A 111,538-nucleotide genomic window follows, 5' to 3' on the forward strand; every position below is an offset into this window, starting at 1 on the left:
ATGTCCTCACCAGCCCAGCCCGAAGTCCCGATCTGGACCACGGTGCAGGAGCTGCTGGAAGCCGACGACCGGGTCACCCCCCAGCTCCAGGGGTTCCTCAGTCTCGCGGTACCGGCCGGCGTGATGTCGGCGACGCTCTACCTCGAGGTGCCGAACGACCTCACCGCGGCCCAGATCAACAAGCGCCTCCGGCTGCCCATCATGGAAGCCCTCGCGCACATCGGCGAGGAGGTCACCTCGTACCGGGTCGTCGTGAACCACGAACTGGCCGAGCAGCCCACCGCCCCCATCGCCGTGGCGGACTTCGGTCGGCAGGAACCGGTGCGCGCCGAGTCCCCGATGGAGCAGCCCGCGGCCGTGCGCCACGAGTCGCGCCTCAACCCGAAGTACACCTTCGACAACTTCGTGATCGGCCAGTCCAACCGGTTCGCCCATGCCGCGGCGGTCGCGGTGGCCGAAGCGCCGGCCAAGGCCTACAACCCGCTCTTCATCTACGGCGACTCCGGACTGGGCAAGACCCACCTCCTCCACGCCATCGGCGACTACGCGCAGTCCCTCTATGCGGGGGTCAAGGTCCGATACGTGTCGAGTGAGGAGTTCACGAACGACTTCATCAACTCGATCGCCAACAACCGCGGTGCCGCGTTCCAGGCGCGTTACCGCGACGTGGACATCCTCCTCATCGACGACATCCAGTTCCTCCAGGGGCGCGCGGAGACGCAGGAGGCGTTCTTCCACACGTTCAACACCCTGCACGATCACAACAAGCAGGTCGTGATCACGAGCGATGTCGCGCCGAAGCACCTGACCGGCTTCGAGGACCGCATGCGCAGCCGCTTCGAGTGGGGCCTCATCACCGACGTGCAGGCACCCGACCTCGAGACCCGCATCGCGATCCTGCGCAAGAAGGCGCAGAGCGAAGCCCTCCACATCCCCGACGAGGTGCTCGAGTACATAGCCACGGTCGTGTCCTCGAACATCCGCGAACTCGAGGGCGCACTCATCCGCGTCTCGGCGTTCGCGAGCCTGAACCGCTCGGCCCTCGACATCTCCCTCGCCCAGACCGTGCTGCGGGACATCATCGACACGGCCGAGGACAACATCATCTCGCCGACCGACATCATCACGGCGACCGCACAGTACTTCAAGCTCACCGTCGACGATCTCTACGGCTCCAGCCGCTCGCAGCAGATCGCCACCGCCCGGCAGATCGCCATGTACCTCTGCCGTGAGCGCACCAGCCTCTCCCTCCCGAAGATCGGGCAACTCTTCGGCAACCGGGACCACACGACGGTCATGTACGCCTACAAGAAGATCAGCGAGCTCATGAAGGAGCGCCGCTCGATCTACAACCAGGTGACCGAGATCACCACGCAGCTCGGTCGTCGCTGACGCCTGCGCGCACGAGAGGGACGCCATCCGATACCGGACGGCGTCCCTTCGGCGTTTGACAGGTCCCTGACCGCCAGAAAAATGCGTCTATGCACATGTGGATAACTTGTGGATGACCGTGGAACGCGCCGACGCAGATGTGTGTCGATCGGGGAAACCTGTGGATAACCGCGGGACGGTCGAATCGTGATGGACTCTCATCCACCCGCGGATTCCTCAGCGTCTCCACAAGTGACAAGTGTGTAGTTCCCTACTCGCGCTTGCTTTCCACCGACTTATCCACAGTATCCACAGGTGTTAACACCGTTAAGGAGTTAAGTCATTCAGGGTGCGATCCGATCACCAGACGGTGGGGAGAACCGGTCCGGGGCATGACAAGTCCTCCGGCGTAGGGAAGCGCAGGACTGTGGGGCTAGCATGGGATTCCCTGCACAGGCAGGGCCCGACGACGACCCGTCATGTTCGACGACAAGGGAGCACCCGTGAGGTTTCAGGTCAACCGCGATGTCTTCAGCGAGGCTGTGTCCTTCGTCGTCAAGCTGCTCCCCCAGCGCAATCCGCAGCCGATCCTCGCCGGAGTGCTGATCGAGGCCGACGGTTCGGGACTCACGCTCTCGGCCTTCGACTACGAGGCCTCCGCACGGACCACCATCGAGGCGACGGTCGAGACCCCGGGCACGATCCTCGTCCACGGCCGCCTGCTCTCGGACATCGCGAGCCGCCTCCCGAACGCCCCCATCGAGATCGCCGTGGAGGATGACGGCGGGATCGCGGTGACCTGCGGCTCGGCGCGCTTCACCCTCGCGGCCATGCCGGTCGAGGAATACCCGTCGATTCCCGAGGTCTCCGGATCCTCCGGCGTCGTCCCGGCCGACGAATTCGGCACCGCGATCGCCCAGGTCGGCTTCGCCGCATCCCGTGACGACGTGACTCCGGTGCTGACGGGTGTCCAGCTCGAGGTCACCGGACACACGCTCAGCCTCGTCGCCACCGACCGCTACCGGGTCTCGCTCCGCGACGTGCCGTGGGATGGGGAAGCCGTCGAGGCGACCGCGCTGGTCCCCGCTCGTACGCTCGTCGAGGTCGGCAAGACCTTCGGGCACGCCGGCACGATCCAGATCGCTTTCTCGGGGGCCGGAGACCGCGAGATCATCGCGTTCACCGCCGGCAACAAGACCGTGACCTCGCTGCTCATCAAGGGCAACTTCCCCCCGGTCCGACGCCTCTTCCCCGAGCAGACCGACCACTACGCTGTCGTCAACACCGCCGACCTCATCGAGGCCGTCCGCCGCGTGTCCCTCGTGCTCGACCGCGCCGCGCCGCTGCGCTTCACGTTCTCGACCGACAGCGTCACGATGGACGCCTCCGGCAGCGAGCACGCCCGCGCCTCCGAGTCGGTCGACGCCATCCTCTCCGGCGGCGACGAGGTGACCCTGGGGCTCAACCCGCAGTACCTCATCGAGGCGCTCGGCGCGGTCAAGAGCGAGTTCGTGCGAGTGACCTTCACCTCCAGCGACAACGCCAACAAGCTCAGCCCCGTCCTCATCACCAGCCAGACCTCGGTCGACCAGGCGGGCCTGGACTCGTTCAAGTACCTGCTGCAGCCCAACCTCCTCCTGCGCTGAGCGCGAGCTCTCGCCCCGAGGGAGTGTCCGACCCGGAAGGTAGGCTGGCTCCGTGATTGTGGAGCACCTCAGCCTGGTCGATTTCCGCAATTACGCGACCGCGGAACTCGCCCTGCACCGAGGGCCGAACGTCCTCGTCGGGCGGAACGGCCAGGGCAAGACGAACCTCGCCGAGGCCGTGGTCTTCCTCGCGACGCTCGGGTCGCATCGGGTGTCGTCCGACGCTCCGATGGTGCGGGACGGCCAGGACTACGCGGTCATCCGTGCGCGGCTCTCCCACGGTGAGCGGCGTGTGCTCGTCGAGGTGCAGCTCAATCGGCAGGGGTCGAACAAGGCGCGCATCAACGGCTCGCCGTCGAAGACCAACGAGCTCCCCCGCTACGCGCACGTCGTCCTCTTCGCGCCGGAAGACCTCCAGATCGTCCGTGGAGACCCGTCGGCTCGGCGCCGGTTCGCCGATCAGCTCCTCATCCAGCGCACCCCGCGCCTCGCCGCGGTACTGGCCGACTACGATCGCGTGCTCAAGCAGCGCAACGCCCTTCTCAAGTCGGCGCGGGCGCGCGGCATCCGCGGTGAGGCCTTGAGCACCCTGGACGTCTGGGACGACAAGCTCGTCTCGCTGGGATCGGAGATCATCACGGCGCGACAGCGGTTGGCCGCCGACCTGCAGCAGCCGGTGGCCGATGCCTATGCGGCGATCGCGGGCGCCGATCACCGACCGCAACTGGACTGGGCCCTGTCCGTCGCCGGCAGCGATCCGGAGGACGACGACGATCGGGACGCCGCCGACGGCTCCACTCCCGTGGATGACGTGCGCGGAGACTCCCGCCGGATCGCCGAGATGTTCCGCGCCTCGCTGGCGGCGAAACGATCGAATGAGCTCGACCGCGGTCTCACCCTCACCGGACCCCATCGGGACGACTTGGTGCTGCGGGTGCGCGACCTTCCCGTGAAGGGCTACGCCTCGCACGGTGAGTCCTGGTCGGTCGCGCTCGCTCTGCGGCTGGCATCCGCCGAGCTGCTGCGCAGCGAGTCTCCCGCCGGCGACCCGGTGCTCATCCTCGACGACGTCTTCGCCGAGCTGGACGCCGATCGGCGCCAGCGCCTCGCCACCCTCACCGCGGGCTACGAGCAGGTGGTGGTGACTGCCGCGGTGGAGGAGGATATCCCCGATGTGCTCCACGCCCACGTCGTGCGCATCGCAGCGGGCACCATCACCGACGAGCGCGACCGGTCGCAGGAAGAGGAGGGTGCGCAGGATGACTGACGTCGTCACGGACAGCGCAGCCCCGGCGGAGGCGCCGGAGACCGTCGCCACCTATCTGCGGCTGCGCGGGCTCAAGCCGAGCGCCAAGAACTGGAAGCGCAAGCGACGGATCTCGGTCGACGACGACAACGCGCCGTTCACTCCCGGACGCGATCCGGGAACCCTCGGTGCGGTCCTCGACACCCTCACCCGTGAATCCGGCTGGGAGACGACGCTCGCGCGGGAGGACCTCGTCCGGCAGTGGGCCGACCTCGCCGGAGCGGACACCGCGAAGCACTCGGAGCCGGTGTCGCTCGAGCGGGGACTTCTCACCGTGAAGTGCGATTCCACGGCGTGGGCGAAGAACCTGCAGTTCATGCGTGCGACCATCCTCACGGAGATCGGACGACGGTATCCGGAGGCGGGGGTGGAGAACCTCCGCTTCATCGGACCGGACGTCCCCTCGTGGAAATGGGGTCCCAGAGCCGTTCCAGGGCGGGGCCCGCGCGATACCTACGGGTAGGGCACCATGCAAGGGGTCCGAAACGCTCAGAGGGCCACACGCGGCCGTTGAGCGGCATTTCGACTCGAAACCCGGCTAGAATGGGAGTTCGAGATATCGATCTGGAGAATGCCCTCTGATGACGCCTGAATCCCCTGCTGACGAGACGGAACCGAACAACGACGCTTCGTCGGGCTCACAGGCCGGAGAATCGGCGGCACCCGCACCGAAGAAGCAGCAGCCCGGTGAGTACGGCGCCGACTCGATCCAGATCCTCGAAGGACTCGAGGCCGTGCGCAAGCGCCCCGGCATGTACATCGGCTCGACCGGACCCCGCGGCCTGCACCACCTCGTCTACGAGATCGTCGACAACTCCGTCGATGAGGCGCTGGCCGGCTACGCCGACACGATCCTCGTCACCCTTCTCGCCGACGGCGGCGTGCGCGTGGTCGACAACGGGCGCGGCATCCCCGTCGACCCGCACTCCTCCGACCCGTCGAAGTCCACGGTCGAGGTCGTGCTCACGATCCTGCACGCGGGCGGCAAGTTCGGCGGCGGCGCCTATGCCGTCTCCGGCGGTCTGCACGGCGTCGGTTCCTCGGTCGTGAACGCCCTCTCGACCCGCTTCGACGTGGAGGTCAAGCAGAAGGGCTTCGTCTGGCGGCACAGCTTCGCCGAGGGCGGCGTCCCGCAGCAGAAGCTCGAGAAGGGCGAGGCCACCGAGGAGACCGGGACGAGCATCACGTTCTGGCCGGACGCGGAGATCTTCCAGGAGACGGTCGAGTTCGACTACGACACGCTCCGCACCCGGTTCCAGCAGATGGCGTTCCTCAACAAGGGACTGCGCATCGAGCTGTCCGACGAGCGCCCGGAGTCGGCGTACGAGACGGAGGAAGACGGCCAGGCGGTCACGAAGCAGCCGAGCGACGTCTTCTTCTACGAGCGCGGCCTCGTCGACTACGTCGAGTACCTGAACAAGGTGCGCCACGCCGAGGTCGTCAACGAGGAGATCATCGCCTTCGAGTCGGAGGACACGGCGCGCAAGATCTCGCTCGAGGTCGCGATGCAGTGGACCACGTCCTACACGGAGAACGTGTTCACCTACGCGAACACGATCAACACGCACGAGGGCGGCACGCACGAGGAGGGCTTCCGGGCGGCGCTCACCACGCTCGTCAACCGCTACGCCCGTGCGAACAACCTCCTCAAGGAGAAGGACGACAACCTCTCCGGCGACGACGTGCGTGAGGGGCTGACCGCCGTCATCTCGATCAAGCTCGGCGAGCCCCAGTTCGAGGGTCAGACCAAGACCAAGCTCGGCAACACCGAGGCGAAGGCCTTCGTGCAGAAGGTCGTCGGCGATCAGCTCGGCGACTGGTTCGACCGCAACCCGACCCAGGCGAAGAACGTCATCCGCAAGGCGATCGACGCGGCGACGGCACGCCTCGCCGCCCGCAAGGCGCGCGAGACGGCTCGACGCAAGAGCGTCTTCGAGTCGGCGGCGATGCCCGACAAGCTCAAGGACTGCACGAGCAAGGACCCGTCGATCAGCGAGATCTTCCTCGTGGAGGGCGACTCGGCCGGTGGTTCCGCGGTGCAGGGTCGCGACCCGCACACGCAGGCGATCCTCGCGCTGCGCGGCAAGATCCTCAACGTCGAGCGCGCGCGTCTCGACAAGGCGCTCGGCAACAAGGAAGTCCAGGCGATGATCCAGGCCTTCGGTACGGGCATCGGCGAGGAGTTCGACATCGAGAAGGCGCGCTATCACAAGATCGTGCTGATGGCCGATGCCGACGTCGACGGCCAGCACATCACCACCCTGCTGCTCACGCTGCTGTTCCGCTACATGCGCGGACTCATCGAGGCCGGCTTCGTGTACCTCGCGATGCCGCCGCTCTACCGCCTCAAGTGGTCGAACGCGGCACACGAGTACGTGTTCAGCGACGCCGAGCGCGACGCGCTGCTGGCCTACGGGCTGGAGAACGGCAAGCGCATCCCGAAGGACGCCGGCATCCAGCGCTACAAGGGTCTCGGCGAGATGAACGCCAAGGAGCTCTGGGAGACCACGATGGACCACACCACCCGGACGCTCCGCCAGGTGACCATCGAGGACGCCGCCGCCGCGGACGAGATCTTCAGCGTGCTGATGGGCGAGGACGTGGAATCGCGTCGGAGCTTCATCCAGCGCAACGCCAAGGACGTCCGGTTCCTCGACATCTGATCACCGCGGGGTCCCTGAGCGTGTGCCAGGGGATCCGACGCCTCGACAAGCTCAGCCAACCAGGAAAGACACATGACTGACGAAGAACGCCCCGACATCACCGAGGGCCACGAGCACGGCAAGATCGACCAGGTCGATCTGCAGTCGGAGATGCAGCGCAGCTATCTCGACTACGCCATGGCGGTCATCGTCGGCCGTGCTCTCCCCGATGTGCGCGACGGTCTCAAGCCGGTGCACCGCCGAGTGATCTACGGCATGTACGACGGCGGATTCCGGCCCGACAAGTCGTTCTCCAAGTGCGCCCGCGTCGTCGGCGAGGTCATGGGTCAGTACCACCCGCACGGCGACTCGGCGATCTACGACGCGCTCGTCCGTCTCGTGCAGCCGTGGTCGCTCCGGTACCCGCTCGCTCTCGGCCAGGGCAACTTCGGCTCGCCCGGCAACATGGGCGCGGCGGCACCGCGGTACACCGAGACGAAGATGGCCCCGCTCGCGCTCGAGATGGTGCGCGACATCGAAGAGGACACCGTCGACTTCGCCGACAACTACGACGGCCAGACCCAGGAGCCGACGGTTCTGCCGTCCCGGTTCCCGAACCTCCTCGTCAACGGCTCGGTCGGCATCGCGGTCGGCATGGCGACCAACATCCCGCCGCACAACCTCCGCGAGGTGTCCGATGCCGCGCTCTGGGCGCTGGACAACCCGGACCTCCCCCGGGAGCAGCTGCTCGACGGGCTGATCCAGCGCATCCCCGGACCGGACTTCCCGACCGGCGCGCAGATCCTCGGCACGAAGGGCATCCACGAGGCGTACCGCACCGGCCGCGGCTCGATCACGATGCGCGCGGTCGTCAACGTCGAGGAGATCCAGGGGCGGACCTGCCTGGTCATCACCGAGCTGCCGTACCAGGTGAACCCCGACAACGTGGCGGTCAAGATCGGCGACCTCGCGCGCGACGGCAAGATCACCGGCATCGCCGACATCCGCGACGAGTCCTCGGACCGCACGGGTCAGCGCCTCGTCGTCGTGCTCAAGCGCGATGCCGTGGCGAAGGTGGTGCTGAACAACCTTTACAAGCACACGCAGCTGCAGGAGAACTTCGGCGCGAACATGCTCGCGATCGTCGACGGCGTGCCCCGGACGCTCGCGATCGACGGCTTCATCTCGAACTGGATCGCCCACCAGATCGACGTCATCGTGCGACGGACGCAGTTCCGGCTGAACGAGGCCGAGAAGCGCATGCACATCCTGCGCGGCTATCTGAAGGCGCTCGACGCGCTCGACGAGGTGATCGCGCTCATCCGCCGTTCCCAGACGACGCAGGATGCGAACGAGGGTCTGCAGAAGCTCCTCGACATCGACGAGATCCAGGCCGATGCCATCCTGCAGATGCAGCTCCGTCGCCTCGCCGCGCTGGAGCGTCAGAAGATCATCGACCAGGCGAACGAGCTCGAGGCGCTCATCGCGGACTACAAGGCGATCCTCGCCGATGAGGGCCGGCAGCGGACGATCATCCGCGAGGAGCTCACCGCGATCGTCGACCGGTTCGGGGACGAGCGGCGCACGCACATCCTGCACGGCTTCGACGGCGACGTGTCGATGGAAGACCTCATCGCGGAAGAGGAGATGGTCGTCACCGTCACGCGCGAGGGCTACATCAAGCGCACGCGCAGCGACAACTACCGCTCCCAGCACCGCGGCGGCAAGGGCGTCAAGGGCGCCCAGCTGCGCGCCGACGACATCGTCGAGCACTTCTTCGTCACGACGACCCATCACTGGCTGCTGTTCTTCACCGACAAGGGCCGGGTCTACCGCGCGAAGACGTACGAGGTGCCGGAGGCCGGGCGTGACGCGAAGGGCACGCACGTCGCGAACCTCCTCGCACTGCAGCCGGACGAGAGCATCGCGCAGGTCCTCGACATCCGCGACTACGCCGTGGCCGACTACCTCGTCCTCGCCACGCGCGACGGCCTGGTCAAGAAGACCCGTCTCGACAACTACGACACCAACCGCCAGGGCGGCGTGATCGCGATCCGGCTGAACGACGAGGACGAGCTGGTCAGCGCTCTCCTCGTCAACGCCGAGGACGACATCCTCCTCATCAGCCGCAAGGGCATGTCGGTGCGGTTCCAGGCGACCGACGAGGCCCTGCGCCCGATGGGTCGCGCCACCGCCGGCGTGAAGGGCATGAAGTTCCGCGAAGGCGACAGCCTGCTGTCCGCTTCCGTCGCCGCACCCGGGAAGTACGTGTTCGTCGTCACCGACGGCGGCTATGCCAAGCGCACCGCCGTCGAGGAATACCGGGTCCAGGGGCGCGGCGGATACGGCATCAAGGTCGCCAAGTTGAACGACGATCGGGGCACTCTCGCGGGTGGTCTGATCGTGTCCGAGGACGACGAGGTCTTGGTGGTTCTGTCCAGCGGCAAGGTGGTACGCTCTGCCGTGGCCGAGGTCCCCGCCAAGGGTCGCGACACCATGGGAGTGGTGTTCGCCCGCACGACGGAGGCCGACCGCATCCTCGCCATCGCCCGGAACGGCGAGCGTGGTCTCACCGAAGAGGAGACCGAGCCGGATGCCGATGCCGAGGCCCCCCAGACGACTGAGACACCCGAGGATACAGACGCATGAGCACAGTGGCCGACAAGCTGGCGAAGAAGTCGACACGGAAGACCGGCGGTAAGCAGGTCCGTCTGCGCCTCGTCTACGTCGACTTCTGGTCCGCCGTGAAGCTCTCCTTCCTGGGAGCGGTCGCACTGGCCGTCGTCACGATGGTGTCGTTCTTCCTGATCTTCCTCGTGCTCCAGGCCACCGGCATCATGTCCACGGCCGACGAGTTCGTGCGCAGCTTCACGGACGGCGCCATCCCGCTGTCGGAGCTCGTGGGTCTGCCGCAGGTCATGGCGTTCGCCGCCGTCGTCGCGATCCTCAACCTCATCGTGTTCACGGTGCTCGGTGCGGTCGTCGCGGGCATCTACAACCTGGCCGTGAAGGTCACCGGAGGGCTGCTCGTCGGCTTCATGTCGAACTGAGCCTCCGAGACCCCGCCTTTCCGCCGAAACCCCGGCCTGCGCACCGACGCAGGCCGGGGTTTCGGCGATAGAGCGGGGTTTCGGCGGGGTAGGGAAAACCCGAACGGGAGTGTCCGGCTGACTCGGTGGGCGAGGTCGTGCGGCGGCCCTACCGTGGAAGCATGACCACACAGACTGCGACCCTCGAGGCCGCTGCGACCGGGAAGCCGCCGCTGCGCATCCCGCTCACGATCCTGCACCTCGCCGGAGTCGGGGTGATCGGGGGCGGCATCTTCGGGATGCTCGGCGGCCTCCTCGGCACCGGACTCGGACTCCTCTTCGTCTTCGGCGTCGGCATCGTCGTGCTCGTGGGCCTCGTGTACGCGCTCTTCGGCGTGGGCTGGTTCGAGATCGCCCGCGTCGCCGGCCTGTACCGCGTGCCGAACACCCCGCTCCGGCTCCAGCCGCGGGACCGTCCCGGCTTCGGCGGCTGGCTCCGCTCACTCGGGCGGCAGGCCATCGACGGACGGATGTGGCGCGCGGTCGCGGACTTCGCGATCACCGCCGTCCTCGGCTTCGTGGTGCTGCGGCTCTTCTGGGCCCTCCTCTGGTCGATCATCATCGCCTTCGCGCCGCTGACCTCGGCCGAGACGATCATCGGTCCCTTCGGCGGCGGGCAGATCCCGGTGTCCTGGGCGCCCCTGATCGGCATCCTCGGTGCGCTCGCCTCGGCCGCCGGCATCATCGGCCTCGCCCTCCTGGCTCGCACGCTGGCGCTGGCGATCGTCGCCCGGGCCCGGGAGGTCGAGCTCACCGAGCGTGTGCGGGCATCCACCGCCCAGCGGGAGGGAGCGGTCCGCGCCGCCGACCTGGAACGGACGCGGATCGAACGCGACCTCCACGACGGCGTCCAGCCGCGGCTCGTCTCCGTCGGGATGACCCTCGGGCTCGCGCAGCAGAAGATCGACACCGATCCCGACGCCGCGAAGGAGCTCATCTCCGAGGCGCACACGTCGACCAAGGCGGCGATCACCGAGCTGCGGCAGCTCGCGCGGGGCATCCACGCGTCGGTGCTCGACGACCGCGGCCTGGACGCCGCACTGTCGGCGCTCGCCAGCCGCTCCCCCATCCCCGTGCAGTTGGACGTGCGGATGGACCCTTCGACAAGCTCAGGGACCCAGGGTGGCGGCTCAGGGACCCAGGTTTACGGCTCAGGGACCCAGGGGCACGGCTCAGGGGCTCCGCGGCCGGGGCGCGATGCGGAGGCGGCGGTGTACTTCTCCATCGCCGAGTCGCTGACCAATGCGGCGAAGCACTCCCGGGCCAGCGAGGCGCGGGTCACGGTCCGGCTCCGCGAGGGGAACACCCTCTGGGCGCGGGTCGAGGACAACGGCATGGGCGGCGCCCAGGTCATCCCGGGCGGAGGCCTCGACGGCATCGCGAACCGGATCCTCGCCGCGGGCGGGACGTTCCGACTCGACAGCCCGCAGGGCGGTCCGACCAGCCTGGAGGTGAACGTGCCATGCGCATCCTGATCTGCGAGGACTCCGTCCTCCTGCGCGAGGGGCTCGTGCGTCTGCTGGAGGACGCCGGCCACGAGGTGGTCGCCGCCCTCACCGACACCACCGACCTCCGTGCCACTGTGGCATCCACCTCCCCGGACCTCTGCATCCTCGATGTGCGGCTCCCGCCCACGTTCACGGACGAGGGCATCCGCGCGGCGCTGGACCTGCGTGCCGTGCACCCGGCGCTCGCCATCCTCGTGCTGTCGCAGTACGTGGAGGAGCGCTACGCGTCCGACCTCATCGCCGCGCAGGGCGGTCCGCTCGGCTACCTCCTGAAGGACCGGGTGGCGGATGTCGCCGAGTTCATCGATTCGGTGCAGCGGATCGCCGACGGGGCCACGGTGCTCGACCCGGAAGTGGTGGCTCAGCTCCTCACCCGGCGGAACCGCGACGACCGCATGATGCGGCTCACCGAGCGGGAGCGCACCGTGCTGGCCCTGCTCGCCGAGGGCAAGTCGAACCAGGCGATCGCCGGCCTCCTCTTCCTCTCGGCGGCGAGCGTCGAGAAGCACATCACCTCCATCTTCCAGAAGCTGGGCTTCGAACAGGACGAGTCGGGCAACCGCCGCGTGCTCGCCGCCCTCGCCCACCTCGAGAACACGGGCGGCACGACGCCGCCGAACGGCCAGACAGGAGTCACACGATGACCACCGAGAACACGGGAGCACAGGGCGGCCACACCCCGATCACTCCTCCCCCGCCGCCGTCCGCGGCTTCCCCCGCGTCGGCGCCCGGCGCGCCCGGACCCCGGCGCTCCTCCGGAGCGACCGCCGTCATGATCGTCACCGCGGTGGTCGGTGGGATCGCCCTGCTCGGAGCCGGAGGCACGGCGGCCGTCGCGGCGACCGGCACCCTCCTCTCCTCCAGCCGACCGGATTCGGTGCAGACGGTGGACGTCGACGGCGTCACCGCGATCGATCTCGACGCCGACGCGAGCATGGTCCGCATCGACTTCGGCGATGTCGACGCGGCGGAGCTCTCCGTGACCAACGGCCGCGGTGCGTGGACGTTCGAGCGCGAGGCGGACGAGCTCGTCGTCCGGAGTCCTCGACCGGCCTTCGGCTGGTGGTTCGGCAACTGGTTCGGCGACGACGAGCGCGCGGTCCTCACGCTGCCGGAGGAGCTCAGCGGCTCCGACCTCGACGCGAGTCTCACTCTCGATGCCGGCGCTCTCGACGTCTCCGGTGAGTTCGGCTCCCTGGAAGTCCAGATCAACGCCGGATCCCTCGACGTCTCCGGTGCGGCCTCGGCCTTCGACGTGCAGATGAACGCGGGACGCGCGGACGTCCTCCTCGACGGCGTCGATCAGGCGGATCTCGGCATCGCTGCAGGCGATCTGACGGCGGAGCTGACCGGCGATGCGCCGACGACGACCACGATCGACGTGAGCGCCGGATCGCTGAATCTGACCCTTCCCGACGTGGAGTATCGGATCAGTCAGGACGTCAACGCGGGTTCGTTCGATGCCCGGGTCGACGAGTCCCCGAGCGCCCGCCGCACGATCGACGTGTCCGTGTCGGCCGGCAGCGTGGACGTCAGTCCGGGACGGTGACCGGCCGAGGGCGAGGATCCCGGAGGGGGTCCTCGCCCTCGATTCGGATTTTCGGCGAAACTCCGGTAAAGTTCTGGAGGTTGACGGGGCTATAGCTCAGGCGGTTAGAGCGCTTCACTGATAATGAAGAGGTCCCAGGTTCAAGTCCTGGTAGCCCCACCCTTTCAATTCAAGAATTCCCTCACGGGGCCTTAGCTCAGTTGGTAGAGCGCCTGCTTTGCAAGCAGGATGTCAGGAGTTCGAATCTCCTAGGCTCCACCATCCTCTCCCTCACCGGTCGGTCGCCGTGAGTTCATGCGGTGCCGTGTTCAGGCGCTCGGCGCCGTCCGCCGTCACGACCACGATGTCCTCGATGCGGGCGCCCCATTCGCCGGCGAAGTAGATGCCGGGCTCGATGCTGAAGGCCATGCCCTCTCGGAGCACGAGGTCGTTGCCGGGGGCGATGTAGGGCTCCTCATGCACCGAGACGCCGATCCCGTGACCCGTGCGGTGCAGGAACGCCTCGCCGAGCCCCGCCTCCGTGAGAACCGAGCGGGCGGCCGCGTCGACCTCCGCCGCCGTGACCCCGGGCCGCACCGCGTCCACGGCCGCCTGCTGCGCGCGGACGAGGGTGGCGATGCGATCGGCTGCCACCGGATCGGGAGTTCCGACCACGTACGTCCTCGTGCTGTCCGAGTTGTAGCCGCTCGGCACCGCGCCGCCGATGTCGACGACCACCACGTCGTCCTGCTCGATGACCCGGTCGGAGACCTCGTGGTGCGGGTCGGCGCCGTTGGGCCCGGAGCCGACGATGACGAACTCGACGGTCCGATGCCCCTCCTCCACGATCGCCGCGGCGATGTCGGCGGCGACCTCCCGCTCGGTGCGGCCGGCGCGCAGCCATCCGGGCACGCGGCGGTGCACGGCATCGATCGCCGCGCCGGCTCGGCGCAGCTCGGCGATCTCCTCGTCGTCCTTGGTCATCCGGCCCTCGCGGAGGACGGGTGTCGCGAGCTCGAGCCGGGCCTGCAGCCGCTCCCCGATCGGGACGACGTGCAGCGCGGGAAGCGCATCCGACACCCCGACGCGGGAGACGGGACCTGTCGCCGCGGCGACGAGGGCGTACGGATCGTCGCCGTCGACCCAGTCGGCGACGGTCAGTCCGAGCTCTCCGACGGCCGTGCTGCGCACCTTGGCGAGCTCCATCCGCGGGACGATGACCGTCGCCGCGCCCTGCGGCGGCAGGACGAGGGCGGTCAGCCTCTCGATGGTGTCACCCTCGACGCCGAGGAGGTACTGCAGGTCGGGGCCGGGGCCGACGATGATCGCGTCGAGGCCAGCCTCCTGGGCGCGCTCCTGCGCGCGTGCCAGACGGCGGGCGTAGACGGCGGCGGAGAAGGGAAGGGTGCTCACAGGCACCACGCTAACGCGAGCGGCCCCGCTGCGTCAGACCCACTTCGGGATCAGCTGATCGCCTGGCGGATGCGTCCGGCGAGGAACTCGAGGTCCTTCTCCGTGAGCGCGGTCACCGCGTACGCGGTCGGCCAGACGGTGCCGTCATCGAGGTTGGAGATCGGCTCGAACCCGAAGGTGCCGTAGCGGACCTTGAACTTGCTGGCCGGCTGGAAGAAGCACAGCACCTTCCCGTCGCGCCCCCACGCCGGCATGCCGTAGTACGTCCGGGGCACGAGTTCCGGCGCCACCTCGGAGACCAGCTCGTGCAGCTTCTCGGCGAGCAGCTTGTCCTCGTCGGTGAGCTTCGCGACGGCCTCCTTGAGATCGGCCTCTCCGGCGGCCCGCAGCTCCTCGGGCGACTTCTTGGCCCGCGAGCGTCGGGTGCGGGCCTCCTTGGCGGCGGCCTGCATGGCCTCGCGCTCCTCGGCGGTGAAGTTCTTCTCGGTGTCAGCCATGATGTTCCTCTCGTGGGCCGGATGATGCTCCCAGCGTAGGGACGGCCCGTGATGTCGGGCTTCTCGATTCGTGATCGATCACCCCGATCGTCACGCGGCGGGGGACGGCCCGAGACCCGGATAAGGTGTGACGCATGGACCTGCGCGTCGCCGCATACGGGGTCGTCACCGATGAGGGTGGGCGCCTCCTGCTGGCGCGGTGGACCGAGGGCCGGCGCGTGGCGTGGACGCTCCCGGGCGGCGGCCTGGAACCGGGCGAGGCGCCGGAGGACGCGGTGCGGCGGGAGCTCCGCGAGGAGACCGGGTACACGGTCCGGGTCGGACAGCTCCTCGGCATCCACTCCCGTGTCATCCCGGCCGGACGGCGCGTGCAGAAGTCGTCCGACCCCCTGCATACCCTGCGCATCGTCTATCGGGCCGAGGTCACCGGGGGGAAGCTGCGCTGGGAGACGGAGGGATCCACCGATCGCGCCGAGTGGTTCGCGCTCTCCGCGGTCGCCGGACTGCAGCGTGTACGGCTGGTGGACATCGCCCTGCGGATGGCCGGCCTGCTCTGAGGATCCGGCGACGGTCAGCGCTCTTCGGGCACCGAGATGTCGGCGACGGTCGCGCCGTACGCCGCGATGAGGTCGTCGGCGTCGACGAACAGGCTGTAGCCGTGCGCACCGGCACCCATCGCGATCCGCTCGCCGACGATGGACTCATCGGCGTAGACCGGCCACTCGGTGGTGCTGCCGATCGGGACGATGGTTCCGCGCTCGTAACCGGTCGCTGCGAGAGCGAGCTCGGGTTCGGGCAGACGGAGCTTGTTCACTCCGACGACGGCGCGCAGCTTCGGCCACGAGATGGACCGCCCACCCGGGACCAGCGCGAACAGATAGGTGTCATCCGAGCGCTTCACCACGAGGGTCTTCACGATCCCGGACGGCGGGATGCCGAGGATCTCGGCGGCTTCGACGAGGCTACGCGCCTGCGGCCGCTCGCGGATCTCGATGTCGAGTCCGCGGGCGGCCGCAGCATCCCTCACCCGCGCGTGCGGGTCGGGAGTGGTCACGCGTCGGGAGCCGACAGCGGGTCGTCGGCGACCCAGAGCTCGTCGTCGGCCCGCAGCGCCTGCCAGGCGGCGTAGAGCACGCCGACCGCGGCGGCGGCGCCCAGGACGATGGCGATGACGGATCCGAGGCCCGGACCCTTCTTCTGCGAGACGGCCTTGCGGGCCTTGTACTCGACGCCGTGGCGCTTCGCGTTCGCGACGTCCCAGGCGGTCAGCGCCGTACCCACGACCCCGCCGACGATGGGGACGACCTTGTCGTCCACCACATGCTTACCGGCCTTCACCGAGCGGTCGACGACCGGGGCGACGCGGCGGTTGTAGGTGTCCTGGACCACGGGGACGATCTGCTCGCGATTGAAGTTGCCGAGCTGGCGACCCGCCTCACGAGCGACGTCGGCGGCGTGGCCGACGAGCACCTGCTGGTCTTCCCACAGCTGGTTCGCGTCCTTCTGAAGACGACGAAGCTGCTTCTTCCGCTTGCGGCTGAGGCTCACGATGCTCTCCTGTCCATTGGAGTACGGGTTCCCCATCTTGCCACGAGAGGCTGGATGCGGCGAGGGAATCGCCCGCCCCTTGCATCATCGGCTCCCGCGTTGTACGCGCCCGGCCCGCTCACCGGAAGCTCTGCGAGAATGAACGCATGGTTCACGCTTCCCACGTCGCAACTCTGCACACCAACCACGGTGACATCGTCATCAACCTCTTCGGCGACCACGCCCCGAAGACGGTCAAGAACTTCGTCGGTCTCGCCGACGGCTCCCAGGAGTGGACGCACCCCGCCACCGGCAAGCCGGGCGAGGGTCCCCTCTACAAGGACGTCATCTTCCACCGCATCATCCCGAACTTCATGATCCAGGGCGGCGACCCGCTCGGCCAGGGCGTCGGCGGTCCGGGGTACAACTTCGACGACGAGATCAACAACGAGCTCAACTTCAACGAGCCCTACATCCTCGCGATGGCCAACGCGGGCCTCCGCCGCAACGCCATCACCGGCAAGGTCGAGGGCACCAACGGCTCGCAGTTCTTCATCACCACAGACCCGACCCCGTGGCTGCAGGGCAAGCACACGATCTTCGGCGAGGTCGCCGACGACGCATCGCGCAAGGTCGTCGACGCGATCTCCGCGGTCCCGACGGCGGCGGGCGACCGCCCGATCGAGCCCGTGGTGCTGCAGTCGATCGACATCGTCGCCGCCTGACGACTGCGACGGCCGATCCGGATGACGACGCCCGAGTTCACGAACAATCGTGAGAACTTCTGCTACCGGCATCCGGATCGGCAGTCCTTCGTGCTCTGCCAGCGGTGCCTTCGCACCATCTGCCCCGAGTGCCAGACGCCCGCCCCGGTCGGCGTGATCTGCCCCGAGTGCATGGATGCCGAGCGCAAGAACCGCACCCCCGCTCAGAAGAAGGCCGCGCGACGCTGGCGCGGCGGCGGCGCCACGACCATGGGGGCCGTGCGCAGCGGCAAGCCCGTCGTCACGTACGTCCTGCTGGCGGTGACGTCGTTCATCGGCCTCGTGCAGCTCATCCCCGGGCTCAACGCCCCGATCATCCAGGCTCTCGGCTTCTACGCGCCGTTCCTCTACCCGAATCTCTCCCTCCTGCCGTTCGAGCCGTGGCGACTGCTGACCGTGCTGTTCGTGCATGGGGGCTTCGTGCATCTCGCCCTGAACATGCTCGCCCTGTGGATGCTCGGGCAGAACCTCGAACCGATGCTCGGTCGTGTCCGCTATCTCGCGCTGTACCTCATCAGCGGTCTCGGCGGATCCGTCGCGGTGGCCGTCCTCGCGCCGGAGACGTGGACGGTCGGCGCCTCCGGGGCGATCTTCGGGCTCCTGGCGTCGCTCCTGATCATCGGGCGCCACATCGGGGCCAACGTCACGGGCATCCTCGTGATCCTCGGCATCAACTTCGCCTTCGGGTTCTTCGCCGGTGGCATCTCCTGGCAGGCGCACCTCGGCGGGGCGATCACGGGCGCGCTCGTGGCCCTCATCTATGTCCGCACGAAGCGCCGCGACCAGCGGACCTGGCAGATCGTGTCGCTCGCCGCCCTGGTGGTGCTGTTGATCGTCGTGGTCGCCGTGGTGCCGCCCCTCATCCTTTTGGCCTGATCCCGATTTGTTAACAGGGTTGTTAACGCCTGTGAATAACATCGGTGTAATTCTCCCCAGTGTGGGGATAACCTGTGGATAACGTCCGCCTCTCGGACAGACGAAAGAACCCCTCGCCGCGGTGGCGAGGGGTTCTTGTCGTTGCGGCCGGTCAGCGCCAGCGTGTGGTCATGAGGAATCCGATGAGGGCGATGCCCAGACCGATGGCCAGATTCCAGTTGTCGAGGCCGGGGATGGGGAACTGCATGCCCGAGATGTAGAAGACGAGGATCCAGGCGAGGCCGAGGAGCATGAAGCCGATCATCACCGGCTTGAACCAGACGGCGTTGGGAGCGGCGTCGCCCTCGGCGCGCTCGACGGCGGGTTCTTCGGTCTTGCGGTCACGTGCCATGCCGTCATTGTACCCGGGAGACCTCGGCGCCGACGAGACGTGAGGACGCGGATCGGCGGTGCCCCGACTCCTGCTGCACAGGTCGGGCGGATATGATCACGCCCATGACTGCATCTGTCGTGCCTGGGGGGCGGCGCGGACGGCGGCAGCGACCCCGGTCGCGCGCCACGTTCGCGAGTGTGCTCGGCGAACTCCTCCTGACCGCCGGCGTCATCGTACTCCTCTTCGTCGCCTGGCAGATGTGGATCGGCGACATCATCATCGCCGCCCAGAAGAACGAGGAGGGTGCCGCGATCTCGCAGCAGCTCGCCGCGGGCGAAGCCCCCGAGCTCCCGCCTCTCATCGAGACGGACGACGGCGAGACGGTCTATCAGGCGCCGGTCCCGGCGGCACCGGCCGACGGCGAGTGGTTCGGGCAGATGCACATCCCGCGGTTCGGGGCCGACTACAACTTCGGGATCTACGGGGGGACCAGCCGGGCGCGCACCCTCGATCAGAAGGGCATCGGGATCTATACGCAGTCGAAGATGCCCGGAGAGGTCGGCAACTTCTCGCTCGCCGGCCACCGCACGACCTGGGGCAAGCCGTTCAACCAGCTCGACAAGCTGCACGTGGGCGACGCGATCGTGGTGGAGACTCCGGACGGGTGGTACACCTACCGGTTCCGCACCCTGGAGTACGTGAAGCCGACGCAGACCGACGTGCTCGCCGACGTGCCGCAGATGCCGGAGCAGCAGACGGGGGAGCAGTACATCACGTTGACGGCATGCTCGCCGCTGTACTCGCTCGCCGAGCGCATCGTCGCGTACGGGGTGTTCGAGAGCTTCCAACCGCGAGCCGAGGGACCCCCGCCGGCCCTGACCGAACCGCCACCGCCGCCGGCCGCGCCGTCCGTGTGACCCCCCCAGGAGAGAGAAGACCCATGTACGCCGCACTCTGGCGCCTGCTTCCCGGCCCGTGGTGGCTGCGCGTCCTCATCCTGCTCGTGGTGATCGCCGCGGTGCTCTACGCGCTGTTCTGGTACGTGTTCCCCTGGGTCAGCCCCCTCATCTCCCCCGGCGAGGTCGACGTCGAATGACGCGCGTCCTGGTGGTCGACAACCACGACAGCTTCGTGCACACCCTCGTCGGCTATCTTCGGGAGCTCGGGGCGGACACCACCCTCGTCGAGTCGGACGCGACGGACGCCGCGGCGGTGGAACGGATGCTGGACTCCCACGACGCCCTCCTCCTCTCTCCCGGGCCCGGGGCCCCCGTCGACGCCGGGGTCTCTGTCGAGGCCGCCCGGATCGCGATGCGGCGCGGCGTGCCCACGCTCGGCGTGTGTCTGGGACATCAGGTCATCGGAGCCGCGCTCGGGGCGCCCGTCCGGTCGGCACCTGCGGTGATGCACGGCATGGTCTCGGCGGTCCGTCACGACGGCTCCGCGCTGTTCGCGGGGCTCCCGTCGCCGTTCGACGTCGGGCGCTACCACTCGCTCGCTCTCGCGGCGGGCGACCTGCCCGCCGACCTCACCGTGACCGCCACCGCGCCCGACGGCACCGTGATGGCCCTCGCGCACCGGACATTGCCGCTGCACGGGGTGCAGTTCCACCCGGAGAGCGTGCTCACCCGGGGTGGCTATCGACTGCTCGCGAACTGGCTCGGGCTGTGCGGCGACGAGGAGGCCGTCTCCCGATCCGCGCGCCTCGATCCGCTGGCGCGCTGAGCCGGCGGGTCCGGGTCAGGATCCGGTGCAGTAGCGGAGCTCGACCGACGACCCGACGGGAACGTCTCCCGGCGCGACGGACATCGAGTGCACGGTCGCCGGATCCGACGCCGGGCACTCCGGTGCCTCGGTCGGCACCGGGGTGAGCCCGATACTCTCGAGCTCCTCGGTGGCCGAATCCATGGACCAGCCGACGATGTTCTTCAGCGTCACCTTGCCGCTGGCGACCTCGAGGTTCACCACCGTGCCGGGGGCCACCTCGGCATCCTCTTCTTCACTGGCCGTCATGACGGTGTTCGCGGCAAGACCCTTGTCGTTGCGCTGGGTCACGGTGCCGAGCTCGAGTCCCGCGTCCTGGAGCGCCTTCGTGGCGGCATCGAGGGACAGGCCCTCCAGCTTCGGTACGACGACCGTCTCCTCGCCCGAGGACACGTAGAGCGTGACGGTCGAGCCCTGCTCCACGGACACCCCGCCCTCCGGATCCGTGCGGATGACGTTGCCCTCCGCGATCGAGGGACTCGACTCGATGACGATCTTGGACGAGAGGTCGAGTTCCGCGAGGTCGTCCTGCGCACGTTCCGAGGCGACGTTCGTCAGATCCGGGACGACGCGCGAGGTGCTGGGCACGTCGGCGGGCCGCATGCTGATGGTCCAGACCCAGAACAGCACGGAGGCCAGGAGCACCGCGAGCAGGGCGACGCCGGCCCAGATCCACGCGACGGGCGGCCCCGACTGCGTGCGGGCCATGGTGGTGTCGGTGCTGAGCTGACGGAGCGATCGCGCCGTCTCCTGCGCCTGCCGCGGATTGGGTCCGTAGAGCTCGCTGGTCAGCGCGCCGATCTGCTTGCGCGTCGGTGCCGCACCCGTCACCGCCGCGTCGAGGGCGGCGCGGAAGTGGGCGGCGTCCGGATACCGCTGGTACGGGTCCTTCGCGAGGGCGCGGAGCACGATCGGATCGAGGGCCGCGGGAGACTCCTCGTTGACCTCGGAGGGCGGCACCGGCGTCTCGCTGACGTGCTGGTAGGCCACGGCCACCGGGGACTCCCCGCGGAACGGCTGGCGTCCGGTCAGCAGTTCGTACAGCACGACCCCGGTGGAGTAGAGGTCCGCACGCGCGTCGACGGGCTCGCCCTTGGCCTGCTCGGGGGAGAAGTACGCGGCGGTGCCGATGATCTGCGTCGTCTCGGCGACGGTGGAGGAGGAGTCGGACACCGCGCGCGCGATGCCGAAGTCCATCACCTTCACCTGACCCTTGTCGGTGACCATGACGTTGCCGGGCTTGATGTCGCGGTGCACGACGCCGGCGCGGTGCGAGTAGTCGAGCGCTTCGAGGATGCCGTCGACATAACGCACTGCGTCCTCGACGGGCACCGGACCGTCGGCGATGATCTTCTTGAGGAGCGTGCCCTTGACGAGCTCCATGACGATGTACGGCGGCTCGTCGGAGGAGCTGTCGACCGTCGAGGGGTCGCCCGCGTCGTACACGCGGACGATCGATGGGTGCGACATGCGGGACGCCGACTGCGCCTCGAGACGGAACCGCGTCCGGAAGCTGGTGTCGCGGGCGAGCTCGGGATCGAGGATCTTGATCGCGATCTCGCGGCCCAGGGTCAGGTCGTACCCGCGGTACACCTTCGCCATCCCGCCATGCCCGATGAGCTCGTCGACGCGGTACCGGCCCGCGATGACTCGTGGCTCTGTGGACACGGATGAACCCCCTGGAATCGACTGCGGCTGGACTGGCTATTCAGGCTACCCTTCGGTGCTCTCCCCGCTGTCACCCTCGCCGTCCTCCGGAGCGACGATGGTGACGGACAGGGGCGGCGAGGCGTTCGACGTCCGCTGGTCCCCACCCGAGCACAGGCCCTGGTAGGTGGCGATGAGCTGCTGGCCCACGGCGTCGCCGACCGTCACCTGCGCGTTGCGCTGGGTCGGCTGGAAGTTCGGGCCGCCCGCGGCGAAGGTGCCGTTCTGCAGCGAGACGACGTAGCCGGACAGGGTCGTGCCGCTGGGGCACGTGAAACCGGTGCCCCAGGAGATGGTGACGGTGCTGCCCGCGACCGGGTCCCCGGTGATCGTCGGCTTGTCCGTGGGCGTCGGGAGCGGTGTGCGGCCGGCGTAGACGGTCAATGCGATCGGGGTGGTCGTCGCGACGTTGCCCGAGGGCTGCACGCGGTAGACCTTGCCCACCTCGCCGTCGCTCGGCGCGGGGTCGCCGTCGGCGCACGTGATGTCGCTGAAGCCGGCCTCCTTGAGCGTCGCCGTCGCCGTGGCGCAGTCCATGTCGGTGAGGTTCAGCGCCGTCACGTCGACGCGCGTCTCCTGAGGAGTGGGCGGCGCGGAGGGCGTCTCGGACTCGACCTGGGTGGGGGTGCGGCTCGAGCTCCCGGTGGGCTTGGGATCCGCGTCGTCGGTCTGGGGTCCTAACAGCGCCCACAGCGTGCCGCCGGCCACGATGAGCAGCAGCACGAGCAGCGCGATGAGCGGCCACGTCCAGGCGCTCTTCTTCTTCTTTTTCTTCTCCTGCTCCTCCGCGGCGGCCTCGTCGGTGGGAAGCTGCGCGGTGGTGGGGAGGATGCGTGTCGTGCCGTCGTCACCGGTCGCGGTGAGCATGCGCGTGGCGTCGTCGTCGCCGGCGATGCCGCCCGTCGCGATGGCGGGCACGGCGATGGCCGCGGAGTTCAGGTCGCCGCGACGCAGGGCCTGGGCCGCGCGGGCGACCGTGGCCGAGGAGGAGGGGCGATCCGCCGGCTTCTTGGCGATCATCGCCATGACCAGGTTCTGCACGGGGATCGGGACCGTCGGCGGCAGCGGCGGCGGCTGCTCGTTGATCTGCGCCATGGCGATCGCGACCTGCGACTCGCCGGTGAAGGGGCGCTTGCCGGCGAGGCACTCGTACGCGACGATGCCCAGCGAGTAGGTGTCTGTCGCGGGGGAGGCCGGGTGACCCGACGCCTGCTCCGGCGACAGGTACTGCACCGTGCCCATGACCTGGCCGGTCGCGGTGAGCGGGACCTGGTCGGCGATGCGGGCGATGCCGAAGTCGGTGATCTTCACACGGCCGTCGGGCGTGATCAGGAGGTTCCCCGGCTTGATGTCGCGGTGCACGAGGCCCGCGGCGTGCGCGGCCTGGAGCGCCGAGGCGGTCTGCGCGACGATGTCGAGCGTCTTGTCCGCGCTCAGCGAGCCGTCCCGCTCGAGGATCGTCGACAGAGCCTCACCCGGCACGAGCTCCATGACGAGGTAGGCGCTGCCGTTCTCCTCGCCGTAGTCGAACACGCTGGCGATGCCCTCGTGGTTGACGAGCGCGGCGTGACGCGCCTCCGCGCGGAACCGCTCGAGGAACCCGGGGTCCCCCATGTACTCGTCCTTGAGGATCTTGATGGCGACGGTGCGACCGATGACGTGATCCGTCGCCTCCCACACCTCGCCCATGCCGCCGATCGCAATACGCGACTGCAGCTCGTAGCGACCACCGAACGACACACCCTGCGTCGGCCTCATCTGCCCAGCACCGCCTCTATGACCTTCTTCGCAATCGGAGCGGCGATGGTGTCCCCGCTTCCTGATTGACCCTGTCCGCCGCCGTTCTCGACGACGACCGCTACCGCGACCGCGGGGTCGTCCGCGGGGGCGAACCCCGTGAACCACAGCGTGTGCGGCCTGTTTCCGTTCTCCGCCGTTCCCGTCTTACCGGCTACGTCGACCCCGTCTATTCTTGCACCCTGCGCCGCACCGTTTGAGACGCTCGCGACCATGGCGGAGGTGACGTCGTCGGCGACGTCGGCGTCCATCGCGCGCCCGAACTCGGTGCTCTCGAACGACCGGATCACCGAGAGGTCGTTGCCGATCACGGCGTCCACCATCTGCGGGTTCATGACCACGCCGTCGTTCGCGATGCCCGCCGAGACCATGGCGATCTGCAGCGGCGTCGCGGTGACCTGTCCCTGCCCGAACCCGGTGAGCGCGGTCTGCGCGTCGTCCAGGCCCTGGGGGTAGCTGGAGGGCGTCGAGGTGAGGGGCGTGTCGAAGCTGCGGTTGAAGCCGAACTTCTCGGCCATCTCCCGGATCGTGTCGTCGCCGAGCTCGACCGCGAGCTCGGCCATGGGGATGTTGCAGCTGAGGCGGATCGCCTCGGCGATCGTGACGGTCTCCCCGGGACCGCAGGCGCCTCCCCAGGCGTTGGAGACGCGATTGTTCGAGCCGGGGAGCGTGTACGACGTCGGGTTGGGCAGCGTCGACTCCGGCGTCCAGTCTCCGCTCGCGTAGGCGGCGGCCGCCACGACGATCTTGAAGGTCGAGCCCGGGGGGTTGAGGTCACCCGCGATCGCCCGGTTGGAGAGCGGCTTGCCCGGATCGGCCACCAGCTCGTCGTACGTGGCGTTGGCCGCGTTCGCGTCGTGCGTCGCCATGCGGTTCGTGTCGAAGCCCGGGGTGGAGGCCATCGCGAGGATGCGTCCGGTCTTCGGGTCCATCGCGACGACCGCTCCCTGCAGGCCGTCCAGGGCCTCGACGGCGGCGCGCTGTGCGGCGGTGTCGAGGGAGAGTTCGACGCTGAAGCCGCGCTGAGGCTGGCCGGAGAGGATGCGCTCGATCTCGGCGAAGAAGGCGTTCGAGCCGGTCCCGGAGAGATCGGCGTTCATCGCCTCCTCGATGCCGGTGGCCGAACCCAGGGCGGGGTTGAAGTACCCGGTGACGGGTTCCCACAGGCCCGGGTCGGTGTACACGCGCTGGAACCGGTACTGGTCGTCGCTCGGGACCGAGTTGGCGATGGCGGTGCCGTCGACGATGATCGCGCCACGCTGGATCTCGTAGCTGTCCAGCCGCGTCCGCTTGTTGTGCGGGTTCTGCGACAGGACATCGGTCTCGACGACCTGGATCCAGCTCGTCGCGGCGAACAGCGCGACGAACATGAACAGCATGACGATGCTGAGTCTGCGGAGCTCTTTGGTCATGTCAGCCGATCACCACCCGGGGCTGACGGCGGACGCCGTCGGAGATGCGGAGCAGGAGCGCCACGATGAGCCAGTTCGCGACGAGGGAGGAGCCGCCGGCGGCGAGGAACGGCGTGGTCAGACCCGTCAGCGGGATGACCCGCGTCACGCCGCCCACCATGATGAAGACCTGGAGGGCGATCGTGAACGACAGTCCCGTGGCGAGCAGCTTCCCGAAGTCGTCCTGACCCGCGAGCCCGATGCGGACGCCGCGGCTGACGAACACCATGTAGAGGCAGAGGATCGCGAAGAGGCCGATGAGGCCGAGCTCCTCGCCGAGGCTCGTGATGATGTAGTCGCTGTGCGCCAGCGGGGTGATCTCCGGGCGGCCCTGGCCCCAGCCGGTGCCGATGAGGCCGCCGCGGGCGAGACCGAACAGTCCCTGCATGGGCTGGTAGCCGGCGACGTCGGGGTCGACCTTGGAGGAGTCGAACAGGAACAGCCAGTTGATGAAACGACCCTGCACGTAGCTGAGGATCTGCGAGGCGGCGGCGACGCCGGCCACCACGAGGCCGAGACCGATCAGCACCCAGCTCGTCTTGCCCGTCGCGACATAGAGCATCGCCACGAACATGCCGAAGATGAGCGTTCCGGTGCCGAGGTCGCGCTGGAAGACGATGATGCCGAGCGAGACGAGCCAGACGACGAGGACCGGACCGAGTTCGCGCATGCGCGGCCAGGTGATGCCGAGCACCCGCTTGCCGACCGAGGTCAGGCTCTCCCGCGTGCGCACGAGGTAACCGGCGAAGAAGATCGCCAGGCAGATCTTGGCGAGCTCGCCGGGCTGGAAGGCGAACATGCCGCCCAGCGACACCCAGACCTGGGCGTTCGCGTCGGGGATCCGCAGACCGGGCACGAACGGCAGGAGCAGCAGGAGGATGCCGGCGAGGCCGAAGATGTAGGTGTACCGGAAGAGGATCCGGTAGTTGCGCAGCAGGATGACCACCGCGATCGCACCGGCGAGCGAGATGGCCGTCCAGGCGAGCTGCTTGGTGGAGTAGGCGTTCCACCCGGTGTTCCCGAACGCGATGTCGATCCGGTAGATCATCGCGACGCCGAGGCCGGTGAGCAGCGTCGCGATCGGGACCACGAACGGGTCGGCGTCGGCGGCGACGAAGCGGAGCACGACGTGCAGCGCGAAGGCGAGGGCGGCGAGTCCGCCGCCGATCGCCAGGATCATCGGGTCGATCGTGCCGAGAGCGCCGAGCTGGACGAGGGTGAGGGCGGCGCCGCTGATCGCGCAGGCGAAGAGGAGCAGCCAGAACTCGCGGTTGCGCTGCGTCTGAGGCATGCGCAGTCGGCGCAGGGCCTTGATGACGGTGGTGTCGGCTTGGACGTCGGTGCTCATCCGGCACCTCCCGACGGCGTCTCGCTCGGCGAGGGGAGCGGGGTGGGCAGCGGCGTCTGCTCGATGATGTTGGCCTCGGCGCCGGAGCGGAGCCGGTCGACGATGGCCATCGCGTCCGAGAGCGAGCGGGCGCTGATGGTGCGCTCGACCGAGGCCCGCTGATACGGCGGTAGATCGGCGAGGAGGATCTCGGTGTCATCGACCGGGGTCGACAGGGTGATCGGACCGATGTTCTGCTGAACGCCCTGGAAGATCACCACGCTGTCCTCGTCGGCGCCGATGAAGTAGCGCGTCTGCGTCCAGCTGTATGCCGCGAACGCGGCGAAGCCGAGCATCGCGAGGACGACGACCGCGCCGGCGATCCAGCCCAGTCGGCGGCGCTTGGCGCGACGGCGATCCTCCTCGATCAGCTCCTCGAGGTACTCGGGCGCCGGCTCGAAGTGGCTCGGCTCGTTCGCGGCCTGCCGCACCGGGTGCAGCCAGTTGCTCCGCGGCGCGCGGACCGGCGGCACGTAGACCCCGGACGGGTTCGACGCCGCGCCGACGATCGTGGCCGTGCCGGAGTGGACGGGGTGCTGTCCGCCGACGTCGACGATCACGATCGTGACGTTGTCCGGGGCGCCGCCGTCGAGGGCCTGCTTGAGGAGGTTGTCGGCCGTGCGCCCCGGCGCGAGCCCGAGCTGCATGGCCTTGAGGATGCGGGCCTCGTCCACCACGCCCGAGAGGCCGTCGGAGCACAGCAGCCAGCGGTCGCCGGGCTGCGCGTGCATGACGAACATGTCGAGCTCGGGGTCGGCGTCCATGTCGCTGAGCACCCGCATGAGCACCGACCGACGCGGGTGGTATCTGGCCTCTTCCGGGGTGATCCGGCCGGAGTCGACCAGTCGCTGCACGAAGGTGTGGTCCGCGGTGATCTGCGTGAGCGCGTCGTCGCGGTAGAGGTAGATGCGCGAGTCGCCGATGTGGCCGATGACGGCGTACTCGTCGACCATGATGATCGCGCTGAGCGTGGTGCCGAGCCCGGCGAGCTCGGGACGATCCTTCGCGGCGCGGATGAGGTCGCCCGCGGCCGTCGTGGCGGCGGCCTGGAGGGCGGCCTGCGCGTCCTCCGTGGAGGAGTACGGCTGATCCAGCGGCTCCATGCGCTGGATCGCGATGCTGGAGGCGACGTCGCCGCCCGCGTGTCCGCCCATGCCGTCGGCGACGACGAACAGGTTCGCCCCGGAGTACCCGGAGTCCTGGTTGTTGGAGCGGACCTTCCCGGTGTGGGAGATCGCGGCGCTCGAGCCTTCGAAGACCATGCCGGCGTCAGGCCCTCAGCTCGAACGTCGTCGCGCCGACCTTGACCGGGGTGCCGAGGCTGAGGGAGACCGGGCCGCCCGTCACCCGCTGGCCGGCCACGAACGTGCCGTTCGTCGAGTCGAGGTCCTGGATCGCCCACGTGTCGCCGCGGAGCAGGAGCCGGGCGTGATGGCTGGACGTGTAGTCGTCGCGGATCACCAGGGCGGATTCGCTGGAGCGGCCGATCGTCATCGCGTCGGAGCCCAGGGGCAGTTCGAGACCCGCCTTCGGTCCGGACGTGATCACGAGGCGCTTCGCCGTGGCCACGGTCGCGGGGCCGGTCGACGGTCGCGCCGACGAGGGACGGGGCGGGGCCGCCGGTGCCGCGGCCGGAGCGGCGGCGGGTGCTCCCGCTGTCGCCTCCGCGGGGAGCTTCCGAGCCCGCACCCCGAACAGGTCGGCGCGCAGGGAGTAGACGACCCCGAACACGAAGAACCACATCAGCACGAGGAAGCCGATGCGGAGCAGGAGCAGGACCAGTTCACTCATCCGAGGGCTCCGAACACGCGGGTCGCGTCGTCGTCGGGGCGCGACGACCGCGACGGGGTGGCGACGGGGACGATGCGGAACACGAGGTCGGTACGACCGATCGTGATCGTGGTGTCGGAGGGGAGCGCGGCCTCGCGGAGCTTCTGCCCGTCGACCTTCGTGCCGTTGGTGGATCCCATGTCGCGGAGCATCGCGCGCTCGCCGTCCCAGAGGATCTCGGCGTGACGACGGCTGGATCCCGCGTCGGCGATGGTGATGTCGGCGTCGGAGCCACGGCCGATCACGGTGCGGGCACGGGTGAGGGTGTGCCGGCGTCCGTCGACGTCGACCACGGCCTGCCAGCTCACGCGTCCTTCGACGGTGCCCGAGGTGACGCGCACGGTGCCGGTGGCGACCTTGTCGTCCGCCTCGAGTGTGAGGGACAGGGGGCCGGCGAAGCTGTAGCCCTGCGACTTCGCGTGCTTCGTGAGGAGTGCGTGCAGCTCGTCCGTCAGCGCGCCGCCGAGCCCGCGCATGCGCTCCGCGTCGTCGGGGCTCAGGCGCACGACGTAGTTGTTGGGCGCGATGATGCGGTCACGGCTCACCACGGCCGCAGTGGTATCCGCCTCGCGTCGCAGCGCCGAAGCGATCTCCACGGGCTGGATGCCGCTGCGGAAGGTCTTCGCGAACGCGCTGTTCACTGCGCGCTCGAGACCCTTCTCAAAGCTGTCAAGTAGTCCCACTGGGCTCCTCTGGCATGCCGACCGGTAGGGACATCGTAGCCAGGTGACCTGGGGGAACGCCGCCGACGCCCCTGCCGGGGTGTGCAACGCGGGCGAAAACGCGTGATATCCTCGGAAAGTTGAGTTCTTCGGAGCGAGACGCTCGCGCGAGTGGCGGAATGGTAGACGCGCTGGCTTCAGGTGCCAGTGTCCGTATGGACGTGGGGGTTCAAGTCCCCCTCGCGCACAGCGAGACATTCATGAAAGAGTCGGTCAGAGTCTGACCGGCTCTTTCTGTTTCCCCGCGAACGCTTATCGAACGGTCTGCCGCATGAGCGCCTGGATGCACACCGTCGGACTCGTCCTCGTCCGCATCGTCTTCCCCGGCGCCCTGGCTCTGACCGCGTTGCTGCTCCTCTGGTACGGCATCGGCGTTCTGGACGAGACGCCCGGGTTCGCCTGGGTGATGATCGCGACGGGGGGAGCAGGGTTCCTTCTCTCCCTCTTCCTCCTCTGGCGTCTCAACAATGCCCGCGGTCGCGAGGATTTCCGGTGGTACGTCGTGCCGGAGGACGGGGCGGAGGAGTCCGTCCCGCCGGAGCCGATCTCGGCCGAGGAGAGGGAGCGCCTCACCCTCGAGCTGGACGAGGTGAACCGTCGGTGGCGGGAGGCGCTGGAGGCAGGTTTCCTCTCCGGTGGCTCGCTCGCCGCCCACGAGATCCGCGCGGAACTCGAGGAACGCGCCACGGCGCTGCGCCGTCGACTCGAGGCGCCTTCCACCCCCGATCGCTGACCTGAGTCCTCATCCTGGGGGGACGAAAGTCGCCCTGGAGTTCGCTGATCGCTCGCCTTACCCTCGGCGGTATCCCAGCTCGGGGAGCGGGTGAGCCGGGATCTGGACAGGGGAGTGTTCATGCGGGGTTCTCTGCGCACGCGGTCTGGTCGAGAAGAGAAGATGGATCGGAGAGCGCGACGACGGCCACGGTCATCACCGCGGACGTCGTGGGCGGTGGCGACCATGCTCGCACTCGTGCTGGGATCGCTCGTCGTGCCCGTGGTGCCCGCGACAGCAGCCCCGGGCGACCCGGCTCAGCTGTACCTCGGCGTGTCGTATGAAGGACCCGTCGTCGGGTCGGACAAGGATCTGACCGCCCCCACCGAGTGCCCGGCGAACTCCGTCCTCACGGCCGTGCGGACGGAGAACCGCTCCGCGGACGCGCCGGGCTCCTCAGCGAACTCGATCCTCACGCGCTTCAGCCTCCAGTGCTCGTCGATCACCGTGAGCAATGCGGGGGTCATCACCTCCACGGTTAACCCCACGTGGATCGAGGGGCCGGTCTACGACCAGGGTCGCGGGAACGTGCAGACGGCGACGTGTCCGGCGAACACCTTCGTACACCGCATCACCGGCACCACCTTCGTCGGCGACAACGGCGCGCGGTGGCCCTCGTCCGTGCAGATCACGTGCCGTCCGATGACTTTCACCGCCGCGGGGGAGCTGCGGATCGACCTCGCGGCCTCCGCCACCGTCCTCACCGCCGGGCAGAACTTCAACACGAACGGCGGCCTCAACACGCCGACCCCTCGATGCGGCCCCGCCGGGACCACCGGGACGAGCGACATCGTCGTGCGCGGCTACCGGGCGCAGAGCGGTGGCGAGGGCATCGACGGGTTCAACCCCTCCTGTACGACCATCCCCGACGACTTCGGCGATGCGCCGGCCAGCTACGGCTCGGTCTCCCAGGAGCTGAACGCGGCGACGTATCTGGGCTGGTCGGCCGATGCCGAGACGGCGATGCAGTACAGCGCGAACGCGACGGGCGACAACGTGGTCGGCGGCACGGCCCCGAACCAGACCATCAACGACGAGACGGGGGTGGCGTCGTTCGGGCCGATCATGGCCAGCGTGACGAACACCTATTCGGTGTCGGTGCTGGCGTCGAACAAGGTGCCGGGAGTGCCGGCAACCCTGGTCGGCTGGATCGACTTCAACCGCAACGGCGTGTTCGACGCGAACGAGGGCGCCACCGCGACGGTCCCCGCGGGCACGGCGGACGGCTCATCCGTGACACTGAACTGGTCCGGCATCGCCTCGCAGACGGTGGGCGGGCAGACGTTCGCCCGATTCCGCATCCAGAGCGGGACGGGGTTGACCACGGCGACGCCGACGGGGACGGGCGGTCCGGGTGAGGTGGAGGACTACGCCGTCACGATCACGGCTCCGGCGCCCTCTCTGGCGTTGACGAAGACGGTCACGCCGACCACCGCCAGCGCGGCGGGGGACACGGTGACCTATCCGTTCGCGGTCACGAACACCGGCAACGTCGCCGTCTCGGGGCTCGGCATCCGCGAGTCCGCGTTCAGCGGTACGGGGACGCTCGGGGCGGTGAACTGTGCGGCGACGACGCTCGCCGTGGGGCAGAACACCACCTGTACGGCGGCGTACACGCTGACCCAGGCGGACATCGACGCGGGCACGGTGACGAATACCGCGCTCGCCACCGGAACCTCCGAGGCCAACACCGGCGTGGAGAGCAACCCGAGCACCGCGACGGTCACGACGACCCGTACCCCGGCGCTCACGGTCGTGAAGTCGGCGACCCCGTCCGGACCGGACGACTTCACGGTCGGACAGGTGATCGACTACTCGTTCATCGTCACCAACACGGGCAACGTGACCGTCTCGAACATCGCGGTGAACGAGACGGCGTTCACGGGCTCCGGGACGCTCTCGGCGGCCGTATGTCCGACGGCACCGCTCGCCCCGGGCGCGCAGGCGACCTGTACCGCGAGCTACACCCTGACCCAGGCCGACGTGAACGGGGGATCGGTCAGCAACACGGCGACCGCCACCGGTGTGCCTCCCGGGTCGCTGACGCCTCCGGTGTCTCCGCCGTCGACCGTGCGCGTGCCGGTGGACCCGGCTCCGGCGATCTCGCTGGAGAAGCGCTCCGAGACGACCGCGATCACCGGCGCCGGGCAGACCATCGACTACTCCTTCCTCGTCACGAACACCGGGAACGTGACCCTGACGAACGTCAGCATCGACGAGGAGTCCTTCTCCGGCACCGGAGCCCTCGACGTGACCTGCCCCGCCGGCGCCGGATCCCTCGTTCCGGGAGCGCAGGTGACCTGCACCGCGAGCTACACCGTGACGGCCGCGGACTACAACACCTCGGCGCTCACGAACACGGCCAGCGCGACGGGAACGCCGCCGACGGGCGCGGCACCCGTGTCGTCGCCGTCCACGGTCGAGATCCCCGTCACCGCCGCCCCGGCGCTCACGGTGGCGAAGTCGGCGGACCGCACGGAGATCACCGCGGCCGGACAGACGATCACCTACTCGTTCCTCATCAGCAACACGGGGAACGTGACCATCGACGACGTCGGGGTGACGGAGACGTCGTTCACCGGCACCGGTACCGCTCCCGTCATCACCTGCCCCGCGGCCGCCGCCTCCCTGGCCCCGGGTGCGCAGGTGACCTGCACCGCGCCCTACGTGGTGACCCAGGCCGACATCGACGCGGGCGGGGTGACCAACACCGCGACCGTGACCGGCGAGCCGCCCACGGGCGAGCCGCCGGTGTCGCCGCCCTCGACCGTGGTCGTCCCCGCGGACGAGACGCCCGCGATCACCCTCGTCAAGACGGCCGACCCGACGACGATCACCGCCGCCGGGGCCACCGTGGACTACGCCTTCCTCGTGACGAACACGGGCAATGTGACCCTCACCGACATCACCGTGACCGAGACCGCGTTCTCCGGCACGGGCACGGCGCCGGAGATCACCTGCCCCGCCGCCGCGGCGGCACTCGCTCCGGGCGCCCAGGTGACCTGCACCGCGTCCTACGAGGCGTCGCAGGCGGACGTCGACGCGGGTCAGGTGACCAACACCGCCACCGCGACGGGCACGCCGCCCCGCGACCTCGAACCGCCGGTGTCGGCGCCCTCCACGGCGATCGTCACGGTGCCCGGCGCGCCCGCCCTCACGGTCGCGAAGACGGCCGACCGGACGGAGATCACCGCCGCGGGGGACGTCATCACCTACTCGTTCCTCGTGACGAACACGGGCAACGTGACCATCGCGGACGTGACCGTCGACGAGGTGTCGTTCTCGGGTACCGGTGCGACTCCCGTCGTCACCTGCCCCGCAGCGGCCGCGTCCCTCGAACCCGGAGCTGAGGTGACGTGCACGGCGACCTACGAGGTGACGCAGGCCGACATCGATGCAGGCGGCGTGACGAACACCGCCACCGTGACGGGCGACCCGCCCGGAACCCTCGAGCCGCCGGTGTCGCCGCCGTCGGAGGTCGAGGTGCCGTCGATCCAGACGCCCGGCATCACGGTCGTGAAGTCGGCCGATCCCTCCACCGCCGCCGGCTACACGGTGGGGACGGAGATCACCTACACCTTCGTGGTGACGAACACGGGCAACGTGACCCTCACCGACGTGACGGTGGACGAGACGGCGTTCACGGGCTCGGGAGAGGTGTCGGCGATCACGTGTCCCGCGGGGGCCGCATCGCTCGCGCCGGGGGCGCAGGTCGAGTGCACCGCCACGTACACGCTGACGCAGGCCGACATCGACGCCGGGCAGCTGTCGAACACGGCGACGGCGACGGGCACGCCGCCGTCGGGGACGCCACCGGTGTCGCCGCCGACGACGGTGGAGATCCCCGGCGACCCGGCCCCGGCGCTGACCGTGACGAAGACCGCTGACCGGACGGAGATCACGGCAGCGGGGCAGACGATCACCTACTCCTTCCTCGTGACGAACACCGGGAACGTCACGGTGCGCGACGTCACGGTGGAGGAGGGCACCTTCACCGGTACGGGTCCTGCCCCGGTGGTGACCTGTCCGGCGGGTGCCGCCACGATGGTTCCCGGCGCGCAGGTCACGTGCACCGCCGAGTACGTCGTCACCCAGGCCGACATCGACGCGGGTGGGGTGACCAACACCGCCACGGTGACGGGCACGCCGCCGTCGGGGGAGCCGCCGGTGTCGCCGCCGTCCGAGGTCGAGGTGCCGTCGGAGCCGTCGCCGGGGCTGACGGTGTCGAAGACGGCGGACCGGACCGAGATCACGGCCGCGGGCCAGACGATCACCTACACGTTCGTCGTCGCGAACACCGGCAACGTCACTCTGACGGACATCGAGGTGACGGAGGCCTCCTTCACCGGTACGGGGACTCCGCCGGTGGTCGAGTGCCCGCCTGCGGTGTCCTCGCTCGCACCGGGGCTCGACGTCACCTGCACCGCGGAGTACGTCGTCACCCAGGCCGACATCGACGCGGGCGGAGTGACCAACACGGCGACCGCCACGGGCACGCCGCCGTCGGGGGAGCCGCCGGTGTCGCCGCCGTCCGAGGTCGAGGTGCCGTCGGAACCGTCGCCGGGCCTGTCGGTGGTGAAGTCGTCCGACCGGTCGACGATCACCGCAGCGGGTCAGACGATCACGTACTCCTTCCTGGTCACCAACACGGGCAATGTGACGATCGCGGACGTGACGGTGGACGAGACGGGCTTCACCGGCACCGGCACGGCTCCGGTCGTGACGTGTCCGGCGGGCGCCGCGTCCCTCGCGCCGGGAGCCCAGGTCACCTGCACCGCGCCGTACGTGGTGACGCAGGCCGACCTCGACGGCGGCGGGGTGACGAACACCGCGACCGTGACCGGCACGCCGCCCTCGGGCGAGCCCCCGGTGTCGCCGCCGTCGACCGTCCTGGTCCCCGGTGACCCGGCTCCCGCGCTGACCGTGGCGAAGACGGCCGACCGCACCGAGATCACCGCGGCGGGCCAGACGATCACGTACTCGTTCCTCCTCGCGAACACGGGCAACGTCACGCTGACGGATGTCGGGGTGGACGAGGTCTCGTTCACCGGCACCGGCACCGCGCCGGTGGTGACCTGTCCCGCGGGGGCGGAGTCCCTCGCTCCGGGAGCGGAGGTGACGTGTACCGCGCCGTACGTCGTGACGCAGGCCGACATCGATGCGGGTGGCGTCACCAACACCGCTACCGGCACGGGGACACCGCCGTCGGGGCAGCCGCCGGTCTCGCCGCCCTCGACGGTCGAGGTGCCCTCGGACGGGTCGCCGGCCCTCACGGTGGCGAAGACCGCGGACCTCACGAGGATCAGCGCCGCAGGGCAGACGATCACGTACTCGTTCCTCATCACCAACACGGGCAACGTCACGATGACGGATGTCGGTGTGGACGAGGTGTCGTTCTCGGGGACGGGAACCGCGCCGGTGATCACGTGTCCGGCCGCGGCGGCCTCGCTGGCCCCCGGTGCGTCCGTGACCTGCACGGCGCCGTACGTGGTCACGCAGGCGGATGTGGATGCCGGGCGACTCACGAACACGGCCGTCGCGACAGGAGAGCCGCCGACGGGTCCGCCGACCAGCGAACCGCCGCTCACGCCTCCGTCGACGGTGGAGGTCCCCGGTGACCGGAACCCGGCGATCGCCGTGGTGAAGTCGGCCAGCCCCGACACGGCGGCGGCCTACGTCGTGGGCCAGGACATCACCTACTCCTTCGTCGTGACCAACACCGGCAACGTCACGCTGACGGATGTCGCGATCACCGAGGGCGACTTCTCCGGGACGGGTGCGCTGTCGGCGATCGACTGCCCGGCCGGGACCGCGTCGATGGCCCCCGGGGCCCAGCTCATCTGCACGGCGACGTACGTGCTGACGCAGGAGGACATCGACGCCGGCCAGGTGACGAACTCCGCGACCGCGACCGGTGTGCCGCCCGGGGACCTGCAGCCCCCGGTGTCGCCGCCGTCCGAGGCGCGCGTCCCCGCGCTGCCGACCCCGGGCGTCAGCATCGTGAAGTCCGCGACCCCGGCCGTGATGACCACCGTGGGGGAGACGCTGGAGTACTCCTTCGTCGTGACCAACACGGGCAACGTGACGCTGAGCGACGTGGCGGTCGAGGAGACGGAGTTCTCCGGAGAGGGCGACCTCTCGGCCATCTCCTGCCCCGATGAGGCCGCGCGCCTCATCCCCGGGCAGACCGTGACCTGCACGGCGACGTACACGACGACGCAGGCGGACGTCGACTCCGGCCGGCTGACCAACACGGCCACGGCCACCGGCACACCGCCATCGGGCACGCCGCCGGTGTCGCCGCCGTCGACCGTCGAGGTGCCCTTCGACGGGACGAACGAGCTTGCGATCGAGAAGCGCGCGACGACCGTGGACGTGAACGGCAATGGGATCGTCGACCTCGGCGACCGGGTGGAGTGGACGATCGTCGTCAGCAACATCGGGGCGCAGACGGTCTCCGACATCGTCGTGTCCGATCCGACCGCGGGCCCGGTGACCTGCCCGGCGACCAGCCTCGCCTCCGGGGAGCGGATGACGTGCACCGTGCCGCCGCACACCATCGATGCCGCCGACGTGCGTCGCGGTGAGGTCCGCAACGTCGCAACCGTGAGCGGGAACACGCCGGGCGGGCCGATCGATCCGCCGACCTCGCAGACGGTCACCCGCGTGGTGCCGACGCCGCCGACCGGGCTCGCGGTCACGGGTGGGACGCTCGCCGCCGGCGGCCTGCTGCTGGGCGGAGTGATGGTCCTCGCCGGCCTGGGTCTCGGCCTCACGCGGGTGCGACGGCGAGAGGAAGAGCAGGAACAGCGCTGACCGAGCGTCGTCCGTGGCGGGTGCGTCCACCCGCCACGGGCGATCCCGGTCGAAGGAGGAGCCCATGATGTCCACACGCCACCGCAGCACTTCGCGCCTCGCGGCACCGATCCTGATCCTCGGTCTCCTGCTCAGCGGTTGCTCCCCCGCCGCCGAGGAGCCGGCCCCGACGCGCACGGCCGCGGAGGGGGCGCCGCAGATCCCCGGTGAGGACGAGGGGGTCGTCGGAGCGACGAGCGTGCCGGAGGACGTGCCGGACGCCCCGGAGGTGCGCGCCGGGACCCAGATCACGACCTGCACCACGGAGGACGACGGCGGGACGGCGGAAGGCGTGGTCGGCAATCCCACGGACGCGGACGCGACCTACGTCGTGACCGTGTTCTTCACCACCGATGCGGCCACGGTCGTCGGGTCCGGTCAAGCGACGGTGGAGGTCCCCGCCGGCGAGGAGGCCGACTGGTCCCTCACCGCGGACTTCGTGCCGCCGAGCGACCTCCGCTGCGCGCTGCGCGGAGCGGGCGCCGCGTCCTGACCCGATCCCGGTCGCGGGGCCGCTACGACACGGGCACGTAGCGCGCGAGCGGCTCGAAGGGCGGCTGCGAGGAGAGGTCCGCGACAGCGGCCGCGCCGACCGCGCAGGCCGTCTGCAGGGCCGCTCGCGGGGAGAGTCCGCTCTGCAGGGCGAGCACGAGCGCGGCGCAGAAGGCGTCCCCCGCGCCCACGGTGTTGACGGCGCGGGTGGGCACGCCGTCCGCCCGGGCGATCTCCTCGCCGCCGCGGAACAGGGCCGCGCCCGCGGCGCCGTAGGTCACGGCGACGAGTGCGGCATCCGCCAGCTCCGGCATCAGCTCGCGCTCGGTCTCGTTCACGATGAACAGATCCACCCGCTCGAGCAGCGCGTCAGGGAGGGGCCGTGCGGGGGCGGCGTTGACCGCGACGAACCCTTCGGCGCGGGCGACCACGTTCTCGACGACGGACAGCGCGATCTCCAGCTGCAGCAGAACGGCCTCGTCCGGCGCGAAGGCGACGCCCTCGGGGGAGACGAGCTCGTTCGCGCCGGGACACACCGCGATCTGGTTCTCGGCCTCGGCGTCCACGACGATCAGCGCGGTCCCGGTGGGTGCGGCGACCTGGCGGAGATCGGTGGTGTCGACGCCGGCCCTCGCGAGCTCCTCGCGCATCCAGGCGCCGTCGGCGTCCGCCCCCACCGCGCCCACCATGCGGACCCGCCCTCCCAGCTTCGCGGCGGCGACGGCCTGGTTGGCGCCCTTGCCGCCGAGGTCGCGGGAGAGTCGGCCCCCGGCGACCGTCTCCCCGGCGGTCGGGAGCCGGTCGACGAAGGCGGTGAGGTCGACGTTCGCGCTTCCGACGACGACGAGGGCGGGGGCGAGGACGGCGTCCGGCTTGACGTTCATGAGAAAGAGTGTAAACGTTTACGCACACCCGATTGCAAAGGAGCACCCCATGCCCGTCCCCGTCCTCCTCGACTGCGACCCCGGCCACGACGACGTCTTCGCCATCTGGCTGGCGGCCGGGAACGAGCAGATCGACCTCCGCGGCGTCACCACCGTCGGCGGCAACGGCTACCTGGAGCACACCACGAGGAATGCCCAGATCGCCCTCACGGTCGCGGGCGTGACCGGCGTGCCGGTCGCGGCGGGGGCCGACAAGCCGCTTCGCCGTGAGCTCACGCCGGGGGCCTGGATCCACGGCGACAACGCCCTCGGCGGACCCGTCCTCCCCGAGCCCACGGTGCCGCTCGACCCCCGGCACGCCGTCGACTTCCTCGCGGAGACCCTGAACGCGTCCGCGGAGCCGATCACGGTGATCCCCACAGGCCCCCTGACGAACATCGCGCTGCTGCTCCAGCAGTACCCGGAGGCCGCCCGCAACATCAAGGAGATCATCTGGATGGGCGGATCGACCGGGCGCGGCAACGTCGGCGCCTACCCCGAGTTCAACGCCTGGGCCGACCCCGAGGCGGCTGCGGTCGTGTTCGCGTCCGGTCTGCCGCTCACCATGGTCGGACTCAACATCTCCCATCAGGCCCTCATCACCGAGGAGGTCGTGCAGCGGATCGCGGCGGTCGGCAACCGCACGGCGGCGTTCGGTGTCGAGCTGCTGCGCTTCTTCTCCGCGTCGTACGACCGGGCCGAGGGGATGCCGGAGGGGCCGCTGCACGACCCGATCACCGTCGCCATCGCGATCGATCGCGCCGTCGCCACCGTGCAGCGCTGCCACGTCGACATCGAGACGGCGGGCGAGTTCACGGCCGGTGCGACCTGCGTCGACCTCCACGACATGCTGGGCAAGGAGCCCAACGCCGACATCGCGCTGACCCTGGACGTGCCGGCCTTCTGGAATCTGGTGACGGATGCCGTCGCAGCGCTGGCCTGACGATCACGCGCCCGGCGGGGGAGACGTCGACTCCGCCACGCGCAGAGTCGGCGTCACGCGCCGCAGGGCGTATGGCGTCTCCGGATCGTCCATCCGCCGCACGAGCGCTTCCACCGCTTCCGCGGCGAGCTCGTCGAACGGCTGGACCACGGTCGTGAGCCGCGGCTCGCACACGTCCGCCAGCATGGTGCCGTCGAACCCTGTGATGAGGATGTCGCCCGGGACGCGCAGGCCTGCGCGCTTCAACGCGGCGATCGCGCCCGCGGCGACCAGGTCGTCCCCCGCGACGATCGCATCGGGAAGCGGACCGCGGGCCCGCAGCCGCGCGACGGCGGACTCTCCGAAGGAGAGAAGGTACTCGCCGAACACGTTCTCCTCCACCGGCAGCGACCGCGCACGGACGATCGACTCGAACGCGGCGCGGCGCTCGCGGCCGACCGACGTCACGTCGTTGCCCGACACGAGGACGATGCGAGAGGCGCCGCGGGAGGCCAGATGGTCGACGGCGAGCCCGATGCCATGATCGTTGTCCACCCCGACGAAGTCGGCATCGAGGTCCAGCACCCGCCGGTCGACCTGGACCAGCGGGAGCCGCTGGGCGGTGTCGGCGACGGCGTCGAAGGACAGCTCCGCGTCGGACGGAACGACGAAGACCCCCTCGACACGGCGCTCGACGAGCATGCGCAGGCGGGCGCGCTCGCGGTCGACATCGCCGTGCGAGTCCGCGATGACGAGATCGAACCCGCGACGCTGCAGGTGGTCCTCGAGCCGGTGGACGAGTTCGCCGTAGAACGGGTTGCTGATCACCGGGACGACGACGCCGATGGTCGCGCCCGTGCCCTCGCGCAGACCGCGGCCGATGAGGTTGACCCGGTAGCCGAGCTGCTCGGCCACCCGCGCCACATGCTCCGCGGTGGCTCCGGACACGCGCTCCTTGCCGTTCAGCGCGCGGGACACCGTGGCGATCGACACCCCGGCCGCGGCTGCCACATCGTGCAGCGTCACCGACGGCTTCCTCATCCGCACCTCGACTCCCGACGGGCACCGACATCGGCGCCTCGACTCCCAAGATAAGCCGCGCGTAAAGGATTACGCATTCCGGCGCCCCCGCACCGACACGAAGAAGTGAGTACGACATGCACACCACCGCCCTCCGGCCCCGAACGGCCGTCGCGCCCCTGATGGTCGCCCTCCTCGCGGCCTGCCTCGCGTTCCAGCTCAACGCGAGCATGCTCAGCCCGGCGCTGGTCACGATGGAGCGCGAGCTCGACGCGACGGCCTCCGAGATCGCCGCCACCCAGACGGTGTTCTTCACCGCCGCCGCCCTGTTCACCCTCTTCCTCCCGCGGCTGGGCGACCTCATCGGACGGCGCCGGGTGCTCGTCGGCATGCTCGTGGTGATGGCGGTCGGCTGCGTGGTCGCGGCGCTCGCGACCAACGTCCCGATGCTCTTCGTCGGCCGCCTCATCCAGGGTGTCTCCGGTCCCGTCGTCCCGCTGTGTCTGATCATGCTGCGCGCGGCCGTCAGCGACCCGAAGATGTACGGCACCCTGCTCGGCGTCGTGACAGCCGTCAACGGCGGGATCGCCGGCGGCGACGCGCTGCTCGGCGGCTACCTCGCCACGAACCACGGTTTCGCCTCGATCTTCTGGACCATGGCCGGCGTCGCTGTGGTCGCGGCACTCGTCGTGCGCCTTCTCGCCCCGGAGACGATGGCGGAGGACCGCCCGCGCATGGACTGGTGGGGGTCGTTGCTCCTGGTCGTCTCCGTCGGATCGATGCTCATCGCCCTGAACGAGCTCGGGAAGCTCGCAGAGGCGGACGTGCTCCTGGTGGTCGTGCTGGCCGTCGTCTCCGTGGTGTCCTTCCTCGCGTTCTGGAAGCTCGAGGGTGCGCTGCGGGACCCGCTCGTCTCGCCCGCCCAGTTGAAGCAGCGTGCCACCTGGGCGCTCTCCGCGACATCGTTGCTGACACTCTCCGGGATCTTCGCGGTGATGAACGGCGTGGTCCCTGCACTGGCGCAGGACACCGCGATGGGACTCGCGATGAGCGCGGAGGAGGTGTCGTTCTGGATCCTGATGCCGTACGCGCTGGCGGGCCTGCTGATGGGACCCCTCACCGGACGGCTCGCCGCGACGGTGGGCTACCGGGCGATGCTGCGGATCGGGCTGGTCGGCACGATCGTGGTGCTCGTGCTGATGGTCGCGAACGTCGGAACCTCGTCGCGGATCATCCTGCTGTTCCTCTCGGTCGCCGCCGGCATCACCTACGCCGGCATCGGCAACATCATGTTGAACGGCCTGGGGGTCGTGCTGTCGCCCACGGAGAAGCCGGGCTCCCTCCCCGGGCTGAACACCGGTGCGATCAACCTCGGGGCCGGGCTGAGCTTCGTCGTGATCTACGCGGCCCAGACGTCGTTCGGCGGCAGCGGGGACGCGGCGGGTGGCTACGTCGCCGCGCTCCTCACCGGTGCCGTCGTGCTCGCCGGCGCGCTGACGTTCTCCCTCTTCATCCCGAAGCCCGTCCATGCCGAGCTGACCCGCTGAGGCGGCTCAGCTGAAGAGGATGAGGACGTAGACGGCGAAGGTCGCCAGGTGCGCCGCGCCGTGCATCGCGGTGACCCGCTTCGCCGCGAACGTCGTCAGCGAGAGCAGCAGCGTCACGGCGAGCATGAGGAGGTTCGCCGGCGACTCGGCGAGCACCACCTCCTGGCCGGTGAGCATGCCGATCAGGAGGACCGCCGGGATGGTCAGGCCGACCGTCGAGACGAGCGCGCCGTGGCAGAGGTTGTTCACCCGCTGCGCCTCTCCGTTCAGGGCGGCGCGGATCGAGGTGATCGACTCGGGGAGGAACACGATGCCCGCGATCAGCAGTCCCGCCAGGGCGATCGGAGCGCCGAGCCGGCCGAGACCATCGTCGAGCAGGGCCGCCATGTCGTGCGAGAGCAGCACGATCGGGACGACCGTGACGACGAGGAGCACGAGGCGGGTCAGCACCTCGACGCGGTGGGCCGCGAGCACCTCGCGAATGGGGGTCCGGGGTTCTTCCCTCTCCGCCGCACGGACCGGTCGCAGCCGCTCGTCCACCTCGGTGAAGTCATCGGCCTGCGCACCCATCTGCCGGAACAGGAAGAACGCGTAGAGGGCGAGGGTGAGCACGATGATCGGGATCTCCTGGCCGATCGTGTACGCACCGTTGTCGCCGATGAGGCCGGGGAGCCCGAACGCCAGGGCGACGAGGACCACGAGCATCGACAGGTACGCGGACGTGCCGGTGCGGTTGTGCGCCATCCCCCGATGGCGGAGGCCGCCGAGGAGGAGGGCCAGACCGATCACGAGGTTGAGGATGATCATCGACACGGCCATGACCGAGTCGCGCGCGATCGTGGCGTGCTCGCCCGGTCCGAGCATGACCGCCGAGATGAGGATCACCTCGATGAGCACGATCGACAGCGTCAGCACCAGAGAGCCGTAGGGGTCGCCCAGTCGGTGGGCGAGGGCCTCGGCCTGCTTCACGACCCCGAAGGCGCACACGAGGATGACGGCGACGATCGCGAGGAGGGCCACCACCAGGAGCGGCCCGGGCACGGGCGGCGCGAGCAGCGGGTGCAGGGCGAGCAGGGCGGCGAACGCCCCCCACCCCAGCGCCACGCGCAGCACATCGGTGCGGGTGATGAACGACTGGATCATGACGGACTCCTTCATGAGTCAGTCGTCGTGTGCGGGTACTGCTCCCTCGTCCGCTGCTCCGGGTGCCGGAGACACCTCGAGGATACCCGCGCTCCCGGAACAGCGGCTGAGCAGAGCCGGACTCAGCCCTGCGGGGCGTCGTTCCAGGACCAGATGTCGTCGCCGCGCAGCACCGCGTCGGCCCCGCCGTCACAGTAGATCGTCTGCCCCGCCATGTGGGTGTTGGCCGGACTGGTCAGCCAGACGAGCAGCTCGGCGATGGAGGACGCCGGCTGGTGGTAGTTCAGCGGCATCGGCACGGCGGCATCCACCATGGCCAGGCCCTCGGGCGAGTCGAGCAGGCCGGCCGTCATCGCCGTGGTGACGGTACCGGGGGCGACGGCGTTCAGCGGGATGCCCGCTCCCGCCCACGCCGGGGTGACGCTCTCGCGACGGACCCAGCGCGACAGGGCGCGCTTGCTGGACGAGTAGTTGAGGAACCCGGCCTCGGGCGTCGCGGCCAGGCGGTCGCCGATCTCGATCGCGCGCGCCTCGTCGCCGGCGAGGGCGGCGTCGACGAGCTCGGGCGACACCGGCTGCAGCGAGGCCATCGACGACACCACGGCGGCGCGGGGTGCGTCGGCCAGGCTCAGCGTGGGCTGCAGCGCGGTCAGGAACTCCGTCACGCCGAAGAAGTTGATGGACACCGTCTTCGAGATCGGAGCCGAGATGCCGGCGCAGGCGATGACGGCGTCGATCCCGTCGTCGGCCGCCTCGACCACGGCGCTCGCCGCGGTCAGCCGCCCCTCGTGGGTGGACAGATCTCCGTCGACCTCGACGCCGGCGAGGTCGACGCCGATGACGGTGTGGCCCTGAGAGCGGAGCAGTTCGGCGGTGGCGGCGCCGATGCCGGATGCCGATCCGGTGACGACATAGGTGCGGGTCATGAGGTTTCCTCCTTGATGGACACGACCGGCGGCGTGCCGGACAGTGCGGTGACGAAGCGGCCGAGCTGGCGGCGGAATCCGTCGATCTCGTCCGGTGACCAGCCTGCGAGCGCATCGTCGACCATGCGATGGCCGGCCTCGACCAGGCGCGCATAGGCCGTCCGGCCCGCGTCCGTCAGGCGGACCTCGACCGTGCGTCCCGAGCGCACGGGGTCCACGACGCCGTGCGTCGCCATGCGGGCGACGAGCTTCGACGTGGTCGGCCGCGACAGCGTCGCGTGCGCGGCCAGGTCGCCGAAGCCCATCGCACCCCCGTTCATCCCGAGCAGGTAGAGCGCGCGGATGGCGGACGGATCGAGGGCGACGTCGACGGCTTCGGCGACCTGACGTTGCAGGTCGCTCTCACTCCATTCCGACACCACCCGGACGAGGGCCAGGTGGATGCCGGCGACGTCTTCGCCGGTGGTCATGTGTCCAGGGTACGCCTCAAAGTTGCCTCAGGCAACAGTTGTGATGTACCCCGCGCTCGCCGTGTCCTCCACGAGCGCGAAGAAGTGTCGACCGCCCGCGCGCCGCGCGCGCCGCCACCGGCGCTGCTGCCCGTCGCCGTAGTCGAGCACGATCCACGCGGGCGCAGGCGTGCCCTGCGGGCCGAGGACGAACGAGCACGCCCCGAGGCCGGGGGAGGCGAGCTCGGCGACGAAGCGGTCGTCCCCGGGGGTGAACGGCGCCGTGTCATGGAGCTCGGCCGGCTGCAGGCGGAGGACGGTGTCGGCGTGTTCCTGGGTCTCCGTGCGGAGCCGGCGCCTCATGCGGCACCGCCCTGGCGTGCCGCCCACTCCCGGGTGTCCCGAAGGCCCTGGGCATCGAGGTAGGCGCGGATCACGTCCGCGGTGAGGCGGATCTGCGCCTCCGTGCCCATCGCCGCCTGCATGACGCCGATCGCGGGCGCCGGCTTGCCGTCCACCCGCTCGAGCGCCTCCCAGACGATGTCCTCGCGGCCGCCGCGGCCGAGGGCGTGCGGCATCGAGGTGAACCCCGTCCTTCGCTGATCAGTGGGTCGTGTCTCTGGCATGCGTGTTCCTCTCTCGGGGCGGATGGGCAGGCTCGCGCCGAGGGACGGGGGTCCCTCGCGAGGCGCACGTCGGACGGCGGGGTGGTCTCCCCGGGGTCGGTGCGCGTGGTGCGGTGGCGCGCGCTCCGCCGGCGGCCCGGTGAGGGGCGTGCGGAGCGGTCGGCCTGGCCGGTTGCTGTCCTCCGACGGTACCACGTTATTTTTAGTCATTCAAAAGAAGTGCCGAATCGTCCGCACGCCGGGTGGGGTCCTGAGCGATTGCCGCGTGCGTTTTTCTCCCGTTCAGCGGGAAATTTGACTTCCCTGTGCTTCCGGGTATGGTCGGGGGTTACGCCAGCCAGTCACAAAGGGGAAGCGCTATGTCAGGAAAGTCCACACCGGGTCGCGCAGGGAAGAAGGCGCCGCAGCTCTCGCTCAAGGAGAAGCGGGCGGCGAAGCGCGCGAAGAACGCCCCGGACGAGTTCCTCAAGCCTCGCAAGGGCGCGAAGAGCTGAGGACTCCGGCCCGGTGGGGGTGGCGGTGCTCCGCCGCGCCCACCGGGGCTACCGGGGCGACGGCGACCTGTCAACGGGCCTTGTCCTCAGCGCGGATCCGACGCACTCTGGAGTCCCCGCTACGAGAGGAGCGCGTCATGTCGAATCCGGAAGCCTTCATGTACCCGGACGAGCCGTTGCTGTCGGAGGAGGCTCTGCGGCTCGCGGAGGAGGACGACGTCGATTCCGACGAGGAACCGTCCCGCGAGGGCGTCGCGGCGCATCTCGCCGAACGGGGCGGCGACGACCCCGACGCCCTGCAGGACGTGCCCGCCGGTGGCGCCGGTGCGGACGCCGGTGCCGGAAACGCGGCCCGCGTCGACCCGTCGTCGAAGAACCCGCCGGAGCCCGCCTACGAGTCGACCCACAGCAAGGAGCCGGGCGTCGGTCCGCGCCACGAGGGCGCCTGAGCCGGCGCTCAGCGGAAGAGGCGGGTGATCCCGCTCTCCACCTGCGCGAGCTGGATGAAGACGAGGCCGCGCCAGAGCGGACGCAGCGGTGCCTGCAGTGCCCGTCGCACCGGACCGCGGGGCCCGGTCTCCCACGTGATCGTCGCGCGGAGCTGCGTCCCTCCCGCGGCCGGTTCGAGTGCCATCGTGAGGGTGCGCGGATTCGCATGGGGCGCGTCGGGGTACTCGAAGCGCCAGGTGAGCGCCCCGTCCTTTTCGTCCCGGATCACGCAGAGGCGATGGAATTCGGGCTTGCGGCGCAGGGGTCGTCCGTCCGGCGATGTCGTCGGGGCGAACGCCTCCCAGGGGCCGTCACTCCCGGCGGGGAGGACGCCGGCGACGCTCTGCTCCCACTCCGGGAGCCGTTCAGGATCGGCGAGCACCGCCCGGACCTCGGCGTCGGCGGCCGGCACGAACATCGAGCGGGACCCGGTGATCCCCCCGGCGGCCGGCTTTCGGCCCGGCTGAGGGGAGCGCGCGGTGCCTTCGACCTCGTCGAGCTGGGCCGTGAGGTCGTCTTCCGTCACGGCCAGCCGGCCGAGGATGGCGGCGATCAGGCCGCTGGGTTCCGCGAGCAGGGCGCGAAGTACGGCGGCGGAGTCCCCGCGGCGACCTCCTTGGGATGCGGCTCGGAGCACCGCGAGGGCACGCTCGGTCCAGTCGTAGCCGTCGGTCTCGTGGAAGACGATGCGACCCGGACCCACCGCCGGGGCATCGATCCCCATGGCGAGGAGCTGCCCCGCGTGCTGCGCCTCGACGGCCGCCCGGGCGGTATCGAGGCGGATCCCGGCCCTCCGGAGCACCTGCCCGCCGGTGTCCGCATCGAGCGTGAGAGCGAGCAGCAGATGATCGATGTCCGCGTCGTGCACGCCGAGGCGCGACGCCTCCTCCATCGCCGCGAGCGACAGCGTGTGCATGGTGGCAGCCGCCTGCGTGAACCGGCTCATGCGTTCCTCCGCGGCACCGGGATGCTCGGATCGATGCGGCGGCTGTGCTTCTTGTGCACGGCCTGCCGCGTGACGCCGAGGGCATCCGCGATGGTCTGCCAGCTCATTCCGGCGCGGAGCGCGGCCTCCACCTGACGCAGCTCGAGGGCGTCGGCGAGGCTCCGCAGCGAGGCCACGGCGCGCAGCCCGGCACGCGGATCGGTCGTGTCCGCCGCGGTGCGGGCGATGTCGAGGGACTCCATGCTGTCAACCTACGTTGCTTGCCGAAGCCCTGTCAACCCGGGTTGCTCCGGGGCCCCTCGACGGGCCCGTCAGGCGCCGGAGGGGTGCAGCACGACCTTGATGCAGCCGTCCTTCTTCTCCTGGAACGTCCGGTACAGCTCCGGGGCGTCCTCCAGCGCCGCGTGATGCGTCGTCAGATCCATCACGCCGAGCGGGTCGGATGGGTCCTCGACGAGGGGAAGGATGTCGTCGATCCAGTTCTTCACGTTGCACTGCCCCATCCGCAGGCTGATCTGCTTGTCGAACAGGGTCTTCATCGGCAGGATGTCGGCGTCGCCCGCGTACACGCCGCTCAGCGAGACCGTGCCGCCTCGGCGGACGGCGTCGATCGAGGCGTACACCGCCGCGAGCCGGTCGACACCGGCCTTGTCGAGCATCTGCCGCGCTGCGGGATCGGGCAGCAGGCCCACCGCTTTCTGCAGGAACTCCACTCCGCTGTTGCCGTGCGCTTCCAGCCCCACCGCATCCACCACGGCGTCGGCGCCACGGCCTTCCGTGGCATCGCGGATCTCCTCCACGGCCGTGTCGGTGAGATCGAGCGTCTCGATGCCGTGCCGCTCGGCCATCGCGCGCCGCTCCGCCACCGGTTCGACCGCGATGACGCGGTGGCCGCGGTGGCGGGCGATCCGGCTGACGAACTGTCCGACGGGTCCGAGGCCCATCACCGCGAGGGTGCCGCCTTCGGGGAGCTGCGCGTACTCCACGCCCTGCCACGCCGTCGGCAGGATGTCGCTGAGGAAGAGGTAGCGCTCATCGGGCAGGTCCGGCGCGACCGGGATGTGGTTGTAGTCAGCCAGCGGCACGCGGAGGTACTCCGCCTGCCCGCCGGGGACCTGGCCGTAGAGCTTGGTGTAGCCGAAGAGCGCCGCGCCGCTGCCGTACTTGCGCACCTGGGTCGTCTCGCACTGCGATTGCAGCCCGCGGAGACAGAAGAAGCACACGCCGCAGGCGATGGTGAAGGGGATCACCACGCGATCGCCCGGCTTCAGCTTCGTGACGTTCGCACCGACCTCCACCACGACGCCCATCGGCTCGTGTCCGAGGATGTCTCCACGGTCGAGGAACGGCCCCAGGAGCTCGTAGAGGTGCAGATCGGAGCCGCAGATGGCCGACGAGGTGATCCGGATGATGGCGTCCGCCGGCTGCTGGATCACCGGGTCGGCGACCTCCTCCACCGTCACGTTCCGCTTGCCCTGCCAGGTGAGTGCCTTCATCATGTCCTCCACGTCTCGATGTCCGTCGTCCCTCCACGCTCTCGGGCGCGCCGCAGCATGGCCACCCGGTTGACAGGCCCTGGACGACGTGCGACCCCGGGACTCAGTGGAACGGGCAGCCGCGCCCGGAAGCGGCGGCGCGCACCCGCGCTCCGGACGTGGGCTTGGTGGGCAGGCGGCGGCGATTCACGTCGAGCCCCTCGTCGAGCACCGTCAGCTCCGGGTCGCTCAGGACGGCGACGGCGGCGGAGAGCCCGGCGATGACGAGCTTCTCGCCGGGGCAGCGGTGACCGGTGGCGACGTCGCCCCCGCCTTGGGGGACTAAGGTCGTGATCTCCTCGTAGTCGTCCACATCGGTGAACCGCTCGGGGGCGAAGCGCTCCGGGTGGGACCACGACCGCTCGTCGGTGTTCGTGCCGAGGATGTCGAGGACGACCCGGCCGCCCTCCGGGATCGTGACGCCGTCGATCTCGACCTCGGCGACGGTGCGACCAGGCAGCATCGGCACGAACAGTCCGGTCCGCCGCACCTCCTGCGCGAACATCGTCGCGAGCGTTCCACCCACGAGCGATCCCCGCTCGGCGGTCTCGGCGGCGATCCGGGTACGCCACTCGGGGTGGTCGTGCAGCTGCTTCGCGGCGAAGGCCACGAACCGCGCGGCGGCGATCATCGGACGGATGCTGTTCTGCAGCTCGACCCCGGCGACCCGGGCGGGCAGCAGCTCGCCGTTCTCGTCGCGATGCGCGGCCCACAGGGCGAGCGCGGTGCCCTCCGGTGCCGTCAGATCGCCGGCGCGGACGGCTTCGATGAGGCGACGCGCGTGCCGGTCCGAGAAGATCCGGTTCGCGAAGGCCTCGACGTAGGCGGGGGAGTAGGGGGCGCCGAACCCGTCCACGATCTGCGCGAGGCGCGCGGCCCAGCGGGTCTGCGCCGCCGCCGTCCCCGGCAGTCCGGCCCAGCGCATCATGGCGCGCCCGAAGGCGCCGACGGCCGCGTCGTAAGCGCTGCGGGTGCCGCCGGCACGCCAGTCCTCACGCTCGGCCGCCCACTCCCGTTCGAGGAACGGTGTGAGCCGTTGGACCTGCGCATCCTCGTACGCGGCTTCGACGAAGGTGGCCTTGCGGTGGCGGTGGGCGGTGCCGTCGAGCGCGTGCACGGACCCGTGCCCGAACAGGGGCTCGCGGACGATCCCCGGCATGGCGCCGGCGCGGGCGATGCGGCTCTCGTCGCAGAACAGCTCCACCCCCTCGGCACCGCGGACGAAGGCCGCCGGGTGCCCGAGGAGGCGCATCGGGGCCGACCGGGCGCCGGGGCGGGCTCGACGCCAGATGTGCTCGCCGAAGTCGTAGCCGCGGGTGAGCAGCGACGGCGAGTCCTCGTGCAGGACCGCGTCGACACCGTCGGACAGTCGGGAAGTCAGTCGCTGAAGCATGATGCGACCCTGACACGGGATCTCGACGGGGCCCAGGGGGAAGCATCCTCGAGACGTTTGTGCTAGCCGGACGGTCGGCTCTGCGGATGTCAAGCACCTGTCCGACCGTCTTCCGGGGCGCGCAGGATGAGGTCGGAACGGAGGAACCATGGCCACCAACACCCGCGACCTGACGTGCACCACCCATGACGTGTTCCGCGTGCTGGCGAGCGGCTGGCTCTACCCCGCGTGGGTGGTCGGCGCCTCCCGTATGCGCGACGTGGACGACTCCTGGCCCGCGGCCGGGGCCCAGCTGCACCATTCGGTCGGCACGTGGCCCACGCTCCTGGACGACACCACCGAACTGGTGGAGTGGCACCCGCCGCACCGTGCGGTCATGCGGGCGCGCGGCTGGCCGGTGGGAGAGGCGCAGGTGACGATCCGCGCGCGGACGACCCCGAGCGGATGCCAGGTGCGCATCGATGAGGAGCCGGTCAAGGGCCCGGCCACGATCCTGCCCCGGTTCCTGACCACGCCGATGCTCCGCTGGCGGAATGCGGAGACGCTGCACCGTCTCGGCTACCTGGCCGAGGGCCGCGCCTCCTGACGCGGGCTCTGCGCATCAGGCTCCGGCGCGCATGAACTCCTCGGCGGCGCGCACCTGCTCCGCCGAGGGGCGGATGCCGGTGTAGAGGACGAACTGCTCCAGCGCCTGTCGAGTCGCGACCTCGGCTCCCGAGATCACGGCCTTGCCTGCAGCGCGCCCGGCCGCGATGAGCGGCGTCTCGGCGGGCAGCGCGACGACGTCGAACACGACCGCGGCGGCGTCGATGGCCGGCTCCGGGAAGGCGAGGGTGTCGGCCTCCGCACCTCCGGCCATGCCGAGCGGGGTGACGTTCACGATCACGTCGGCCCTCGCGTCTCCGACCTCGGCGCGCCAGGCGAACCCGTACAGCTCGGCGAGGGCGCGGCCCGCCGTCTCGTTCCGGGCGACGATGGTCACGTCCGTGAAGCCGGCGTCGCGGAACGCGGCGGCCGTCGCCTTCGCCATGCCGCCCGAACCCCGGAGGAGGACCGACGACGCCGGGTCGAGGTCGTTCTCCGCGATCAGCTGCGCGATCGCCGAATAGTCGGTGTTGTGGGCCGTGAGGACGCCGTCGTCGTTCACGATCGTGTTGACGGAGTCGATGGCCTGTGCCGAGGGGTCCATGCGGTCGACGAGCGCGATGACGTCCTCTTTATAGGGCATCGAGATCGCGCACCCGCGGATGCCGAGGCCGCGCACCCCCGCGATGGCCTGCGCCAGATCGGTCGGCGCGAACGCCTTGTAGATCCAGTTCAGACCGAGGGCCTCGTACAGGTGGTTGTGGAAGCGCGTGCCGTTGTTGCTCGGCCGCGCGGACAGCGAGATGCAGAGCGTCATGTCCTTGTTCAGCATGGTCACCGAATCAGGCTACCCCTGCGTCTGTCAAGGTCCATGGCGGGAGATCGCGTCCTCCCCTATGGTGAAAGTGCATGCAAGGGGATCGATCGTCTACGCCTCTCCCCAGGAGGCGGAGGCCCTCCCCACGGGCCGGGCGATCCGTGCATGCGATTGGGCCCTCTCGAGTAGTTCAGTCCCCAATGAACTCCTCGAGAGGGCCGCTACCCGGCCGTCCGCCACGAAGATTTTCAAATTTGTCCCCCAAAAGGGGGACAAGAAGCGCGCGGAGGGGTTAGGCTGTTTCTGACGCACCCTCCGGTCGTCTTCGGCCCTCATCGCTCCCCCCGCGGTGAGGGCCACACCATTTTCCGGGCGCGTCCGCTCATGCAACATTTGGATTACCTTCTCGCAACGGCTATTCCGCCGGGGGTCCCCTCCACTAGCGTTAGCGATGTCGGTGCACCCCTGCGTCGGCTTCTACATCAGCAGAACAGGCAGTACATGAGCACCCAGGGCACGGTCAAGTGGTTCAACTCGGAGAAGGGCTTCGGCTTCATCTCCCCCGACGACGGAGGCGCTGACGTCTTCGCGCACTACTCCGCCATCCAGTCATCCGGCTACCGCTCTCTCGAAGAGAACCAGCGGGTCGAGTTCGATGTGGCGCAGGGTCCCAAGGGCCTGCAGGCAGAGAACATCCGCCCCGTCTGAGGCGGAAGCAACACCGGGAACTCCCCGTCGGATCCACGCGCAGGCGCTGACCCGGCGGGGAGTTTCGTCTTCCCTGACGGCCCTGGAGCCGGTCAGGGCAGCAGGAGTGCGCGCAGCTCGTCTACGGTCGAGACGCGGAACGCCGCGTCGTCGCCCTCGTGCGGGTCGCTGAAGCCCCAGCCGACGAAGATCACGGGCACGCCGTTGGCGAGACCGCCCTCGACGTCGTGGTGCCGGTCGCCGACGAGGACCGGGCGGGAGGTGTCGGCACCGAGCGCGCGCAGCCGTCGCAGCGCCTCGGCCACGATGTCGGTCTTGGACGCGAGCGTGGCCTCGTCCGGCGTGGCGCCCACGGTCGTGAGGAACGACGGCCGCAGTCCGAAGTGATCCACCAGGGCGTCGACTTGATTCTCCGGCTTCGAACTCGCCGTCGCCTGGGGGACGCCCGCCGCGTGCAGGTCGTGGATCAGCTCGGCGACCCCGGGGTACGTCTGCACGTCGGTCGTGTACCCGTCGGCCTTGCCGAGGGTGCGGTAGAACGCCACAGCCTCGGTCGATTGCTCCGGTGTCATCCCGGCCTGGTCCTGGAAGGACTGGAACATGGGAGGGCCGATCCAGTGCACGAGCTCCTCGCGCGTCGGCGCCGGGTGGCCGAAGTGCGTCAGGGCGATGTTCAGGCGACGCAGGATCCCGACCGAGGCGTCGACGATGGTCCCGTCGACGTCCCAGAGCACACACGAGTAAGGCGAAGAGGGCATGCCTCCAGCCTAGGGTCCCGCGAACGGGTGCCCGCCCGTCCTGCACAGGTGTGCACGAAACGGGTTTCTCCACCGAACGCGGGAAGGCCCTTCACGCCGATCTAGAGTCGTGACAGCCGCGGGATCACGGGTGAGAATGGGGGCATGTACGTGTCGGTGGAAGTCATCACGATGCTGGCGACGGCCGCGACGACTCTCGTCGCGATCATCAGCGGATTCGGCTGGATGATCGGTCGGATGGACACGCGGTTCGCCGCGGTGGACGCGAGGTTCGCGGCCCAGGACGCGAAGTTCGACCGGATCGAGCACGAGCTCACCGAGGTGAAGATCGCGATCGCACGGCTGGAGGGTCCGCGGCCGCGCCTGGTCTCGACGCGCTGAGGTCAGAAGAGGCGGGGGATGCCCGACTCGATGCCCTTCATGTCGTCGTAGTCGAGCACGAGGCAGCGGATGCCGCGATCCTCGGCGAGGACGCGGGCCTGCGGCTTGATCTCCTGGGCGGCGAACACGCCCTGCACCGGGGCGAGGTGGGGGTCTCGACCCAGGAGCTCGAGGTAGCGGGTGAGCTGCTCCACGCCGTCGATGTCGCCGCGGCGCTTGACCTCGACCGCGATCGCCGCGCCGTCGGCGTCGCGCACGAGCAGGTCGACGGGGCCGATGGCCGTGGGGTACTCGCGACGGACCAGGGTGGCGCCCTCGGCGACGCGGTCCACCTGTTCCGCGAGCAGGCGCTGCAGGTCGGCCTCGACGCCGTCCTTCTGCAGACCGGGGTCGATCCCGAGCTCGTGGCTGGAGTCGTGGATGACCTCGTAGATCTGCACGCGGAGGGCATCGCCGGTCTTCTTGTGGGTCACGCGCCACACCTCGACGACGCCGGCGCCGGCCTCCTCCTCGCCCGGTTCCTCGGTCGCGAGCACACACGGCGGGCTCATCCAGTTCAGCGGCTTGTAGCTGCCGCCGTCGGAGTGCACGAGCAGACTCCCGTCACCCTTGTGCACGAGCAGGCGGGTGGCGAGCGGAAGATGGGCGTTGAGTCGGCCGGTGTAGTCGACCGAGCAGCGGGCGATGACGAGACGCACCCGACGAGCCTACTTCGTCGTCGCCGGTCACGCGGTCAGAGGAACGCGTCGAAGAGTCCGAGCTCCGTCGCGGCCGAGCGGGCGATGAGGAAGCCGATGATGCCGATGATCCACGCCGTGTTCTCCGCGCCCGTCCGCTCCATCCAGGCGGCGAAGCGCTCCAGCGGACGCTGCACGAGCGGGGCCGCCACGAGTCGGAGCACGAGGAGCACGAGCGCCGGAGCGATCATCAGCGCGCAGTACCCGGCGAGGGAGAGCACCCGGAGCGGCGTGTCGACGCCGGCGTCCGCGAGCATCGTCATCGCCACGATGTACGGGAGCATCGTCGCGACCTCCACGAGCCCCGCGGCGATGGCGACGGCCATGACCGCGAACCCCCGAGTCTGCGGGTCGAGCAGGCGTTCCCGCCACCGAACGATCCGACCGGGACGCGCAGCGGCCGTCGCGGCGGCGGACGGAACGGGAGGGGATGCCGGGGCGTTCGGCCCGGACAGCGGTTCGCCGGCCGGTCCGCCGGGGCCGGTCGCCGCGGTGGTGGCCGCGGGCGCTCCGACCGGCGCCGCCTCCGCAGGCTTCGTCGGCATCACGAAGGCGGTGACGAGCAGCGCGGCACCGACGACGAGACGGGTGATCATGCCCGCGGGAGAGCTCAGGAAGTCGGAGGCGACGTCGACGAGGTTCACCAGCCCCCAGAGGAAGAGGAGACCGACCACGAGATAGAACACGGCGATCGTCGCGAGATAGAGGAGGATCCGTCCGGCGCGTACGCGTCCGGGGTGCAGGAGGAGGAAGACCGGGATGAGCAGCGTCCCGACGCTCAGACCGTCGATGAGCGCGAGCACGGCGAGGGAGAGGGGCAGCGGCAGCCCGCCGAAGAGTTCCATGCTTCCACGATCCCGGCGGCACGCCGAGCGCGGATCGGGCGAAAGTCGGGGTCGTCCGGATGCCCTCATCCTTTGGTCGGATGCGACGCCGATCGCGCCGTGGTTGCATGAGGACATGCACGATCCGGCCGACGGAGGGCCCGCCGCCTGGTACCGGCGGCACCGGTGGTGGGTGGACCCGCTGGGCATGGCCGCTCTCGCGACGGTCATGGCGGCGCTCGGGTTCCACGGCATCTGGGGACCCTTCTCCCTTCTACCGGAGGACGTCTCGCCGTGGTGGGCCCTGGTTCTCGCGATCCCGGCCTGCGCTCTCGCGCTCGGCAAGCGGCGTCATCCGTGGACGGTGCTCGCGCTCGTCGCCGGGCTCTTCGTCGCCGACCTCCTCACCGTCGGCGGCGTCGGGACACTCGTGGTGCTGCTGGATGTGCTGTGGACGGCGGCCTTCCTCGCCGGCCCACGCGGGCGCCGCGTGCTGCTCGTGCTCCTGGGCGCGGCGACCGTCGTCCTCTTCCTCGCCGCCCTGCTCCTCTCGGCGGCGACGCCCGCGGTCGCGGTCCTGTTCGCGGTGCAGTTCGGCGCGATCTTCGGTACGGACTACTGGTGGGCGGTGGCGGTGTCGCAGGCGCACGAGTTGGCCGACCTGCACCGTCAGCGGGCGGAGGACGCCGCAGCGACCGCCGCCCGCGATCGGGCACAGGCCGTGCAGCGCGAGCGCGAGGCGATGGCGCGCGAACTCCACGATGTGGTGGCGGGGCACGTGATGGCCATGGCCATCCGGGCGGAGGCGGCGCTCGCCGCGCCCGCGGCACGGTCGGACGATCGCGCCGCGCTGCAGGCCGTGCGCGATGCCGGGCTGGACGCGCACGGAGCCCTGCGCACCATGATCGGGGTGCTGCGCCGCGGCGACGGGGCGCTCGCGCCGACCCCGGGATGGGCCGACCTCGAGGGCCTCGCCGCGGAGGCCCGACGCTCGGGCTTGGACGTGCGCCTCGCCGTCGAGGATCCGGGTGCGCTCGGCGGCGGCGGAGAGCAGGCGGTCGTGCGGGTGGTGCGTGAGGCGTTGGGGAACTGCGTCCGCCATGCGAACGGCGCCGTGGTCGACGTGGCCATCGGCCCTGTCGACGGTCAGGCGCACGTGACGGTGCGGTCGCGAGGCGGCGCGCCGACCGTCACCGCCGGGCAAGGCGGCGAGGGGTGGGGGCTGCAGATGCTTCGCGAGCGCATCACCGCGCTGGGCGGGACGTTCCGGGCCGGTGCGGAACCCGACGGCTGGCTGGTCGAGGCGCGACTGCCGGTGGGGGGCCGGGCATGACCGCACCGACCGTGCTGCTCGCCGACGACCACGGCGCGATCCGGGCCGGCCTGCGCATCATGCTGGAGACGCACGACATCACGGTCGTCGGGGAGGCCGCCGACGGCGAGGTGGCCGTGCGCAACGCCGCAGCGCTCCGGCCGGATGTCGTCCTCATGGATCTGCGCATGCCGGGACGCGACGGGGTCTCGGCCACCCGCGAGATCGTCGAGCGCGGACTGGGGGATGTGCTCGTCCTGACGAGCTTCGACGAGGACGAGCTCGTGCTCGCGGCGATCCGGGCGGGAGCGGTCGGATTCCTCCTGAAGACGGTCGACGCGCCGACTCTCGTCCAGGCGGTGCGTGCTGTCGCCGCCGGAGAGGGAGCGCTGGATCCGCGGGTCACACGCCGCGCGCTCGCCGCGGTGGCGGCGTCCACCCCGGAGCCGGCGCCGATGACGACGTTCGCGCTGCCGGAGCTGACGCCCCGGGAGCGCGACGTCCTCGACGGGATCCTGCAGGGGTGGTCGAACGCCCAGCTCGCCGCGCGCCTGCGGATCTCCGTCCCGACGGTGAAGACGCACGTCTCGAACGTCCTCACCAAGCTCGGCGCGCGCAGCCGGTCGCACGCGGCCGCGCTCGTCCGCGGGGTCGAGGACTGAGTCAGCCCTCGACGGTCGGAACCGCCGGTGCCTTCTCCTCCGCGCGGAGCGGGCGGGCGGCGCCGGAGAAGAGCCCCGAGAGCACCACGAGCGCGACGAGGATGAAGAGCGTGTTGAGCAGCCCGATGTGCTCGCTGATGACCCCGAGCACGGGCGGGCCGCCGAGGAACGCCACGTATCCGATGGTCGCCGCCGCGCTCACCCGTGCGGCGGCCTTGGCCGGATCGTCCGCCGCGGCCGACATGCCGAGGGGGAAGCCGAGCGACGCACCGATGCCCCACAGCGCCGCGCCGACGAGGACCAGCGGCAGCGTGGGCGCGAGGATGAACAGGAGGATTCCGGTGGCGGCGGTCGCGGCCAGGATGCGCAGCACCAGCACCCGGCCGAAGCGGTCGACCAGCGGTCCGCCGAAGAGGCGCACCACCGTCATGCCCACGGAGAAGACCGCCAGGGCGACGGCGCCTGTGCCCTCCGCGAAGCCGTGTCCCTGCTCGGTGCCCAGGGCGATCCAGTCGTTGGCGCCGCCCTCCGCGAAGGACATGCCGAGCATGACGGTTCCCAGCAGATACGTGCGCGGTTCGCGCCAGGCCTCGAGCGCGGTGTGCATGCGCTGGCGGAACGGGGGCTTCTCGTGGTCCTCGGGGTCGAGGGCGGCCTCGCGCACGGGCACCTGGAAGAAGCAGACGACAGCGATCACGGCGATGAGGACGCCCATCGACACCGCGTGCGTGCCGACGTCGACCTGGAGGGCCGCGGCGAGGGCGCCGATGCCGGCGCCGAGCACGGTGCCGAAGCTGAAGAACGCGTGGAAGACCGGCAGGATGGTGCGGCCCATCTGCTGCTCGATGGCGGTGGCCTCGACGTTCATCATGACGTCGACGCAGCCGTTGCCGAAGCCGAAGAGCACCATGCCGATGAGGACGACCGGCACGGAACCGAAGACGGTCGCGCCGAGGCCGACGAGCGCGATGCCCGTGGCGAACGTGAGCATCGCCAGGAGCATCCCGCGCCGCGCACCGGTCCGGGCCATGACGGCGGGGCTGGTCGAGATGCCGAGGATGGACGCCACGCCCATGCCCAGGAGGATCAGGCCGACCTGCGCATTGTCGAGGTCGAGCGCCTCCTTGATCCCGGGCACGCGGGAGGCCCAGGTCGCGATCGAGAGGCCGCTGGCGAGGAAGATGGCGAAGATCGCGGTGCGCCAGCGCACGAACTGCGAACGGGAAAGGGCGGTGTCCATGGCGGACAGCCTATCGAATCGATTCGACCTTGCGCGACCGAACCGGGCTATCCTCGGAGTATGACCAGGGAGACGCCGCGCCGGCCCACGATCGCCGATGTGGCTCGCGAGGCGGGGGTCGCCACCTCGACCGCGTCGGTCGTCTTCAGCGGCAAGGCCAAGGTCGCACCCGCCACCCGCGACCGGGTGCTGGCCGCCGCGACCGACCTCGGCTACACGGGGCCCGACCCGCGCGCCGCCTCCCTCCGTCGCGGACGCAGCGGCATCGTGGCGGTGGTCCTCGAGGGGCATCTGCGCGCGGCCTTCCTCGACCCCGTGACGACCGCCATGATGGACGGCCTCACCGACGGCCTGGCCGACCTCAGCGCCGGAATCCTCCTCATGCGCGACGAGCCGGGCGAGGACGGCTCGGCCATCGCGAGCGCCCCCGTCGACGCGGTGGTGCTCATCGGCTGCTCCGGCCGCACCCGCGCGTCTCTCGAGATCGTGCGCGGACGGGGCCTCCCGGTCGTCGTCATCGAGGGGGACGCGGGGCTCGACGTCCCGCGCATCACCCTGGACAACGTCGCCGCCTCCGCCGAGATCGCCCGGCACGTGCGCGACCTCGGACACCGGGACGTCGCGCTCGTCACGCTCTCGCTGGACGCCGAGCGCGAGCGCACCCTCATCACGCCGGAGCGTCTGGCCCACGCCACCGTCGACGTGACGGTCGACCGCCTCGCCGGCATGCGGGAGGTCTTCCCCGACGCACCGGCGATCTCGGCCTCGGGCAGCCTCATCGACGAGGGCATCCTCGTCGGGCGGATGCTGCTCACGGATCCCGACACCCGCCCGACCGCGGTGCTCGCGCAGAGCGACCTGCTGGCCGTCGGTGTGATCCGCGCCGCGGAGGAGCTCGGACTCCGCGTTCCCGAAGACCTCTCGGTCGCGGGTTTCGACGGCATCCCCCTCGATGGCCTCGGCGATCTCACCCTCACCACGAGTGTGCAGCCGGCGGTCGAGAAGGGGAGGGCGGCGGGAGAGCAGGTCGCCAGGATGCTGCGCGGTGAGCCGGGCATCACGCAGGACCTGCACTGCGTCTTCCGCGCCGGCACCACGACCGCGCCGCCTCCGTCGCGCTGACCGCGCGCACCGGTCAGGAACGCGCTGGCCCGAGGGGAAGCGTCGCCGGCGCGTAGTCGAGGATGCGGTAGCGCCCGCACGCGACGACGTCCGTGGGCGTCGCGGCGGTCGGCAGGTTCCACGCCACCGTCTGCGCGTCCTCGACGAGGAACGACACCTCACCCGCCGCGAAGTCGCGGCGGTCCACCAGCCACGCGTACCCGTGGAGCTCGTGGTCGACCTGCACGAGCCGGGCCGGGTCGGTCGCGTGCAGCTTCGGCAGCCGCACGGTCCAGAACTGTCCTGCCCCGGTGCGCCCCGACGAGTCCACCCAGTCCGTGACGCAGGCGAGGTCGGGGTCGGGAGCGCTCGCCGCCTGCACGATGCGGGGTACGGACGCGGCGCCACCGACGAGGAGGACGACGGCGACGACGGCGGAGACGACCCGCGTCAGCGTGGCTCGCCGCGTCCGGACGCGCGGCACGGTGAGGAGAGCCAGGATCGGGGCGAAGACGAGCGGCTGCAGGTATCGCGCCGCGTGCGTCCCCGCCGCGATGCCGCCGACGAGCACGATGAGCGGGAGCGCCCAGGCGGCCGTGGCCACCAGGCGGTCACCGGCGTCCGACGCGTGGGCCGTCCGCACGACCGCGAGCAGCGTCAGCGCCAGGACGGCGACCGTGCCGAGCACCCCCCCGGGGGACGACAGCCGATCGATCGCGAGGCCGGCGTAGTACGCGGCGGAGTGGATCCATTCCGCGGGCTGGATGTAGCCCGCGCCGGAGTTCGCGATCCATGCCGAGAAGGGAATGCGACCGAGGAAGCCGAGAATGCTGCCCCCGACCAGCGCGGCGATCAGCGCGAGACCCCGGCGCCGGACCGCGAGCGTGGTGAGACAGAGGCCGCCCAGGACGAGGGAGAGGGGCACCGCGGCCCAAGCGGCGAACAGCGGATTGCTGAGGGTCGCCACCGTCGCGACCATCCCCAGAGACACGGGCAGTGCCGCACCCTTGCGGGGGCGATCGAGGAAACGCCGACACAGGCCGACGGCGAGCAACACGCCCACGACGGTCGCGGAGTAGTACGTCGTCGTCAGCACCAGCGATGCGAGTTCGAGCGCGTCGCGGGACGGCGAGGACTCCGTGACGATGAGGAGACAGAACACGGCGAGGGCGCCGACCGACCAGGCGACCGGTGCGCGACCCTCGACGCACCGCCCGGCGACGAGCCGGATCGCCCCGTAGAGCGCGAGCACGTTCACGACCGCATTGACCGCCAGCACGCCGTTCACGTCGAACGGCAGCACGGCATCGAGGGCCGTGAACACCGCGATCTCGGGCAGGAAGAGCACGCTGGACAGCGCCCAGTCGCCCCCACCCCCATCCAGGATCGATCGGCCGACGAGGGCCACGATCAGCGAGTCCCCGTCGTCGAACATCAGGAGCGATCGGGGTGACGTCGCCAGGTGTCCCACGGCGAGGAGCGCCAGCGCCAGCGCGCCCGCCCACCCCGCCAGCTCGCGCCCCCAGACCCGCCGCATGCGACCACTCTGACACGCGATCTCGAAGCTCGCGGGGCCGACAGGCGCCTCGGCCCGGTAAACTGTACGGAGACCGCCCGCCTGAGCCACACGGCCGACGAGCCCCGAGGAGCCGCGTATATGCTGATGCTCCTCGCAGTGTTCCTTCTCGGGTCGCTCTTGATGCCCGTCCTGGTGCGCTGGCTGGGAGCTCAGGCTTTCGCCGTCGCCGCCCTCGTTCCGGCCGCCGCGTTCGTGCATGCACTCGTGCTCACGCCGCAGGTGCTCGACGGCCCCGTGCCGTTCGTCTCCGTGCCGTGGATCCCGCAGCTCGGACTGAACCTGTCCATGAACATGGACGTCCTCGGGTGGGTCCTCACGCTCATCGTCACGGGCGTCGGCGCGCTGGTGCTCCTCTACTGCCGCTGGTACTTCCACGACGAGGCCGCCGGCATCGGGCAGTTCGCGGGCGTCCTCCTCGCGTTCGCGGGGGCGATGTACGGTCTGGTCCTCACCGACGACCTCGTGATGCTCGTGATGTTCTGGGAGGCCACGAGCATCCTCTCCTACCTCCTCATCGGTCACTACCGCCGCCGTGCCGCCAGCCGACGCGCCGCGCTGCAGGCGCTCCTCGTGACCACCCTGGGCGGACTGGTGATGTTCGTCGGCGTCGTGCTGCTCGTCGTCGACACCGGGACGTCGAGCATCCGGGAGATCCTCGCCATCGCGCCGACCGGCCCGATCGTCGATGCGGCGATCGTCATGCTCCTGATCGGCGCCATCAGCAAGTCGGCGCTGTTCCCCTTCCACTTCTGGCTGCCCGGCGCCATGGCGGCCCCCACCCCGGTCAGCGCCTACCTGCACGCCGCGGCCATGGTGAAGGCCGGCATCTACCTCATCGCCCGCTTCGCGCCCATCTTCGCCTTCAGCCCGACGTGGCGGCCGATCGTGCTCACGCTCGGCATCCTCACCATGCTGCTCGGCGGCATCCAGGCGCTGCGGGAGACCGACCTCAAGCGCGTGCTCGCGTTCGGCACCGTGAGCCAGCTCGGCTTCTTCGCGGTCGTCGTCGGCTACGGCACGCAGGCGGCGGCGCTCGCCGGCATCGCCCTCGTGATCGGGCACGCGCTGTTCAAGTCGGCGCTGTTCCTCATCGTCGGCGTGATCGACCGGCAGCTGTCCACCCGTGACGTGACCGAGCTCTCCGGCGTCGGCCGCCAGGCACCGGTCATGGCCACGACCGCGTTCATCGCCGTGGCGTCGATGGCCGGCGTGGCCCCGACCATCGGATTCGTGGCGAAGGAATCGACGCTCACGGCGCTCCTGGACGACGCCCTCGGCGGCTCGGTGTGGGGCCTCGTCGCCCTGATCGGCGTCGCTCTCGGATCCATGCTCACTGCGGCATACGGCGTGCGCTTCCTCTGGGGCGCGTTCTGGACCAAGCGCGATGCCGAGGGACAGCGGCAGCCGGACACGGTCTGGCCCGACCCGCCGGTGGGTTTCCTCTCCGCGCCGATCATCCTCGCCGGAGTGACGCTCGCCGCGGGTATCGGTGCCCCGGCCCTCGACGTCGCCCTGCAGCCGTATGCGCTGACCGCGACCCCGGGACTCGACCACGAGGGGGCAGCCGTCGAGGGACCTGGTCACCTCGCCCTCTGGCACGGCCTCGAGCCCGCTCTCGGCATCTCGATCCTGTCGATCCTGCTCGGCATCGGACTCTTCCTGCTCACGCGCCGGACCGGGTGGGACCGCCGCCCCCGCCTGCTGCCGTTCACCGCCGCCGACGCCTATTACGTGGTGATGCGCGGCATCGACAGGCTCTCGGTGCTGAGCACGACGCTCACCCAGCGCGGCTCGCTGCCCGTCTACGTGGGGACGATCTTCGTCGTCTTCGTCGCCGCCGAGGTCACCGCGCTGGTGGCGAGCGACATCGACCGCTACCAGCTCTCGCTGTGGCACACGCCCGCCCAGCTCGCCGTCGCCCCGATCATGGCCGTCGCCGGCGTCGTGGCGGTGCGTGCGCGCAAGCGCTACACCGGCGTCGTGCTCGCCTCGGTCACCGGTCTGGGCATGGTCGTGCTCTTCGCCACCAGCGGGGCACCGGATCTCGCGCTCACCCAGATCCTCGTCGAGACGGTGACGATGGTGACCTTCGCGCTCGTCCTGCGCCGACTGCCGGCGCGCATGGGCGAGCACAACGCCTCCGTGAGCCGCATCCCGCGCGCTCTCCTCGGCATCGGCGTCGGCCTCACCATGGCGTTCGTCGCCGTCGTCGCGACCCAGTCCCGCGTGGCCGACCCGATCTCGGCGATCTTCCCGGAGATCGCGTACGAGATCGGCCACGGCAAGAACGTGGTCAACGTGGCGCTCGTCGACCTCCGCGGCTGGGACACGATGGGCGAGCTCTCCGTGCTCGTGCTCGCCGCGACCGGTGTCGCCTCACTCGTGTTCGTCACGCACCGCGCCGATCTCCTCGCCGCCACGAAGACCCTGCCCCGCTCGGTGCGGAAGTCCGCGCGCAGTCGGCCACTCGTGGAGACCACGGACGGTGTGCGCTTCCAGACCGCGGAGAACCGCTCGGCGCCGCGCGCCTGGCTCGTCGGCGGCCAGAAGATGAAGCCCGAGAACCGGTCGATCCTGCTCGAGGTCATCGTCCGCATCCTGTTCCACACGATCATCGTCGTGTCGATCTTCCTGCTCTTCGCCGGGCACAACCTCCCCGGCGGCGGCTTCGCGGGCGGGCTCGTCGCCGGCATGGCGCTCGTCATGCGCTACATCGCGGGAGGGCGCTGGGAGCTGGGCGCTGCGGCGCCGACCGATGCCGGTCGCCTCCTCGGCACGGGTCTGATCCTCGCCGTGGGCACCGCGGTCGTGCCGCTGTTCTTCGGCCTCGCGCCGCTCACCAGCACCTTCTGGGAGTGGGAGATCCCCGGCATCGGACACATGGAGTTCGTCACCTCGACGATCTTCGACATCGGCGTCTACCTCGTCGTGATCGGACTCGTCCTCGACGTGCTCCGCAGTCTCGGTGCGGAAGTGGACCGGCAGGCGGCACAGCGCACCGGCGCGGGCGTCGCCGTCGACTTCTCCTCGCGGGCAGGGGGGAACGGCTGATGGACGTCTCGCTGGCCCTCATCGCGATCATGGCCGTGCTCTTCGCGTGCGGCGTGTACGCGATGCTGGAGCGCAGCCTCACCCGCGTCCTCATCGGTTTCCTCCTGCTCGGCAACGCCACGAACCTCCTGCTGCTCATCGTGATGGGCGTGCCGGGCAACGCGCCGTTCTTCGGCACCGAGGGCGACCTGAGCGACCCGCTGCCGCAGGCCCTGACGCTCACCGCCATCGTCATCACGTTCGCGGTCTCCGCGTTCCTGCTCGCGCTCATCTACCGGTCGTGGCAGCTCGGCCAGGCGGACACGGTCGAGGACGACGAGGCCGACATCGCGCTGCGCGAGCGCACCGACGCCGACGAAGACCTCATGGACGACGAGTCCGAGTCGGGCGACGACGACGCCACCACCGACTTCGTGGGCGTGCAGACCGCTCCGATCACCGTCCTGCACATGCGCGACAACCCGGCGATCCACGATGACGCGCCGTACGACGCGCCCTTCGTCCCCGAGCCGGAGCCCGAACCCGATGGCGCCGCCGACGGCGCTGCAGACCGGGACGACGACACGACAGACGGGGAGGGCAGGCCATGACCACGCTCGTCCCGCTCCTCGTCGCCCTGCCGCTCCTCGGTGCGGCGATCACCCTGGTCTTCGGTCGCAATGCGCGCCTGCAGGTGTTCGTCACCGTCGCGACACTCGCGGTCGTGTCCGTCATCGCGGCGGTGCTGCTCGTCGTCGTCGACGCGGGCTCCCCGCTGGCGGTCTCGGTGGGCGGGTGGCCGGTGCCGTTCGGCATCGTCCTCTACGTCGACCGTCTCGCCGCGCTCCTGGTGCTCGTCTCCAGCGTGGTGCTGCTCGCGGTCCTCCTCTTCTCCATCGGTCAGGGCGTGGCCGACGGGCCGGACGAGACCCCGATCTCGATCTTCAACCCCTCGTACCTGATCCTCGCCGCCGGCATCTTCAACGCCTTCATCGCCGGCGACCTGTTCAACCTGTACGTCGGGTTCGAGATCCTCCTCGTGGCCTCGTACGTGCTGATCACCTTGGGCAGCACGGAGTCGCGCATCCGCACCGGCGCGGTCTACATCGTCGTCTCGCTCGTCTCGTCGATCCTGTTCCTCGCGTCGATCGCGATGATCTACGGCGCCCTCGGCACGGTCAACATGGCCCAGATCGCCGAGCGGATGGCGGAGCTGCCGCAGGACACGCAGCTCGTGCTGCACCTCATGCTCGTGGTCGCCTTCGGGATCAAGGCCGCGATCTTCCCCGTGTCGTTCTGGCTGCCCGACTCCTACCCGACGGCCCCCGCGCCGGTGACCGCCGTGTTCGCCGGCCTGCTGACCAAGGTCGGCGTGTACGCACTGATCCGGACGGAGACGCAGCTCTTCGCCTCGAACAGCATCGACACGCTGCTGCTCATCATCGCGCTGGCGACGATGATCGTCGGGGTCCTCGGCGCCGTCGCGCAGGCCGAGCTCAAGCGGATCCTGTCGTTCACGCTCGTCAGCCACGTCGGCTACATGATCTTCGGTCTCGCGATCGCGACCCCGGCGGCGATCGGCGCGACCGTGTACTACATCGTCCACCACATCGTCGTGCAGACCACCCTGTTCCTCGCGGTGGGACTCATCGAACGTCGGGCCGGCAGCACCTCCATCCTCCGGGTCAAGGGTCTGCTCAAGATCGCTCCCGTGATCGCGCTGCTGTACTTCATCCCGGCGATCAACCTCGGTGGTCTGCCGCCGTTCTCCGGGTTCATCGGCAAGTTCGCCCTGTTCGAAGCGGCCGCGTCCGTGGGCACCCCGCTCATGATCGTGCTCATCTTCGGCGGCATCATCACGTCGCTGCTCACCCTCTACGCCCTCATGAGGGCCTGGAACCTCGCGTTCTGGCGTGAGGAGGAGGACTCGACCGAGACCGAGGGGCGCATCTCGTACCTCACCGGAGCCCCCGCCGCGGATGAGCAGCAGGAGCGCCGGCACATCCCCAAGATCATGACCGTGGCCACTGCCGGGATGGTCACCGTGACGGTGGCCCTGACGATCTTCGCCGGACCGCTGTACGCTCTGTGCGACCGTATCGGGGCGGGCCTGCTGCAGCCGGTCAACCTCGTCCAGCTGGAAGACGAGGTGGAGGGATGAGCCCCGAGACCAAGAGCGTCTGGCGGGACATCGGCATGCAGCTGCCGTTCCTCGCCTGGCTGATCGTGCTGTGGATGCTGCTGTGGGCCCAGTTCACGGTGCTCTCCTTCCTCACGGGACTCGTGGTGGCGATCTTCGTGACGCGGGTGTTCCGCCTGCCCACGGTCGAGCTCTCCGGGCGCATCAACCTCTGGTACGGCGCGCTGTTCGTGGTGCAGTTCCTCTTCGCGATCCTCCGTGGCGCGCTCTCGGTGACCGTGCAGGTGTTCGACTTCCGCCGGCAGCCCGGCACCGCCATCATCGCGGTGCCGCTCCGCTATGCCGATGACCTCGTCATGACGCACGTCGCCGTGGTGTCGTCGCTCATCCCGGGCTCCCTGGTGGTCGAGGCCGACCGCGACCGCGGGATCCTCTACCTGCACGTGATCGGCGTGCGCAGCCGGGAGGACGTCGAGACGCAGCGGCAGGGCGTGCTCGGCTGGGAGAAACGGATCGTCCGGGCGCTCGGCAATCCGACCCAGTACCGGGCGCTCAAGGCCGACGAGCGTGCCGGCCGCATCGACCCCGCGACGATCGGCGGTGCCCGATGAACACCCTGCTCCTCATCATCCTCGCCGTGTTCGGCGTGGCCGCGATCCTCGCCGTCATCCGCATCGTCCGCGGTCCGTCGATCCTCGACCGTGCCGTCGCCGCCGACGTGCTGCTGACCGAGGTCATGTGCGTGCTCGGCGCCGAGATGGCCATCAACGGCCACACCCGCAACATCCCCGTGCTCCTCATCATCGCGGCGGTTGGTGTGTTCGGATCGATCGCGGTCGCCCGGTTCGTCGCGAGAAGGGACAACACGACACCATGAACGTGTTCGGTCTGATGATCCCTGATGCCGTCGTCGACGTGGCGGTGCTCGTGCTCATCCTGCTCGGGGCGATCCTCTGCCTCTCCGCCTCCGTGGGGCTCCTGCACTTCCGCGACGTGCCCACGCGACTGCACGCCGCGACGAAGCCGCAGGTGCTCGGGCTGCTGCTGATCTGCGTGGCGATCGCGCTGTCGCAGCGGTCCGTCGGCGGTGTGCTGTTCGGCCTCGTGCTCGTCGCCCCCGTGGTGCTCATGCAGTTCGCGACCGCGCCCCTGTCCGCGCACATGGTGGGCCGGCAGGCCTACCGCAACGGCACGATCGAGCAGCGGGGTCTCGTCGTCGACGAGCTCGCCGAGTCGAAGCAGACCCCTCCCGCCGCCGGCTGACCGTTTCGAGTCGCGCACTGTGCTCCATTTCGGCCGCAGATGCCGCACAGTGAGCGATTCGAAGGGCTAGGTGCGGGTGGCGAAGGCCTCGATGAGGCGGGCGGCGGGCTCGGAGTCGCTGATGAGGGTGCCGTGTCCGTGGTCCGGGATGACGGCGAGCTCCGCCCCCGGGATGGCGTCGAGGATGTCCTGGCACCAGCTCATCGGGGCCAGCGGGTCGTCCTCGCCGCGCAGCACCAGCACCGGGCAGGCGATGCGCACGAACGCCTTCTCCGGCTGATGCACGATGGTCGCCCGCATCTTGCGGATCAGGTGCGGGCCGCCGCGGAGGTACTCGCGGGCACCGCGCCAGATCACGAGGGGGCGCTCGCCCAGGAGGTCCTGGAGGAGGTAGCGGGCCTGGGCGCCGATGTTCCGTTCGGCCTTGTCGACGGTCGGGCCCGCCAGCACGACCCCGGCCACGAGGGACGGATGCCGGGCGGCGAGTTCCGCCGCGATCTGACTGCCCATGGAGTGCCCGATCACCACGACGGGGTCGGCGTCGACATGCCGGAGATAGGCGGCCACCAGGTCGGCGTGCCGCTGCATCGTCAGCGTCCGCGTGGGCTCCGGGGCCTCGCCGAAGCCGGGGAGGTCGAGCGCGATCACCCGCCCCTGCAGCCGCTGGGTGAGGTCGAGGTAGACGCTGCGCCCCATGCCGATGCCGTGCAGCAGCAGGTAGGTGGGCGGACCGTCGCCGAAGGTCTCGGCGATCAGGGTCGCACCGCCGTGCTCGAACTCGAGGAGGGTGGCCGGCGTCCCCTTCGGGGCGAGGTAGCTGGTGGGCACCTGTCCACGCTAGCCGAGCACCCTCCACCCGCCTCTCAGCCGGCGGGCGTGAGTGTCAGGGTGTCGACCGCGGCCGCCTTCACGGCCTTCGGCGTGAACGCCCAGTGACGCTGGACCCCCGTCGACCAGTCCTTCGTCTGATCGACGTAGTGCGCGTGGAACGCGTGACCGGAGGCTCCGGTCAGGTGGATCCAGGTCGAGCCGTCGAAGTCGGCGAGGTCGACGACCATGCGCATGGAGGGGACGGTGGTGGTGGCGTACGAGACGCCGAGCTGCCACCCCGTCGCATCGACCACGGAAGCCCCGCCGCCCACCGGATAGGGCCCACGGTTGAAGAGGGCCTCGATCGGGGCGATGCCGGAGGAGCCGAACGTGTCGCTGGTGAGGGTGAGGGCGTGCAGGTCGCCCCAGTTCCAGCGCGCCACGTCCGTGCCCTGGATCCCGGACAGCTCGTCGTACGCCTCCTCGGCCGACAGCGCGAGCATCTCGTCCCGGCCGTCGACATCGAGCTCGGGGTTGCTCCACAGCGGGTCGTCCGGGTCCTCCAGCATCGCGCCGACGACGGTGAACAGGCGGCCCTGGCCGTCGATCGGGAGAGGCTGCTCGCGCTCGGCGAAGATGTTCTGCACGAGGTTCGACCACAGAACGTTCGCGTACGCGGCCCCGGCGGACGACGCGCTGTTCTGCCCGTCCCACCCGCGCAGCAGCTCGACCGCGCGCTGCGGACCCGCTCCCTCGACCTCGACGTCGGCCATCGCGGCCACGAGCTGCGTGCCGATCCACATCTCGCCGTCCATCTGGATCTCGCGCATGTCGTCGGCCGTCAGTGGCCCGGCGGCGGCCCGGCGTTCGATGAGGTGGGCGATGCGGGCGGCGCGGTAGCCCTGGTCCCAGTCCCGCGAGAGGAAGTGCTCGTAGTCGTCGGTGACGATGGCGTTGTTGGCCGTGACGATGTATCCGGAGCGGGGGTTGTAGGACACCGGCAGCTCCTCGAACGGGATGTACCCGGTCCAGTCGTAGCTGCTGTCCCATCCGGGCTGCGGCATCCAGCCGTCGCCGGCCCCGCGGATCGGGAGGCGGCCGGGGGTCTGGTAGCCGATGTTGCCGTCGACGTCGGCGTAGATGAGGTTCTGCGCCGGCACGTCGAACAGGGAGGCCGCGCGGCGGAAGTCCTCGAAGTCCTGGGCGGTCGACAGCGCGAAGATCGCCGTCGCCGTGGTGCCGGGGTCGAGCGCCGTCCACCGCAGGCTCACGGCGTACTCGGCATCGTCGGACCCGGGGGCATCGGGCACGGTGCCCTCCGCTGTGAGCCCGGGCGTCGGGTCGTCCGCGATCGCGGTGAAGTCGTCCGTGAGGCCGGAGATGATCGGTCCGTGCACGGTGGAGCGGATGGTGAGCTCGATGTCGTCCCCGCCGGCGACCTCGATGGTCTCCGTGCTCTCCTCCAGCGGCACGAGCTCGCCGTCGCGCCAGTAGGAGTCGCCCTCGATGCGCTCGACGTACAGGTCGGTGACATCGGTGGTGAGGTTGGTGAAGCCCCAGGCCACGCGCTGGTTGTGGCCGATGACGATGCCGGGCAGTCCGGAGAAGGAGAACCCGCCGACGTCGAACGGGCAGTCCTCGTCCACCGTCGAGCACTTGAGCTGCACCTGGTACCAGACCGACGGGAGCGAGGCGCCGAGGTGCGGGTCGTTGGCGAGCAGCGGCATCCCGGACTCGGTGAGGTCACCGGAGACCACCCAGGAGTTAGAGCCGATGCCCTCGCCGACGTCGCCGACGAGCATGCTCGCCGCCTCGATGACGGAGGACGTCTCCTCCCACTCCACCGTGGTGAGCGCCTGCTGCGCCTCGCCGTCGCCCTGAGGCGTGGGGAAGGCCGCAGGCTCGGCGCCGGGCTCCAGCGGCGGGACGGTGGAGATGGTGGGCACGATCACCGGGTTCCGATCGAAGGGGTAGTCCGGGTAGAGCGTGCCGAGCAGGGCCTCCACGTCGGCGTCCGGGTCGTCGGCGAGCTGCCCGGCGAGCAGTGCGCGCTCGGTCTCGTCCTCGACGTTGGTGCGGAGATCCCAGGCCATCGCCTTCAGCCACGCCACCGAGTCCGCCGGCTCCCACGGCTCCGGCTCGTAGTCGGGGTTCTGCAGCCCGAGGACCGCGTACTCGAGCGACAGCTCCGCGCCCGAACGCGAGGACAGGTAGGCGTTGACACCGTCCGCGTAGGCCTCGTAGTAGCCGCGGGTGACGTCGTCCATCGCCTCGACCTCGGCCTCGGCGGTGGTGCGCCAGCCCAGGGTGCGCAGGAACGCGTCGGTGCCGGCCTGGGATGCGCCGAACAGCTCGGCGACCCGCCCGGAGGTGACGTGGCGGCGGAAGTCCATCTCGAAGAACCGGTCCTGCGCGTGCACGAAGCCCTCGGCGAAGAAGAGGTCGTCCGAGGAGTCAGCGGTGATCGAGGGCACCCCGCTGGCGTCGCGCTGCACGGTGACCTCCGCCTTCAGGCCGTCGAGCGTCGTGGTGCCGGAGGTCTGCGGGAAGGAGCGCTGGATCGTCCACGTCACGAAGAACGCGGCGGCGACGGCCACGATCACGACAGCGGCGACCACGAGGAACGCGATGCGTCCGATGCGGGCACCCAAGGAGAGGCGCGGGGGAACGGCGGACGCCGGCGAATCGGTCATCATCGTCGAGAACTCTTTCGGGTAGCCAGGTGGGACTCAGTCCCACCGAGCCCCAGTACGCGTTTCACGGGTACGCGCTCTCGCATCATAGCCTTCCCGCGCTCGCCGCGGGACGGACCGCGGCGAGCGGGAGGCTCAGCCGATGAGGCTGGGCTGCAGATCCCGCAGCGTGCGGCGATGCGTCATGCGGGTCACCCCGATCATCGCCAGCAGCAGGGCCCCCGCCAGCCAGGCGCCCAGCACCGCCAGATCCCAGCCGGCCCGGGCGTAGTCGCCGCCGTACATGAGCTGGCGCATGGCGTCGACGACGTAGCCGAGGGGCAGCACGTGATGCAGCGCGGCGAGGGGAGCGGGCAGGGTCTGCCACGGGAACGTCCCACCCGCGGTGACGAGCTGGAGCACCATGAGGACGAGCCCGAGGAACTGCCCCACGGAGCCGAGCCAGACGTTGAGGGCGAGGATGATCGCGGCGAACGTGGCCGAGGCGAACATCATCACCCCGAGGGTGCCCAGCGGATGATCGAACGTGAAGCCGAGCGTGAGCGCCAGGATGCCCATCAGCCCGAGCATCTGCACCGCGCCGAGCATCGCCGGCGTCAGCCAGCCCGCGAGCGTGATCCGGATCGGGGAGTGCAGCGCCGTGACCGCGCGGCGGGAGATCGGCTTCACGATGAGGAACAGCGCATAGATGCCGATCCACGCGGAGAGGGCGGCGAAGAACGGGGCGAGGCCCGCGCCGTAGTCCTCGGCGGAGGCGACCTTGTCGCTGGAGACCTTCACCGGGTCGGCGATCGTGTCGGCCTGCAGTGAGCGCAGGTCGGGGGTGGAGGCGGGGATGGCCTGCACGCCGTCGGCGAGGCCGTCCCGCAGCTCCGAGGTCCCGGAGGACAGGGTCTGCAGACCGTCGCGGAGCTGGGCCGCGCCCGCGTTCGCCGCGGCCGCGCCCGTCGCGAGGGTGCCGGCGCCGCCGGCGAGATCACTCGCCCCCGCGGCCAGCGAGGCGGAACCGGCGGCGAGCTGATCGACCTTGCCGACCGCGTCCTGCACCTGGGCGTTGCCCTCCTCGATCCGGGTGCCGAGAGGATCCAGGCGCGCGAGCACCGCGTCGATCTCCTCAGGCGCGAGTCCCTGCTCGGTGAGGACGTCGGTGATGTCCGCGCGCACCTGCGGCAGCGCATTCGTCGCCTCCTGCACTGCGGCTCCGGCCCGGTCGGCGACGTCGGCGAGCTGGCGGTTGCCGGCACTCACCTGCTGGGCGCCGTCGGCGAGGGTCTGCGCCCCGGAGGCGAGGTGCGCGGAGCCCTCGGCGAGCTGCGCTGTGCCGTCGGCGAGGGACGTGCTGCCGGAGGCCGCGGTGCTCGCGCCGTCGGCGAGCTGCGTGGCGCCGTCCGTCGCGGAGACCAGGTTGTCGCGCACGTCGCTGAGCCCGGTCAGCAGTCTCTCCGCGGCCTCGCTGCCGACCATCTCGGCGACGGAGCTGCGGATCTTCTCCACGGCCTGCGAGCCCATCGACGAGGCGAGGTAGTTGTTCGCGTCGTTCGTCTCCAGCTCGATCCGGGCCTGGTGCGGGTCGTCGCCCGCCGCGGAGGTGAGGGCGGCGGAGAAGTCGGCCGGGATCGTCACGGTGAAGTCGACCACGCCGTGCCGCAGGGCGTCGGCGGCCTCGTCCTCGGTCATGCGCTGCCAGTCGAAGGCGTTGCCCTCGATGAGGTTCTCCGCCACGTCCTCGCCGTAGTTGACGGTCTCGTCGGTCGCCGGCTCGGTACCGGTCGTGGGCGCGGGAGCGCCCTCGTCGTCGACCACGAGGGCCACGGGGACCTCGGAGAACTTGGCATACGGATCCTGGTTCGCCCAGAGGTAGAGGCCGCCGTAGAGGATCGGCACGCAGATCAGGGCCACGAGGGCGAGGATGCCCATCCGGCTCGCGCTCAGGCGGCGGAGCTCGGCGGCGATCATGGCGGGAACCTTCATCGCGCTTCTCCTTCCTCATCGGTCGTGGGTTCGCCCTGGTCTGGGGCGTCATCGTCGGTCGCGGATCCGTCCGCCGCCACGCTCTCCTCCGGCGTGTCCGCCGCGGGTTCCGGACGTTCGAGCACCAGGGGCTCGATCGGTCCGGACGCATTGATCGCATCGAACTCGTGCATCCGCTCGAGGGCGACGGCGGCGGAACCGCCGACGATCACGAGCATCGCGTACCCGCGGTCCGCGAACTCGGCCGCGATGCGCCACCATCCGTCCGGGCTGCCGCCGTGACGATCCGGGGCGACGAGGACGATGCCCTCGACGTCCTCGCGGAGCACCGCGAGCTCGCACAGGATGCGCACGCGCGCGGCCGGGTCGACCGAGCCGATGGGGACGGAGGCGAGCTCCTGGTACCCCACCCGGCCGAGCCAGCGGCGGGCGTGGAGCGGGGTCGCGCCGCGTCCGGCGAACATCAGCTCCTCGCCCACCACCCCGGCGACGGTGATGTCCGGGTGCGGGTCGCTCACGTCGGGGGCGTCCACGAGCGCGACGCGGCGGCGCAGCTCCTTCGGGCTCGCCGCCGCATCGATCGTGACGCGGCCCGTGTCCGGACGCATCCGCCCGCTCGCGATGAGGCCGAGCACGGTCGGCCGCTGCTCGGTCTCCGCGAGGGCGTAGCGGACGGCGCCGGAGTGGAACTCGAGACTCATGGACGGAAGCGCCTGGCCGGCGCGGCCCTTGCTGACCTCGTGCAACGTGATCCTCATGCGCGGACCTCCTGGTCCTCGGCGGTGATGTCCTGGTGAGTGGAGAGCAGTTCGTCGGCCTCGCGCCAGGAGAGCCCCGCGATGCTGAGCACGGCCCGGACGGCGACGTCTCCCGCGCCGCGGCTCTGCGCGTCGGTGCGGGAGACGACGGTGCGCGCCATCTCCTCGATCAGTCGGGCGAGCGTCGGGGCGGCGAGGTCCGTGCGGAAGCTGCCGTCCTCCTGTCCCCGTCGTACGAGGGCGGCGACGCTCCGGCGCAACGGCGCAAGGGCCGCCGCGGTGTGCTCGACGTGCGCCTCGTCGAGGGCGAGCGCGGCGGCGACCTGGATGTGCCCCGCCTCCTCCCAGAGCCGGGCGGCCAGTCGGGCGAGAGCGAGGCGGGCGTCGGGGTCGTCGATCGAAGCGGCGATGGCGTTGAAGCGCTGGGCGCCGGTGGAGACGAGTTCGCGGATCAGGGCGTCCCGATCCTCGAAGTGCCCGTAGAGGGTGCGGCGGGACAGGCCGGCGGTGCGGGCGATCGCGTCGAGGGAGGCGTGCGGGTCGGTGGCAAGGGCGCTGCGAGCCGCGGACAGGATGCCGGCGCGGTTCTCCGCAGCGTCGCGACGAAGGGCGCGAGTGGTCATCCCTTCATGGTAATAACGTGCACAGCTCTGTGCAAGATAACTCAGCAACCTCGCAGCGTTCCGGCCGTGCGGAAGGACGCGGAGGTTCCTTCGGGCCGCGCTGTGTTATGTTACGCGTCGCGCTTCGGCGCATCTCAGCGGAGAGACCGGTCCGGACCGGGACTCCGGCGGGATCGGTCCAGGGAACGGCGGGGGGACGCCATGATCGAGAAGAAGGATGATGTGCGCGCGGGGAGTGCGACATCGGTGGCAGGGGATCGGCACCGCAGTCTGCAGGACAGGCTGACGGACGCGATCGTCTCGGGGGCGCTCGCGCCGGGGACACGGCTGGACGAGCGAGACCTCGCTGTCGCACTCGACGCCCGGCCGGCCGAGGTGCTCCGCGCCCTCGACCGCCTCGCCGCGGTCGGGCTCGTCGCGGTGCGCCGCGATGGCACGCGGTGGGTGACCGCGCTCGACGGCGACCGGGCGCGTGACGTGGTGGCCTTGTTCGGCGACGTCTGGATCGGCTCCGTCCGGCGCACGATGACGGTGCTCCACGCCGACGACCTCGCGTACCTGGACGAGCTCGTCGACGATGTGGCCCTGGCGGTCCGGTGGCGGGACGGAGCCGCGTTCGGCGGAGGCCTGCGTGCTCTCGCCGTGGCCTTCGCCCGGATCGAGGGCAACACGGAGCGTGCCGAGCTGGTCGGGAACCTGGGCATGCTTCTCGCGTGCGTCGCCCGTCGCGCGGGGAGTGTCTTCGACTGGTCGGATGTGCGCGCCGCGGTCGCACGGATCGCCGTCGTGCTCCCGGGACGCGACGCCGCGGCGATGCGCGCCGCCCTCATGACGCTGTTCGATGACGTGCTGCCGGGGATCGTCGACCGCGCGGTGGCACCGACGCGTCCGCTCGCCGCCGCGTCCTGATCGCGGCCCCAGGGAGGGGCGCCCGGTGAGCCGCGGCGCCCCGTGCGCTCAGTCGGTGCCGGAGTCGAAGGCCGCGCGCTCGGAAGCGGTGTCGACGGCGTCCGCGAGATTCTCGTCGGCCTCCGAGATCGAGCCGTGCACCGATTCGGTGATCTCGGCCGACTCGCCCGCGGTCACCCGTCCGACGAGCTCGCCCGTCGCGCCGCCGACGAGGCCGAGGCCCGCATACTGCTCCAGGCGGGCGCGGGAGTCGGCGATGTCGAGGTTGCGCATCGTGAGCTGGCCGATCCGGTCCACCGGGCCGAACGCGGCGTCGCCGACGCGCTCCATCGACAGCTTCTCCGGCCCGTACGACAGGTTCGGCGAGACGGTGTCGAGGATCGTCCAGTCGTCGCCGCGGCGCAGGCGGATCGTCACGGTGCCCGAGATCGTCGAGCCGACCCAGCGCTGGATGGACTCGCGGAGCATGAGCGACTGCGGCTCGAGCCAGCGGCCCTCGTACATGAGGCGGCCGAGGCGGCGACCCTGCTCGTGGTAGGTGGCGAGGGTGTCCTCGTTGAGGATGCCGTTGACGAGGCGCTCGTACGCGATGAAGAGCAGCGCCATGGCCGGAGCCTCGTAGATGCCGCGCGACTTCGCCTCGATGATGCGGTTCTCGATCTGGTCGCTCATGCCGAGGCCGTGGCGCCCGCCGATCGCGTTCGCCTCCTGAACCAGGGCCACCGGGTCGCTGAACTCGACGCCGTTGATCGCGACCGGACGGCCGCCCTCGAACGTCACCGAGACGTCCTCGGTCTCGATGGCGACGGACGGGTCCCAGAACTTCACGCCCATGATCGGGTCGACGGTCTCCAGCGACACGTCGAGGTGCTCGAGCGTCTTCGCCTCGTGGGTCGCGCCCCAGATGTTCGCATCCGTCGAGTACGCCTTCTCGGCCGAGTCGCGGTACGGGAAGCCGTGCGCGACCAGCCATTCGCTCATCTCCTGGCGACCGCCGAGCTCCGTGACGAAGTCCGCGTCGAGCCAGGGCTTGTAGATGCGCAGGCGGGGGTTGGCGAGCAGGCCGTAGCGGTAGAACCGCTCGATGTCGTTGCCCTTGTAGGTCGAGCCGTCGCCCCAGATGTCGACGCCGTCCTCGCGCATCGCACGCACGAGCAGGGTACCGGTGACCGCGCGGCCCAGCGGCGTGGTGTTGAAGTAGGTCTTGCCGCCGGAGCGGATGTGGAAGGCGCCGCAGGAGAGCGCGACGAAGCCCTCCTCGACGAGCGCCGTCTTGCAGTCGATGAGGCGCGAGGCCTCGGCGCCGTACTCCAGCGCGCGCCCGGGGATCGAGGCGATGTCGTCCTCGTCGTACTGTCCGAGGTCACCCGTGTAGGTGAAGGGGACGGCGCCCTTGTCGCGCATCCAGGCGACGGCGACGGAGGTGTCGAGTCCTCCGGAGAAGGCGATGCCGACGCGCTCGCCGACGGGCAGGGACTGGAGGACCTTGGACATGGCTCCCAGTCTATCGGCGGCGGCGTGTCGTCCCGTCTCGCCTCAGACGAGCCGCGTCATGACGCCGAGCGCCGCATAGGTGCCCAGCGCGCGGCGATCGCACGTGACGAGCGGGACGCCGGCATCCCGTGCGGCGAGGCCGACGAGGCCGTCATAGACCGCCCCGCCGGAGATCCCCGCATCGGCGAGAACATCGACGGCGGTGAGCGCGGTGTGCTCCGCGAGTGACACCGAACGGGGAAAGGCGGTGCGGATGGCGAGCGCGGCGGCCGCCGGGGTCAGTCGAGCTGGGGGTGGCAGGCGGGTCAGGACGGAGTACGTCTCTGCCGAGGCGTGTCCGGCGAGGCCGAGGGCCGCACCGGCGCAGAAGGTCTGCACCGCGCCGTGCGCCGTGTGGTCTTCCACGAGAAGAGCGACCGCGGCACTCGTGTCGAGGACGAAGTCAGCGCTGGTCGGCAAGGCGGAGCTCGCGAACGTCATCAGGTGTGAGGGTGGTGCCGGAAGAGCGGATGACGAGGCGGCCGTCTTTCTCGACGAGGTTGTCGGGGGCCTCGATCTCGATCCGGATGCCGTTGCCGTCGAGGACGAGGTCCACCGGCCCGGGGACCAATCCGACACGCTCGCGGAGTGCGGCAGGGATCACGATTCGTCCTGCCTTGTCCATGGTTGCCTTCATGCCGAGAGAATACCATTCGGGTGGGTGGAACGAGTGTCGGCTGCGGGAAGTGAGAGAGTGGGCGCACGGGAGGTCGGACATGGGTGGAGCGATTCTGTGGGGAGCCGTCGCGGCGGCGCCCCTGTTCGTCGGCGCGGTGCTCGCGATGCTGCGCACCTGGCCGCCGCGGTGGCTGGGCATCGTGCTGGGTTTCGGCGCCGGAGCGCTGATGGCCTCCATCGCCTTCGAACTGTGGGAGGAGGGGCTCGACCGGGGTGGTCCGATCCCGCTCGTCACCGGCGTCGCCCTCGGAGCCCTCAGCTACTACATCGCCGCCCGCATCCTCGACGCCAGGGCCGCGAGGAAGAAGGGCGAGGCCGGGGGAGGCCAGCTCGCGGTGGGCGCCCTCCTCGACGGGATCCCGGAGCAGCTCGTCCTCGGCATCGGTCTCGCCTCGGGGGAGCCGGTGAGCATCGCGCTCGTCGTCGCCATCCTCGTCTCGAACCTCCCGGAGTCCATCGGCTCCGCCGCCGACCTGCTCGACGGCGGCGTGCGACGGTCCAGAGTGCTGCTGCTGTGGGCCGGCGTCGCCGTGGTGTGCGCGCTGGCGACGGTCGCCGGCTTCGCGCTGGCCAGCGTGACCGGCGAGGTCTTCCGTTCGGGGGCGAGCGGTTTCGCCGCGGGCGCCCTGCTCGTCATGCTGGTGGACTCGATGGTCCCGGAGGCGCAGTCGAAGGCGAAGGAGTCCACGGGGCTGGCGACCGTCCTCGGATTCGCGCTCGCCGCCGGTCTCGCCTTCGCGTCCTGAGCGGAACGCGCGCTCGGCGGCTCAGACGCCGCCCGTGCGGGCGTCGCGGCGGACGCTGCGTCCGGTGATGCGCTCGATGCGGAACGACAGCGGGAGGTCGCGGTCGTCTCCGGCCCACGGATGCACCCGCGCCGCCGCCCCGGCCGCGTCCTCCTCGGGTACCTGCGACAGGACACCGTGCATCAGCACGCTCCAGCCCAGGCCGCCGATCGGATCGTGGTAGTCGACCTCGAACGAGACCTCGGCCGACTCGCGGGAGAGGGCCGCCAGGTGGCCGTCCGGAGATGTGCGCAGGAGCAGCTCGTGCCCCGAGACGACGAAGTTCACCGGATGGATCTGCACCAGGCCCTCGTCGACGAATCCGATGCGGCCCACCGTGGTGGTCGCCAGCAACTCGTAGGACTGCTGCTCGTCGAGTTCGTGGATCATGCGGACGCTCCCTCCCCCTGTGCCGCCAGTGTAGCCACGGCGCGTCGGATCATCGAGGCGTCCGACCGGAATCACCCGGTGAGCGTCAGTCCGACCACCGCTCCAGCTCGGCGGTGAGCGCAGCGAGGTACGCGGGAGGGCCGGCCTCCGCGAACCACAGCCACAGCTCCGCGGCGTGCACCGGGTACCACGCGCGGACCCGGGCGGGATCGGCGCCGTAGCCGTCGATGAGCGCCCGCTCCGACCGCGGATCCTTCCGGGCGGCTCCCCACGCGGCTCGCGCCAGCTCCCGCAGCGGATCACCACGGTGGGACGCCTCCCAGTCGACGACCCCGGAGATGCGGCCGTGCTGCGCGAGCAGGTTGCCGTCGGTCCAGTCGCCGTGGCAGAAGACGGTCCCGGACGACGGCGGGATGCGCAGCGGGAGGGGAGGCGCACCGGCGGCGCGATACCGCTCGATGATCATGGCGTCGTCGGGTGCCGGAAGAAGGTCGTCGGGTGGGTCGAGCCGATGCAGGGCGCGGAGCAGCGGTGCCGACGAACCGAGGCCCAGGATCCGGGCGTCGGCGGCGGCGTCGTCGAGGCGGGTGCCGGGGAGCGCCGTCATGAGGATCGCCCCCGGCCGCTCCTCGACCACCTCGGGCACCGGGAGCGCGGAGCCGACGAGTCCGCGGAGGGCCCGCAGCTCGTTGTCGTGCCGTGCCGGATCGGCGAGGCGCTTCTCGACCAGCCGGCGTCCGCCGTGCTCGACGAGCCGCACCGCGCCGACCGCTCCCTGCCTCATCCCGTCATCCTCGCACCGGGCGGGTGGTCACTCGAAGCCGGGATAGTCCTGCAGCCGCTCCTCGAACTCCGCGCGGTCGGCCTCGCTCAGCACCTTGCCGGCGATGACCACGAGCTGGAGCCCCTCGACCGGCTCGCCGGTGCGCGCACTCTGCGCCTCCCGCGAGGTGCGGAAGCCGCCGTCGGCATCGTTCGACAGGTCATAGATGTTCGCGTAGAAGCGCAGCGGGTCGGGGTAGTTCTCCGTGTAGTACTCCCACGTCGTCTGCGTGCGCGGGTCGTCACTGCCGTAGAGCTTGGCGATCATGGACGGGTCGATTCCGGAGTTCGCCGGGTCGTTGAAGGAGTACAGGTTCCACAGGCCGTGCGCGGCCACCACCTCGTCGATCGCGGCCATCACCTCGAGCTTGCGCGCGTAGCCCTGCACGGGCTGCTCGGTCGCCCAGGCCGCCGAGGTGTACTCCGACAGCATCGACTCACCCCCGTACCCGTTCCGCTCCGGTCGCACGTCCTCCTCGCCGACCTGGACCCAGGTGAACCCGAAGTCGGCGCTGAGCCGCTCGCGGATGTCGGCGAAGAGAGCCTCGGCCTCGGCGCGCACCTCCTCCATGGACTGCTGGGTGAGCGCTTCCTGCGGGGCCGTGCCCTTGATCCCGGGGTAGGCCTCCGCATGCCGCTGCTCCGCGGTCTTCACGCCTTCGTAGTTGCCGGACGCCGAGGTGCGCAGTGCGCTGAGCGCCCCGACGCTCGCGACGTTGAACAGGATGGTGAGGACGAGCGCGATGATCCCGAGCCGCCGTCCGCCCGGGGTGAAGAGCGCGGCCACGATCACTCCCAGCACCACGAGCTGCAGCGTGATCATCGTCACGCCGTACAGCAGGTCGGTGCCGCCGACCACGAGCGTGCCGAACAGGATCAGGACGAAGAGGATCGCGGCGACCAGCGCGATCCAGCCCAGGGCATTCGCCGAGGGCTTCTTCTCCTCGGGCGGCAGCGGGGAGAGGGCGGGCGGCGTGGGACCCACCTGGTGCTGCCGCCGGGCGCCGCGATAGCCCCCGGGCGGCGGGACCGGCGGGGCGCCCTCGGTGCCGCCCACATACCGGGCGCGCTGTCGCTCGTGATCGCTCACCATGGCTTGTCCACCCCGGTGCCGCCGGGCTCATCGCCCTGCTGCTGATCGCGTTCCTGCGTCCCCTGCTCGAGCTTGTCCTGGAGATCCTGCAGCTTGTCCTCCGACGGCTGCGGCTCCTCCTGCTCGTCCTGCGGCTCCTGCGGCTGCTGTTGCTGCTCCTGTTCCTGCTGCTTCTGCTTGAGGCGGTCCTCGGTGCTGTCGAGAGTGTCCGTCATGTCGCGCTCGGGATCGGGAGACTGCTGCTGCGCCTCCTCGCTGTGGCACTCCTCCGGGGTCTCGACCGTGATCGTCAGCGCCTCGCCGTAGAGGGTGGTCGCCCCGGCACCGTCGCCCTCGGCCCTGGCGGCGTCGCCCATCCGCTCGACCACGAGGGCGAGATTGATCCGGACCGGGCAGACCTCGAGCCCGGTGGCGAGATCCAGGGCACGCTCCAGTTCTGCGCGGGAGGCGGGGAGTTCATCGGCCCCGGCCAGTGCGGTGCCGATGTTGTACGGCGCCTTGAACGGCTCGAACCAGTTCAGGACGTCCTGTCCTCGCGCCGAGGACTCGGAACCCGCGAAGTCGTCGACGACGTAGGCGGTGATGGCCTGATGGGCGAACGCGTACATGCTGAGCAGCTTGCCGACGAAGAGCAGCGCGGCGAGGGTGAGCGGGATCGTCCCGATCGCGACCCAGCGGCGGATGAGCCGGCGACGGCGGTTCGAGCGGAGGAGGTCTGTGGCGGCCTCGTCCCGGGCAGGCATCACGACGCACCTCCTCCCCTGTCGTCGGCGTCTGAACATCCTATCCGCGGCCAGCGGACGGGAGGCTCCAGACGACGGACGCCGGCCCGAGGCGATCGAGGCCGGCGTCCGTGCGTGAGCGGTCCGGTTACTCCGCTGCCCTGACGCGGAACGTGTCGAAGGCCACGCCGAGCGGTGCGGTGGCGCTCGCAGAGCGGCTGCCGCTGAGACCCACGCCACCCGCCGGAAGCGGGGCGGCGTCGGTCGCCCGCAGCTGCCAGTCGGCGGGCTCCGCGGCATCGGTCGCCCAGAGCTTCGCGACGAGGGAGGCCTTGTCCGCCCCCGTCACGGCCGCCTTGAGCGTGTAGGTGGTGCCCGGGGTGACCGTGACGCCGTTCAGTGTCCGGGTCGCGAGGACGGTGCCGTCGCGGTGCGCCACGAGCCAGACCGTGCCGTCGGGGCGGAGCCAGGCGCGCACGAGATACCGGCCGGCGGACGAGTCCCGGGCGATGACCCCGATGTACGAGCCTCCCGTGCTCGACGGCTGATCCACGCGGAAGGTCGTCTCCAGCGCCGGGTTCGGCACCGACGGGGCGTTCAGCGTGGCGTGGCGGGTGTCTCCCGCGGCCAGCTTCAGCTGCCCCGAGCCGTCGGCGACGCTGGTCGCGGCGGCGGATCCGCCGGCGATCTTCCAGGCGCCGACGGCGAGGGCTTCGCCCCAGCCGGGACCGGCCGTGCGGTCGAACTCGTCGCTCGCGAGCGGCACGGGCTCCGCCACCACGGTTTCCCGGGTGGTCGTCGCCGAGCCCCCGACGTCGTCCGTCACGGTGAGGGTGACCGTCCGCGTGCCGGCGGTCGCGTAGGTGTGCGTCGCCGACGCGCCTTCGCCGGTCGTGCCGTCGCCCCAGTCCCAGCGGTAGCTGCGGACGGCGCCGTCGGCGTCCGTCGATGCCGACGCGTCGGCCGACACCGTCAGCCCCGAGGTCGAGAGCGTGAACGAAGCCGTGGGCAGCGCGTTGGCGCCCTGGACGACGACCGGTTTCGTGACCGATCCCATGAGGCTCTGGCTGTCGGTGATCGTGAGCGTGACCGCGTACGTGCCGGGCTTCGCGTACGTGTGCGACGGCGTCTTGCCGGTGCCCGTGGACCCGTCGCCGAAGTCCCAGCGGTAGTCCGAGATCGTGGCGGAGCCGGGCGGCACGGACGTGCTCGCGTCGAAGGTCGCGGTGAGGCCGCTTGCCGCGGCCGTATAAGCGGCGACGGGGGCTGTGGAGCCATACCCGACGCTGTAGTGGGTCTTGACCTGTCCCGCGGTCAGGCCATACGGGTAGACCGCGAACTCATCGACATTGCCGACCAGGTGGGCATCGCCGGCAAGGTTGGCAGGGGCGGCAAGCGTCTTGGTCGGCTCATTCGCCCAACCCTTCAGCCTGCCACCGCCAATCTTCCAGTACCCGTTGAAGTCCTGCGCTTTGGTGACGGTAGGGAGCTGGCCGTCGAGCTTTCCGTCGATGAAGAGCTTCATTCCCTCGGGGCTCACCGACGCGACGACATGATGCCAGCGGTTGTCGTTGTATGCCGTCGCGGTCGTGAGCACTTTGGTGCCGTCGTTGTATACCCCGAAGTTCAGGCGGCCATTGTCTGACATGTAGACGGTTCGGTCGTAGTTCTTCGAGAAGAAGCCAACGGCCGAGCTCTCGAAGTCGAACAACACGCCGCCCGCGGTCGTCGAGGTCTGGAACCACATCTCGGCCGAGAACGATGCTGGCGCCGCGGCCTTCGTGGTCGTGTCGACTCGTCCGGTCTCCGTCCCGTCGAGGGCTGTCGCCCCGGCCACGCCCTTCGGCACGCCTGATGACCGAGGCGTCGCTCCTGAGCGGATGAGCGGGCTGTTCGTACCTGCCACATCCTGCGCGACGGTTCCCAGCGGGTAGTACAACTGGGGGCCGTCAGCGAGCACGGCGTTGGAGTACGCAGGTGTGGACGCGGCCGCCGTGGCGGTCGTCGTCTTGCTCGAAACCGTGTGGCCGTTGCTGTCCGTGGCGGTGAAGGTGTACTGCTGCTGTGCGCCGACCGGAGCCGTCGTGTCCTCGAAGCTGACTGCGGGCAGGTTCCACCACGTGGAGTCCACCTTGGTGGTGAACAACGGGGTGGTCGAGTCGGCGCGGCGCAACTCGGGTGTGAGCGTGAGATCGTCACGGTCCCAGTTGGCGGGAATGGTGACCTTCACGCGCCCGGGGGTGAGCGAAGTCGCGGTCGGCACCCACTTGTCGCCGGAGAGGCGCGGTCCGTCCTTCGGGCCCTCTGGAGGGGTGGTCGAGAAGCGGACGAGTCCTTCGAACTGTCCGTTGTCGACGGAGCGGAACTCGCCGCCGATGGAGATCATGTTGCCGGTGCCGGTGATCGACAACCCGGCCTGACCGAGTCCTGTGGTGGTCCCGACCGCCCAATCGGGTGACCAGGCGTACGGCGACGGGGCGGGCGTGCCGCCCCAGTCCTTGCGACTGGGCGCGGTCGGCGCGGGTGCCAGCGTTCCGCGAGCATCCGCCGTGTATGCCTCGGAATAGCGGTGTACGCGCGGAGCCTGCTCCGGGTGGAGTCCCAGAGTTTCGCATGAATGCGTGTGGCTGGTCGTGTAGACGACCTTTCCCGTGGAGTAGACGCCGTAATGGTCGCCGGGGCAATCCGCGATCCAGCGCACCTTACCGGTGCCGGCCTCGGCGGCGAAGGTGCCCTCGAGGCTGCCCGTCGCGGCGTCGGCGAAGCCCCACCCGGTGCCGTACACGCCGGTGGCATCGGCCGCGAGACCGAACGTCCCGGCCTTGCCGGCGTAGATGCCGGAGCCGGCGCCGTTCTTGACCGTCTTCGCCAGCTCCCACTCGGTGTTGAGGGCGCCCGTGGTCTTGTCGACGGAGGCGCTGCCGCGCATCTCGGTGTTGCCGTTGACCTGGGAGAAGCGTCCGCCCACGATCGTGTCCGCGCCGGCAGGGTCCATGACCATGGCATCGACCTGGAGGTCGGTCTGCGGGGCCCACGGACGGAGGGCGCCGTTGGTGGTGTCGAAGGCGGCCAGGTTCTTCCGCGGCGTGCCGTTGGCCTGGGTGAACAGGCCGCCCGCGTAGACCGTCGTGCCCGACGTCGCCAGCGCGTAGACGCCGGATCCGCCGATGGAAGGCACGAAGCCCGGGACGAGCTCGCCGGTCTTCGCATCGATCGCGGCGATGTTCCAGCGGTCCTTGCCGTTGACCTTGTTGAACGAGCCGCCGATGTAGATGCGGGTGCCGTCGGGCGAAGCGGCGACGGCCTTGATCACGCCGTTGACCTGCGGAGCGAACGGCAGGAGCGCGCCCGTGTCGATGTCGTAGGCGAGCACGTTCGCGCGCGCCGTCAGCGCGGTCCCTGGTGCCGCCTTCGGCTCGCGGGCGTTGTCGAACTTGCCGACCGCGTACACGGTCGAGCCGATCGTCGTCTGCGCCCAGACGTACCCGTTGTCGATCTGCACGGTCGGGATCGGATCGGATGTGACGACGTTCTCATCCCGCTGCAGCAGCGGAGGCAGTCCGCCCGGATCGTCGGCCGCCGCGGCGGCACCGACGCCGAGGGCGACCAGCCCCGCGGTGACCATCACCCCCACGATCACCCCGGCCACGCCCGTGCGTGCGCGCTTCCAGACAGCACTGTTCCCCATGTGTGTTCCCCAGTCATTCGATGGCCGACCCCACGTCGGCACGTCATCGTCGGACGATCGACCGCGAGAGCTCCCCCAGAGATGCTCAGACCGCGGCGGTTCGTTCCGACGAACCCCCGCCGGAGGCACAGAAGCCTCCGGCGGGTAACACAATACCATCACCGGACGGGGAGTACACGCCGTACCCGCACGGATGCCCGGGGTCTCGGGGCCTGTCAGGGGGTGTCGAGTGGAGCGGGCCGTGCTGAGCGGGGAGCGCGCAGCCCGCGGAGCCGGGCGACCAGGATCGTCGCGCGCGTGAGCTCCACGCCGAGCGCGGCGAGGACGACCAGCGCGGCGACCCAGTACAACTCGATCACGTTGCCCACCTCGCCGGCGTCCGCGTAGGCCGTGGTGCTCGACGGTGCGGCGGGGAGCGACGGGGCGACATCCGCCTCCCGGTGCTCGTACTCGACGCCGAGCTGCCCGGCGATCGTCTCGAGGTTGCCCTCGTCGATGACGGACAGCGCGTCCGCACCCTGGTACTGGATGTACTCGGAGTCACTCTGATCGAGGCCCCCCGTCGTCACGCGCATGGGCCCGCCCTCCGCCGTCCCGTATCCGAAGACGGCTCCGGCGTCGGTGTAGCGCGCGCTGTCGGCGAAGGACTCCGGGGCGGACCCCGTGGTCTGCTCGCCATCGCCGAAGTAGAAGACCATGCGCGAACGGTCCGGCGACGACTCCGCCGCGGCGGCGAGGGTCTCGCTCAGCAGCGGAGCGGCCACGCCGATCGAGCTGCCGCGCGACTGGCTCGTGACCTCGGGGCGCAGCACGTCGAGTGAGCCGAGCAGGGCGGTGGTGTCGGTGGTCAGCGGGATCCTCAGCTGGGCTGCCGCATCCGAGGTGAGGAGGGCGAAGCGGGCGCCGGGGTACTCCTCCACGAGCGCGCGCACGTCGGCGCGCACACCGTCGATCCGGGGGGAGCCGTCGTCCCAGTCCTCGGCCACGATGCTCGCGGTGGTGTCGACGACGAGCACGATGTCGGTGTCGGTCGCCAGGGTCTGCGTGGAGCCGCCGGGGAGCCCCGGCCGCAGCAGCATCACGGCGCAGGCGAGCACCATCACGAGGCGCAGCGCCCAGAGGGACCGATGCACGGCGAGGGCGCGTCGGTCGGTCACGACCTCGCCCCCGGCCCGCGGAGCACGCACGAGCATCCAGACCGCCACGCCGGCGACGCCGGCGCACAGCAGCAGGATGAGGAACACGGGGAGCACGGGCTGGAAGATCACAGGCGCACCCTCCACACCAGCACGACGAAGCCGAGCGCGAGGACCGACAGGACGGCGATCCACAGGTTCGGGGTGTCCGTCCAGACCACCTGCGCCTCGCCGCGCAGCGCCGTGGCCTCCTGCTTCTGGACCTCGTCGATGATGTCCCCGACCGTGGTCGTGTCGCGGAGCCCGTAGGCGGCGCCTCCCGTGGCCTCGGCGGCGGCGGCCAGCTCGGCGCTGACGTCGGCGTCCTTGCCCTCGACCGGGTTGATCGCGAACACCCGCACGTCCTGGGAGGCCGCATACGCCGCGGCCTCATCGAGCGTCACGATCGAGGCACCGTTGATCTCGTTGTCCGTCGCGAAGATCACCGACCGCGACCGGTCGTCGTCCGGGTGATCGAAGCCCATGGTGCAGGCCGCGAGTCCGTCGCCGATGAGGGAGGCGCCGTCGCCGTTGAGCGTGCCCAGCCAGTGCTCCGGGATCTCGTCCACGTAGTCGAAGCTCGACATCATGCTCGCGAGGTGCTCGCGGATGAAGTCGTAGTCGTCGGTGAGGGGGAAGATCTGCACGGGAGAGCTGTTGAAGATCGTCAGGCCGATGCGCTCGCCCTCGAAGCCGTCGAGCAGCTCGTCGAACACGGAGAGCACCTCGACGTCGACCTCCGACATCGACCCCGAAACGTCCAGGCAGAGCATGATGTCGCGGCTCGTGTCGACGGGTTGGATCGTCTGGGCGGACATCGGACGCGCGGCCACGACGCCGGCGACCAGCGCGGCCCCCGCACCGAGGGCGAGCAGACCCGTCAGGGCGACGGCGCGACGGGACAGCGCCTGGCGGAAGGACGGCAGCGCTCGCAGCCGCTCCGCCCTGGCCACGCGAGCGGTGTCCGCCGCGCGCCGGTCCCGGTGACGGCGCAGGCCGACCGCGAGACCGATCGCCACCGCGGCGACGACGACCGCCGCGGCGAGGACCGGCATCCAGACGTTCGCTAGTGCCACGCGCGCACCACCGTCCTGGCGGCTTCGGCGCCGGCGACCGGATCGATGGCGGGTCCCTGCCGGAAGATGCTCGGATAGTAGTGGCGGCCCATCGCGTCGATGAGCGCTGGGTGCACGCCGCGGGAGACGAGGTCGTCGAGGGCGAGCACCGGTGCTTCCAGGCCGCTGTACTCGTTGACGAACGTGCGCACGACGCGGCTCAGCTCCAGGTTGGCCTGCCGCGCGGAGAGATGGCGGTCCCGGTAGTCGTGCTCGACGCGGTCGATGCGATCGAGGTACTCCGAGCGCAGGGCGGACAGCACGTCGAGCGTGGACGGCTGGCCGGCATCCGCGGCCGCTCCGGAGGCGGCGGTGCGGGGGCGCGTGAGCCGGAACAGCAGCCACGTGCCGACGATCAGCAGGACCAGGATGCCAAGGGCGAGCAGCATCCATCCCCACCCGTACTGCGCGGGCGGGTAGAGCTCGTCAGAACCGGGCATCGGACCTCCGGTTCAGCAGGTGCAGCAGCTGCGGAACGGCGTCGTCCTGACCGTCGAGCGCGGCGTGGCTGATCTCCATCCGCGCGAGCAGGTCGGCGAGCCGGGCGGCGTCGGCCGCCCGCTGCGCACCGAGCTCGTTCACGATCGTGCGGTCGCCCTGGATGAAATCGGGGACCTCCCAGAGGCTGTCGACGTCGGCGCGCAGCCGGGCGGAACGGTGGTCGAGCACCGGTTCGGCGTCGCGCAGGGTGAGCCAGAGCACGTCGTGCTGCACGCGCAGGCGGCGCAGCAGGCGCTCGGTCTCCGTGGTGACCGGGGCCTCGTCGGTGAGCACGACGACGATCATCCGCCGCGCGATCGTCCGCGTGACGAAGGACAGCAGGGCGTCGCGATCGCTGGGGGCCGCCGCGTCGTCGACCGCGCGGTCGATCGTCCGCAGCGCGTGTTCGAGGGCGCCCTCGCTGCGCCCCGGCGCCAGCCGGCGGACGCGGGAGGCGTCGCCGTAGACGACCGTGAAGTCGTCGCCGTGCCGGAGTGTCAGCACCCCGAGGGCTCCCGTCGCCAGGATGGCCAGGTCCTTCTTCGAGCGCTCGTCCGCGGCGAGAGCGGTCATCGACCGTCCCGTGTCGACGACGAACATCACCGTATGCATGCGCGTGGCCCGAGACCGCTTGACCAACGGTGTGCCGAGGCGGGCGGTCGCGCGCCAGTCGATGTCGCGCACCTGGTCGCCGTACTCGTACTTGCGCAGGTCCTCGAAGTCGAGGCTCCGCCCGTGCAGCAACGACGCGTAGGCGCCGTCGAGCGCGTGCAGCGACTTGCGGTTCGAGTGGATGAAGAGCTTGCTCTTCACCTGCGTGATGAGGCTGGGCATCGGGCGCGGGATCCCTGGACGTGTCGGCGGGTCAGGGGGTGGGCACGGCGGCGAAGATCTGGTCGATGATCTCCTCGCTGCGGATGCCCTCGGCGTCGGCCTCGAACGTCAGCAGCACGCGGTGCCGCAGCACGAGGTGGCGCAGGGCGCGGATGTCCTCGGGAAGGACGTGGGTCCGGCCGCTGAGGAGGGCGAGGGCGCGGGAGGCCTGGAGGAAGGCGATGCTGGCCCGAGGGCTCGCGCCGTACTTGATGAAGCGGGCACGCTCCTCCCCGATGTACGGCGCGGGATTCCGGGTCACATACGCGATCGACACGATGTAGTTGCGGATAGCGGGGTCGACGTAGATGCGGCTCGCGACGTCCTGCAGCAGGTGCACGTCGTCCAGGGTGACGGCGCTGTGCACGTGCCGGTCGGGGTCGAGCACTCCCGAGTCGATGCGGCTGAGGATCTCGAACTCCTCCGCCGGGCTCGGGTACTCCACGATCTCCTTGAGGAGGAACCGGTCCATCTGCGCCTCGGGCAGCTCGTAGGTGCCCTCCTGCTCGATGGGGTTCTGCGTCGCGATCACGAGGAACGGCTTCGGCAGCGGGTGGATCTCGCCGCCGATGGTGGTCTGGTGCTCCTGCATCGCCTCGAGCATGGCGCTCTGGGTCTTGGCGCTGGAGCGGTTGATCTCGTCGAGCAGCACGAAGTTCGCGTGCACGGGTCCGAGCACCGTCCGGAAGCTGCCCGTCGCGGCGTCGTAGATCTGGTTGCCCGTGATGTCGCTCGGCAGGAGGTCGGGCGTGCACTGGATGCGCTTGAACTTGGCCTTCACGGTGTCCGCGAGCGTGCTGGCGGCAGTGGTCTTGGCGAGGCCGGGCACGCTCTCCAGGAGGATGTGGCCGCCGGCGATGAGCGCGACGAGCAGGCTGGTGCGCAGGCGTTCCTGGCCCACCATCTTCGCGGAGTACGCGTCGGAGATCGTCTGCAGCACGGCACCGGCGCGCGCCATCTCGGCGTCGGTCGGTGCCGCGGAGCCAGCGGCGGGTGCCGGCGCGGAGATCGGCGCGGCGGACGCGGGCGGCGGCGGGGGTGCGGAGATCGTCGGCGGGGTCTGCGCGTCGGCGTCGGTCATCGGTCTTCGTCTCCCTCGGTCACACGCGGGCCCGCACGGCGCGCCCCTCCGCCGACCAGCGTAATCGCATCCGCGCGGACCGACCTCGACCCGCGCGGGCGGCGCGCTCAGCGCGAGCGCCGCCCGCGCATGCGCGTGATGAGCACGCCGAGCAGGCACAGCGCGCCACCCACGAACATGAGCGGGGTGGGCACCTCCCCGAGGATCAGCCACGACAGGAGGATGGCGAGGGCCGGGACCACGTAGGTCGTCGCTGAGGTCTTCCCCGCGGTGCTGCGCTGCAGCACGTACGCCCAGGTGGTGAAGGCGATGGCGGTGGGGAAGATGCCGAGGTAGACCACCCACAGCGTCGCGTCGAGGGGCGCCGTCTGCACGTCGGCGATCAACGCGCCGAGCCAGGGAAGCAGGGCGATCGTGCCGGCGGCCGCCCCGAGCCAGGTCAGCGTGGTGGCGTCGACCCCCGAGGTGAGCAGGTGTTTCTGCAGCAGGGTGCACCCCGCGTACATGACCGCGGCGAGAAGGGCCAGCAGGAGGCCCGTGAGGTCGGGGCCGGTGCTGCTGGTGGAGTTCATGCCGATGAGGACCACCCCGAGGAAGGCGATGGGGGCGCCGATCACCAGGGGGCGGGGGAATCCCTCCCGGAGGAAGAGACCGCTGAAGACGACGACCATGAGCGGCGCCAGGTTCACGACCATCGCGGCGGTCCCGGCGTCGAGGGTCCGTTCGGCGCTGTTGAGGGCTGTCGGTAACTTACGAAGTTTGAAAGTGCGAAGTTGCCAGTGCGGTCGACTCGCGCCGCGGGAGCCATCGAGCGGGGTCGATGGTCTGCGCTGTATGTCGGCAGGTTCTGGGGGTGGTTCCGAGGTGGGCTCGGAAGTCGCCGGTGAGGTGGGCGGCATCGGTCTAGCCGGATCGTGGGCCAGCGCTGCCAGATTGAGTGCGGGGTTGTCGCAGAGCTCTTGCGCTGCATCCTGGAGTCTGCGGCGGCGTATCAGGGTCCCCGGGGGAAACGCCGACGTCTGTGGGCGAGCGGTTGCGTGGTGCGGGTCGACGTGGGCAGGTGGCTGGCTAGGTTCTCCACGGTCAGTATGGTGGGGTCGGTTTCGGCGACGTCGAACAGGCCCGTTCGCAGCCGGCGGCGCGAAGCTCGGCGGCCTGCGCGTCCGGGTTTTGCTCGCGCTTGGAGACTCGGGCGTAGCCGACTTCATGTGCCATGCCGAAAACGGTACCTCTGCCGTTCCGGCGAGGATTGGTTTCGGCAGGGGGTTTCGGCGGATCGGTTCTCGGCGTGTCGTGCACCTGGTCTGTGGACTTGAGTGCTTCGTGGCGGTGGACTTCGGTCATTCGCTGACGCACGCTTCAGCAGCTAGGGGGCTTTGCCCTCTGGGCGATTACCGTCGCTTGGCCGTCAGTCCTTGGTGAAGTCGTACGCCGCGAGTTCTTACAGGTGGGGGTCTGGTCGGAACAACACCTGTCCGGGGCTGTCCGGGCTGGTGAAGAGTCGGATACCGCGGTCTTCGGCGACGATGACCCCGTCGGCCTTGGTGGTGGTGAGGGCTTGCAGTCCTGTACCGAGCTCGCTGCCTGAGGCCCAATTGCCCGAGGGTGCTTGATACACGAGCTGTCCGTCGGTACCTGCTCCGACGAGGCGTCCATCGCTGAACGCTGCGATGAGGACCATTCTCGGTGCTTCCGGCTCGAGGGTGAAGGTCCTGCCTCCGTCGCGGCTGATGTGCAAGCCGGTGGAGGTGGTCGCGTAGATTACGTCGGGGTCGGCGGGGTCGACGAGGATGTCCCATGCGTCGATGCCGGCGCCGTTGTTCCAGCTGTGTCCGCCGTCGTCGGAGCGGTGGACGATACCGAAGTTGTTCACGTAGATGCGGTTCGGGTCGCGGGGGCTGACGGTGAGGTCGTGGAAGTCGGCTTCACCTGCCAGTGAGACGTTCTGCCAGGTGTCACCGCCGTCGTCGGAACGGATGAGTCCGAGGTTGCCGGACCCGAAGTGGCCGGGACTGTTCTTGCCGGGGTGTCCAGAGGCGTAGAGCGCACCACCGGCGGCGGTGAATCCCATCGCGTCGAAGTCGTTTCCGGCGATGGGGCCGGTGAGTTCTGCATCGCGGGTGAGTGCGTCGAGTTGGTATATGCCGCCGTGACTGGCGATGAGGAGGCCGCCGGTGCCCGGGTTCTCGGCGAGCCCGTGAATGTGTTCGAGGGCGACCTGTGTGTCGTGATCAGGGTCGGTGGGCCCGATGCAACCGGTCAGGATCAACATCGCGGTGGTGGCGAGGGTGAGCGCGGTGACGGCGCGGCGATGGGCGGGATGGGCGGGCATATTTTCTCCAGGGCGCAGATGGGCGACACCGGGTGGCCGTCTGTCGGGGACAGCCACCCGGTGGGGAGGGGACATGCTCACCGTTGGGTGAGCATGTCCTCCATCTGCGCGATCTCGGCTTCCTGGTCGTCGACGATCTTCTGCGCGAGGGCGAGAGCGTCGGGGTTCTCACCCTCGTTCAGCTCGGTCTGCGCCATGTCAATAGCACCCTCGTGGTGGACGATCATCTGCTCGAGGAACAGCGTGGAAGCGGTCTCGCCGTCGGCTTCTTCGAGGGCCGTCATGTCCTCTTCGGACATCATCCCGTCGCTGTGGTCCATGCCTCCCATGCCGGTGTCCTGTCCCCAGGTTTCTAGCCACTGGTTCATGGTCTCGATCTCGGGGGTCTGGGCGGCTTTGATGTCCTCGGCGAGGGCGGCGACTTCCGCATCGACATCGTCCTTGGCCAGCAGCGTGTCGGACATCTCGATGGCCTGCTGGTGGTGCATCGCCATGCCCATCGCGAAGGAGACGTCCGCGTCGTTGAACGTCGCGTCGCTCGCATCGGCGGTCGCGCTGCTGCTGTGGTCCATGCCTTCCATGTCGCTGCTGCCGGCGGTGGTGTCACCGCATCCGGCGAGGACGAGCGCCCCGGCGAGGAGGCCGGCGCTGACGGTGAGAGTGCGGAACTTCATGATTACTCCAATGTCGTGAGGTGGGCGTGTGCGGGCGCGTGAAAGCGCCCCGTGTCTGCGAGGGGCAAACACAGTTCACGTACGACTGATGGAGAGGACGGTCAGGTTCGGCGGGCGGACCGGTGCCCGCACCACTGGATACGTAGCGGGTGGCACGATGGCGGTCCGAGGGAGGAGGAAACCCGGCCCGGGGCGGATGGTGAGGACGATCGCTGCGGCGAGGAGCGCGAGCACGCACGCCATGAATCCCATGGCGTCCATATCGCCCGCGCACCCATCTCCATCAGAGCAGGGCGCCGCGGCACCGGGCTGTGCCGTCACGGGGGTTGCATCGTGAGTCCCGCTGTCGTGGTGCGTGATGTGTGCGCCAGCGGTGACGGCTGCGTGGTGTGCCGGGCCGGTGCTGAGCACGTGCATGCCGAGCAGTCCGATCAGCACGCCGAGCACCAGCGTGGAGGTGAACAGGACAGCGCGCAGCAGCGACGGGCGCCGGTTCATCCAGCGACGCGGTTCCGTTGCCCGCATGCGACGTCCTCCTTCCTGCACGACGGGACCCTACAGAGCTGTCCTGTCAGCTCCCCTGAAGTACCGCGCTAGGGGTGACGTCGGGGCGCAGGTCGAGCCGGCGCAGCAGCTGCGCGTTGAGGGCGACGACGATCGTCGATAGCGACATCAGGATCGCACCGACCGACATCGGCAGCACGAAACCGACCGGGGCGAGGATGCCCGCCGCCAGCGGTACGGAGATGAGGTTGTACCCCGCCGCCCACCACAGGTTCTGCTTCATCTTCCGGTAGCTCGCCCGCGACAGCTCCATCACCGTCAGCACGGAACGCGGGTCGTCGCTGGCGAGGATGACGGTGTAGCCGGCCTCGTCAACGGCCACGCGGACGGCGTCGAGGCGCAGCGGAGCGCTGCTGTGAACGGTGACAGTCGATACCCCACCGGCATTCAGGTCAACGCTCACCTGCTCGACCTCGTCGAGGGCAGAGAGTTCTTCGGTGACGCTACTCACGCAGTGCCCGCACGTCATACCCTCCACCAGAATCTGCGTCGTCGCCCCGGCCGGCGCGGCGGTCTTCTGCGCGGGCGCTTCCGGGGCCGCGCAGCAACTGCACCCGGCACCGGAGTCCTTCAGTCCCAGTTCGACACGTTCAATCGTCATCAAGGATTCCTCTCGTCGGAATGGTCAGGAGCGCACAAGCCGGGCGATCGCAGCGTTCGCCTCGCGGACTTTCTCCTCCGCCACCGCCCCGCCCTGCGCGGTGGCCTCGGCAACGCAGTGGCTGAGATGATCACCGAGTAGCGAAAGGGCGACAGCCTCGAGCGCCTTCGTCGCCGCGGACACCTGAGTGAGGATGTCGATGCAGTAGTCGTCGTTCTCCACCATCCGTGCGATGCCCTGCACCTGACCCTCCGCCCGACGCAACCGTTTCAACAGCGCGCCCTTGTTATCCGCATACCCGTGCATGGCGGTCATACTATACCCGAGGGGGGTATATCAACCCCCTTCGGTGCACCCCCTTCCTCGCCCTAGCGTCACCTGCGCCGGGGAGAGCCCCGGGGAAGGGGAAACAGTCATGACTGTCGCAGATCAGATGCTCGCCACCCATCCGAAGGTCGGCTCCGCCGCAGCACAGGACACACTGCTGCGCTGTATCGAGGCGTGCGTGGAATGCGCGCAGGCGTGTACCGCCTGCGCCGACGCGTGCCTCGGAGAGGACATGGTCGCCGAGCTGGTCACGTGCATCCGCAGAAACGCTGACTGTGCCGATATCTGCGCGGCCACGGGCGCAGTACTCTCCCGGCAGACCGAGCCCGACGCGGCGACCGTCCGCGCGCTCCTCGAAGCGTGCCGCATGGCCTGCGCGTCCTGCGCGTCCGAGTGTGAGCAGCACGCCGACATGCACGAACACTGCCGGGTGTGCGCCGAGTCCTGCCGCCGCTGCGAGCAGGCGTGTGCCGACCTGCTGGCCGCGCTGTAACCCGCCGCCGCGCCACAACCCAGGGTGCTGCTGAGCAGCAGCGCGCTCGTCGCACCACCAACCTCACGGGCGGCGCATCGCCGACGACCGCTTGCCCCGTCCTCAGCGCCCGCGCCCGCCACCGATTGCACCAGGAGAACCATGACTTCCAACGAGCAGCACGGAACGCACGCCCACCAGAACCCTCAGGGTAGTGATCACTCGAAGGAGAGCAAGCACGGCTCCGGCGGGCACTCATGGAAGATGTACCTGCGGTTCGGGGCGATGATCCTCACCGGCATGGTCGTCATGTACTGGGTGATGTTCGTCGGCTCCTGGGAATGGAGCCACGTCCGCTTCAGCGAGAGTCGCGTGTTCATGGCCCTCACCATGGGCGGCACCATGGGGTTGGTGATGCTGGCCTGGATGCTCAACATGTACAAGAACACCAAGGCGAACATCGCCGTCGTCGCCGCCAGCGTGCTGCTCATCGGCGGCGGGATAGCCTTCGACCGCAGCCAGATCACCGTCGACGACACCGACTGGATGAGCGCGATGATCCCTCACCACTCGCTTGCCATCACCCGCTCCGAGCGGGCCCAGATCCAGGATGTCCGCGTCTGCGAACTCGCCGCCGAGATCAGCAAGGCGCAGCGGAACGAGATCCTCGAGATGGACTGGCTGATCGACGACATCCAGCGCAACGGCGTCGCCGACACCGTGGAGGAAGCGGAGGCGCGGCCCGCGCCCACCTTCGACCGGACGGCGCAACGCCAGTGCCCCACCCAGTAACCAGGGCGTCTCACAAAACAAAAGCTTTTCAAGACGCCTCTGACATCCCGTGGGTTGAGCACCGCGACCGGCGTGCTTCCGGCATGCAGGGTGTCTCGGGAACTCGTCTCAACGAGAATTGTCTCAGCACTGTCCCTGGTGAGGGTTTTCGAGTCAGAATGATCGGGTGAGGCTTCTCGGATACACCCGCGTAAGCACGGCGGCCCAGGATGCGCAGCTTCAGCTCGACGCGCTCATCGGCGCCGGCGTGCAGAGACGAGATGTGTTCTCGGATGTCACCTCCGGAAGTCGTGCGGCGGTTGAGCGGCCCGGCATGAAGCGTCTCCTCAACTACGCGGAGGCAGACGACACGGTCGTGGTGTGGAGGGTGGACCGGTTGGGGCGCTCCCTGATCGATGTTCTCAACACGGTGAATCTCTTGCGCGAACGTGACGTTCATGTGCGATCGATTTCCGATGGCATCGATCCGGCGACGTCGACGGGGCGGTTGATGCTGAACATGCTCGCCACCCTCGCCGAGTACGAACGCGAGCTCATCGTCGAACGGGTCAATGCGGGCATTGCAGCCGCCCGCCAGAACGGCACGAAGTTCGGCCGGCCCGCTTCCGATCCGGCCGTGATCGCCGAGAAGCTCCAGGTCGTCGCCGACGCACGCAAACGCGGCCGCACTGCAGAAGACGCAGCCCGGCTCGTCGGGTGGAGCCGAGCGACCCTGTACCGGCACCAGCGAATCCACGCCCCGCGCGAGCACGTCCCGATGTAGATGTCATGGATGGCCAGGAAAGGTGGCGGTTGCTTCGACTGCACGTCGAAGACCAGGTGCCCCTCGCGGCGATCGCCCGCGGCACGGGAGTCAGCACCCGCACACTGCAGCGCTGGCACCACCTCTACCGAGCCGGAGGGATTTCCGCCCTCGACCCGCACACTCGCGCCGACGCCGGAAAAAGGCGCACTGCTCCTGACACCGTGGCGTTCGTCGAGTGGCTCGCGCTGACCAAGCCCCGCCCCAGCCTGGCAACCCTGCATCGACTCACCGCCGAGTTTGCACGACTCCACGAGCTTTCCGCGCCAAGCTATGCCACCGTGCGAGAGATCGTGCTCTCCCTCGATCCCGCCCTTGTCACTCTGGCCCTCGATGGGCCCAAGTCATACCGAGACCGGCACGAGCTCGTATACCGGCGCCGCGCTGAACGACCGAACCAGATCTGGCAGGCTGACCACACCGAACTCGACATCCTCATCGCCGGAGCGGACGGGAAACCTGACCGACCCTGGCTAACAACGGTGCTGGATGACTACTCCCGCGCTATCTGCGGGTACACCGTCTTCACCGGCGCACCCTCCGCCCTCAACACCGCGCTCGCACTGAGGCAAGCGATCTGGCGCAAAACCGATCCCGCATGGGCGATGTGCGGGCTCCCTGACATCCTCCACGTCGACCACGGCTCCGACTTCACCAGCCGCCATCTCGAACGCACCGCGGTCGCGCTGCACTTCCGCATCATTCACTCCGCTGTCGCCCGCCCTCAGGGGCGCGGGAAGATCGAGCGGTTCTTCGGCACCATCAACACCGAACTCCTCGCCACCCTGCCCGGCCACCTCGGCCCTAACCACCGCTCGCCCCGACCCGCACTCGACCTCCCCGCCCTAGACCGCGCTATCGGCTCGTTCGTCACCACATACAACGAACGACCCCACCGCGAACTCGGCACCTCCCCTCGAGACGCATGGATTGCGGACGGCTGGCTGCCGCGAATGCCGGACACCCTCGACGACCTCGACGGGCTCCTCCTCACCGTTCCAAAGAACCGGGTGGTGCAACGCGACGGCATACATTTCCAGGGCCAGCGCTACCTTGCACCCACCCTCGCACCCTTCGTCGGGCGCACCGTCACCATCCGCTACGACCCCCGCGACATCTCCGAAGTTCGCGTCTACGACCACGACTCGTTTATTTGCATCGCCGTCGACGAAGCCCACCCGAACCTCCGACTCAGCCTCCGCGACGTCGAAACTGCTCGCCGCGCACGCCGCCGCGAACTGCGCCGTGCGATCAACGACCGCATCCCCACCACAGCTCCTCGGGAAGAGCCACGGGAAGCACCGCCCCCGCGCCGACGGCCGCGGCTGCGCACCTATGAAGAGGACGACTGATGAGCGAAGCATTCATCATCACCAAGGAACACCGCCGCTTCCGAGAGTTCGCGAACGCCGTCCGCAAAGAGCACACCATCGGCATCTGCCACGGCGACGCGGGCGTCGGGAAGACTAACTCCGCTCGCCGTTACGCGAACTGGGATGCGCTTGAACCCTTCCTCATGCGATGGGGACCACGCGGCGACGATGACGCGAAACACTATGCACTCGCCAACCGTTCGCGCGCCGTCTTCTACACCCCCGAGGTTCTCTGCCGACCCAAGGACCTCATGCATGACATTGAACGCTGGGAAAGCAAGGTCGGCGTCTGTGCGGACGAACACCTCCGCACCCTCGATCCCGAACCTCTCCCGCCCGGACGCTCCGCACATCTCGTCGAACTGCTCATCATCGACGAAGCCGAGCGACTCACTGCCACCGCCCTAGAGCTACTTCGCGACAAACACGACCGCACCCACATCGCGATCATCCTCATCGGCATGCCCGGCATCGACCAGCGCTTCCGCCACTACCCCCAGCTCTACAGCCGCCTCGGTTTCTCCCACCACTACCGCTCCCTCGCGCGAGACGAGCTGCTCTTCGTCCTCGACCGCCACTGGAAACGGCTTGGGCGCACTCTCGATCCTGACGACTTCACCGACGCTCAAGCCATCGCCGCGATCGAGCGCATCACCCGTGGAAACTTCCGCCTCCTCGAGCGACTCTTCCCCCAGATCATCCGCGTCCTCAAGATCAACGACCTTGAGACCATCACCGACGATGTCGTAGAAGCTGCCGCTAGCGTCCTCGTCATCGGCACCTAGCGACATCGAACGGTCTCAGAAAACCGCCGTGCATCACCCAACTCCACACACCTGGTCGTCGACGTCGACGAGGCCACCGAAAACGATCGTTATCGGCGGGGCTGGTCTGGCCCTGGTCGCGGCTGATTCCGCTCGGCGCGAAGCTGAGCTTCTACTCGGTCTCGCGCTCTCCGTTCGGTGCGGTCCGCTCGCAGGATCGATCGGATGACGAACCAGAAGAACCCGGCGATCCCTATCGTGGGGATGATGGACCAGACGGCGTTGACCCAGTAGTTGTCGAGGGCCATGCGTTGTTCCTTGGTGGTTCGCGCCAGATGAGGGCGGCTCCGATGATGGCGAGGACGACCGCTGTTTCGGAGCTCCCGACGGTGGAGGTCCAGAACGAACTCGCGGTGGTCGTCAGGTCGATGGTGAAGTGGGTGGCGAACAACACAGCCGCCAGCAAGACGATGAGTGTCCCAAGCCGCACGAGCCGACGATGCCGCTGGAGGGGAGATCGTCGGGCCGAGAGGCGGTTACCCGTGGGCTGTTTGGTCCGGTGTGGTGTGAGGTGGTGGAGGTTCACGAGAACATCGCTCCGATGAGGAAGAAGCTGCCGATAGCGAGCAGGACAGCGAGAACGGTGGCACCGGCGATGAAGACGGACATGTGCCGGAAGGGGTTGCGCCGTTGAATCATGGTCGGGATCTTTCGCGCGTCATCGGGCCGGTGCCAGGACCGTGGTTGTGTCGGGCGTGATCTCGACGATGCCCCTGTCGTCGACGACGAGGAACCGGTCCTCTGCGAGGGCTGTGAAGGCTTGCGCGGCGCCCTGGAGGTGTTCGAGGCTCTCCCAGGTGCCATCGGGCTGCTGTACCCAGAGGGCACTGTCAGTTCCTATCCCGGCTAGCGTCCCGTCCGGTTGTGCGTCGAGGGTGTAGAGCAGCGGGGCGTCGGGGACGGGGGTGAAGGTCGCGCCGTTGTCGGTGCTGAGGAGGAGGCCTTCTTCCGCTGCCGCGTAGACGCCGTTGTCGGTTGCGGCGAGATCCGCGGCCGAGAGGGCGGCCCCCGTCGACCACGTGTCGCCGTTGTCGGCGCTGATGAGCACATCGACGCTGTCGGAGGCGATTCCGAAGAGGGTGCCGTCGGTTGCGGCTGTGAGGGTGTGGAAGTCAGTCGTGCCGTTGAGGGCGATCGGCGACCAGGATTCGCCGTAGTCGTCGCTGCGGATGATGCCGAGGTTCGGGGCGCCGAGGTTGGGCGGCGTCTGGGTACCCGGGTGCCCGGACGCGAACAGCACGTCGCCGTGGACGGTGAAGCCCATCGCGTCGAAGTCGTGGCCTCCGATCGGACCGCTGACGGCGCCTTCAGATGTGAGGGTGAAGATCCCTCCGTGCGTGGCGACGAGGTAGTTCTCTCCACGAGGGTCGGGGGCGATGCCGTGGATGTGCTCGATGACGGGGGGCGCGGCACCGGTGGGGGCGAGCTGTGGTGCGGCGCAGCCGGTGAGGGTCAGGATCGCTGCAGTGAGCGAGAGGGCGGACAGGGGTCTGCGGCGGTTCATGGAACTCCGAAGTAGCAGCGGGATGCGGCTGAGACGCACCCCCAGAGGGTGAGGATGGCGCGGGGTCGCACGCGCGCCCCGTGATGTCGAGCGATGTCGAGTGACGCCGTGGGGCGCGGGTAGATGCCGCGCCCCACGGGTCGGGTCACAGAGTGGCGAGGATGTCTTCCATCTCGGAGATCTCGCTGGTCTGCGCGTCGATGATCGTCTCGGCCAGCGCGACAGCGTCGCTGTTCTGGCCGTTGTCGACTTCCTCCTGCGCCATCTCCACGGCGCCCTGGTGGTGCTGGATCATCTGCTCCAGGAACAGACGCCCGGCGTCTGAGCCGGAGGCGTCTTCGAGGGCCTGCATGTCGTCCTCGGACATCATGCCGTCGCCGTGATCCATGCCCTCCATGCTGGAGGTGTCCGCACCCCACTCTTCGAGCCACTGATCCATCTTCTGGATCTCGGGCTCCTGGGCGGCCTTGATCTTCTCTGCAAGCGCGACGACACGCTCGTCGACGCCGTCCTTGCTCAGCAGCATGTCGGACATCTCGATCGCCTGGGCGTGGTGTTCCTTCATCATGCTCGCGAACATGATGTCGGCATCGTTGGCGTCCGCGGAGGCGGGGGCGGAGCTGCTGCTGCCGCCGTGGTTCATGCCTTCCATGTCACCGCCGGAGGTGGTGCCGGCGCACCCGACGAGGGCGAGCAGGGCGGTGAGGGTGACTGCGGCGGATGCCGCGAAACGGGTCTTCATGATGTTTCTCTCCAAGAGTCGGTGATGAAGCGCCCAGCAAGGATGCTGAGCGCAAGGGCAGTGCCGGCAAGACGCGGCACGCCGGTGATCACGTACGACTGATGCAGAGAACGGTGAGCGAAGGCGGCTTGAATGAGTGCAGAGCTCCGTGAGTCCGGGCGGGCGTCGTGGGCTGTGCGAGCGCGTGGATCAGCTGACGCCACCACCCGGTGGGGCGTGCGAGCAGAATGACGGCGACGAGGAGGGCGAGCACGCACGCCATCCACGCCATCCCGTGATCGTCCGAGCACGTCGCACACCCCGCGTCCGCAGCCGCAGAACCCGGAGCCGACTGCGAAAGGTGAGTGCCCGCATGGTCGGTGCCGGCCGTGTGGCCGGTGCTGGCAGCGGCGAGGTCGCTGTGTCCGACAGCGACCGTGTCACCGTGCCCGGAGGTCATCGCGTGCGTGTTCATCGAGTGCATCGCCAAGAGCCCACAGATGACCGCGACCGCGACCGCGACGACCGTGAGGAGGGTTCGGGTGAGCGTGCGCTGGTCGTGCACGCGCCGCGCGACTGTGATCAACACCGCTCCACCTCCTTTCCTCCAGGGTACGTCGCCGCCGCGACAACGCCTACCGGGTGATGACCGCTTCTGGGGCGAGGTCCAGTCGTCGCAGCAGCTGCGCGTTCAGCGCGACCACGATCGTGGACAGCGACATCAGCACTGCCCCGACCGACATCGGCAGCACGAACCCGATCGGGGCGAGCACGCCGGCCGCGAGGGGGACGGAGAGCAGGTTGTAGCCGGCTGCCCACCACAGGTTCTGCTTCATCTTGCGGTAGCTGGCGCGGGACAGGTCGATCACCGACAGCACTGATCGGGGGTCGTCGCTGGCGAGGATGACACCGGCGGACGCGATCGCGACGTCCGTGCCCGCACCGATCGCGATACCCACGTCTGCCTGCGCGAGCGCGGGTGCGTCGTTCACCCCATCACCCACCATCGCCACCGAGCGGCCCTCGCCCTGCAGCTCCTTCACCTTCGACGCCTTGTCTTCTGGGCGAACCCCGGCGAAGAACCTGTCGATGCCGAGATCCGCCGCCACGGACGCCGCGACAGCCTCCGCATCACCGGTGATCATGACCACCTGCACGTTCCTCTCATGCAAGGCTCGGATCGCCTCCCGGGACTCCGGACGGATCTCATCGGCCAATCGCAGGGCACCGGCCACCGTGCCGTCGACGAGGACGTGCAGGATGATCGCGCCGTCCTCGCGCCACTGATCTGCAACACCCAGCTCGCTCGCGTGCTCCTGCTCGAGCATGTACGGGCCACCGACCTGCACGGTACGGCCGTCGACGCGGGCCTTGACCCCCACCGCCGGCGAGGACTCGAAGTCCTGCGACGCCGCGACAGTCAGGCTCTTTTCCTTCGCGGCGTTGACGATTGCACGAGCGAGGGGATGCTCCGAATCGGCCTCGGCCGCGGCAGCGAGGGCGAGCAGTTCGTCCGCGCTCAGGGAGCCTGCCGGTTCGATGGCGGTGACCGCGGGGGCGCCCTTGGTCAGTGTGCCGGTCTTGTCGAACAGCACCGTGTCCACGGTGCGCATGCTCTCCAGCGCGAGACGATCCTTCACCAGGACACCAGCCCTGGCGGCACGTTCGGTCGCGATGGACACGACGAGCGGGATCGCGAGACCGAGTGCGTGCGGGCAGGCGATCACCAGCACCGTGATCGTCCGAACCACGGCCTGATCGGGAAGTCCGACGAGCGTCCACACGATCGCGGTGATGACACCGGCACCGAGGGCAAACCAGAACAACCACCCCGCGGCGCGGTCCGCGAGGCGCTGCGCCCGCGACGACGAACTCTGCGCCTCCGTCACCAGCTTCTGAATGCCCGCCAGCGCAGTGTTCTCCCCGACCGCGGTGATCTCCACCCGGACACCGGAGTCAGTGGCAACCGTGCCCGCGATCACCTGATCCCCGTCGGCGCGGCGCACCGGACGGGACTCACCCGTGATCATCGACTCGTCCATGCTCGCCGACCCCTGCACGATCCGCCCATCGGCGGGAACGCGACCGCCGGGGCGGACCACGACGACGTCCCCGACCTGCAGATCGGACGGGGCCACTGTGACAGTGGCATCACCCTCGACCTTCTCCGCCTCGTCGGGCAAGAGCGCGGCAAGAGAGTCGAGCGCGGACGTGGTCTGCGCGAGCGAACGCATCTCGATCCAGTGCCCGAGCAGCATGATGACGATCAGGAGCGCCAGTTCCCACCAGAAGTCCAGCTCGTGGTGCAGCAGGCCGACGCTCGCGCCCCACGAGGCAAGGAACGCGACCGTGATCGCCAGGGCGATGAGCAGCATCATTCCGGGCTTGCGGGAACGCAGCTCACTGACTGCGCCCGTGAGGAACGGGGCGCCACCCCAGACATACATCACCGTGCCGAGAACAGGCGAGATCCACATCACCCATGCCGCATCGGGTAGCGAATACCCGAGCAGCATGGAGAACATCATCGAGAACGCGACCACCGGAACAGCCAGCACGAGCATGATCCAGAACAGCCGCCGGAACTGCCCGACATGATCACCGTGACCCCCGTGCCCCCCATGGCCGCCGTGGCCGCCGTGGCCCGCATGGCCGCCATGTGGGGCATGCCCGTCGTGCTGCGCGTGACCTGCGTGCGGGTCGTGTCCGGCATGCGGGTCGTGGCCTGCATGTGAAACGGGTGCCGCGTGATCTGCTCGGGACTCGTGAGCCACCGTCGGCGGCGTCCCCTCGGCATGCTGTCCGTGGTGGTGCATAGAGGTGTGATCCTGCTGGCTCACGATGAGCCTCCTTCGCTTCAGATGCGTGCAGAGTCGGGTGGAGAGACCCGCCGGTCAGCTGGGCTGAGGCGCGAGCGTGTATCCCGCTTCCTCGACGGCGGCCTTGATGAGCGACGGATCAACCGCCACTGCGCTGTGAATCGTCACACGCGAGGTCGCCCCGGCGTTCAGGGAAACGGTCACGCTCTCGACACCGTCAACGGACGATAATTCGTCGGTCACGCTGGACACGCAATGTGAGCACGTCATCCCGTCAACGAAGACGTCCCGGGCGAGAGCCGACTGACTCGTCTCCGCGGCCGCGGCATCAGTCGGGGACGCGCAGCACGCGCACCCTGCGTTGGCGTCCTTCAACCCGAGTTCGATGCGTTCGGTCATTATGCGATCCTCCAGATCTCAGATGGTCAGGAACGGACGAGACGAGCGATAGCGTCATTCGCTTCACGGATCTTCTCCGCCGCAACCTCGCCACCTTCGGCACTAGCCTCCGCGACACAGTGGCTCAAGTGATCGCCCAGCAGCGAGAGCGCGACCGTCTCCAGAGCCCTCGTCGCCGCGGACACCTGCGTGAGGATGTCGATGCAGTACTTGTCCTCATCAACCATTCGAGCGATCCCGCGCACCTGACCCTCGACACGACGCAGACGCTGCTGCAACGCCTCCTTGTTGCCCTCGTATCCGTTCACCCTCTCAGCATACCCCGTGGGGGTATGTGGCGGGGTGGAAGCGTCAGACCTGGGCGCCGAGCGCCACAAGTGGGGGCTGACTCGGCCACCACACGGACTTCTCCACCCGCCCGGCCACGGGACTCAACCAAAAGCGCCTGCCGCAACCCCATTCCGGAGACCGTTAGTGGTGACCTCGGGCTGCTCCCTGACAGAACTACGCCGTAAACGATCGTTTTTGGACGGTTAGTTCTCATCGGCAAAACCCGATATAATCGGTGAATGACGATGACAACTGAGATGACCGCCGCTGTATCGCTGTTCCACTCGCTTGCCGATCACAGTCGCTTGTCGATACTGCGGCGACTGTCGATGGGCGAGGCTCGGGTGAGGGACCTCACCGACGAGCTCGGGTTGGCGCAGTCAACCGTGTCGGAGCACGTGGGATGCCTCCGCGAATGCGGACTTGTCATCGCCCGCAGTGAAGGTCGACAGAACTTTTACTCCGTCTCCACTCCGGAAGTCATCGACATCCTGGAAGCCGCCGAGCGACTCCTCGCCACGACCGGCTACAAGGTCGATCTGTGCAAGACCTACGGGCGTGATGCCCGATGATTGGAACCATCGCGGCCGCCATCGGACTGTTCGCGGCCACGAACATCGACGACATCGTTGTCCTCACGGTGCTGTTTCTCGCGTCGACACGCGGCTCCCTTCCAGGATGGAAAGTCGTTGCAGGGCAATACCTCGGCTTCATCGCTCTCGTCGCGATCAGCGTCATCGCCGCCGCCGGCCTCACCATCGTCCCGGACCAATGGGTCGGATTCTTGGGCCTGATCCCACTCGCAATTGGTGTCTATGGCCTGATCCGAACCCTCCGGCGCCGGGGCGACGATGACGACGACGACAGTGCGATCAGCGCAGGAGGACTGTTCGGAGTCGCCGGCATCACGATCGCCAACGGCGCCGACAACATCTCCCTCTACACGCCGGTCTTCCGCACCAACCCCGTTCCGGACACCATCGTCACCATCATCGTCTTCTTGGTGCTCGTCGCCGTGTGGTGCCTCGTCGCGCGCTTCGTCGGCACCAACAAGACCGTCACAGAAGCATTGGAGAAGATCGAGCATTGGCTCGTGCCCGCCGTTTTCATCGGGCTCGGCCTGTACATCCTGATCGAGTCGGGCGTAGTCCTCCGTCTCATCGACGTTCTGTCATGACCAAGGTCGCCAGACTGGCCGTCGCCGCCGGTGCCATCGCTGCAGCGTTCGCGATCGACCAACTCACGAAGGCCTGGGCACTGTCCTTTCTGGGTAACGGCGAGGAGATTGAACTCGGCCTCGGGGTGAGCCTTCGTCTCGTGTTCAATCCCGGCGTCGCCTTCGGTCTCGGTGGGGACGTGGGAGCACCTCTCGTCGTCGGCATCATGGCACTCACCACCGGACTTCTGGCCTGGATAGTCGTCCGAGCTGTGCGCGGACGCAACATGGGCCCCACCGCTCTTCTGGCCGTCGCGGCCGGTGGGGCGATAGGCAACCTGTGGGACCGCACTACTCGCGCGCACACCGAACCGCTTAGTGGAGAGGTCGTCGATTTCATCGCCGTCGACTGGTTTGCCGTCTTCAACATGGCTGACGTCTTCACCACCCTCGGCCTCCTCGGATGGGCCGTCCTGCTCCTGCTGCACCGCGACCAGGCCTGGGACGCCGAGGCCGTGCGGCCGCTGCGCGAAGCCGTCTCCGACAAGATCCAGACCACGCTCCTCGCGCGCTGAGCAACGAGAAGGGGGCGGGATCGCTGATGCGATCCGCCCCTCTCATGTGTCCGGTCAGACGGTGGCCGGGGCGCGGCCGATCTGGAGCACCTGAGCCGGCGGGGCACAACAGGCACCGCCCAGAGATGCCCCGGAAGCATCGAACAGTCCGGCACCGCCGCATACCCCCGTGTCGGGCAGCACCAGCTCGACCCGTCGAGCGGCCTCGTGGTCGCCCGCGAGCTCCGCGACGACGCTGCGCACCTGCTCGTACCCGGTGAGCGCGAGAAAGGTGGGTGCCCGCCCGTAGGACTTTGCGCCCACGAGGTAGAAGTCAGGCTCCGGCTGGGCAAGGTCGGCAGCTCCCGTCGCGGCGACCGAACCGCAGGAATGCACGTTCGGATCGACCTCCGCAGCGATCCGCACGGGCGCCTGCAACGTGGGGTCCAGTTCCAACCGCAGCTCCGACAAGAACGACAGATCGGGGCGGAAGCCGGTGAGCACCACGACGCGATCGGCGCTGAGTGTGCGGCCATCCTCTGCGACGAGGACCGGCCGGCCCTCCTCCGTCGTGACGCGCTCGACGCGGAACCTGGTCACGAGCGACACCAGCCCAGCGTCGACGAACTCCTTCGCCTTGATCCCCAGCGCCCCACGTGCCGGCAGCTCGTCGGCCTCACCACCCCCGAAGGCGTTCCCGGCGGTGGCGCGGCGCAGCGCCCACGTCACTGTGGTGGTCGGGTCGCGGCGCGCCATGCGGGCCAGCGCGAGGACCGCCGTCACCGCCGAGTGCCCGGAACCGATGACGACCGTGTGCTTCCCCTCGAACCTCTCACGGTCCCGGAAGTCGGGGATGCAATACGACAGCAACCCGGCCGCAGCCCGCTCTCCCAGCGCGGGCAGACCGTCCGCGCCCGCGGGGTTGGGCGAGGACCACGTGCCCGAAGCGTCGATCACCGCGCGCGCCTGCAACCGATACTCCTCCCCCTCACTCGGCTGCACGTGCACGGTGAAAGGCTGATCGCCGCGGCCCGCGTCAACGAGACGGTCACGACCCAGACGGGACACCCCGACAACCCGAGAGCCGTACCGAACGCGATCGCCCAGCTCAGCAGCAAGCGGCGCGAGATAGCCGCTGATCCACTGCGCACCGGTCGGATACCCCGTCGTAGGCGCTGCCCATCCGGTGAGCTCGAGAATCCGCGCCCCGGCCGTGTCGATCAACTCCGGCCACTCCGAGAACAAGCGCACATGCCCCCACTCGGCAACCGCCGATGCCGGGCCAGCCCCAGCCTCCAATACAACGACCGGCAGGTCTCGCTCGACCAGGTGGGCGGCAGCCGCGAGCCCCTGCGGGCCGGCACCGATCACCACGACAGGCAACGCGCTCTCCATCACACTCGCTCCTCAACGCATCGACAGAACTCGATTGATCGAGAATCCTCGATGTATCGACGAATGTCAATGTGACGTGCCAGAATCGTTCCATGCCCACGACGCTCCCACTCCTCCCGACCGACGCGGCGGCGTGCTGCTCGCCCGTCACCGGCGGGGTGCTGACGCCCGACGAGGCCGAGCGGATAGCGCGCACGTTCAAGGCTCTGGGTGACCCCACGCGCGTGAGACTTCTCTCCCTGATCGCCGCATCCAGCGACGGTGAAGCATGCATCTGCGACCTCACCGAGCCCGTCGGACTATCCCAGCCGACCGTCTCCCACCACATGAAACTGCTCGTCGATGCGGGCCTCGCCACCCGCGAACAGCGCGGCCGCTGGGCCTACTACCGCGTCGTTACCGACCCCCTCGAACAGGCCTCTCGCGCGCTGAGCCCGTGAGCGGCGTCCTCATCCGGTCGATGACCACCGCCGACTGGGCAGCGGTGGAATCCATCTACCGAGAAGGCATCGCCACCGGCAACGCAACGTTCGAGACAGACCCGCCAACGTGGGGCCAGCCTTCGACTCAGGGAAACTCACCGTCGGGCGGCTCGTTGCCGAGGACACCGCCGGTTCGATCCTCGGAAGGGTCGCCGCCTCACCCGTGTCATCTCGCGAGGTGTACCGCGGCGCTGTCGAGCACTCGGTCTATGTCGCGCACGAGGCTCGCGGGCACGGCGTCGGCGCCGCACTCCTCGACGCCTTCCTCCAAGCCGCCGACAGCGCCGGCATCTGGACCATGCAGTCCAGCATCTTCCCCGAGAACCCCGCCAGCCTCGCCCTCCACGACCGCGCCGGCTTCCGCGGCGTGGGACACCGGGAACGCATCGCTCTCATGACCTACGGCCCCTGGACTGGACAGTGGCGCGACACGATCCTCGTCAAGCGGCGCCACCCTCGCTGACCGCGTGCCGAAAATCCGGGCCGAAACAGCCTGTCCCGCAACCTTGGTTTCAATACGGGAGCCGTTTACAGCACGCCGCGATGAGGCGCCGTACGTACGTCCCGCGAACGATTGTTTTCGGCCGGGGCGTCCCGACCGAATGGCTTATGGCTCAGCGATCCGGTGTTCCGTCTTCGCTGATACAGTCGTTTTGACATGATCCGCCCTCTCCGCGCGCGCCCGTACAGGCCGGCGAGCAGGGAGCGGCTGATAACGAGGATCATTACTGCGGTCGGCCTAGCCGTGCTCTTGACTGCGGGGGCCTGGCTCGGCGGAAGCCACCTGGATGCGCCGGACAGCTCCGAGCACGTGTCGGTGATGCTGGCTGCTTTAGCTGCTGATGCTCCAGCCTCGGAGCAGGTTGGCGACCCGCCTTCCGGTGACGGGTTTGCAGCCCAGTTCACGGACGCAGCGACAGTCGGTGGCGTTGGTTGCTTGATCGGCGTGCTCTGCTGCGTGATTCTGTTCATCGTGGGCCGAGCGTTCCGCGTTGCTAGGGCGACTTCTCGGGAGACGACCGTCCTGCTCCGCCCGGTGAGGCCGCTGCCGGCGGACGCGCGTGCGGACGTCCCATCGCTGTCCTTGACGCAACTTTCCCTTTCGCGCACCTGACGAGCGCTCCTTCGAACGCCAGCAGCTTTGTGTGGTGGCGTGCTCCTGGCATTCCGTACGGGAGCTTTTAGAGAGTCATTCGTGTCAAGGAGTGTCTATGAAAACGTGGGTAAAGGCGACGCTCGTCGCCGCGGTCGTAGCTGTTCTGCTGATTGTGGCAGGCGTCGTTTATGGGCTGAGCAGTCAGGGGGTTCCATCGGCCGGCACGGATGAGAGCGGTCCGCATGTGCAGAGGGAGAACTCCCACGTCCTGGATGATGGCGGCGAGGGCGCGGTGACAGTGGTGGAGTTCCTGGACTTCGAGTGTGAGGCGTGTGGCGCGTTCTACCCGCTGGTTGAGGATCTCCGGGCGCAGTACGCCGGTGAGATCACGTATGTCATCCGCTACTTCCCGTTGCCCGGTCACTTCAATTCGAAGAATGCGGCTATCGCTGCGGAGGCGGCCGCACAGCAGGGGCAGCTGGAGGAGATGTATCACCGGTTGTTCTCGACGCAGGCGCAGTGGGGCGAGGCGCAGGAGTCCCGAGCTGACCTGTTCCGCGGATTCGCGGAGGAGATGGGCCTGGATATGGCGGCGTACGACGAGGCCGTAGCGGACCCGGCGACGGCGGAGCGGGTGCAGTTTGATTTCGCCGAGGGCGAGGCGCTCGGCGTCAGCAGCACCCCCTCATTCTTCATCGATGGGGAGCCGGTCACGCTAGAGGCGTGGACGGACTTGGGAGACCGCATCGATTCCGCCGTGAACGGCAAGCGGTGAAGCCGCCGCTGGAGACCCGCAGTTTCGCGGGCCACATTTAGTCGCCGAAAGGAAGAATGATCATGGGTGCAGGTCATAGCCACGCGTCGGGAACGTCCCGTAAGCGGCTGGTGGTCGCCTTTTCGATCACACTGTCTGTTTTTCTCATCGAGGTAGTCGGTTCGGTCCTGACTGGCAGTCTCGCGCTTCTGGTGGACGCGGCGCACATGCTCACCGATGTGATCGGCCTGGCGTTGGCTGTGACGGCTGCGCATCTGATGAACAGGGCACCCACTCCCCGTTATACGTTTGGGTTGCGACGCGCCGAGGTCCTTGGCGCTCTCGCGCAGGCGACCTTGCTGTTGGGTGTGGGCTTGTTTGCCCTGGTCGAGGGAATTCGCCGACTGTTCGAGCCTCCCGATATCGCATCGGGAAGCCTGTTGTTCTTCGGAATCGTGGGGCTCGTGGCCAATATCGCGTCTCTGCTCGTCCTGATGGGTGGACGCGGGCTGAACCTCAACATGCGGGCTGCGTTCCTCGAGGTCGCCAACGACGCGCTCGGCTCCGTCGCCGTTATCGTGAGCGCCATCCTGATCGCCGCTCTCGGCTGGTATCAGGCGGACGCAGTCGCCGGGGTCGTCATCGCGATACTGATCATCCCGCGCACTGTCGTCCTGTTGCGCGCCTCCGGGCGCATGCTCCTCGAATCCACTCCTCGCGGCCTGGACCTGGACGAGGTACGCCGACACATTGTTGAGCTTCCCCATGTGGTCGCCGTCCACGACCTGCACGCCAGTCAGGTGTCTACCGACCTCCCGACGCTGAGCGCTCACATCGTCATTGATGACACCGTGACCATGGACGCCTACGCGGCCTTGTTGCGATCGCTGCAGGAGTGTGTGGCCGAGCATTTCCCGGTGAGTGTCGAACACTCCACTTTCCAAATCGAACCCGAATCGCACACTGGAGAACACTTCACCCATGCGTAACAACGCTTCCCGCACCCGCCGAATCGCCCTGGCGGGGCTCGTCATCGCCGCCATCAGTGTCCTCGGCCTCGCCTCCCCGGCCGCCGCTCACGACGGGTTGGTCTCCTCCTACCCCGAGGCTGGCGGCACTATCCCGAACTCGCCGGACGAGATCACTCTGACCTTCAGCGCGGAGCTGACCAATCTAGAGGGTGCAACAGATATCGAGGTTCTCAACGACCAGGGAACCAATGTGGCGGTCGATGCGCCCGCGGTCAGTGGCACCGCCGTCACCCAGCATCTGTCCCCGGATGCCGGCGGCGGGTTGTTTACCGTCCGGTGGAAGGTGGTCTCCAGCGACGGTCACCCCACCAGCGGCGAGTACTCGTACTCGGTTACGGCCAGCACCCCTCCCGCCGCGACCTCACCAGCCATCGCCACCCCGGAGCAGAGTGCCCAGCCCAGCTCGAGTGCGACACCGGAACCGAGCACTTCACCCGCGGAGTACGGAGGCACAGCGTCGGGCGGCGCAGCGATGGGCGACGGGCTGTTGCTGCCGTTGATGTTCGTCTCCTCGCTCATTCTGGTCCTGGGCGTGAGCGCGGCCGGGGTGATCCTCGCCGGTCGCGCCCGTCGGCGACGCGACCGTGCAGAAGGGGAAGCTGGGGCCGGTGAAGAGTGAGCGTCTGCGGCGGTCCGCTCTCGCGGCCATCGTCGCCGCGATCGTCGTCTTCATCGACCAGGCCACGAAAAGCATGGCACTCAGCGAGCTGAGCCAACGCGAGAGAATCCCGCTCCTCGGGGATCTCCTTGGTCTGCAACTCGCGTTCAACCCTGGCGCCACCCTGTCCTTCGGCGCCTCCGCCACCGGTCTGCTGACTGTCTTCGGTATCGCCGTCACGGTGATCCTGGGTATCGCTGCTGCCCGCGCAGGGACCACTCTCGCTGCGATCGGGTTCGGTTTCCTCGTGGGCGGAGCACTCGGCAACCTCATCGACCGCTTGTTTTCCCCACCCAGTTTCGGGGTGGGGCACGTCACGGACTTCCTCGCCTACGGGGATCTCTTCATCGGCAACATCGCCGACATCGCGCTGGGGGTCGGGGCCCTCCTCCTTCTGAGCGCCGCGTGGCGCAGCCGAGAACCCCGCCACCCCGATCCGCCGAAACCAGCCAATCATCTGGCACAAGAGACGACATCACTATGAATGCGACGCAGAAACCCGCATCCCCCTATCAGCGAAACGCTCTCGCGCCCGGGCTGATCGCCGCAGCCATCCTCTTCCTGGCCCCAGCCCTCATCCGGGCGAACTGGGCACCCCTGGTGTTGTTCGTCGCATCCATCCTCGCCCTGATCGTGGGATGGTTCGCTATCCAGGCGCGGCACTGGTGGTGGGTGCCGGTATTCGCCGCGATCGCTGTGCTCTGGAACCCGGTCATGCCATTCCCGTTCTCCGGCGACATCTGGGCCATGGCGCAACCGGCCGCAGCCGTGGTGTTCCTGGTCGCAGGTGGCACGATCAGGGTGGTCCGGCA

Annotated in this window: 113 protein-coding genes, 3 tRNA genes and 1 pseudogene (1 of these 117 cut by a window edge); 56 read left to right on the top strand and 61 right to left on the bottom strand. The window is 69.5% G+C overall.

The window, feature by feature from the left end:
• The 12 genes from dnaA (at position 1) to IZR02_RS00060 (ending at position 13,372) form a co-directional block, all read left to right on the top strand.
• The gene (gene dnaA / locus IZR02_RS00005) at positions 1-1,392 is read left to right on the top strand and encodes a chromosomal replication initiator protein DnaA (protein WP_025102871.1); all 1,392 of its coding nucleotides are present in this window, start codon (positions 1-3) and stop codon (positions 1,390-1,392) included.
• Positions 1,393-1,874: 482 nt separating this feature from the next.
• The gene (gene dnaN, locus IZR02_RS00010; protein ID WP_025102872.1) at positions 1,875-3,017 is read left to right on the top strand and encodes a DNA polymerase III subunit beta; all 1,143 of its coding nucleotides are present in this window, start codon (positions 1,875-1,877) and stop codon (positions 3,015-3,017) included.
• A 52-nt stretch (positions 3,018-3,069) separates the two neighbouring features.
• Positions 3,070-4,284: a DNA replication/repair protein RecF gene (gene recF, locus IZR02_RS00015; protein ID WP_217316536.1), complete on the top strand. Its 1,215-nt coding sequence runs from the start codon at positions 3,070-3,072 to the stop codon at positions 4,282-4,284.
• The gene (locus IZR02_RS00020; RefSeq protein ID WP_025102874.1) at positions 4,277-4,786 is read left to right on the top strand and encodes a DUF721 domain-containing protein; all 510 of its coding nucleotides are present in this window, start codon (positions 4,277-4,279) and stop codon (positions 4,784-4,786) included. Before recF ends, IZR02_RS00020 begins: the two co-directional genes overlap by 8 nt.
• A 118-nt stretch (positions 4,787-4,904) precedes the next feature.
• Entirely contained in the window at positions 4,905-6,986 is a 2,082-nt protein-coding gene (gene gyrB, locus IZR02_RS00025) for a DNA topoisomerase (ATP-hydrolyzing) subunit B (protein WP_025102875.1), read from the top strand.
• Positions 6,987-7,058: 72 nt separating this feature from the next.
• On the top strand, positions 7,059-9,614 hold the full coding sequence (gene gyrA, locus IZR02_RS00030; protein WP_025102876.1) for a DNA gyrase subunit A: 2,556 nt from the start codon (positions 7,059-7,061) through the stop codon (positions 9,612-9,614).
• Complete coding sequence (locus IZR02_RS00035) at positions 9,611-10,015, top strand: DUF3566 domain-containing protein (RefSeq protein ID WP_025102877.1); 405 nt, start codon at positions 9,611-9,613, stop codon at positions 10,013-10,015. The genes gyrA and IZR02_RS00035 overlap by 4 nt, the downstream gene beginning before the upstream one ends.
• 161 nt (positions 10,016-10,176) lie before the next feature.
• Positions 10,177-11,529, top strand: coding sequence for a sensor histidine kinase (locus tag IZR02_RS00040; protein WP_025102878.1), 1,353 nt, complete (start codon positions 10,177-10,179; stop codon positions 11,527-11,529).
• Positions 11,517-12,206 carry a LuxR C-terminal-related transcriptional regulator gene (locus IZR02_RS00045; protein WP_025102879.1) on the top strand — a complete coding sequence of 230 codons (690 nt, stop codon included), beginning with the start codon at positions 11,517-11,519 and terminating at the stop codon, positions 12,204-12,206. Before IZR02_RS00040 ends, IZR02_RS00045 begins: the two co-directional genes overlap by 13 nt.
• Positions 12,203-13,111, top strand: coding sequence for a DUF4097 family beta strand repeat-containing protein (locus IZR02_RS00050; RefSeq protein WP_025102880.1), 909 nt, complete (start codon positions 12,203-12,205; stop codon positions 13,109-13,111). The genes IZR02_RS00045 and IZR02_RS00050 overlap by 4 nt, the downstream gene beginning before the upstream one ends.
• An 85-nt stretch (positions 13,112-13,196) precedes the next feature.
• Positions 13,197-13,270, top strand: a tRNA-Ile gene (locus tag IZR02_RS00055).
• Positions 13,271-13,296: 26 nt separating this feature from the next.
• Positions 13,297-13,372, top strand: a tRNA-Ala gene (locus tag IZR02_RS00060).
• 9 nt (positions 13,373-13,381) lie between these two features.
• Here IZR02_RS00060 and IZR02_RS00065 read toward each other — a convergent pair.
• Positions 13,382-14,503, bottom strand: coding sequence for a M24 family metallopeptidase (locus tag IZR02_RS00065; protein ID WP_025102881.1), 1,122 nt, complete (start codon positions 14,501-14,503; stop codon positions 13,382-13,384).
• A gap of 50 nt (positions 14,504-14,553) precedes the next feature.
• Positions 14,554-15,000 (bottom strand): hypothetical protein, encoded by a 447-nt coding sequence (locus tag IZR02_RS00070; RefSeq protein WP_025102882.1) that lies wholly within the window; start codon positions 14,998-15,000, stop codon positions 14,554-14,556.
• Between the two features lie 134 nt (positions 15,001-15,134).
• Between IZR02_RS00070 and IZR02_RS00075 the strand changes: the two genes are divergently transcribed.
• Positions 15,135-15,557 (top strand): NUDIX hydrolase, encoded by a 423-nt coding sequence (locus IZR02_RS00075; RefSeq protein ID WP_025102883.1) that lies wholly within the window; start codon positions 15,135-15,137, stop codon positions 15,555-15,557.
• 14 nt (positions 15,558-15,571) lie between these two features.
• Here IZR02_RS00075 and IZR02_RS00080 read toward each other — a convergent pair whose 3' ends face one another.
• Entirely contained in the window at positions 15,572-16,054 is a 483-nt protein-coding gene (locus tag IZR02_RS00080; RefSeq protein ID WP_231729535.1) for an aminoacyl-tRNA deacylase, read from the bottom strand.
• Positions 16,051-16,548 carry a hypothetical protein gene (locus tag IZR02_RS00085; RefSeq protein ID WP_025102885.1) on the bottom strand — a complete coding sequence of 166 codons (498 nt, stop codon included), beginning with the start codon at positions 16,546-16,548 and terminating at the stop codon, positions 16,051-16,053. The genes IZR02_RS00080 and IZR02_RS00085 overlap by 4 nt, the downstream gene beginning before the upstream one ends.
• Before the next feature lie 146 nt (positions 16,549-16,694).
• On the opposite strand from IZR02_RS00085, the gene IZR02_RS00090 reads away from it, so the two are divergent.
• Both IZR02_RS00090 and IZR02_RS00095 read left to right on the top strand, forming a co-directional pair.
• On the top strand, positions 16,695-17,252 hold the full coding sequence (locus IZR02_RS00090; protein WP_025102886.1) for a peptidylprolyl isomerase: 558 nt from the start codon (positions 16,695-16,697) through the stop codon (positions 17,250-17,252).
• 21 nt (positions 17,253-17,273) lie between these two features.
• On the top strand, positions 17,274-18,167 hold the full coding sequence (locus tag IZR02_RS00095; RefSeq protein WP_025102887.1) for a rhomboid family intramembrane serine protease: 894 nt from the start codon (positions 17,274-17,276) through the stop codon (positions 18,165-18,167).
• 151 nt (positions 18,168-18,318) lie between these two features.
• Here the strand turns inward: IZR02_RS00095 and IZR02_RS00100 are convergent, their stop codons facing one another.
• Entirely contained in the window at positions 18,319-18,558 is a 240-nt protein-coding gene (locus IZR02_RS00100; RefSeq protein WP_025102888.1) for a cell division protein CrgA, read from the bottom strand.
• A 104-nt stretch (positions 18,559-18,662) separates the two neighbouring features.
• Between IZR02_RS00100 and IZR02_RS00105 the strand changes: the two genes are divergently transcribed.
• The 3 genes from IZR02_RS00105 to IZR02_RS00115 are packed head-to-tail and all read left to right on the top strand — an operon-like array spanning position 18,663 to position 20,265.
• Positions 18,663-19,457, top strand: a complete 795-nt coding sequence (locus IZR02_RS00105) for a class E sortase (RefSeq protein WP_025102889.1) — start codon at positions 18,663-18,665, stop codon at positions 19,455-19,457.
• A 23-nt stretch (positions 19,458-19,480) separates the two neighbouring features.
• Positions 19,481-19,636, top strand: a complete 156-nt coding sequence (locus tag IZR02_RS00110; RefSeq protein ID WP_036292274.1) for a membrane protein — start codon at positions 19,481-19,483, stop codon at positions 19,634-19,636.
• A complete protein-coding gene (locus tag IZR02_RS00115) occupies positions 19,633-20,265 on the top strand; it encodes an anthranilate synthase component II (protein WP_025102890.1) in 633 nt (210 codons plus the stop codon). Before IZR02_RS00110 ends, IZR02_RS00115 begins: the two co-directional genes overlap by 4 nt.
• Before the next feature lie 15 nt (positions 20,266-20,280).
• Here IZR02_RS00115 and pknB read toward each other — a convergent pair whose 3' ends face one another.
• From pknB to IZR02_RS00150, 7 genes are read right to left on the bottom strand one after another with little or no spacing between them, the layout of a single operon-like run.
• Positions 20,281-21,972, bottom strand: coding sequence for a Stk1 family PASTA domain-containing Ser/Thr kinase (pknB, locus tag IZR02_RS00120; protein WP_025102891.1), 1,692 nt, complete (start codon positions 21,970-21,972; stop codon positions 20,281-20,283).
• Between the two features lie 45 nt (positions 21,973-22,017).
• Positions 22,018-23,769: a serine/threonine-protein kinase gene (locus IZR02_RS00125; RefSeq protein WP_254385409.1), complete on the bottom strand. Its 1,752-nt coding sequence runs from the start codon at positions 23,767-23,769 to the stop codon at positions 22,018-22,020.
• Positions 23,766-25,220, bottom strand: coding sequence for a peptidoglycan D,D-transpeptidase FtsI family protein (locus tag IZR02_RS00130; protein ID WP_025102893.1), 1,455 nt, complete (start codon positions 25,218-25,220; stop codon positions 23,766-23,768). The genes IZR02_RS00125 and IZR02_RS00130 overlap by 4 nt, the downstream gene beginning before the upstream one ends.
• Position 25,221: 1 nt before the next feature.
• Positions 25,222-26,607, bottom strand: coding sequence for an FtsW/RodA/SpoVE family cell cycle protein (locus IZR02_RS00135; RefSeq protein WP_025102894.1), 1,386 nt, complete (start codon positions 26,605-26,607; stop codon positions 25,222-25,224).
• Entirely contained in the window at positions 26,604-27,908 is a 1,305-nt protein-coding gene (locus IZR02_RS00140) for a PP2C family protein-serine/threonine phosphatase (protein WP_025102895.1), read from the bottom strand. The genes IZR02_RS00135 and IZR02_RS00140 overlap by 4 nt, the downstream gene beginning before the upstream one ends.
• Before the next feature lie 7 nt (positions 27,909-27,915).
• On the bottom strand, positions 27,916-28,437 hold the full coding sequence (locus tag IZR02_RS00145; protein ID WP_025102896.1) for an FHA domain-containing protein FhaB/FipA: 522 nt from the start codon (positions 28,435-28,437) through the stop codon (positions 27,916-27,918).
• Complete coding sequence (locus IZR02_RS00150; protein WP_025102897.1) at positions 28,434-29,159, bottom strand: FhaA domain-containing protein; 726 nt, start codon at positions 29,157-29,159, stop codon at positions 28,434-28,436. The genes IZR02_RS00145 and IZR02_RS00150 overlap by 4 nt, the downstream gene beginning before the upstream one ends.
• 144 nt (positions 29,160-29,303) lie before the next feature.
• Between IZR02_RS00150 and IZR02_RS00155 the strand changes: the two genes are divergently transcribed.
• The 4 genes from IZR02_RS00155 to IZR02_RS00170 all read left to right on the top strand — a co-directional run bounded on the left by IZR02_RS00155 (position 29,304) and on the right by IZR02_RS00170 (position 37,318).
• Positions 29,304-29,385 (top strand) — tRNA-Leu (locus IZR02_RS00155).
• An 84-nt stretch (positions 29,386-29,469) separates the two neighbouring features.
• Complete coding sequence (locus IZR02_RS00160; RefSeq protein ID WP_025102898.1) at positions 29,470-29,931, top strand: hypothetical protein; 462 nt, start codon at positions 29,470-29,472, stop codon at positions 29,929-29,931.
• A 225-nt stretch (positions 29,932-30,156) separates the two neighbouring features.
• Positions 30,157-36,786, top strand: coding sequence for a DUF7507 domain-containing protein (locus IZR02_RS00165; protein WP_217316537.1), 6,630 nt, complete (start codon positions 30,157-30,159; stop codon positions 36,784-36,786).
• Positions 36,787-36,850: 64 nt separating this feature from the next.
• A complete protein-coding gene (locus IZR02_RS00170; RefSeq protein ID WP_025105166.1) occupies positions 36,851-37,318 on the top strand; it encodes a hypothetical protein in 468 nt (155 codons plus the stop codon).
• A gap of 22 nt (positions 37,319-37,340) precedes the next feature.
• On the opposite strand, the gene IZR02_RS00175 is transcribed toward IZR02_RS00170, so the two are convergent.
• Positions 37,341-38,201, bottom strand: a complete 861-nt coding sequence (locus tag IZR02_RS00175; RefSeq protein WP_025105167.1) for a ribokinase — start codon at positions 38,199-38,201, stop codon at positions 37,341-37,343.
• Positions 38,202-38,250: 49 nt separating this feature from the next.
• On the opposite strand from IZR02_RS00175, the gene IZR02_RS00180 reads away from it, so the two are divergent.
• Complete coding sequence (locus IZR02_RS00180) at positions 38,251-39,183, top strand: nucleoside hydrolase (protein WP_025105168.1); 933 nt, start codon at positions 38,251-38,253, stop codon at positions 39,181-39,183.
• A 3-nt stretch (positions 39,184-39,186) separates the two neighbouring features.
• Here IZR02_RS00180 and IZR02_RS00185 read toward each other — a convergent pair whose 3' ends face one another.
• Positions 39,187-40,188 (bottom strand): LacI family DNA-binding transcriptional regulator, encoded by a 1,002-nt coding sequence (locus tag IZR02_RS00185; protein WP_161973058.1) that lies wholly within the window; start codon positions 40,186-40,188, stop codon positions 39,187-39,189.
• A 131-nt stretch (positions 40,189-40,319) separates the two neighbouring features.
• Here IZR02_RS00185 and uriT point away from each other — a divergent pair, with 131 nt between their 5' ends.
• A complete protein-coding gene (uriT, locus tag IZR02_RS00190) occupies positions 40,320-41,729 on the top strand; it encodes an MFS transporter (protein ID WP_025105170.1) in 1,410 nt (469 codons plus the stop codon).
• 6 nt (positions 41,730-41,735) lie between these two features.
• Here uriT and IZR02_RS00195 read toward each other — a convergent pair whose 3' ends face one another.
• The 5 genes from IZR02_RS00195 to IZR02_RS00215 all read right to left on the bottom strand — a co-directional run bounded on the left by IZR02_RS00195 (position 41,736) and on the right by IZR02_RS00215 (position 44,873).
• On the bottom strand, positions 41,736-42,872 hold the full coding sequence (locus IZR02_RS00195) for a calcium:proton antiporter (RefSeq protein ID WP_240183585.1): 1,137 nt from the start codon (positions 42,870-42,872) through the stop codon (positions 41,736-41,738).
• A gap of 122 nt (positions 42,873-42,994) precedes the next feature.
• Positions 42,995-43,798, bottom strand: a complete 804-nt coding sequence (locus tag IZR02_RS00200) for an SDR family oxidoreductase (RefSeq protein WP_025105172.1) — start codon at positions 43,796-43,798, stop codon at positions 42,995-42,997.
• Complete coding sequence (locus tag IZR02_RS00205; protein WP_025105173.1) at positions 43,795-44,268, bottom strand: MarR family winged helix-turn-helix transcriptional regulator; 474 nt, start codon at positions 44,266-44,268, stop codon at positions 43,795-43,797. The genes IZR02_RS00200 and IZR02_RS00205 overlap by 4 nt, the downstream gene beginning before the upstream one ends.
• A gap of 27 nt (positions 44,269-44,295) precedes the next feature.
• Positions 44,296-44,610: a hypothetical protein gene (locus IZR02_RS00210; RefSeq protein ID WP_025105174.1), complete on the bottom strand. Its 315-nt coding sequence runs from the start codon at positions 44,608-44,610 to the stop codon at positions 44,296-44,298.
• The gene (locus IZR02_RS00215) at positions 44,607-44,873 is read right to left on the bottom strand and encodes a hypothetical protein (RefSeq protein ID WP_025105175.1); all 267 of its coding nucleotides are present in this window, start codon (positions 44,871-44,873) and stop codon (positions 44,607-44,609) included. Before IZR02_RS00215 ends, IZR02_RS00210 begins: the two co-directional genes overlap by 4 nt.
• A gap of 359 nt (positions 44,874-45,232) precedes the next feature.
• Between IZR02_RS00215 and IZR02_RS17995 the strand changes: the two genes are divergently transcribed.
• Positions 45,233-45,367, top strand: a complete 135-nt coding sequence (locus IZR02_RS17995) for a hypothetical protein (protein WP_255218720.1) — start codon at positions 45,233-45,235, stop codon at positions 45,365-45,367.
• Between the two features lie 137 nt (positions 45,368-45,504).
• Complete coding sequence (locus IZR02_RS00220; protein WP_025105176.1) at positions 45,505-45,816, top strand: hypothetical protein; 312 nt, start codon at positions 45,505-45,507, stop codon at positions 45,814-45,816.
• An 8-nt stretch (positions 45,817-45,824) separates the two neighbouring features.
• Here the strand turns inward: IZR02_RS00220 and IZR02_RS00225 are convergent, their stop codons facing one another.
• The 4 genes from IZR02_RS00225 to IZR02_RS00240 form a co-directional block, all read right to left on the bottom strand.
• Positions 45,825-46,802, bottom strand: a complete 978-nt coding sequence (locus tag IZR02_RS00225) for an SRPBCC family protein (RefSeq protein ID WP_025105177.1) — start codon at positions 46,800-46,802, stop codon at positions 45,825-45,827.
• The gene (locus IZR02_RS00230; RefSeq protein WP_025105178.1) at positions 46,799-47,044 is read right to left on the bottom strand and encodes a hypothetical protein; all 246 of its coding nucleotides are present in this window, start codon (positions 47,042-47,044) and stop codon (positions 46,799-46,801) included. Before IZR02_RS00230 ends, IZR02_RS00225 begins: the two co-directional genes overlap by 4 nt.
• A gap of 69 nt (positions 47,045-47,113) precedes the next feature.
• Positions 47,114-48,298 carry a zinc-dependent alcohol dehydrogenase gene (locus IZR02_RS00235; protein ID WP_025105179.1) on the bottom strand — a complete coding sequence of 395 codons (1,185 nt, stop codon included), beginning with the start codon at positions 48,296-48,298 and terminating at the stop codon, positions 47,114-47,116.
• A 103-nt stretch (positions 48,299-48,401) separates the two neighbouring features.
• Positions 48,402-49,730 carry a cytochrome P450 gene (locus tag IZR02_RS00240; RefSeq protein WP_029989910.1) on the bottom strand — a complete coding sequence of 443 codons (1,329 nt, stop codon included), beginning with the start codon at positions 49,728-49,730 and terminating at the stop codon, positions 48,402-48,404.
• A gap of 148 nt (positions 49,731-49,878) precedes the next feature.
• On the opposite strand from IZR02_RS00240, the gene IZR02_RS00245 reads away from it, so the two are divergent.
• A complete protein-coding gene (locus IZR02_RS00245) occupies positions 49,879-50,316 on the top strand; it encodes an SRPBCC family protein (RefSeq protein WP_025105181.1) in 438 nt (145 codons plus the stop codon).
• Between the two features lie 15 nt (positions 50,317-50,331).
• On the opposite strand, the gene IZR02_RS00250 is transcribed toward IZR02_RS00245, so the two are convergent.
• The gene (locus IZR02_RS00250; RefSeq protein WP_025105182.1) at positions 50,332-51,153 is read right to left on the bottom strand and encodes a shikimate 5-dehydrogenase; all 822 of its coding nucleotides are present in this window, start codon (positions 51,151-51,153) and stop codon (positions 50,332-50,334) included.
• Between the two features lie 480 nt (positions 51,154-51,633).
• Here IZR02_RS00250 and IZR02_RS00255 point away from each other — a divergent pair, with 480 nt between their 5' ends.
• Positions 51,634-51,840: a cold-shock protein gene (locus IZR02_RS00255; RefSeq protein WP_017203899.1), complete on the top strand. Its 207-nt coding sequence runs from the start codon at positions 51,634-51,636 to the stop codon at positions 51,838-51,840.
• Positions 51,841-51,932: 92 nt separating this feature from the next.
• On the opposite strand, the gene IZR02_RS00260 is transcribed toward IZR02_RS00255, so the two are convergent.
• On the bottom strand, positions 51,933-52,598 hold the full coding sequence (locus IZR02_RS00260; RefSeq protein ID WP_025105183.1) for an HAD hydrolase-like protein: 666 nt from the start codon (positions 52,596-52,598) through the stop codon (positions 51,933-51,935).
• A 144-nt stretch (positions 52,599-52,742) separates the two neighbouring features.
• Here IZR02_RS00260 and IZR02_RS00265 point away from each other — a divergent pair, with 144 nt between their 5' ends.
• Positions 52,743-52,979 carry a hypothetical protein gene (locus IZR02_RS00265; protein WP_025105184.1) on the top strand — a complete coding sequence of 79 codons (237 nt, stop codon included), beginning with the start codon at positions 52,743-52,745 and terminating at the stop codon, positions 52,977-52,979.
• 2 nt (positions 52,980-52,981) lie between these two features.
• Here IZR02_RS00265 and nucS read toward each other — a convergent pair whose 3' ends face one another.
• Both nucS and IZR02_RS00275 read right to left on the bottom strand, forming a co-directional pair.
• Entirely contained in the window at positions 52,982-53,677 is a 696-nt protein-coding gene (nucS, locus tag IZR02_RS00270) for an endonuclease NucS (protein WP_025105185.1), read from the bottom strand.
• A 35-nt stretch (positions 53,678-53,712) separates the two neighbouring features.
• Positions 53,713-54,561 (bottom strand): GAP family protein, encoded by an 849-nt coding sequence (locus IZR02_RS00275; RefSeq protein WP_029989914.1) that lies wholly within the window; start codon positions 54,559-54,561, stop codon positions 53,713-53,715.
• Positions 54,562-54,676: 115 nt separating this feature from the next.
• Between IZR02_RS00275 and IZR02_RS00280 the strand changes: the two genes are divergently transcribed.
• Complete coding sequence (locus IZR02_RS00280) at positions 54,677-55,873, top strand: sensor histidine kinase (RefSeq protein ID WP_025105187.1); 1,197 nt, start codon at positions 54,677-54,679, stop codon at positions 55,871-55,873.
• Positions 55,870-56,514 (top strand): response regulator, encoded by a 645-nt coding sequence (locus IZR02_RS00285; RefSeq protein ID WP_025105188.1) that lies wholly within the window; start codon positions 55,870-55,872, stop codon positions 56,512-56,514. The genes IZR02_RS00280 and IZR02_RS00285 overlap by 4 nt, the downstream gene beginning before the upstream one ends.
• Before the next feature lies 1 nt (position 56,515).
• Here the strand turns inward: IZR02_RS00285 and IZR02_RS00290 are convergent, their stop codons facing one another.
• On the bottom strand, positions 56,516-57,754 hold the full coding sequence (locus IZR02_RS00290) for an MFS transporter (protein WP_025105189.1): 1,239 nt from the start codon (positions 57,752-57,754) through the stop codon (positions 56,516-56,518).
• Between the two features lie 60 nt (positions 57,755-57,814).
• On the opposite strand from IZR02_RS00290, the gene IZR02_RS00295 reads away from it, so the two are divergent.
• Entirely contained in the window at positions 57,815-58,876 is a 1,062-nt protein-coding gene (locus IZR02_RS00295) for a LacI family DNA-binding transcriptional regulator (protein ID WP_025105190.1), read from the top strand.
• 13 nt (positions 58,877-58,889) lie between these two features.
• Here IZR02_RS00295 and IZR02_RS00300 read toward each other — a convergent pair whose 3' ends face one another.
• On the bottom strand, positions 58,890-60,392 hold the full coding sequence (locus IZR02_RS00300; protein WP_025105191.1) for a hypothetical protein: 1,503 nt from the start codon (positions 60,390-60,392) through the stop codon (positions 58,890-58,892).
• A 120-nt stretch (positions 60,393-60,512) separates the two neighbouring features.
• Here IZR02_RS00300 and IZR02_RS00305 point away from each other — a divergent pair, with 120 nt between their 5' ends.
• Genes IZR02_RS00305 through mnhG form a run of 6 tightly spaced genes read left to right on the top strand, consistent with a single transcriptional unit; the run spans position 60,513 to position 66,867 of the window.
• Complete coding sequence (locus IZR02_RS00305) at positions 60,513-63,485, top strand: Na+/H+ antiporter subunit A (RefSeq protein ID WP_062766063.1); 2,973 nt, start codon at positions 60,513-60,515, stop codon at positions 63,483-63,485.
• Positions 63,485-64,075: a Na(+)/H(+) antiporter subunit C gene (locus IZR02_RS00310; protein ID WP_025105193.1), complete on the top strand. Its 591-nt coding sequence runs from the start codon at positions 63,485-63,487 to the stop codon at positions 64,073-64,075. The genes IZR02_RS00305 and IZR02_RS00310 overlap by 1 nt, the downstream gene beginning before the upstream one ends.
• On the top strand, positions 64,072-65,625 hold the full coding sequence (locus IZR02_RS00315) for a Na+/H+ antiporter subunit D (RefSeq protein WP_062766066.1): 1,554 nt from the start codon (positions 64,072-64,074) through the stop codon (positions 65,623-65,625). Before IZR02_RS00310 ends, IZR02_RS00315 begins: the two co-directional genes overlap by 4 nt.
• Positions 65,622-66,215 (top strand): Na+/H+ antiporter subunit E, encoded by a 594-nt coding sequence (locus IZR02_RS00320; RefSeq protein ID WP_025105195.1) that lies wholly within the window; start codon positions 65,622-65,624, stop codon positions 66,213-66,215. The genes IZR02_RS00315 and IZR02_RS00320 overlap by 4 nt, the downstream gene beginning before the upstream one ends.
• Positions 66,212-66,481, top strand: a complete 270-nt coding sequence (locus IZR02_RS00325) for a monovalent cation/H+ antiporter complex subunit F (protein WP_025105196.1) — start codon at positions 66,212-66,214, stop codon at positions 66,479-66,481. The genes IZR02_RS00320 and IZR02_RS00325 overlap by 4 nt, the downstream gene beginning before the upstream one ends.
• Positions 66,478-66,867, top strand: a complete 390-nt coding sequence (gene mnhG / locus IZR02_RS00330; protein WP_025105197.1) for a monovalent cation/H(+) antiporter subunit G — start codon at positions 66,478-66,480, stop codon at positions 66,865-66,867. The genes IZR02_RS00325 and mnhG overlap by 4 nt, the downstream gene beginning before the upstream one ends.
• Positions 66,868-66,933: 66 nt before the next feature.
• Here mnhG and IZR02_RS00335 read toward each other — a convergent pair whose 3' ends face one another.
• From IZR02_RS00335 to IZR02_RS00355, 5 genes are all read right to left on the bottom strand, one after another.
• Positions 66,934-67,695: an alpha/beta fold hydrolase gene (locus IZR02_RS00335; RefSeq protein WP_025105198.1), complete on the bottom strand. Its 762-nt coding sequence runs from the start codon at positions 67,693-67,695 to the stop codon at positions 66,934-66,936.
• Positions 67,696-67,730: 35 nt separating this feature from the next.
• Positions 67,731-70,373, bottom strand: a complete 2,643-nt coding sequence (locus IZR02_RS00340) for a penicillin acylase family protein (RefSeq protein WP_029989921.1) — start codon at positions 70,371-70,373, stop codon at positions 67,731-67,733.
• A 132-nt stretch (positions 70,374-70,505) separates the two neighbouring features.
• Positions 70,506-72,341 carry a YhgE/Pip family protein gene (locus IZR02_RS00345; RefSeq protein ID WP_025105200.1) on the bottom strand — a complete coding sequence of 612 codons (1,836 nt, stop codon included), beginning with the start codon at positions 72,339-72,341 and terminating at the stop codon, positions 70,506-70,508.
• Complete coding sequence (locus IZR02_RS00350; RefSeq protein ID WP_025105201.1) at positions 72,338-73,099, bottom strand: hypothetical protein; 762 nt, start codon at positions 73,097-73,099, stop codon at positions 72,338-72,340. The genes IZR02_RS00345 and IZR02_RS00350 overlap by 4 nt, the downstream gene beginning before the upstream one ends.
• Positions 73,096-73,722 (bottom strand): TetR/AcrR family transcriptional regulator, encoded by a 627-nt coding sequence (locus IZR02_RS00355; protein WP_025105202.1) that lies wholly within the window; start codon positions 73,720-73,722, stop codon positions 73,096-73,098. The genes IZR02_RS00350 and IZR02_RS00355 overlap by 4 nt, the downstream gene beginning before the upstream one ends.
• Positions 73,723-73,923: 201 nt before the next feature.
• Here IZR02_RS00355 and IZR02_RS00360 point away from each other — a divergent pair, with 201 nt between their 5' ends.
• Positions 73,924-74,631 (top strand): GntR family transcriptional regulator, encoded by a 708-nt coding sequence (locus IZR02_RS00360; protein WP_025105203.1) that lies wholly within the window; start codon positions 73,924-73,926, stop codon positions 74,629-74,631.
• A 48-nt stretch (positions 74,632-74,679) separates the two neighbouring features.
• On the opposite strand, the gene argG is transcribed toward IZR02_RS00360, so the two are convergent.
• Genes argG through IZR02_RS00375 form a run of 3 tightly spaced genes read right to left on the bottom strand, consistent with a single transcriptional unit; the run spans position 74,680 to position 76,801 of the window.
• Positions 74,680-76,125: an argininosuccinate synthase gene (gene argG, locus IZR02_RS00365; RefSeq protein WP_025105204.1), complete on the bottom strand. Its 1,446-nt coding sequence runs from the start codon at positions 76,123-76,125 to the stop codon at positions 74,680-74,682.
• Between the two features lie 42 nt (positions 76,126-76,167).
• A complete protein-coding gene (locus IZR02_RS00370) occupies positions 76,168-76,605 on the bottom strand; it encodes a PIN domain-containing protein (RefSeq protein ID WP_051582279.1) in 438 nt (145 codons plus the stop codon).
• Complete coding sequence (locus tag IZR02_RS00375) at positions 76,568-76,801, bottom strand: AbrB/MazE/SpoVT family DNA-binding domain-containing protein (protein WP_029989927.1); 234 nt, start codon at positions 76,799-76,801, stop codon at positions 76,568-76,570. The genes IZR02_RS00370 and IZR02_RS00375 overlap by 38 nt, the downstream gene beginning before the upstream one ends.
• A 79-nt stretch (positions 76,802-76,880) precedes the next feature.
• On the opposite strand from IZR02_RS00375, the gene IZR02_RS00380 reads away from it, so the two are divergent.
• Positions 76,881-77,588 carry a ZIP family metal transporter gene (locus IZR02_RS00380; protein WP_025105207.1) on the top strand — a complete coding sequence of 236 codons (708 nt, stop codon included), beginning with the start codon at positions 76,881-76,883 and terminating at the stop codon, positions 77,586-77,588.
• Between the two features lie 21 nt (positions 77,589-77,609).
• Here IZR02_RS00380 and IZR02_RS00385 read toward each other — a convergent pair whose 3' ends face one another.
• The 17 genes from IZR02_RS00385 to IZR02_RS00465 all read right to left on the bottom strand — a co-directional run bounded on the left by IZR02_RS00385 (position 77,610) and on the right by IZR02_RS00465 (position 93,543).
• Positions 77,610-78,017: a pyridoxamine 5'-phosphate oxidase family protein gene (locus IZR02_RS00385; protein WP_025105208.1), complete on the bottom strand. Its 408-nt coding sequence runs from the start codon at positions 78,015-78,017 to the stop codon at positions 77,610-77,612.
• An 85-nt stretch (positions 78,018-78,102) separates the two neighbouring features.
• Positions 78,103-78,801: a phosphotransferase family protein gene (locus IZR02_RS00390; RefSeq protein ID WP_025105209.1), complete on the bottom strand. Its 699-nt coding sequence runs from the start codon at positions 78,799-78,801 to the stop codon at positions 78,103-78,105.
• 27 nt (positions 78,802-78,828) lie between these two features.
• Entirely contained in the window at positions 78,829-79,932 is a 1,104-nt protein-coding gene (locus IZR02_RS00395) for a DUF4064 domain-containing protein (RefSeq protein WP_025105210.1), read from the bottom strand.
• Positions 79,926-80,675 carry a hypothetical protein gene (locus tag IZR02_RS00400; protein WP_025105211.1) on the bottom strand — a complete coding sequence of 250 codons (750 nt, stop codon included), beginning with the start codon at positions 80,673-80,675 and terminating at the stop codon, positions 79,926-79,928. Before IZR02_RS00400 ends, IZR02_RS00395 begins: the two co-directional genes overlap by 7 nt.
• Positions 80,676-80,802: 127 nt before the next feature.
• The gene (locus IZR02_RS00405; RefSeq protein WP_254385411.1) at positions 80,803-84,342 is read right to left on the bottom strand and encodes a PKD domain-containing protein; all 3,540 of its coding nucleotides are present in this window, start codon (positions 84,340-84,342) and stop codon (positions 80,803-80,805) included.
• A 215-nt stretch (positions 84,343-84,557) separates the two neighbouring features.
• Positions 84,558-85,610 carry a VWA domain-containing protein gene (locus tag IZR02_RS00410; RefSeq protein ID WP_025105213.1) on the bottom strand — a complete coding sequence of 351 codons (1,053 nt, stop codon included), beginning with the start codon at positions 85,608-85,610 and terminating at the stop codon, positions 84,558-84,560.
• Positions 85,607-86,593 (bottom strand): VWA domain-containing protein, encoded by a 987-nt coding sequence (locus IZR02_RS00415; RefSeq protein ID WP_231729545.1) that lies wholly within the window; start codon positions 86,591-86,593, stop codon positions 85,607-85,609. The genes IZR02_RS00410 and IZR02_RS00415 overlap by 4 nt, the downstream gene beginning before the upstream one ends.
• The gene (locus IZR02_RS00420; protein ID WP_025105215.1) at positions 86,584-87,072 is read right to left on the bottom strand and encodes a hypothetical protein; all 489 of its coding nucleotides are present in this window, start codon (positions 87,070-87,072) and stop codon (positions 86,584-86,586) included. The genes IZR02_RS00415 and IZR02_RS00420 overlap by 10 nt, the downstream gene beginning before the upstream one ends.
• Positions 87,059-87,946, bottom strand: a complete 888-nt coding sequence (locus tag IZR02_RS00425) for a DUF58 domain-containing protein (RefSeq protein ID WP_025105216.1) — start codon at positions 87,944-87,946, stop codon at positions 87,059-87,061. Before IZR02_RS00425 ends, IZR02_RS00420 begins: the two co-directional genes overlap by 14 nt.
• 31 nt (positions 87,947-87,977) lie before the next feature.
• Positions 87,978-89,066: an AAA family ATPase gene (locus tag IZR02_RS00430; RefSeq protein WP_025105217.1), complete on the bottom strand. Its 1,089-nt coding sequence runs from the start codon at positions 89,064-89,066 to the stop codon at positions 87,978-87,980.
• 107 nt (positions 89,067-89,173) lie between these two features.
• Positions 89,174-89,965: a DMT family transporter gene (locus IZR02_RS00435; RefSeq protein WP_025105218.1), complete on the bottom strand. Its 792-nt coding sequence runs from the start codon at positions 89,963-89,965 to the stop codon at positions 89,174-89,176.
• Between the two features lie 184 nt (positions 89,966-90,149).
• Complete coding sequence (locus IZR02_RS17825; RefSeq protein ID WP_231729549.1) at positions 90,150-90,410, bottom strand: hypothetical protein; 261 nt, start codon at positions 90,408-90,410, stop codon at positions 90,150-90,152.
• Between the two features lie 97 nt (positions 90,411-90,507).
• The gene (locus IZR02_RS00445; protein WP_025105219.1) at positions 90,508-91,398 is read right to left on the bottom strand and encodes a F510_1955 family glycosylhydrolase; all 891 of its coding nucleotides are present in this window, start codon (positions 91,396-91,398) and stop codon (positions 90,508-90,510) included.
• Between the two features lie 77 nt (positions 91,399-91,475).
• Positions 91,476-92,072, bottom strand: a complete 597-nt coding sequence (locus IZR02_RS00450; RefSeq protein ID WP_025105220.1) for a DUF305 domain-containing protein — start codon at positions 92,070-92,072, stop codon at positions 91,476-91,478.
• Between the two features lie 75 nt (positions 92,073-92,147).
• The gene (locus IZR02_RS00455; RefSeq protein WP_126894224.1) at positions 92,148-92,597 is read right to left on the bottom strand and encodes a DUF6153 family protein; all 450 of its coding nucleotides are present in this window, start codon (positions 92,595-92,597) and stop codon (positions 92,148-92,150) included.
• 46 nt (positions 92,598-92,643) lie between these two features.
• Positions 92,644-93,237 (bottom strand): heavy-metal-associated domain-containing protein, encoded by a 594-nt coding sequence (locus tag IZR02_RS17830; protein WP_025105222.1) that lies wholly within the window; start codon positions 93,235-93,237, stop codon positions 92,644-92,646.
• A gap of 24 nt (positions 93,238-93,261) precedes the next feature.
• Entirely contained in the window at positions 93,262-93,543 is a 282-nt protein-coding gene (locus IZR02_RS00465) for a metal-sensitive transcriptional regulator (RefSeq protein WP_025105223.1), read from the bottom strand.
• 109 nt (positions 93,544-93,652) lie between these two features.
• Between IZR02_RS00465 and IZR02_RS00470 the strand changes: the two genes are divergently transcribed.
• The 5 genes from IZR02_RS00470 to IZR02_RS00490 all read left to right on the top strand — a co-directional run bounded on the left by IZR02_RS00470 (position 93,653) and on the right by IZR02_RS00490 (position 97,788).
• Positions 93,653-94,057, top strand: coding sequence for a four-helix bundle copper-binding protein (locus IZR02_RS00470; RefSeq protein WP_025105224.1), 405 nt, complete (start codon positions 93,653-93,655; stop codon positions 94,055-94,057).
• Positions 94,058-94,198: 141 nt separating this feature from the next.
• Positions 94,199-94,828, top strand: coding sequence for a DUF305 domain-containing protein (locus IZR02_RS00475; protein WP_197426480.1), 630 nt, complete (start codon positions 94,199-94,201; stop codon positions 94,826-94,828).
• Positions 94,829-94,994: 166 nt separating this feature from the next.
• Entirely contained in the window at positions 94,995-95,591 is a 597-nt protein-coding gene (locus tag IZR02_RS00480; RefSeq protein ID WP_025105226.1) for a recombinase family protein, read from the top strand.
• Positions 95,592-95,596: 5 nt separating this feature from the next.
• Complete coding sequence (locus tag IZR02_RS00485; RefSeq protein ID WP_025105227.1) at positions 95,597-96,982, top strand: Mu transposase C-terminal domain-containing protein; 1,386 nt, start codon at positions 95,597-95,599, stop codon at positions 96,980-96,982.
• A complete protein-coding gene (locus IZR02_RS00490; protein WP_025105228.1) occupies positions 96,982-97,788 on the top strand; it encodes an AAA family ATPase in 807 nt (268 codons plus the stop codon). The genes IZR02_RS00485 and IZR02_RS00490 overlap by 1 nt, the downstream gene beginning before the upstream one ends.
• A gap of 697 nt (positions 97,789-98,485) precedes the next feature.
• On the opposite strand, the gene IZR02_RS00495 is transcribed toward IZR02_RS00490, so the two are convergent.
• The 4 genes from IZR02_RS00495 to IZR02_RS00510 all read right to left on the bottom strand — a co-directional run bounded on the left by IZR02_RS00495 (position 98,486) and on the right by IZR02_RS00510 (position 102,616).
• Entirely contained in the window at positions 98,486-99,331 is an 846-nt protein-coding gene (locus IZR02_RS00495) for a F510_1955 family glycosylhydrolase (protein WP_217316538.1), read from the bottom strand.
• A 145-nt stretch (positions 99,332-99,476) separates the two neighbouring features.
• A complete protein-coding gene (locus IZR02_RS00500) occupies positions 99,477-100,073 on the bottom strand; it encodes a DUF305 domain-containing protein (RefSeq protein WP_025105230.1) in 597 nt (198 codons plus the stop codon).
• Between the two features lie 88 nt (positions 100,074-100,161).
• Positions 100,162-100,641 carry a DUF6153 family protein gene (locus IZR02_RS00505; RefSeq protein WP_025105231.1) on the bottom strand — a complete coding sequence of 160 codons (480 nt, stop codon included), beginning with the start codon at positions 100,639-100,641 and terminating at the stop codon, positions 100,162-100,164.
• A gap of 46 nt (positions 100,642-100,687) precedes the next feature.
• Complete coding sequence (locus IZR02_RS00510; protein WP_025105232.1) at positions 100,688-102,616, bottom strand: heavy metal translocating P-type ATPase; 1,929 nt, start codon at positions 102,614-102,616, stop codon at positions 100,688-100,690.
• Positions 102,617-102,655: 39 nt separating this feature from the next.
• Here IZR02_RS00510 and IZR02_RS18000 point away from each other — a divergent pair, with 39 nt between their 5' ends.
• Positions 102,656-102,787 (top strand): hypothetical protein, encoded by a 132-nt coding sequence (locus tag IZR02_RS18000; protein WP_257721412.1) that lies wholly within the window; start codon positions 102,656-102,658, stop codon positions 102,785-102,787.
• A 159-nt stretch (positions 102,788-102,946) separates the two neighbouring features.
• Here the strand turns inward: IZR02_RS18000 and IZR02_RS00515 are convergent, their stop codons facing one another.
• Both IZR02_RS00515 and IZR02_RS00520 read right to left on the bottom strand, forming a co-directional pair.
• On the bottom strand, positions 102,947-103,270 hold the full coding sequence (locus IZR02_RS00515) for a heavy-metal-associated domain-containing protein (protein ID WP_025105233.1): 324 nt from the start codon (positions 103,268-103,270) through the stop codon (positions 102,947-102,949).
• A 26-nt stretch (positions 103,271-103,296) separates the two neighbouring features.
• Positions 103,297-103,578, bottom strand: a complete 282-nt coding sequence (locus IZR02_RS00520; RefSeq protein WP_025105234.1) for a metal-sensitive transcriptional regulator — start codon at positions 103,576-103,578, stop codon at positions 103,297-103,299.
• A gap of 261 nt (positions 103,579-103,839) precedes the next feature.
• Between IZR02_RS00520 and IZR02_RS00525 the strand changes: the two genes are divergently transcribed.
• The 3 genes from IZR02_RS00525 to IZR02_RS00535 are packed head-to-tail and all read left to right on the top strand — an operon-like array spanning position 103,840 to position 105,331.
• A complete protein-coding gene (locus IZR02_RS00525) occupies positions 103,840-104,172 on the top strand; it encodes an ArsR/SmtB family transcription factor (protein WP_025105235.1) in 333 nt (110 codons plus the stop codon).
• Positions 104,169-104,777, top strand: a complete 609-nt coding sequence (locus IZR02_RS00530; RefSeq protein ID WP_025105236.1) for a cadmium resistance transporter — start codon at positions 104,169-104,171, stop codon at positions 104,775-104,777. Before IZR02_RS00525 ends, IZR02_RS00530 begins: the two co-directional genes overlap by 4 nt.
• Complete coding sequence (locus tag IZR02_RS00535) at positions 104,774-105,331, top strand: signal peptidase II (protein ID WP_025105237.1); 558 nt, start codon at positions 104,774-104,776, stop codon at positions 105,329-105,331. The genes IZR02_RS00530 and IZR02_RS00535 overlap by 4 nt, the downstream gene beginning before the upstream one ends.
• Before the next feature lie 54 nt (positions 105,332-105,385).
• Here IZR02_RS00535 and IZR02_RS00540 read toward each other — a convergent pair whose 3' ends face one another.
• Positions 105,386-106,705 carry an FAD-dependent oxidoreductase gene (locus IZR02_RS00540; RefSeq protein ID WP_025105238.1) on the bottom strand — a complete coding sequence of 440 codons (1,320 nt, stop codon included), beginning with the start codon at positions 106,703-106,705 and terminating at the stop codon, positions 105,386-105,388.
• A 92-nt stretch (positions 106,706-106,797) separates the two neighbouring features.
• On the opposite strand from IZR02_RS00540, the gene IZR02_RS00545 reads away from it, so the two are divergent.
• The 7 genes and pseudogenes from IZR02_RS00545 to IZR02_RS00575 form a co-directional block, all read left to right on the top strand.
• Positions 106,798-107,145, top strand: coding sequence for an ArsR/SmtB family transcription factor (locus tag IZR02_RS00545; protein ID WP_025105239.1), 348 nt, complete (start codon positions 106,798-106,800; stop codon positions 107,143-107,145).
• A 20-nt stretch (positions 107,146-107,165) separates the two neighbouring features.
• Positions 107,166-107,650: pseudogene (locus tag IZR02_RS00550) on the top strand (GNAT family N-acetyltransferase).
• 748 nt (positions 107,651-108,398) lie between these two features.
• Positions 108,399-109,058: a DsbA family protein gene (locus tag IZR02_RS00555; RefSeq protein ID WP_062766069.1), complete on the top strand. Its 660-nt coding sequence runs from the start codon at positions 108,399-108,401 to the stop codon at positions 109,056-109,058.
• Positions 109,059-109,120: 62 nt separating this feature from the next.
• Positions 109,121-110,026 carry a cation diffusion facilitator family transporter gene (locus IZR02_RS00560; RefSeq protein WP_025105242.1) on the top strand — a complete coding sequence of 302 codons (906 nt, stop codon included), beginning with the start codon at positions 109,121-109,123 and terminating at the stop codon, positions 110,024-110,026.
• Positions 110,019-110,687 carry a copper resistance CopC family protein gene (locus tag IZR02_RS00565; RefSeq protein WP_025105243.1) on the top strand — a complete coding sequence of 223 codons (669 nt, stop codon included), beginning with the start codon at positions 110,019-110,021 and terminating at the stop codon, positions 110,685-110,687. Before IZR02_RS00560 ends, IZR02_RS00565 begins: the two co-directional genes overlap by 8 nt.
• A complete protein-coding gene (locus tag IZR02_RS00570) occupies positions 110,677-111,210 on the top strand; it encodes a signal peptidase II (protein ID WP_025105244.1) in 534 nt (177 codons plus the stop codon). Before IZR02_RS00565 ends, IZR02_RS00570 begins: the two co-directional genes overlap by 11 nt.
• A protein-coding gene (locus IZR02_RS00575) for a DUF6804 family protein (RefSeq protein ID WP_025105245.1) crosses the window boundary here: on the top strand, positions 111,207-111,538 show its 5' portion. The gene runs 16 nt beyond the window's last position; 332 of the gene's 348 nt are visible here — the first part of the coding sequence; its start codon is at positions 111,207-111,209; its stop codon lies off the right edge, out of view. The genes IZR02_RS00570 and IZR02_RS00575 overlap by 4 nt, the downstream gene beginning before the upstream one ends.

It is taken from the genome of Microbacterium paraoxydans, from assembly GCF_019056515.1.
Classification (GTDB): domain Bacteria; phylum Actinomycetota; class Actinomycetes; order Actinomycetales; family Microbacteriaceae; genus Microbacterium.

Coding starts and splice junctions, on each gene's coding strand:
- dnaA (WP_025102871.1), top strand. CDS start 1: ATGTCCTCACCAGCCCAGCCCGAAGTCCCGATCTGGACCACGGTGCAG.
- IZR02_RS00020 (WP_025102874.1), top strand. CDS start 4,277: ATGACTGACGTCGTCACGGACAGCGCAGCCCCGGCGGAGGCGCCGGAG.
- gyrB (WP_025102875.1), top strand. CDS start 4,905: ATGACGCCTGAATCCCCTGCTGACGAGACGGAACCGAACAACGACGCT.
- gyrA (WP_025102876.1), top strand. CDS start 7,059: ATGACTGACGAAGAACGCCCCGACATCACCGAGGGCCACGAGCACGGC.
- IZR02_RS00035 (WP_025102877.1), top strand. CDS start 9,611: ATGAGCACAGTGGCCGACAAGCTGGCGAAGAAGTCGACACGGAAGACC.
- IZR02_RS00040 (WP_025102878.1), top strand. CDS start 10,177: ATGACCACACAGACTGCGACCCTCGAGGCCGCTGCGACCGGGAAGCCG.
- IZR02_RS00045 (WP_025102879.1), top strand. CDS start 11,517: ATGCGCATCCTGATCTGCGAGGACTCCGTCCTCCTGCGCGAGGGGCTC.
- IZR02_RS00050 (WP_025102880.1), top strand. CDS start 12,203: ATGACCACCGAGAACACGGGAGCACAGGGCGGCCACACCCCGATCACT.
- IZR02_RS00070 (WP_025102882.1), bottom strand. CDS start 15,000: ATGGCTGACACCGAGAAGAACTTCACCGCCGAGGAGCGCGAGGCCATG.
- IZR02_RS00075 (WP_025102883.1), top strand. CDS start 15,135: ATGGACCTGCGCGTCGCCGCATACGGGGTCGTCACCGATGAGGGTGGG.
- IZR02_RS00090 (WP_025102886.1), top strand. CDS start 16,695: ATGGTTCACGCTTCCCACGTCGCAACTCTGCACACCAACCACGGTGAC.
- IZR02_RS00095 (WP_025102887.1), top strand. CDS start 17,274: ATGACGACGCCCGAGTTCACGAACAATCGTGAGAACTTCTGCTACCGG.
- IZR02_RS00100 (WP_025102888.1), bottom strand. CDS start 18,558: ATGGCACGTGACCGCAAGACCGAAGAACCCGCCGTCGAGCGCGCCGAG.
- IZR02_RS00105 (WP_025102889.1), top strand. CDS start 18,663: ATGACTGCATCTGTCGTGCCTGGGGGGCGGCGCGGACGGCGGCAGCGA.
- IZR02_RS00110 (WP_036292274.1), top strand. CDS start 19,481: ATGTACGCCGCACTCTGGCGCCTGCTTCCCGGCCCGTGGTGGCTGCGC.
- IZR02_RS00115 (WP_025102890.1), top strand. CDS start 19,633: ATGACGCGCGTCCTGGTGGTCGACAACCACGACAGCTTCGTGCACACC.
- IZR02_RS00125 (WP_254385409.1), bottom strand. CDS start 23,769: ATGAGGCCGACGCAGGGTGTGTCGTTCGGTGGTCGCTACGAGCTGCAG.
- IZR02_RS00130 (WP_025102893.1), bottom strand. CDS start 25,220: ATGACCAAAGAGCTCCGCAGACTCAGCATCGTCATGCTGTTCATGTTC.
- IZR02_RS00135 (WP_025102894.1), bottom strand. CDS start 26,607: ATGAGCACCGACGTCCAAGCCGACACCACCGTCATCAAGGCCCTGCGC.
- IZR02_RS00140 (WP_025102895.1), bottom strand. CDS start 27,908: ATGGTCTTCGAAGGCTCGAGCGCCGCGATCTCCCACACCGGGAAGGTC.
- IZR02_RS00145 (WP_025102896.1), bottom strand. CDS start 28,437: ATGAGTGAACTGGTCCTGCTCCTGCTCCGCATCGGCTTCCTCGTGCTG.
- IZR02_RS00160 (WP_025102898.1), top strand. CDS start 29,470: ATGAGCGCCTGGATGCACACCGTCGGACTCGTCCTCGTCCGCATCGTC.
- IZR02_RS00165 (WP_217316537.1), top strand. CDS start 30,157: ATGCTCGCACTCGTGCTGGGATCGCTCGTCGTGCCCGTGGTGCCCGCG.
- IZR02_RS00170 (WP_025105166.1), top strand. CDS start 36,851: ATGATGTCCACACGCCACCGCAGCACTTCGCGCCTCGCGGCACCGATC.
- IZR02_RS00175 (WP_025105167.1), bottom strand. CDS start 38,201: ATGAACGTCAAGCCGGACGCCGTCCTCGCCCCCGCCCTCGTCGTCGTC.
- IZR02_RS00180 (WP_025105168.1), top strand. CDS start 38,251: ATGCCCGTCCCCGTCCTCCTCGACTGCGACCCCGGCCACGACGACGTC.
- uriT (WP_025105170.1), top strand. CDS start 40,320: ATGCACACCACCGCCCTCCGGCCCCGAACGGCCGTCGCGCCCCTGATG.
- IZR02_RS00195 (WP_240183585.1), bottom strand. CDS start 42,872: ATGATCCAGTCGTTCATCACCCGCACCGATGTGCTGCGCGTGGCGCTG.
- IZR02_RS00200 (WP_025105172.1), bottom strand. CDS start 43,798: ATGACCCGCACCTATGTCGTCACCGGATCGGCATCCGGCATCGGCGCC.
- IZR02_RS00205 (WP_025105173.1), bottom strand. CDS start 44,268: ATGACCACCGGCGAAGACGTCGCCGGCATCCACCTGGCCCTCGTCCGG.
- IZR02_RS00210 (WP_025105174.1), bottom strand. CDS start 44,610: ATGAGGCGCCGGCTCCGCACGGAGACCCAGGAACACGCCGACACCGTC.
- IZR02_RS00215 (WP_025105175.1), bottom strand. CDS start 44,873: ATGCCAGAGACACGACCCACTGATCAGCGAAGGACGGGGTTCACCTCG.
- IZR02_RS17995 (WP_255218720.1), top strand. CDS start 45,233: ATGTCAGGAAAGTCCACACCGGGTCGCGCAGGGAAGAAGGCGCCGCAG.
- IZR02_RS00220 (WP_025105176.1), top strand. CDS start 45,505: ATGTCGAATCCGGAAGCCTTCATGTACCCGGACGAGCCGTTGCTGTCG.
- IZR02_RS00225 (WP_025105177.1), bottom strand. CDS start 46,802: ATGAGCCGGTTCACGCAGGCGGCTGCCACCATGCACACGCTGTCGCTC.
- IZR02_RS00230 (WP_025105178.1), bottom strand. CDS start 47,044: ATGGAGTCCCTCGACATCGCCCGCACCGCGGCGGACACGACCGATCCG.
- IZR02_RS00235 (WP_025105179.1), bottom strand. CDS start 48,298: ATGAAGGCACTCACCTGGCAGGGCAAGCGGAACGTGACGGTGGAGGAG.
- IZR02_RS00240 (WP_029989910.1), bottom strand. CDS start 49,730: ATGCTTCAGCGACTGACTTCCCGACTGTCCGACGGTGTCGACGCGGTC.
- IZR02_RS00245 (WP_025105181.1), top strand. CDS start 49,879: ATGGCCACCAACACCCGCGACCTGACGTGCACCACCCATGACGTGTTC.
- IZR02_RS00255 (WP_017203899.1), top strand. CDS start 51,634: ATGAGCACCCAGGGCACGGTCAAGTGGTTCAACTCGGAGAAGGGCTTC.
- IZR02_RS00260 (WP_025105183.1), bottom strand. CDS start 52,598: ATGCCCTCTTCGCCTTACTCGTGTGTGCTCTGGGACGTCGACGGGACC.
- IZR02_RS00265 (WP_025105184.1), top strand. CDS start 52,743: ATGTACGTGTCGGTGGAAGTCATCACGATGCTGGCGACGGCCGCGACG.
- IZR02_RS00275 (WP_029989914.1), bottom strand. CDS start 54,561: ATGGAACTCTTCGGCGGGCTGCCGCTGCCCCTCTCCCTCGCCGTGCTC.
- IZR02_RS00280 (WP_025105187.1), top strand. CDS start 54,677: ATGCACGATCCGGCCGACGGAGGGCCCGCCGCCTGGTACCGGCGGCAC.
- IZR02_RS00285 (WP_025105188.1), top strand. CDS start 55,870: ATGACCGCACCGACCGTGCTGCTCGCCGACGACCACGGCGCGATCCGG.
- IZR02_RS00290 (WP_025105189.1), bottom strand. CDS start 57,754: ATGGACACCGCCCTTTCCCGTTCGCAGTTCGTGCGCTGGCGCACCGCG.
- IZR02_RS00295 (WP_025105190.1), top strand. CDS start 57,815: ATGACCAGGGAGACGCCGCGCCGGCCCACGATCGCCGATGTGGCTCGC.
- IZR02_RS00300 (WP_025105191.1), bottom strand. CDS start 60,392: ATGCGGCGGGTCTGGGGGCGCGAGCTGGCGGGGTGGGCGGGCGCGCTG.
- IZR02_RS00305 (WP_062766063.1), top strand. CDS start 60,513: ATGCTGATGCTCCTCGCAGTGTTCCTTCTCGGGTCGCTCTTGATGCCC.
- IZR02_RS00310 (WP_025105193.1), top strand. CDS start 63,485: ATGGACGTCTCGCTGGCCCTCATCGCGATCATGGCCGTGCTCTTCGCG.
- IZR02_RS00315 (WP_062766066.1), top strand. CDS start 64,072: ATGACCACGCTCGTCCCGCTCCTCGTCGCCCTGCCGCTCCTCGGTGCG.
- IZR02_RS00320 (WP_025105195.1), top strand. CDS start 65,622: ATGAGCCCCGAGACCAAGAGCGTCTGGCGGGACATCGGCATGCAGCTG.
- IZR02_RS00325 (WP_025105196.1), top strand. CDS start 66,212: ATGAACACCCTGCTCCTCATCATCCTCGCCGTGTTCGGCGTGGCCGCG.
- mnhG (WP_025105197.1), top strand. CDS start 66,478: ATGAACGTGTTCGGTCTGATGATCCCTGATGCCGTCGTCGACGTGGCG.
- IZR02_RS00340 (WP_029989921.1), bottom strand. CDS start 70,373: ATGATGACCGATTCGCCGGCGTCCGCCGTTCCCCCGCGCCTCTCCTTG.
- IZR02_RS00345 (WP_025105200.1), bottom strand. CDS start 72,341: ATGAAGGTTCCCGCCATGATCGCCGCCGAGCTCCGCCGCCTGAGCGCG.
- IZR02_RS00350 (WP_025105201.1), bottom strand. CDS start 73,099: ATGAGGATCACGTTGCACGAGGTCAGCAAGGGCCGCGCCGGCCAGGCG.
- IZR02_RS00355 (WP_025105202.1), bottom strand. CDS start 73,722: ATGACCACTCGCGCCCTTCGTCGCGACGCTGCGGAGAACCGCGCCGGC.
- IZR02_RS00360 (WP_025105203.1), top strand. CDS start 73,924: ATGATCGAGAAGAAGGATGATGTGCGCGCGGGGAGTGCGACATCGGTG.
- argG (WP_025105204.1), bottom strand. CDS start 76,125: ATGTCCAAGGTCCTCCAGTCCCTGCCCGTCGGCGAGCGCGTCGGCATC.
- IZR02_RS00370 (WP_051582279.1), bottom strand. CDS start 76,605: ATGACGTTCGCGAGCTCCGCCTTGCCGACCAGCGCTGACTTCGTCCTC.
- IZR02_RS00375 (WP_029989927.1), bottom strand. CDS start 76,801: ATGAAGGCAACCATGGACAAGGCAGGACGAATCGTGATCCCTGCCGCA.
- IZR02_RS00380 (WP_025105207.1), top strand. CDS start 76,881: ATGGGTGGAGCGATTCTGTGGGGAGCCGTCGCGGCGGCGCCCCTGTTC.
- IZR02_RS00385 (WP_025105208.1), bottom strand. CDS start 78,017: ATGATCCACGAACTCGACGAGCAGCAGTCCTACGAGTTGCTGGCGACC.
- IZR02_RS00390 (WP_025105209.1), bottom strand. CDS start 78,801: ATGAGGCAGGGAGCGGTCGGCGCGGTGCGGCTCGTCGAGCACGGCGGA.
- IZR02_RS00395 (WP_025105210.1), bottom strand. CDS start 79,932: ATGGTGAGCGATCACGAGCGACAGCGCGCCCGGTATGTGGGCGGCACC.
- IZR02_RS00400 (WP_025105211.1), bottom strand. CDS start 80,675: ATGCCTGCCCGGGACGAGGCCGCCACAGACCTCCTCCGCTCGAACCGC.
- IZR02_RS00405 (WP_254385411.1), bottom strand. CDS start 84,342: ATGGGGAACAGTGCTGTCTGGAAGCGCGCACGCACGGGCGTGGCCGGG.
- IZR02_RS00420 (WP_025105215.1), bottom strand. CDS start 87,072: ATGCCCGGTTCTGACGAGCTCTACCCGCCCGCGCAGTACGGGTGGGGA.
- IZR02_RS00425 (WP_025105216.1), bottom strand. CDS start 87,946: ATGCCCAGCCTCATCACGCAGGTGAAGAGCAAGCTCTTCATCCACTCG.
- IZR02_RS00430 (WP_025105217.1), bottom strand. CDS start 89,066: ATGACCGACGCCGACGCGCAGACCCCGCCGACGATCTCCGCACCCCCG.
- IZR02_RS00435 (WP_025105218.1), bottom strand. CDS start 89,965: ATGCCGCCCACCTCACCGGCGACTTCCGAGCCCACCTCGGAACCACCC.
- IZR02_RS17825 (WP_231729549.1), bottom strand. CDS start 90,410: ATGACCGAAGTCCACCGCCACGAAGCACTCAAGTCCACAGACCAGGTG.
- IZR02_RS00445 (WP_025105219.1), bottom strand. CDS start 91,398: ATGCCCGCCCATCCCGCCCATCGCCGCGCCGTCACCGCGCTCACCCTC.
- IZR02_RS00450 (WP_025105220.1), bottom strand. CDS start 92,072: ATGAAGTTCCGCACTCTCACCGTCAGCGCCGGCCTCCTCGCCGGGGCG.
- IZR02_RS00455 (WP_126894224.1), bottom strand. CDS start 92,597: ATGCGGGCAACGGAACCGCGTCGCTGGATGAACCGGCGCCCGTCGCTG.
- IZR02_RS17830 (WP_025105222.1), bottom strand. CDS start 93,237: ATGACGATTGAACGTGTCGAACTGGGACTGAAGGACTCCGGTGCCGGG.
- IZR02_RS00465 (WP_025105223.1), bottom strand. CDS start 93,543: ATGCACGGGTATGCGGATAACAAGGGCGCGCTGTTGAAACGGTTGCGT.
- IZR02_RS00470 (WP_025105224.1), top strand. CDS start 93,653: ATGACTGTCGCAGATCAGATGCTCGCCACCCATCCGAAGGTCGGCTCC.
- IZR02_RS00475 (WP_197426480.1), top strand. CDS start 94,199: ATGACTTCCAACGAGCAGCACGGAACGCACGCCCACCAGAACCCTCAG.
- IZR02_RS00485 (WP_025105227.1), top strand. CDS start 95,597: ATGGATGGCCAGGAAAGGTGGCGGTTGCTTCGACTGCACGTCGAAGAC.
- IZR02_RS00490 (WP_025105228.1), top strand. CDS start 96,982: ATGAGCGAAGCATTCATCATCACCAAGGAACACCGCCGCTTCCGAGAG.
- IZR02_RS00495 (WP_217316538.1), bottom strand. CDS start 99,331: ATGAACCGCCGCAGACCCCTGTCCGCCCTCTCGCTCACTGCAGCGATC.
- IZR02_RS00500 (WP_025105230.1), bottom strand. CDS start 100,073: ATGAAGACCCGTTTCGCGGCATCCGCCGCAGTCACCCTCACCGCCCTG.
- IZR02_RS00510 (WP_025105232.1), bottom strand. CDS start 102,616: ATGCTCGTGCTGGCTGTTCCGGTGGTCGCGTTCTCGATGATGTTCTCC.
- IZR02_RS00515 (WP_025105233.1), bottom strand. CDS start 103,270: ATGACCGAACGCATCGAACTCGGGTTGAAGGACGCCAACGCAGGGTGC.
- IZR02_RS00525 (WP_025105235.1), top strand. CDS start 103,840: ATGACGATGACAACTGAGATGACCGCCGCTGTATCGCTGTTCCACTCG.
- IZR02_RS00530 (WP_025105236.1), top strand. CDS start 104,169: ATGATTGGAACCATCGCGGCCGCCATCGGACTGTTCGCGGCCACGAAC.
- IZR02_RS00535 (WP_025105237.1), top strand. CDS start 104,774: ATGACCAAGGTCGCCAGACTGGCCGTCGCCGCCGGTGCCATCGCTGCA.
- IZR02_RS00540 (WP_025105238.1), bottom strand. CDS start 106,705: ATGGAGAGCGCGTTGCCTGTCGTGGTGATCGGTGCCGGCCCGCAGGGG.
- IZR02_RS00545 (WP_025105239.1), top strand. CDS start 106,798: ATGCCCACGACGCTCCCACTCCTCCCGACCGACGCGGCGGCGTGCTGC.
- IZR02_RS00555 (WP_062766069.1), top strand. CDS start 108,399: ATGAAAACGTGGGTAAAGGCGACGCTCGTCGCCGCGGTCGTAGCTGTT.
- IZR02_RS00560 (WP_025105242.1), top strand. CDS start 109,121: ATGGGTGCAGGTCATAGCCACGCGTCGGGAACGTCCCGTAAGCGGCTG.
- IZR02_RS00565 (WP_025105243.1), top strand. CDS start 110,019: ATGCGTAACAACGCTTCCCGCACCCGCCGAATCGCCCTGGCGGGGCTC.